General features: G+C 62.0%; 100 protein-coding genes (2 of these 100 running past the window's edge). 51 read left to right on the top strand and 49 right to left on the bottom strand.

What is annotated here, in order from left to right; all coding sequences use genetic code 11:
* The 4 genes from AC07UR_RS15740 to hslV form a co-directional block, all read right to left on the bottom strand.
* Positions 1 to 185, bottom strand: the start of a protein-coding gene (locus AC07UR_RS15740) for a DUF1402 family protein (RefSeq protein ID WP_327795846.1). 760 nt of this gene lie to the left of the window's left edge; only the first 185 of its 945 coding nucleotides appear in the window; its start codon is at positions 183 to 185; its stop codon lies off the left edge, out of view.
* Positions 186 to 380: 195 nt separating this feature from the next.
* Positions 381 to 1,685, bottom strand: coding sequence for an ATP-dependent protease ATPase subunit HslU (hslU, locus tag AC07UR_RS15735; protein WP_173418509.1), 1,305 nt, complete (start codon positions 1,683 to 1,685; stop codon positions 381 to 383).
* Entirely contained in the window at positions 1,682 to 2,203 is a 522-nt protein-coding gene (locus AC07UR_RS15730; protein WP_209790312.1) for a GNAT family N-acetyltransferase, read from the bottom strand. Before AC07UR_RS15730 ends, hslU begins: the two co-directional genes overlap by 4 nt.
* On the bottom strand, positions 2,193 to 2,750 hold the full coding sequence (hslV, locus tag AC07UR_RS15725) for an ATP-dependent protease subunit HslV (RefSeq protein WP_077505445.1): 558 nt from the start codon (positions 2,748 to 2,750) through the stop codon (positions 2,193 to 2,195). Before hslV ends, AC07UR_RS15730 begins: the two co-directional genes overlap by 11 nt.
* Before the next feature lie 223 nt (positions 2,751 to 2,973).
* On the opposite strand from hslV, the gene hisB reads away from it, so the two are divergent.
* From hisB to coaA, 7 genes are read left to right on the top strand one after another with little or no spacing between them, the layout of a single operon-like run.
* A complete protein-coding gene (gene hisB / locus AC07UR_RS15720) occupies positions 2,974 to 3,582 on the top strand; it encodes an imidazoleglycerol-phosphate dehydratase HisB (protein WP_077505443.1) in 609 nt (202 codons plus the stop codon).
* Between the two features lie 23 nt (positions 3,583 to 3,605).
* Positions 3,606 to 4,076 carry a DUF2628 domain-containing protein gene (locus AC07UR_RS15715; RefSeq protein ID WP_209790313.1) on the top strand — a complete coding sequence of 157 codons (471 nt, stop codon included), beginning with the start codon at positions 3,606 to 3,608 and terminating at the stop codon, positions 4,074 to 4,076.
* Positions 4,076 to 4,726: an imidazole glycerol phosphate synthase subunit HisH gene (hisH, locus tag AC07UR_RS15710; RefSeq protein WP_209790314.1), complete on the top strand. Its 651-nt coding sequence runs from the start codon at positions 4,076 to 4,078 to the stop codon at positions 4,724 to 4,726. The genes AC07UR_RS15715 and hisH overlap by 1 nt, the downstream gene beginning before the upstream one ends.
* Positions 4,727 to 4,758: 32 nt before the next feature.
* Positions 4,759 to 5,496: a 1-(5-phosphoribosyl)-5-[(5-phosphoribosylamino)methylideneamino]imidazole-4-carboxamide isomerase gene (gene hisA / locus AC07UR_RS15705; RefSeq protein ID WP_209790315.1), complete on the top strand. Its 738-nt coding sequence runs from the start codon at positions 4,759 to 4,761 to the stop codon at positions 5,494 to 5,496.
* Between the two features lie 4 nt (positions 5,497 to 5,500).
* Positions 5,501 to 6,277, top strand: coding sequence for an imidazole glycerol phosphate synthase subunit HisF (hisF, locus tag AC07UR_RS15700; RefSeq protein WP_173418503.1), 777 nt, complete (start codon positions 5,501 to 5,503; stop codon positions 6,275 to 6,277).
* A 17-nt stretch (positions 6,278 to 6,294) separates the two neighbouring features.
* The gene (locus AC07UR_RS15695; protein ID WP_173418502.1) at positions 6,295 to 6,618 is read left to right on the top strand and encodes a phosphoribosyl-ATP diphosphatase; all 324 of its coding nucleotides are present in this window, start codon (positions 6,295 to 6,297) and stop codon (positions 6,616 to 6,618) included.
* On the top strand, positions 6,615 to 7,607 hold the full coding sequence (gene coaA, locus AC07UR_RS15690; protein ID WP_173418501.1) for a type I pantothenate kinase: 993 nt from the start codon (positions 6,615 to 6,617) through the stop codon (positions 7,605 to 7,607). The genes AC07UR_RS15695 and coaA overlap by 4 nt, the downstream gene beginning before the upstream one ends.
* Positions 7,608 to 7,688: 81 nt before the next feature.
* Here coaA and AC07UR_RS15685 read toward each other — a convergent pair whose 3' ends face one another.
* The 5 genes from AC07UR_RS15685 to AC07UR_RS15665 form a co-directional block, all read right to left on the bottom strand.
* Positions 7,689 to 8,300, bottom strand: coding sequence for an alpha-ketoglutarate-dependent dioxygenase AlkB (locus AC07UR_RS15685; RefSeq protein WP_209790316.1), 612 nt, complete (start codon positions 8,298 to 8,300; stop codon positions 7,689 to 7,691).
* A gap of 10 nt (positions 8,301 to 8,310) precedes the next feature.
* Positions 8,311 to 8,757 (bottom strand): hypothetical protein, encoded by a 447-nt coding sequence (locus AC07UR_RS15680; protein ID WP_327795847.1) that lies wholly within the window; start codon positions 8,755 to 8,757, stop codon positions 8,311 to 8,313.
* Positions 8,754 to 9,227 carry a peptidoglycan-binding protein LysM gene (gene lysM / locus AC07UR_RS15675; protein ID WP_209790317.1) on the bottom strand — a complete coding sequence of 158 codons (474 nt, stop codon included), beginning with the start codon at positions 9,225 to 9,227 and terminating at the stop codon, positions 8,754 to 8,756. Before lysM ends, AC07UR_RS15680 begins: the two co-directional genes overlap by 4 nt.
* Before the next feature lie 92 nt (positions 9,228 to 9,319).
* Complete coding sequence (gene arfB / locus AC07UR_RS15670) at positions 9,320 to 9,754, bottom strand: alternative ribosome rescue aminoacyl-tRNA hydrolase ArfB (protein ID WP_173418499.1); 435 nt, start codon at positions 9,752 to 9,754, stop codon at positions 9,320 to 9,322.
* Between the two features lie 115 nt (positions 9,755 to 9,869).
* On the bottom strand, positions 9,870 to 11,480 hold the full coding sequence (locus AC07UR_RS15665; protein ID WP_173418498.1) for a phosphoenolpyruvate carboxykinase: 1,611 nt from the start codon (positions 11,478 to 11,480) through the stop codon (positions 9,870 to 9,872).
* 329 nt (positions 11,481 to 11,809) lie between these two features.
* Between AC07UR_RS15665 and chvI the strand changes: the two genes are divergently transcribed.
* From chvI to trxA, 12 genes are all read left to right on the top strand, one after another.
* Positions 11,810 to 12,538: a two-component system response regulator ChvI gene (gene chvI / locus AC07UR_RS15660; protein WP_115421109.1), complete on the top strand. Its 729-nt coding sequence runs from the start codon at positions 11,810 to 11,812 to the stop codon at positions 12,536 to 12,538.
* 234 nt (positions 12,539 to 12,772) lie between these two features.
* On the top strand, positions 12,773 to 14,554 hold the full coding sequence (locus AC07UR_RS15655; RefSeq protein ID WP_327795848.1) for a sensor histidine kinase: 1,782 nt from the start codon (positions 12,773 to 12,775) through the stop codon (positions 14,552 to 14,554).
* On the top strand, positions 14,551 to 15,009 hold the full coding sequence (locus AC07UR_RS15650) for an HPr kinase/phosphorylase (protein ID WP_209790318.1): 459 nt from the start codon (positions 14,551 to 14,553) through the stop codon (positions 15,007 to 15,009). The genes AC07UR_RS15655 and AC07UR_RS15650 overlap by 4 nt, the downstream gene beginning before the upstream one ends.
* 156 nt (positions 15,010 to 15,165) lie before the next feature.
* Positions 15,166 to 15,567 (top strand): PTS sugar transporter subunit IIA, encoded by a 402-nt coding sequence (locus tag AC07UR_RS15645; protein ID WP_077505418.1) that lies wholly within the window; start codon positions 15,166 to 15,168, stop codon positions 15,565 to 15,567.
* Complete coding sequence (locus tag AC07UR_RS15640) at positions 15,564 to 15,857, top strand: HPr family phosphocarrier protein (RefSeq protein ID WP_077505416.1); 294 nt, start codon at positions 15,564 to 15,566, stop codon at positions 15,855 to 15,857. Before AC07UR_RS15645 ends, AC07UR_RS15640 begins: the two co-directional genes overlap by 4 nt.
* Positions 15,858 to 16,025: 168 nt before the next feature.
* Positions 16,026 to 17,426 carry an adenosylhomocysteinase gene (gene ahcY, locus AC07UR_RS15635; protein ID WP_173418495.1) on the top strand — a complete coding sequence of 467 codons (1,401 nt, stop codon included), beginning with the start codon at positions 16,026 to 16,028 and terminating at the stop codon, positions 17,424 to 17,426.
* Between the two features lie 303 nt (positions 17,427 to 17,729).
* Entirely contained in the window at positions 17,730 to 20,210 is a 2,481-nt protein-coding gene (locus tag AC07UR_RS15630) for a sensor histidine kinase (protein WP_209790319.1), read from the top strand.
* Complete coding sequence (tsaE, locus tag AC07UR_RS15625; RefSeq protein WP_209790320.1) at positions 20,210 to 21,721, top strand: tRNA (adenosine(37)-N6)-threonylcarbamoyltransferase complex ATPase subunit type 1 TsaE; 1,512 nt, start codon at positions 20,210 to 20,212, stop codon at positions 21,719 to 21,721. The genes AC07UR_RS15630 and tsaE overlap by 1 nt, the downstream gene beginning before the upstream one ends.
* 10 nt (positions 21,722 to 21,731) lie before the next feature.
* Complete coding sequence (locus tag AC07UR_RS15620) at positions 21,732 to 22,463, top strand: nucleotidyltransferase family protein (protein WP_209790321.1); 732 nt, start codon at positions 21,732 to 21,734, stop codon at positions 22,461 to 22,463.
* Positions 22,460 to 25,645: a double-strand break repair protein AddB gene (gene addB, locus AC07UR_RS15615; RefSeq protein ID WP_209790322.1), complete on the top strand. Its 3,186-nt coding sequence runs from the start codon at positions 22,460 to 22,462 to the stop codon at positions 25,643 to 25,645. Before AC07UR_RS15620 ends, addB begins: the two co-directional genes overlap by 4 nt.
* Positions 25,635 to 29,204 carry a double-strand break repair helicase AddA gene (addA, locus tag AC07UR_RS15610; protein WP_209790323.1) on the top strand — a complete coding sequence of 1,190 codons (3,570 nt, stop codon included), beginning with the start codon at positions 25,635 to 25,637 and terminating at the stop codon, positions 29,202 to 29,204. Before addB ends, addA begins: the two co-directional genes overlap by 11 nt.
* Positions 29,205 to 29,290: 86 nt before the next feature.
* The gene (gene trxA / locus AC07UR_RS15605) at positions 29,291 to 29,614 is read left to right on the top strand and encodes a thioredoxin (protein ID WP_025425335.1); all 324 of its coding nucleotides are present in this window, start codon (positions 29,291 to 29,293) and stop codon (positions 29,612 to 29,614) included.
* Positions 29,615 to 29,728: 114 nt separating this feature from the next.
* Here trxA and AC07UR_RS15600 read toward each other — a convergent pair whose 3' ends face one another.
* From AC07UR_RS15600 to AC07UR_RS15580, 5 genes are read right to left on the bottom strand one after another with little or no spacing between them, the layout of a single operon-like run.
* Positions 29,729 to 31,072 (bottom strand): bifunctional folylpolyglutamate synthase/dihydrofolate synthase, encoded by a 1,344-nt coding sequence (locus AC07UR_RS15600; protein ID WP_173418489.1) that lies wholly within the window; start codon positions 31,070 to 31,072, stop codon positions 29,729 to 29,731.
* Positions 31,073 to 31,099: 27 nt separating this feature from the next.
* On the bottom strand, positions 31,100 to 32,017 hold the full coding sequence (gene accD / locus AC07UR_RS15595) for an acetyl-CoA carboxylase, carboxyltransferase subunit beta (protein WP_209790324.1): 918 nt from the start codon (positions 32,015 to 32,017) through the stop codon (positions 31,100 to 31,102).
* Positions 32,018 to 32,068: 51 nt separating this feature from the next.
* The gene (gene trpA / locus AC07UR_RS15590; protein ID WP_209790325.1) at positions 32,069 to 32,908 is read right to left on the bottom strand and encodes a tryptophan synthase subunit alpha; all 840 of its coding nucleotides are present in this window, start codon (positions 32,906 to 32,908) and stop codon (positions 32,069 to 32,071) included.
* A 5-nt stretch (positions 32,909 to 32,913) separates the two neighbouring features.
* Positions 32,914 to 34,134 (bottom strand): tryptophan synthase subunit beta, encoded by a 1,221-nt coding sequence (gene trpB, locus AC07UR_RS15585; protein ID WP_112810491.1) that lies wholly within the window; start codon positions 34,132 to 34,134, stop codon positions 32,914 to 32,916.
* Positions 34,131 to 34,805: a phosphoribosylanthranilate isomerase gene (locus AC07UR_RS15580; protein WP_173418485.1), complete on the bottom strand. Its 675-nt coding sequence runs from the start codon at positions 34,803 to 34,805 to the stop codon at positions 34,131 to 34,133. The genes trpB and AC07UR_RS15580 overlap by 4 nt, the downstream gene beginning before the upstream one ends.
* A 131-nt stretch (positions 34,806 to 34,936) precedes the next feature.
* Here AC07UR_RS15580 and AC07UR_RS15575 point away from each other — a divergent pair, with 131 nt between their 5' ends.
* Complete coding sequence (locus AC07UR_RS15575; RefSeq protein WP_173418484.1) at positions 34,937 to 35,137, top strand: YqaE/Pmp3 family membrane protein; 201 nt, start codon at positions 34,937 to 34,939, stop codon at positions 35,135 to 35,137.
* A 13-nt stretch (positions 35,138 to 35,150) separates the two neighbouring features.
* Here the strand turns inward: AC07UR_RS15575 and AC07UR_RS15570 are convergent, their stop codons facing one another.
* From AC07UR_RS15570 to AC07UR_RS15530, 9 genes are all read right to left on the bottom strand, one after another.
* Entirely contained in the window at positions 35,151 to 35,906 is a 756-nt protein-coding gene (locus tag AC07UR_RS15570; RefSeq protein WP_173418483.1) for a M48 family metallopeptidase, read from the bottom strand.
* Between the two features lie 195 nt (positions 35,907 to 36,101).
* Complete coding sequence (locus AC07UR_RS15565) at positions 36,102 to 36,530, bottom strand: DUF2852 domain-containing protein (protein WP_173418482.1); 429 nt, start codon at positions 36,528 to 36,530, stop codon at positions 36,102 to 36,104.
* A 147-nt stretch (positions 36,531 to 36,677) separates the two neighbouring features.
* Positions 36,678 to 37,952: a polyhydroxyalkanoate depolymerase gene (gene phaZ, locus AC07UR_RS15560; RefSeq protein WP_173418481.1), complete on the bottom strand. Its 1,275-nt coding sequence runs from the start codon at positions 37,950 to 37,952 to the stop codon at positions 36,678 to 36,680.
* A 333-nt stretch (positions 37,953 to 38,285) separates the two neighbouring features.
* Positions 38,286 to 39,308 carry a zinc-binding alcohol dehydrogenase family protein gene (locus AC07UR_RS15555; protein ID WP_209790326.1) on the bottom strand — a complete coding sequence of 341 codons (1,023 nt, stop codon included), beginning with the start codon at positions 39,306 to 39,308 and terminating at the stop codon, positions 38,286 to 38,288.
* Between the two features lie 33 nt (positions 39,309 to 39,341).
* Positions 39,342 to 40,319: an ABC transporter permease gene (locus AC07UR_RS15550; protein WP_173418479.1), complete on the bottom strand. Its 978-nt coding sequence runs from the start codon at positions 40,317 to 40,319 to the stop codon at positions 39,342 to 39,344.
* A gap of 40 nt (positions 40,320 to 40,359) precedes the next feature.
* On the bottom strand, positions 40,360 to 41,913 hold the full coding sequence (locus AC07UR_RS15545) for a sugar ABC transporter ATP-binding protein (protein ID WP_209790327.1): 1,554 nt from the start codon (positions 41,911 to 41,913) through the stop codon (positions 40,360 to 40,362).
* 112 nt (positions 41,914 to 42,025) lie between these two features.
* The gene (locus tag AC07UR_RS15540; RefSeq protein ID WP_173418477.1) at positions 42,026 to 43,015 is read right to left on the bottom strand and encodes an ABC transporter substrate-binding protein; all 990 of its coding nucleotides are present in this window, start codon (positions 43,013 to 43,015) and stop codon (positions 42,026 to 42,028) included.
* Positions 43,016 to 43,243: 228 nt separating this feature from the next.
* Positions 43,244 to 44,263, bottom strand: a complete 1,020-nt coding sequence (locus AC07UR_RS15535) for an aldo/keto reductase (RefSeq protein ID WP_209790328.1) — start codon at positions 44,261 to 44,263, stop codon at positions 43,244 to 43,246.
* A gap of 40 nt (positions 44,264 to 44,303) precedes the next feature.
* Entirely contained in the window at positions 44,304 to 45,809 is a 1,506-nt protein-coding gene (locus AC07UR_RS15530) for a UxaA family hydrolase (RefSeq protein WP_209790329.1), read from the bottom strand.
* 277 nt (positions 45,810 to 46,086) lie between these two features.
* Here AC07UR_RS15530 and AC07UR_RS15525 point away from each other — a divergent pair, with 277 nt between their 5' ends.
* Positions 46,087 to 46,965 carry a GntR family transcriptional regulator gene (locus tag AC07UR_RS15525; RefSeq protein ID WP_173418474.1) on the top strand — a complete coding sequence of 293 codons (879 nt, stop codon included), beginning with the start codon at positions 46,087 to 46,089 and terminating at the stop codon, positions 46,963 to 46,965.
* A gap of 20 nt (positions 46,966 to 46,985) precedes the next feature.
* Positions 46,986 to 48,074 carry a mannitol dehydrogenase family protein gene (locus AC07UR_RS15520; RefSeq protein ID WP_209790330.1) on the top strand — a complete coding sequence of 363 codons (1,089 nt, stop codon included), beginning with the start codon at positions 46,986 to 46,988 and terminating at the stop codon, positions 48,072 to 48,074.
* Here AC07UR_RS15520 and hpaI read toward each other — a convergent pair.
* Both hpaI and gabD read right to left on the bottom strand, forming a co-directional pair.
* Complete coding sequence (gene hpaI / locus AC07UR_RS15515) at positions 48,068 to 48,874, bottom strand: 4-hydroxy-2-oxoheptanedioate aldolase (RefSeq protein ID WP_209790331.1); 807 nt, start codon at positions 48,872 to 48,874, stop codon at positions 48,068 to 48,070. The genes AC07UR_RS15520 and hpaI overlap by 7 nt on opposite strands.
* 109 nt (positions 48,875 to 48,983) lie before the next feature.
* Positions 48,984 to 50,438 carry an NADP-dependent succinate-semialdehyde dehydrogenase gene (gene gabD, locus AC07UR_RS15510; protein WP_209790332.1) on the bottom strand — a complete coding sequence of 485 codons (1,455 nt, stop codon included), beginning with the start codon at positions 50,436 to 50,438 and terminating at the stop codon, positions 48,984 to 48,986.
* A gap of 273 nt (positions 50,439 to 50,711) precedes the next feature.
* Here gabD and AC07UR_RS15505 point away from each other — a divergent pair, with 273 nt between their 5' ends.
* On the top strand, positions 50,712 to 51,308 hold the full coding sequence (locus tag AC07UR_RS15505; protein ID WP_209790333.1) for a nitroreductase family protein: 597 nt from the start codon (positions 50,712 to 50,714) through the stop codon (positions 51,306 to 51,308).
* A 63-nt stretch (positions 51,309 to 51,371) separates the two neighbouring features.
* On the opposite strand, the gene gyrB is transcribed toward AC07UR_RS15505, so the two are convergent.
* The 5 genes from gyrB to AC07UR_RS15480 form a co-directional block, all read right to left on the bottom strand.
* A complete protein-coding gene (gene gyrB, locus AC07UR_RS15500) occupies positions 51,372 to 53,807 on the bottom strand; it encodes a DNA topoisomerase (ATP-hydrolyzing) subunit B (RefSeq protein WP_173418470.1) in 2,436 nt (811 codons plus the stop codon).
* A 135-nt stretch (positions 53,808 to 53,942) separates the two neighbouring features.
* A complete protein-coding gene (locus tag AC07UR_RS15495) occupies positions 53,943 to 54,320 on the bottom strand; it encodes a helix-turn-helix domain-containing protein (RefSeq protein WP_173418469.1) in 378 nt (125 codons plus the stop codon).
* Complete coding sequence (locus AC07UR_RS15490; RefSeq protein WP_209790334.1) at positions 54,317 to 54,883, bottom strand: Smr/MutS family protein; 567 nt, start codon at positions 54,881 to 54,883, stop codon at positions 54,317 to 54,319. Before AC07UR_RS15490 ends, AC07UR_RS15495 begins: the two co-directional genes overlap by 4 nt.
* Positions 54,876 to 55,982, bottom strand: a complete 1,107-nt coding sequence (gene mltA / locus AC07UR_RS15485) for a murein transglycosylase A (RefSeq protein WP_209790335.1) — start codon at positions 55,980 to 55,982, stop codon at positions 54,876 to 54,878. Before mltA ends, AC07UR_RS15490 begins: the two co-directional genes overlap by 8 nt.
* 16 nt (positions 55,983 to 55,998) lie before the next feature.
* Positions 55,999 to 56,703 (bottom strand): Tim44/TimA family putative adaptor protein, encoded by a 705-nt coding sequence (locus tag AC07UR_RS15480; RefSeq protein WP_173418466.1) that lies wholly within the window; start codon positions 56,701 to 56,703, stop codon positions 55,999 to 56,001.
* Between the two features lie 130 nt (positions 56,704 to 56,833).
* Here AC07UR_RS15480 and AC07UR_RS15475 point away from each other — a divergent pair, with 130 nt between their 5' ends.
* Positions 56,834 to 57,340, top strand: coding sequence for an FxsA family protein (locus tag AC07UR_RS15475; protein ID WP_173418465.1), 507 nt, complete (start codon positions 56,834 to 56,836; stop codon positions 57,338 to 57,340).
* An 81-nt stretch (positions 57,341 to 57,421) separates the two neighbouring features.
* A complete protein-coding gene (gene secB, locus AC07UR_RS15470; RefSeq protein ID WP_173418464.1) occupies positions 57,422 to 57,925 on the top strand; it encodes a protein-export chaperone SecB in 504 nt (167 codons plus the stop codon).
* A gap of 53 nt (positions 57,926 to 57,978) precedes the next feature.
* Here the strand turns inward: secB and dnaQ are convergent, their stop codons facing one another.
* Genes dnaQ through AC07UR_RS15445 form a run of 5 tightly spaced genes read right to left on the bottom strand, consistent with a single transcriptional unit; the run spans position 57,979 to position 61,580 of the window.
* Positions 57,979 to 58,686, bottom strand: a complete 708-nt coding sequence (dnaQ, locus tag AC07UR_RS15465) for a DNA polymerase III subunit epsilon (protein ID WP_209790336.1) — start codon at positions 58,684 to 58,686, stop codon at positions 57,979 to 57,981.
* The gene (gene coaE / locus AC07UR_RS15460) at positions 58,679 to 59,278 is read right to left on the bottom strand and encodes a dephospho-CoA kinase (RefSeq protein ID WP_173418462.1); all 600 of its coding nucleotides are present in this window, start codon (positions 59,276 to 59,278) and stop codon (positions 58,679 to 58,681) included. The genes dnaQ and coaE overlap by 8 nt, the downstream gene beginning before the upstream one ends.
* Positions 59,275 to 60,135 (bottom strand): shikimate dehydrogenase, encoded by an 861-nt coding sequence (locus AC07UR_RS15455; protein ID WP_209790337.1) that lies wholly within the window; start codon positions 60,133 to 60,135, stop codon positions 59,275 to 59,277. Before AC07UR_RS15455 ends, coaE begins: the two co-directional genes overlap by 4 nt.
* Positions 60,128 to 60,727 (bottom strand): Maf-like protein, encoded by a 600-nt coding sequence (locus tag AC07UR_RS15450; protein WP_209790338.1) that lies wholly within the window; start codon positions 60,725 to 60,727, stop codon positions 60,128 to 60,130. Before AC07UR_RS15450 ends, AC07UR_RS15455 begins: the two co-directional genes overlap by 8 nt.
* 31 nt (positions 60,728 to 60,758) lie before the next feature.
* A complete protein-coding gene (locus AC07UR_RS15445) occupies positions 60,759 to 61,580 on the bottom strand; it encodes a pyruvate, water dikinase regulatory protein (protein ID WP_077504721.1) in 822 nt (273 codons plus the stop codon).
* A gap of 406 nt (positions 61,581 to 61,986) precedes the next feature.
* Between AC07UR_RS15445 and hemE the strand changes: the two genes are divergently transcribed.
* The 8 genes from hemE (at position 61,987) to AC07UR_RS15405 (ending at position 71,094) form a co-directional block, all read left to right on the top strand.
* A complete protein-coding gene (gene hemE, locus AC07UR_RS15440; RefSeq protein ID WP_209790339.1) occupies positions 61,987 to 63,018 on the top strand; it encodes a uroporphyrinogen decarboxylase in 1,032 nt (343 codons plus the stop codon).
* Entirely contained in the window at positions 63,015 to 63,557 is a 543-nt protein-coding gene (gene hemJ, locus AC07UR_RS15435) for a protoporphyrinogen oxidase HemJ (RefSeq protein WP_209790340.1), read from the top strand. Before hemE ends, hemJ begins: the two co-directional genes overlap by 4 nt.
* A gap of 190 nt (positions 63,558 to 63,747) precedes the next feature.
* Positions 63,748 to 65,013, top strand: coding sequence for a transcription termination factor Rho (gene rho / locus AC07UR_RS15430; RefSeq protein ID WP_115418875.1), 1,266 nt, complete (start codon positions 63,748 to 63,750; stop codon positions 65,011 to 65,013).
* A gap of 405 nt (positions 65,014 to 65,418) precedes the next feature.
* Positions 65,419 to 66,744, top strand: a complete 1,326-nt coding sequence (mnmE, locus tag AC07UR_RS15425) for a tRNA uridine-5-carboxymethylaminomethyl(34) synthesis GTPase MnmE (RefSeq protein ID WP_209790341.1) — start codon at positions 65,419 to 65,421, stop codon at positions 66,742 to 66,744.
* A gap of 95 nt (positions 66,745 to 66,839) precedes the next feature.
* Positions 66,840 to 68,723 carry a tRNA uridine-5-carboxymethylaminomethyl(34) synthesis enzyme MnmG gene (gene mnmG / locus AC07UR_RS15420; RefSeq protein WP_209790342.1) on the top strand — a complete coding sequence of 628 codons (1,884 nt, stop codon included), beginning with the start codon at positions 66,840 to 66,842 and terminating at the stop codon, positions 68,721 to 68,723.
* On the top strand, positions 68,720 to 69,361 hold the full coding sequence (gene rsmG / locus AC07UR_RS15415; protein WP_209790343.1) for a 16S rRNA (guanine(527)-N(7))-methyltransferase RsmG: 642 nt from the start codon (positions 68,720 to 68,722) through the stop codon (positions 69,359 to 69,361). Before mnmG ends, rsmG begins: the two co-directional genes overlap by 4 nt.
* A 15-nt stretch (positions 69,362 to 69,376) precedes the next feature.
* Positions 69,377 to 70,171: a ParA family protein gene (locus AC07UR_RS15410; RefSeq protein ID WP_173418454.1), complete on the top strand. Its 795-nt coding sequence runs from the start codon at positions 69,377 to 69,379 to the stop codon at positions 70,169 to 70,171.
* Between the two features lie 35 nt (positions 70,172 to 70,206).
* The gene (locus tag AC07UR_RS15405) at positions 70,207 to 71,094 is read left to right on the top strand and encodes a ParB/RepB/Spo0J family partition protein (protein ID WP_077504727.1); all 888 of its coding nucleotides are present in this window, start codon (positions 70,207 to 70,209) and stop codon (positions 71,092 to 71,094) included.
* 555 nt (positions 71,095 to 71,649) lie between these two features.
* On the opposite strand, the gene holA is transcribed toward AC07UR_RS15405, so the two are convergent.
* Genes holA through leuS form a run of 3 tightly spaced genes read right to left on the bottom strand, consistent with a single transcriptional unit; the run spans position 71,650 to position 75,838 of the window.
* On the bottom strand, positions 71,650 to 72,684 hold the full coding sequence (gene holA / locus AC07UR_RS15400) for a DNA polymerase III subunit delta (protein WP_209790344.1): 1,035 nt from the start codon (positions 72,682 to 72,684) through the stop codon (positions 71,650 to 71,652).
* Positions 72,685 to 72,696: 12 nt separating this feature from the next.
* Positions 72,697 to 73,221 (bottom strand): LPS assembly lipoprotein LptE, encoded by a 525-nt coding sequence (gene lptE, locus AC07UR_RS15395; protein WP_173418451.1) that lies wholly within the window; start codon positions 73,219 to 73,221, stop codon positions 72,697 to 72,699.
* Entirely contained in the window at positions 73,208 to 75,838 is a 2,631-nt protein-coding gene (gene leuS, locus AC07UR_RS15390; RefSeq protein WP_209790345.1) for a leucine--tRNA ligase, read from the bottom strand. Before leuS ends, lptE begins: the two co-directional genes overlap by 14 nt.
* A 225-nt stretch (positions 75,839 to 76,063) precedes the next feature.
* Between leuS and AC07UR_RS15385 the strand changes: the two genes are divergently transcribed.
* The gene (locus AC07UR_RS15385) at positions 76,064 to 76,723 is read left to right on the top strand and encodes a YggS family pyridoxal phosphate-dependent enzyme (protein WP_209790346.1); all 660 of its coding nucleotides are present in this window, start codon (positions 76,064 to 76,066) and stop codon (positions 76,721 to 76,723) included.
* A gap of 112 nt (positions 76,724 to 76,835) precedes the next feature.
* Positions 76,836 to 78,743 (top strand): AMP-binding protein, encoded by a 1,908-nt coding sequence (locus tag AC07UR_RS15380; RefSeq protein ID WP_209790347.1) that lies wholly within the window; start codon positions 76,836 to 76,838, stop codon positions 78,741 to 78,743.
* Between the two features lie 15 nt (positions 78,744 to 78,758).
* Here the strand turns inward: AC07UR_RS15380 and AC07UR_RS15375 are convergent, their stop codons facing one another.
* Positions 78,759 to 79,652 (bottom strand): LysR substrate-binding domain-containing protein, encoded by an 894-nt coding sequence (locus AC07UR_RS15375; RefSeq protein WP_209790348.1) that lies wholly within the window; start codon positions 79,650 to 79,652, stop codon positions 78,759 to 78,761.
* 137 nt (positions 79,653 to 79,789) lie between these two features.
* On the opposite strand from AC07UR_RS15375, the gene AC07UR_RS15370 reads away from it, so the two are divergent.
* A complete protein-coding gene (locus AC07UR_RS15370; RefSeq protein WP_209790349.1) occupies positions 79,790 to 80,176 on the top strand; it encodes an ectoine synthase in 387 nt (128 codons plus the stop codon).
* Positions 80,177 to 80,236: 60 nt separating this feature from the next.
* Here the strand turns inward: AC07UR_RS15370 and AC07UR_RS15365 are convergent, their stop codons facing one another.
* Entirely contained in the window at positions 80,237 to 80,938 is a 702-nt protein-coding gene (locus AC07UR_RS15365) for a DUF1013 domain-containing protein (RefSeq protein ID WP_112810452.1), read from the bottom strand.
* A gap of 226 nt (positions 80,939 to 81,164) precedes the next feature.
* Here AC07UR_RS15365 and acs point away from each other — a divergent pair, with 226 nt between their 5' ends.
* Positions 81,165 to 83,114, top strand: a complete 1,950-nt coding sequence (acs, locus tag AC07UR_RS15360; RefSeq protein WP_173418445.1) for an acetate--CoA ligase — start codon at positions 81,165 to 81,167, stop codon at positions 83,112 to 83,114.
* A gap of 224 nt (positions 83,115 to 83,338) precedes the next feature.
* On the opposite strand, the gene AC07UR_RS15355 is transcribed toward acs, so the two are convergent.
* Positions 83,339 to 83,539, bottom strand: coding sequence for a DUF1674 domain-containing protein (locus AC07UR_RS15355; protein ID WP_209790350.1), 201 nt, complete (start codon positions 83,537 to 83,539; stop codon positions 83,339 to 83,341).
* Between the two features lie 124 nt (positions 83,540 to 83,663).
* On the opposite strand from AC07UR_RS15355, the gene htpX reads away from it, so the two are divergent.
* Positions 83,664 to 84,626, top strand: coding sequence for a zinc metalloprotease HtpX (htpX, locus tag AC07UR_RS15350; RefSeq protein ID WP_209790351.1), 963 nt, complete (start codon positions 83,664 to 83,666; stop codon positions 84,624 to 84,626).
* A gap of 23 nt (positions 84,627 to 84,649) precedes the next feature.
* On the opposite strand, the gene AC07UR_RS15345 is transcribed toward htpX, so the two are convergent.
* Complete coding sequence (locus AC07UR_RS15345) at positions 84,650 to 84,823, bottom strand: hypothetical protein (protein WP_234941855.1); 174 nt, start codon at positions 84,821 to 84,823, stop codon at positions 84,650 to 84,652.
* On the opposite strand from AC07UR_RS15345, the gene AC07UR_RS15340 reads away from it, so the two are divergent.
* The 3 genes from AC07UR_RS15340 to purH all read left to right on the top strand — a co-directional run bounded on the left by AC07UR_RS15340 (position 84,737) and on the right by purH (position 89,791).
* Entirely contained in the window at positions 84,737 to 86,038 is a 1,302-nt protein-coding gene (locus AC07UR_RS15340; protein WP_234941837.1) for an RsmB/NOP family class I SAM-dependent RNA methyltransferase, read from the top strand. The two genes, AC07UR_RS15345 and AC07UR_RS15340, sit on opposite strands and share 87 nt — an antisense overlap.
* Positions 86,039 to 86,373: 335 nt before the next feature.
* Complete coding sequence (locus tag AC07UR_RS15335) at positions 86,374 to 88,059, top strand: heparinase II/III family protein (protein WP_209790588.1); 1,686 nt, start codon at positions 86,374 to 86,376, stop codon at positions 88,057 to 88,059.
* Positions 88,060 to 88,180: 121 nt separating this feature from the next.
* Positions 88,181 to 89,791, top strand: coding sequence for a bifunctional phosphoribosylaminoimidazolecarboxamide formyltransferase/IMP cyclohydrolase (purH, locus tag AC07UR_RS15330; protein WP_209790353.1), 1,611 nt, complete (start codon positions 88,181 to 88,183; stop codon positions 89,789 to 89,791).
* Positions 89,792 to 89,850: 59 nt separating this feature from the next.
* On the opposite strand, the gene AC07UR_RS15325 is transcribed toward purH, so the two are convergent.
* Together AC07UR_RS15325 and AC07UR_RS15320 are read right to left on the bottom strand one after the other, a co-directional pair.
* Positions 89,851 to 91,278 carry an MFS transporter gene (locus AC07UR_RS15325; protein WP_173418440.1) on the bottom strand — a complete coding sequence of 476 codons (1,428 nt, stop codon included), beginning with the start codon at positions 91,276 to 91,278 and terminating at the stop codon, positions 89,851 to 89,853.
* Positions 91,279 to 91,434: 156 nt separating this feature from the next.
* Positions 91,435 to 96,228: an NAD-glutamate dehydrogenase gene (locus AC07UR_RS15320; protein WP_209790354.1), complete on the bottom strand. Its 4,794-nt coding sequence runs from the start codon at positions 96,226 to 96,228 to the stop codon at positions 91,435 to 91,437.
* Positions 96,229 to 96,510: 282 nt separating this feature from the next.
* Between AC07UR_RS15320 and pdxY the strand changes: the two genes are divergently transcribed.
* A complete protein-coding gene (pdxY, locus tag AC07UR_RS15315; protein WP_209790355.1) occupies positions 96,511 to 97,392 on the top strand; it encodes a pyridoxal kinase PdxY in 882 nt (293 codons plus the stop codon).
* Between the two features lie 69 nt (positions 97,393 to 97,461).
* Entirely contained in the window at positions 97,462 to 98,109 is a 648-nt protein-coding gene (locus AC07UR_RS15310) for a carbonic anhydrase (RefSeq protein WP_173418437.1), read from the top strand.
* 71 nt (positions 98,110 to 98,180) lie between these two features.
* On the opposite strand, the gene AC07UR_RS15305 is transcribed toward AC07UR_RS15310, so the two are convergent.
* Together AC07UR_RS15305 and AC07UR_RS15300 are read right to left on the bottom strand one after the other, a co-directional pair.
* On the bottom strand, positions 98,181 to 99,002 hold the full coding sequence (locus AC07UR_RS15305) for a lytic murein transglycosylase (RefSeq protein WP_209790356.1): 822 nt from the start codon (positions 99,000 to 99,002) through the stop codon (positions 98,181 to 98,183).
* 207 nt (positions 99,003 to 99,209) lie between these two features.
* Positions 99,210 to 100,244 carry an aspartate-semialdehyde dehydrogenase gene (locus AC07UR_RS15300; RefSeq protein ID WP_209790357.1) on the bottom strand — a complete coding sequence of 345 codons (1,035 nt, stop codon included), beginning with the start codon at positions 100,242 to 100,244 and terminating at the stop codon, positions 99,210 to 99,212.
* Positions 100,245 to 100,633: 389 nt separating this feature from the next.
* On the opposite strand from AC07UR_RS15300, the gene AC07UR_RS15295 reads away from it, so the two are divergent.
* The 5 genes from AC07UR_RS15295 (at position 100,634) to AC07UR_RS15275 (ending at position 106,970) form a co-directional block, all read left to right on the top strand.
* Entirely contained in the window at positions 100,634 to 102,385 is a 1,752-nt protein-coding gene (locus AC07UR_RS15295) for an alkaline phosphatase (RefSeq protein WP_209790358.1), read from the top strand.
* Positions 102,386 to 102,494: 109 nt separating this feature from the next.
* A complete protein-coding gene (locus AC07UR_RS15290; protein WP_209790359.1) occupies positions 102,495 to 102,959 on the top strand; it encodes a hypothetical protein in 465 nt (154 codons plus the stop codon).
* A gap of 4 nt (positions 102,960 to 102,963) precedes the next feature.
* Positions 102,964 to 103,653, top strand: a complete 690-nt coding sequence (locus tag AC07UR_RS15285; RefSeq protein WP_209790360.1) for an ABC transporter ATP-binding protein — start codon at positions 102,964 to 102,966, stop codon at positions 103,651 to 103,653.
* The gene (locus tag AC07UR_RS15280; RefSeq protein WP_209790361.1) at positions 103,650 to 104,909 is read left to right on the top strand and encodes an ABC transporter permease; all 1,260 of its coding nucleotides are present in this window, start codon (positions 103,650 to 103,652) and stop codon (positions 104,907 to 104,909) included. The genes AC07UR_RS15285 and AC07UR_RS15280 overlap by 4 nt, the downstream gene beginning before the upstream one ends.
* 171 nt (positions 104,910 to 105,080) lie before the next feature.
* The gene (locus AC07UR_RS15275; RefSeq protein ID WP_209790362.1) at positions 105,081 to 106,970 is read left to right on the top strand and encodes an MFS transporter; all 1,890 of its coding nucleotides are present in this window, start codon (positions 105,081 to 105,083) and stop codon (positions 106,968 to 106,970) included.
* Positions 106,971 to 107,136: 166 nt separating this feature from the next.
* Here AC07UR_RS15275 and AC07UR_RS15270 read toward each other — a convergent pair whose 3' ends face one another.
* Complete coding sequence (locus AC07UR_RS15270) at positions 107,137 to 107,826, bottom strand: phosphatase PAP2 family protein (RefSeq protein ID WP_173418429.1); 690 nt, start codon at positions 107,824 to 107,826, stop codon at positions 107,137 to 107,139.
* A 192-nt stretch (positions 107,827 to 108,018) separates the two neighbouring features.
* Positions 108,019 to 109,131 carry a 3-isopropylmalate dehydrogenase gene (gene leuB, locus AC07UR_RS15265; RefSeq protein WP_173418428.1) on the bottom strand — a complete coding sequence of 371 codons (1,113 nt, stop codon included), beginning with the start codon at positions 109,129 to 109,131 and terminating at the stop codon, positions 108,019 to 108,021.
* A 432-nt stretch (positions 109,132 to 109,563) separates the two neighbouring features.
* Between leuB and AC07UR_RS15260 the strand changes: the two genes are divergently transcribed.
* A complete protein-coding gene (locus AC07UR_RS15260; protein ID WP_209790363.1) occupies positions 109,564 to 110,205 on the top strand; it encodes a LysE family translocator in 642 nt (213 codons plus the stop codon).
* A 139-nt stretch (positions 110,206 to 110,344) separates the two neighbouring features.
* Positions 110,345 to 112,408 carry a M3 family metallopeptidase gene (locus AC07UR_RS15255; protein WP_173418426.1) on the top strand — a complete coding sequence of 688 codons (2,064 nt, stop codon included), beginning with the start codon at positions 110,345 to 110,347 and terminating at the stop codon, positions 112,406 to 112,408.
* A gap of 15 nt (positions 112,409 to 112,423) precedes the next feature.
* Here AC07UR_RS15255 and AC07UR_RS15250 read toward each other — a convergent pair whose 3' ends face one another.
* Complete coding sequence (locus tag AC07UR_RS15250) at positions 112,424 to 113,833, bottom strand: glycosyl transferase family protein (protein ID WP_234941817.1); 1,410 nt, start codon at positions 113,831 to 113,833, stop codon at positions 112,424 to 112,426.
* A gap of 353 nt (positions 113,834 to 114,186) precedes the next feature.
* Between AC07UR_RS15250 and AC07UR_RS15245 the strand changes: the two genes are divergently transcribed.
* On the top strand, positions 114,187 to 114,568 hold the 5' end (the start) of the coding sequence (locus AC07UR_RS15245; RefSeq protein WP_234941838.1) for a TonB-dependent receptor domain-containing protein. Its footprint extends 1,643 nt past the window's final position; the window shows 382 of its 2,025 coding nt (coding positions 1-382); its start codon is at positions 114,187 to 114,189; its stop codon lies off the right edge, out of view.

Genomic DNA, 114,568 nt, shown 5'->3' with positions numbered 1-114,568 from the left:
TCCCGCACCTTCTCGAATTTGGCGTCGAACGAGGTGCGGCCCGCCTTGGTGCGGCGAACGGATGCGCCCGGGATGCCGGGTTGTTCGACATTCCGGTTGCCCGGCGGAACAACGTTGGCCGCCATCGTCTGGCCTGCAGTCAGGCAAAACGTGGCGATAGCGAGCATGCAGGCGGTAAAACGCACGATCTCTTCTTCCTATCAACGGTGGAGACGCCTATCCGGCGGCGCGGCTCCTACGACAAGATCATGTCGGAATGATGCCTCCGGCCATAATCGCTTGCCCGACCGTGTTAGAAAAAATGAAGGCGCCTGTCGAGGGACAGGCGCCTTTCTTCTTCAGCGTTGCTTGACGGCGAACATTTGCCGCCATGCCTGGTGCTACAGAATATAGCGCGACAGATCCGTATTGGCAGCGAGATCGCCGACATGCTTGCGGACATATTCGGCATCGATGGTGACCGCCTGACCGGCACTGTCGGGAGCATTGAACGAGATTTCGTCCAGCACGCGCTCCATCACCGTCTGCAGCCGCCGGGCGCCGATGTTCTCCACGCTCGAATTGAGCTGCACAGCTACATCGGCAAGCGCGTCGATGGCATCGTCGGTGAAGTCGAGCTTCACTTCTTCCGTCTCGAGAAGCGCCTTGTACTGGCGGATGAGGCTTGCCTCGGTCTCTGTCAGGATGCGGCGGAAGTCTTCCTTGGTCAGGGCCCGCAGCTCGACGCGGATCGGCAGGCGGCCCTGCAGTTCGGGCAGCAGATCAGATGGTTTCGACACGTGGAACGCGCCCGAGGCGATGAAGAGGATGTGATCGGTCTTCACCGGTCCGTACTTCGTCGCAACCGTGGTGCCTTCGACCAGCGGCAACAGGTCCCGCTGCACGCCTTCGCGCGATACGCCGGCGCCCATGCCGCCTTCGCGCGACGCGATCTTGTCGATCTCGTCGAGGAAGACGATGCCGTCGTCCTCGACCGCCCTCACCGCCTCGCGCTGGATCTGCTCGTTATCGAGCAGCTTGTCGGACTCGTCGTTGACCAGCACCTCATAGGAGGCCTTGACCGTGGTCTTGACCTTCTTGGTGCGCGCGCCCATGGCCTTGCCGAACATTTCCGACAGGTTGAGCACGCCGATATTGGCGCCCGGCATGCCGGGGATCTCGAAGCCGCCGGGCGCGCCGGTCTCGGCGATATCGACCTCGATTTCCTTGTCGTCCAGCTCGTTGGCGCGCAGCTTCTTGCGGAAGCTGTCGCGCGTGGCCGGCGAGGCGGTAGCGCCGACCAGAGCGTCGAGAACGCGCTCCTCGGCATTCTGATGCGCCTTTGCCTTGACTTCGGCCCGGCGTTTTTCACGCACGAGGCCGATGCCGACCTCGACCAGGTCACGGATGATCTGTTCGACGTCGCGGCCGACATAACCGACTTCGGTGAACTTGGTCGCCTCGACCTTGACGAACGGCGCACCGGCGAGCTTGGCCAGGCGGCGGGAGATCTCCGTCTTGCCGACACCGGTCGGCCCGATCATCAGGATGTTTTTCGGCATGACTTCGTCGCGCAGATCGTCGCCGAGCTGCTGGCGGCGCCAGCGATTGCGCAGCGCGATCGCGACCGCGCGCTTGGCGTCGTTTTGGCCGATGATGAAACGGTCGAGTTCCGACACGATTTCCCTGGGTGAAAAAATACTCATGTAGTCCTCTCAAACTCGGTCCGCGTCAGCTCCATCAGGAGCGTGCGGCCGGACGCATCTATCCATTCGCCAAAGGGCACGAAGCCCGCTTTCGCATAGGCCCTGACGGCCCGTCTGTTGCCGGCATCGGGGTCGATCACGATCCGTGGCGCGCCGGCGGCAAAAAGCGTGTGCGCAAAGGCGCGTAGCGCTAGCGTCGCCACGCCCTTGCCGGTCATTTCCGGCGGGCCGATGAAGATATCGACGCCGGGAACATCGCCGGGCAGATCCTTCGCCCACGGCTCCTCGTCATACTCGGATGGTGTCCACGACTGGATGTAGCCCGCCGGCTCGCCGGAGAGATGGAAGATGAAGCCATCCACCTCGCCCGTGGCGCAACCGTCGCGGATCAACGCGACTTCCTTGTCCGGATCACCCCACCATTGCCGCACATGCGGCTCGCTCAACCAGGCATGCAGCATCGGCAGGTGGCCATCGGCCACCCTTTCGAAGCTGACATGGACCTGGTCATTGGGCATCCAGCGTCTCCACCACGATATTGTGGTTGGTATAGACGCAGATGTCGCCGGCGATTTCGAGTGCCCGGCGGGCGACTTCCTCGGCCGACTTGTCGCTGTCCATCAGCGCGCGGGCAGCGGCAAAGGCGTAGTTGCCACCCGAGCCGATGGCGATCGTTCCATGTTCCGGTTCCAGCACGTCGCCGTTGCCGGTGATCGCCAGCGTGATCGACTTGTCGGCGACCAGCATCATCGCTTCGAGATTGCGCAGATACTTGTTGGTGCGCCAGTCCTTGGCGAGTTCGACCGCCGCCCGCATCAGCTGGTCGGGATACTGCTCGAGCTTGGCCTCGAGCCGCTCCAGCAGCGTAAAGGCGTCGGCGGTCGCGCCGGCAAAGCCGGCGATCACGTCGCCCTTGGCGAGCCGCCTCACCTTGCGGGCATTGCTCTTCATCACCGTCTGGCCAAGGCTGACCTGGCCGTCGCCGGCCATCACCACCTTGCCGTCCTTGCGCACCGTGATGATGGTGGTCGCGTGCATCGTTCCGTAGGGATTATGTTCACTCATTGAAGATACCTGTCGGCCCCAGAACCAGGGGCGTTGGGGGCTCGAACGAGCCTGGTTGCTTGAAGCCTATGTAAGTGCCTCTTTCGCGATTGCAAATGCCGGTCGGCCATGGAGTTGACCGTAAATCGGGAGGCCCACCGAATCGATCTATTCTCGGCGGCGGTTCTGGATATTTTCCCTCTCCCCTGATAAGGAGCGGCTCCAGCGCATACAGGAGAGCCTGATGGCAGAAGCCACGTCCAGCCGCACCGGCCAAGTTTCGCGAAAGACGAATGAAACGGCCGTGTCCGTATCCGTCAATATCGATGGAACCGGAACCTCGAAGATTGCGACCGGCGTCGGCTTCTTCGACCATATGCTGGACCAACTTTCCCGACATTCGCTGATCGACATGGAGATCAAGACCGACGGCGACCTGCACGTCGACGATCACCACACGGTCGAAGACACCGGCATTGCCATCGGCCAGGCGATCGCCAAGGCGCTTGGTGACCGGCGCGGCATTACCCGCTACGCCTCGCTCGACCTTGCGATGGACGAGACGATGACCCGCGCTGCGGTCGACGTGTCCGGCCGGCCGTTCCTCGTCTGGAACGTTGCCTTCACCTCGCCGAAGATCGGCACCTTCGACACCGAACTGGTGCGCGAATTCTTCCAGGCGCTCGCCCAGAATGCCGGCATCACGCTGCATATCCAGAACATCTACGGCGCCAACAACCATCATATCGCCGAGACCTGCTTCAAGTCCGTCGCCCGCGTGCTTCGCACGGCAACCGAAATCGATCCGCGCCAGGCCGGTCGCGTGCCCTCGACCAAGGGTACACTTGCCTGAGCGGTCATATTTGGCTGATCACCATGGCCTCTTACATGATCCTGACCCCGCCGGGCGGCCGCGCCGACGACGACCGGGCACGCTTTGTCGTCGACCGCTTCTCCTGGAGCGCGTTTCTGTTCCCTGCGCTGTGGCTTTTCGCCAAGCGCCAGTGGCTGTTCGGAATCGCAGTTGCTGTTTTGCAAATCTTGTTAATCTCCCTGGCGACGATTACCGGCGGCCTACTGGCAGCGCTTCTTTTGCATCTGGCGCTCGCCCTGCTGGTCGCGCTCGAAGGCCCCATGCTTATTGTTCGCCGGCTCATTACCTGTGGCTGGACGCTGCGCGCCATCGTGCCGGCGCGCGATCTGGAAACGGCGGAAGAAATCTACTTCGCAAACGTGCCCTCCTCCCACCATCGGGCGACGGAGCAGCCGGCGATCGACTGGTCAAGGCAGGCACCGGCAAAGGCCGGTGCGGGTCTTGGGCTTTTTGAATCCTACGGAGAACGCTGATGCGCGTCGCCATTATCGACTATGGATCGGGCAATCTGCGCTCGGCAACGAAAGCGTTTGAACGGGCTGCGCGGGAAGCCGGCATCGACGCCGAGATCGACCTGACGGACAGACCCGAACGGGTGGCGACAGCCGATCGCATCGTGCTGCCGGGCGTCGGCGCCTATGCCGATTGCCGGCGCGGCCTTGCGGCTGTCGATGGCATGGAACAGGCACTGACCGAGGTCGTCGAAGGGGCCGGCCGGCCGTTTCTCGGCATCTGTGTCGGCATGCAGCTGATGTCGTCGCGCGGTCTCGAAAAGACCACGACCCATGGTTTCGGCTGGATCCCCGGCGACGTCGTCGAAATGAAGCCGACGGATTCGTCGCTCAAAATCCCGCAGATCGGCTGGAACACGCTCAGACTGGCGCGCGCGCATCCGTTGTTTGACGGCATCCGCACCGGTGACGACGGCCTGCACGCCTATTTCGTGCATTCCTACCATCTGGCCGCGGAAAATGCCGGCGATGTCGTCGCCGAAGCCGACTACGGCGGCACCGTCACCGCCTTCGTCGCCAATGGCAACAAGGCCGGCTCGCAGTTCCATCCGGAAAAGAGCCAGGCGCTCGGCCTTACCCTCATCTCGAACTTCCTGCGCTGGAAGCCGTAACGGCTTTGAGCGACCTCTGATCGGATAGACACATGATCCTTTTCCCCGCTATCGACCTGAAAGACGGGCAATGCGTGCGCCTGAAGCTCGGCGACATGGAGCAGGCGACCGTTTACAACCCGGATCCCGGTGCCCAAGCGCGCGCCTTCGAGGAGCAGGGCTTCGAGTGGCTGCATGTGGTCGACCTCAACGGTGCCTTTGCCGGCGAGACCGTCAACGGGGACGCCGTCGACGCCATCCTCAAGTCGACCAGCAACCCGGTGCAGCTCGGCGGCGGTATACGCACGCTTGAGCATATCGAGAATTGGCTGTCGCGCGGGCTGGCCCGCGTCATCCTCGGCACGGTCGCGGTGCGCGACCCGGCGCTCGTCATCGAAGCCTGCCGCAAATTTCCGGGCAAGGTCGCCGTCGGCATCGACGCCAAGGGCGGCAAGGTCGCGGTCGAAGGCTGGGCGGAAGCGTCGGAACTCGGCGTTATCGAGCTTGCGAAGAAGTTCGAGGGCGCCGGCGTCTCGGCGATCATCTACACCGACATCGATCGCGACGGCATTCTTACCGGGATCAATTGGGATTCGACCCTGGAGCTTGCCGACGCCGTTTCGATCCCGGTGATCGCGTCGGGCGGCCTTGCCTCGATGGACGATATCCGGCGAATGATCGCGCCGGATGCGGAGAAGCTCGAAGGTGCCATCTCCGGCCGCGCGCTCTATGACGGCCGCATCGATCCGCAGGAAGCCCTGGCGCTGATCCGCGCCACGAGAAAGGCATGAGCCTATGACCCTCAAAGCCCGCGTAATCCCCTGCCTCGACGTCAAGGACGGTCGTGTCGTCAAGGGCGTCAACTTCGTCGACCTGATCGATGCCGGCGACCCGGTGGAAGCGGCTCGCGCCTATGATGCGGCAGGCGCCGACGAACTCTGCTTCCTCGACATCACCGCGTCTTCGGACAACCGCGAAACCATATTCGACGTCATCGCCCGCACGGCCGAACAATGTTTCATGCCGCTCACCGTCGGCGGTGGCGTGCGCCAGGTGGCCGATATCCGCAAGCTGCTGCTCGCAGGCGCCGACAAGGTTTCGATCAACACGGCCGCCGTGAAAAACCCGGACTTCGTCGCCGAAGCCGCCGACAAGTTTGGCAACCAGTGCATCGTGGTGGCGATCGATGCCAAGAAGGTCTCGAAGGACGGCGAAGAGAACCGCTGGGAAATCTTCACCCATGGCGGCCGCCAGACGACCGGCATCGACGCCGTCGAGTTTGCCCGGCGCGTCGTCGATCTCGGCGCCGGTGAAATTCTCCTAACCTCGATGGACCGCGACGGAACCAAGAGCGGCTACGACATCGCGCTGACACGCGCGGTCGCCGATGCGGTGCGCGCGCCGGTTATCGCGTCCGGCGGCGTAGGTACGCTTGATCATATGGTTGCCGGCATCCGCGACGGCCATGCGACGGCGGTTCTGGCCGCGTCGATCTTCCACTTCGGCACCTATAGCATTGGCGAAACCAAGCGCTATATGGCCGAACATGGCATCGCCATGCGTCTCGATTGAGTTTTCAGGGTTTCGTTATGAGTGATTTTTCCCTTTCCGACCTCGAGACCATCGTCGCCGAACGCGCCAAGGCGTCACCGGACGAATCCTGGACGGCGAAACTGGTCGCACACGGTCAGCAGAAGGCGGCCAAGAAACTGGGCGAGGAAGCAGTCGAAACCGTGATCGCGGCGATCGGGAACGACCGGCAGAATCTCGTCGATGAGAGCGCCGATCTCCTCTATCATCTGATGGTCGTATTGAAAATTGCAGACATTCCGTTGCAGGATGTGCTCGACGAACTTGCACGGCGGACAAGCCAATCCGGTCTGCAGGAAAAGGCTAATCGGCGGGATCCATGACCCTAGCTGCGCAAGATATCGAAATGGCCGATCTCCCGGACAATCTTCAGAGACGGGACTATTCGCCCTATCATTTCTTCTCCGCCGAGGAATGGTCGCGTTTTCGTGCCGACACGCCCATGACGCTGACCGCCGACGAAGTGCAGCGGCTGCGCTCGTTGAACGACCCGGTGGATCTCGGCGAGGTCCGACAAATCTATCTGTCGCTGTCGCGGCTGCTTTCCACCCATGTGGAATCGTCGCAGATGCTGTTCGAGCAGCGCAAGCGCTTCCTCAGCATGTCCGAAACGAAGACGCCTTTCGTCATCGGCATTGCCGGATCGGTGGCGGTCGGCAAGTCGACGACAGCGCGTATACTCGCGCAGCTTCTGTCGCGCTGGCCCTCGAGCCCGAAGGTCGATCTGGTGACGACGGACGGCTTCCTCTATCCGAACGCCGTGCTTCAGCGCGAAAACATGATGGACCGCAAGGGCTTCCCTGAAAGCTACGACGTCGGCGCGCTCCTGCGCTTCCTGTCGGCGATCAAGGCCGGGCAGCCGAATGTCAGGGCGCCAAGCTATTCGCACATGACCTATGACGTGCTGCCGGATCAGTACACGGTCATCGACAGGCCCGATATTCTGATCTTCGAGGGTATCAATGTCCTGCAGTCGCGCAACCTGCCGGCCGACGGCAAGATCGTGCCGATGGTCTCGGACTTCTTCGACTTCTCGATCTATATCGACGCAGAGGAAAGTCTGATCCACAGCTGGTACGTCAACCGCTTCATGCGTCTCAGGGAAACGGCGTTCAAGAACCCGGAATCCTACTTCCATCGCTATGCGACCATCAGCGAGGATGCGGCACGGGCGATCGCCGAAGGGCTCTGGCACAACATCAACCTGAAGAACCTGCACCAGAACATTCTGCCGACGCGGCCGCGCGCCGACCTCATCCTGCAGAAAGGCCCCGACCACCTCACCGAGACGGTGGCCTTGCGCAAGCTCTGAACGTTCGCCGCAGCTGGCGCACGCAATCAGTCTAACGCAGCCAGGTCGGGCACGATCCGGCACGCGTGTTTCCGTCGATTGTCAGGGGTTGACCCTGCGCAGCGTCAGATTGAGGCGGCCGCCGTTCTTGAGCAACGTTGACGTATCAGGATAGATCCGGTCAACGCCGTGGAAGGCTAGGCGCCCCTCGCCACCGAGCACGACGATATCGCCGCTTTCGAGCCTGAAGGACACCGTCTGGCCGCCGCGCTCCTTACCGCCGACGCGAAACAGACAGCTATCGCCAAGCGAAATCGAAACGACGGCAGTCTCCAGGTCGCGCTCATCGCGATCCTGATGCATGCCCATGCGGGCCTCTTCGGAATAGAAGTTCACCAGGCAGGCTTCCGGCTGCTTGTCGCTCGCCGAAACCGCGTTCCAGACATCAAGGAGAATCTCCGGCATCGGCGGCCACGGCCTGCCGGTGCCAGGGTGCTGCGGTTGGTAGCGATAGCCTTTCTCGCGATCGGTCACCCAGCCGAGCGGTCCGCAATTGGTCATGCGCACCGACATCGGCTTGCCGGTCTTTGGCATCTCCGGCACGAACAGCGGCGCTTCGGCGACCACGCCGCGGATCGCCTCGACGATCTCTTCCTGGCGGCCCCGGTCGAGAAAGCCGGGGATGTGTTTTATGCCCTTGGGGAGAACCAGCATGAGGTTGCCCTCACTCCAGTCCGAGCAGCCTTGCCGGGACGCCGTAGCGCTCGGACCAGCCGGCATAGGCGACATCCGTCGGGCCGACGACGTGATCGACGAGATTCCATCGACCGCCCTGGAAGCTGACCAGCGCGAACACCGTCGAACCATCCATCATGTCGGCATCATCACGAAATCCGGTCTTTGAGAGATCGATGGCGCCACCTCCCGGCCGCTGTGGCTCGACCTGCACGAAGGCCCAGTTCGGCGTCGCCCGCATGGTGGTGACGACGAATTCGACCGAACCGCGCATCTCCGCCTCGACGGCAGGCCGCAAGGCGTCGAGGATTGCTGCGCGCTCCGAACTGCCCTTGGCCGGCTCGCGCAGCGTTTGCGCGAAACCGGTCGTGGCAAGCCCAAGACTTGCCACCGTCAGAACGACGCAGAAAAATGATCGCGTCGACAAGGCTGTCACGCGGCGTCCAGATCCGGAATGCGCAGAACTTGGCCGGGATAGATCTTGTCGGGATGGCTCAGCATCGGCTTGTTGGCCTCGAAGATCACCGTGTGCTTGGCGCCCTTGCCCTTGCCATACTGCGCTTCGGCGATTTTCCAGAGGTTGTCGCCCTTCTTGACGGTATAGAAGACAGGCGCCTTGGCGGGTGCCGGCGCTGCACCCGCATCGGCAACCTTGAGCTCGGAGGCCTCGACCGCGGAAACGCCAAGCGTGTTGCCGACGGCGACCACAGCCTTTTCGAACGCCGTCTGGTCCTTGACGACACCCTTCAGCACCACCTTGTCATTGACGACTTCGACCTGGACGTCCTTGGTGCCGAGATCGTGCGAAGCGAGTTCCTTCTGGACGCTTTCGGTATCCGGCGCGTCGTCGTCACCGCCGATGCCCAACTTCTTGCCAGCGTTCTTGATAAAACTGAAAAGGCCCATGGATCCCTCCTTCTGCAAAAGTCGCTTGGGATAAGAGAGGGCGCATGGCGGCAAAAGACAAGAGACGGTTGAAAAGATTTCGCAACCGCAGGTCAGTCGCCGGTCGGGCGTCCACGCAGCTTCTTGGTCTCGCCGCGCCCAGTTTTTTCCTTCAGCCGGCGCTCGATCGAACCGCGGGTCGGTTTGGTCTTCCTGCGCGGCGGCGGCGGTGGTTCGGCGGCCTTCAGGATCATCTCCTTCAGCCTTTCGCGCGCGTCTTCGCGATTGCGCTCCTGGCTGCGGAAGCGGCTGGCCTCGATCATCAGCACGCCATCCTTCGAGGCGCGACGACCGGCGAGCTTCAAGGTATTGGCCTTGATGCGATCGGTGAGCGCCGGTGACGCCTGGACGTTGAAGAACAGCTGGACGGCCGTCGAGACCTTATTGACGTTCTGCCCCCCGGGCCCGCCGGCCAGCACGAATTGCTCCGTCAGCTCCCAGCCGGCAATGACGATATTGTCGTTTATGTAAAGCGGGTCGCTAGCCATGATTCACCTCGCCCCGATCTATGGCACAGCGGGAACCTCTTGAAAACATTCGCCATGAAAACGAAAAACCCGGCCATGGAAGACCGGGTTTCACGTGAATCATAGCCGGCAATGTTTACTCGGCGGCAATCTTCGTGCCGGGAGCTGCATCGCGGACGCTACCATCGACATGATCTTCGAACTTGGCGAAGTTGGCGATGAACATGTCGACCAGGCGGCGGGCCTGGGCGTCATAGGCGTTGCCATCAGCCCAGGTCGATCGCGGATCGAGAATACCGTCGTCGACGCCCGGTACCGAGACCGGCACGGCAAAGCCGAAGTTGGCGTCGGTGCGCAGCTCGGCGGCGTTCAGCGAACCGTCAAGGGCTGCCGCGAGCAGAGCGCGGGTCACCTTGATCGGCATGCGGCTGCCGGTACCATAGGCACCGCCGGTCCAGCCGGTGCTGACCAGCCAGCAGGTAACGCCGTTCTTGGCGATCAGGTCCTTCAAGAGGTTGCCGTATTCCGACGGGTGGCGCGGCATGAACGGTGCGCCGAAGCAGGTCGAGAAGGTTGCTTCCGGCTCGGTAACGCCCTTTTCGGTGCCGGCAACCTTGGCGGTGTAACCGGACAGGAAGTGGTACATCGCCTGTTCCGGCGTCAGCTTGGCGATCGGCGGCATCACGCCGAAGGCGTCGGCCGTCAGCATGATGATCGTGCGCGGCTGCGGCGCGGTGCCGGTTTCGCTGGCGTTCGGGATGAAATCCAGCGGATAGGCGCAGCGGGTGTTTTCCGTCAGCGAGCCGTCATTGAAATCGGGAACGCGGCGTTCGTCGAGAACAACGTTTTCCATGACAGTGCCGAAGCGGCGGGTCGTCGCGAAGATTTCCGGTTCGGCGGCTTCCGAAAGACGGATGGCCTTGGCGTAGCATCCGCCCTCGAAGTTGAAGACGCCCTCGTCGCTCCAGCCGTGCTCGTCGTCGCCGATCAGTGTGCGGGTCGGATCGGCCGAAAGCGTGGTCTTGCCGGTGCCCGACAGGCCGAAGAAGATGGCGGTATCGCCTTCAGGTCCGACATTGGCCGAGCAGTGCATCGGCATGACGCCCTTCTTCGGCAAGAGGTAGTTGAGGACCGTGAACACCGACTTCTTCATCTCGCCGGCATAGGACGTGCCGCCGATGAGGATGAGGCCGTTGGTCAGATCGCAGGCAATGACAGTTTCGGTGCGGCAACCGTGGCGCTCCGGGTCAGCCTTGAAGCTCGGAAGGTCGATGATCGTCAGCTTCGGCAGGAAGGAAGCAAGGTCTGCGCGGTCCGGACGGATCAGGAGGTTGCGAATGAACAGCGAATGCCAGGCATATTCGGTAACGACACGCGTCGGCAGCGCATGGTTCTTGTCGGCACCGCCGACGAGATCCTGGACATAAAGCGACATGCCCTTGGCATGGTCGAGCATGTCCTTCCGCAGGACGGCGAAATGCTCCGGGGACAGCGGCTTGTTGTTGTCCCACCAGATCTGATCGTCGGTGGAGGCGTCGCGGACGACGAACTTGTCCTTCGGCGAGCGGCCGGTGTGCTGGCCGGTGCGCGCAACGATCGCGCCATGTGCGGTCAACTGAGCTTCGCCGCGGCGAAGGGCTTCTTCATAAAGGTCTGCGGCTTCGAGGTTGTAGCGGACCACGTCGAGATCCGTAAAGCCGAGTTTTTCCAAGCCGTTCGCTGCGTTGCGAGTGCCGAGTTGCTCCATGGTCAAGCTTCCTTCGTGTTTGGCCATTGGCGTTGAATTTGGCCGGAACATACTTGCATGCTCGCTCAAAAACAAGGTGACGTCAAAAAAAGAATAATGATTTCAGTATATTAATCGATTTAAAGAAAATTATCGTTTTTTTAATCGGTTGAATCCGAGTTCCCTGCGCCATATCTGCCTCTCAGCGACGGAGTGTACGCTTGAGGGCATTTTGGGCTTCGCCACAATTTGTTCCACCTTTATACTCAAGTAACGCACCCGTGACTCGCGGTTGCCGTGGATTCGAAGACGAAACCGGCGATCGGCCTCAAATGACGGAGTTGAACACGATGCAGACCATCGCGCTTGTCGATGATGACCGGAATATCCTGACGTCCGTATCCATCGCGCTTGAAGCTGAAGGCTACAAGGTCGAGACCTATACCGACGGTGCCTCCGCGCTCGAAGGCCTGTTGGCCCGGCCGCCGCAGCTTGCGATCTTCGACATCAAGATGCCGCGCATGGACGGCATGGAGCTGTTGCGGCGCCTGCGCCAGAAGTCGGATTTGCCAGTGATCTTCCTGACATCGAAGGACGAGGAAATCGACGAGCTCTTTGGCCTCAAGATGGGCGCCGACGATTTCATCACCAAGCCGTTCTCCCAGCGCCTGCTGGTCGAGCGCGTCAAGGCGATCCTGCGTCGGGCCGCCAACCGCGAAGCCGCTGCAGCCGGCGGCACCACTGGCGCCCCGAAGACCTCCGACACGCCGACGCGCTCGCTCGAGCGCGGTCAACTGGCCATGGACCAGGAGCGCCACACCTGCACCTGGAAGAACGAGCCGGTCACCCTGACGGTCACCGAGTTCCTCATTCTTCACTCGCTTGCGCAGCGACCGGGCGTGGTCAAGAGCCGCGATGCCCTGATGGATGCTGCCTATGACGAGCAGGTCTATGTCGACGACCGCACCATCGACAGCCACATCAAGCGGCTGCGCAAGAAGTTCAAGATGGTCGACAACGACTTCGACATGATCGAGACGCTCTATGGCGTCGGCTACCGCTTCCGGGAAATGGCCTGAGGCGACACGCGGTCTCAGCCCTTGCCATCGCGTCGTTTGTGGAGCATTCAGAACCGATGCGATGGCGGGCAGGCTTCGGCCCGCCACTTGGCTTGGCCGGTGGCATTGAATCCACGAGACCGAAGACCAGAAAAAAGAACATCGGCGGACCTGCGAAACCCGGCTTACGGGTAATGGGTGTCCGGAATCGGAAGATACGGCGGGGATGATCCGCTGCGGGAGCGGAAAGACTTGGTGGAAGTCTTGCAGGGCGATATCGACGAACTTGACGGAAGGTCATCGGCCCACAACGGCCGGCGCTGGGCCTATTCCTTCACGCTGATTCGCCGCCTGTTCGGCAACGCGGTCTTTTCGAGCCTGACGCGCCGGATCGTCTTCTTCAACCTCGTCGCGCTCGTGGTTCTGGTCGGCGGGATCATGTATCTCAACCAGTTCCGCGAAGGCCTGATCGACGCGCGCGTCGAAAGCCTGCTGACCCAGGGCGAAATCATCGCCGGCGCCATTTCGGCGTCCGCCTCCGTCGACACCAATTCGATCACCATCGACCCCGAAAAACTGCTGGAGCTGCAGGCCGGCCAGAGCATCACGCCGCTGCCGAGCGACGAAGACCTGGATTTTCCGATCATTCAAGAGCGGGTTGCTCCCGTCCTCAGACGCTTGATCTCGCCGACCCGCACCCGCGCGCGGCTCTTCGACGCCGATGCGGACCTGCTGCTCGATTCGCGCCACCTCTATAGCGGCGGCCAGGTGCTGCGCTTCGACCTACCACCCGTCGACCCGGAAGCGACCGGCATCGAGGAAAAGTTCGGAAGCTGGATCAACCGCCTGCTGCAGTCGGGCGACCTGCCGCTCTACAAGGAACCACCTGGCGGCAACGGCTCGATCTATCCCGAAGTGATGAACGCGCTGACCGGCGTGCGCGGTGCGGTGCGCCGCGTCACCGAAAAGGGTGAACTCATCGTATCGGTCGCCGTGCCGGTGCAGCGGTCACGCGCCGTGCTCGGCGTGCTGCTGCTGTCCACCCAGGCGGGCGACATCGACAAGATCGTGCATGCCGAGCGCCTCGCCATCATTCGCGTGTTCGGCGTCGCCGCCCTCGTCAACGTCATTCTGTCGCTGCTGTTGTCGTCGACGATCGCCAATCCGCTGCGGCGCCTATCGGCCGCCGCCATCCGGGTCCGCCGCGGTGGCGCCAAGGAGCGGGAAGAAATCCCCGATTTCTCCTCGCGCCAGGACGAAATCGGCAACCTGTCGGTGGCGCTGCGCGAGATGACGACTGCACTCTACGACCGGATCGCGGCGATCGAGAATTTTGCGGCCGACGTCAGCCATGAACTGAAGAACCCGCTGACCTCGCTGCGCAGCGCCGTGGAAACCCTGCCGCTTGCCCGCACCGACGAATCGAAGAAGCGGCTGATGGACGTCATCCAGCACGACGTGCGCCGCCTCGACCGCCTGATCAGCGATATCTCCGACGCCTCGCGGCTCGACGCGGAACTTGCCCGCAGCGACGCCAAGGTCGTCGACCTCGAAAGGCTGCTTGGCGACCTCGTCGAGATCTCCCGCCAGATCCGCAGCAAAAAGAAGCCGGTGCTGCTCGATTTCGTCGTCGACCGCAAGGACAGCCCCAAGGCGCGCTTCGCCATCAATGGTTACGAATTGCGCATCGGCCAGATCATCACCAACCTGATCGAAAACGCCCGCTCCTTCGTACCTGAGCAGGGCGGCCGCATCGTCGTGCGCCTCACCCGTTCCCGGTCGCGCTGCCTCGTCTATGTCGAGGACAATGGCCCCGGCATCCAAGCGGAAGACATCGATCGGATCTTCGAGCGCTTCTATACCGACAGACCGGAGGGCGAAGATTTCGGCCAGAACTCCGGCCTCGGCCTGTCGATTTCCCGGCAGATCGCCGAAGCGCATGGCGGCACGCTGAAGGCCGAGAACGTCATGGGTCCGGATGGGAAGATCGTCGGTGCCCGCTTCGTGCTTTCCCTGCCTGCCGAGCCGCACGCGTGACGCCGGCGCGGCACAATGTTCACGGCACGGCGATCGTCCTCGGTACGACCGGTTTCCTGGTCACCGGCCCTTCCGGCATCGGTAAATCGAGACTGGCGCTCGCCTGCATTTCGGCAGCCCGCCAGATGGGGCACTTTGCAGCATTGGTCGCCGACGACCGTGTCGATCTGTCGATCGAACAGGACCAGATCATCGCCCGGTGCCCAGCGTCGATTGAGGGTCTGATCGAGATCCGCGGCGCCGGCATCGCCAGGCTCGAAACGGTGCCTGCCGCGGTGATGGATTGGGCGATCCTGCCGGTGAGCGCGCCATTCGATCCGCGCATGCCGCCCGAAAACGAGGAACTTCCCCTCCCCTTCGGTCGCAGCCTGCCGATTGTTCGCGTTCCCATTGAAAATGGTGTGCACATGCTTGCTGCTCTGCGTGCGCTGCTACCCGAAAAATTAGGATTTTAGCTATAGTTGCAGGCAACGGGGCTGGTTTTTCGGCATTTTTGGCTTGCACTTCGCCTTTTCCTTGCCAAGATGGCCGCCCCAACAGGTGGACGAAATTGCTGCATTGCGATATCTGACCATCAGTGAATTGCGCGTGCAGTCGGAGAAAAGATACCCATGATCGGACTTGTGCTTGTCACCCATGGCAAGCTGGCTGAGGAATTCCGACATGCACTCGAGCATGTTGTCGGTCCGCAAAAAGCTATCGAGACCGTTTGCATCGGCCCCGAGGACGACATGGATCAGCGTCGGCAGGATATCCTCGACGCCGTGACCAACGTCGACGAGGGCCACGGCGTGATCATTCTCACCGACATGTTCGGTGGCACGCCGTCCAATCTCGCCATCTCGGTGATGCGCAGCGGCACCGTCGAGGTCATCGCCGGCGTCAACCTGCCGATGCTGATCAAGCTCGCCGGCGTGCGTGGCGAAAGCGACATGGACAAGGCGCTCGCGGAAGCTTCCGAAGCGGGACGCAAATACATCAACGTCGCCAGCCGTGTCCTGAGCGGAAAATGATGGATCACCGCCCCGACATGTCGCTGACGCGCGAACTTCTCATCGTCAACAAGCGCGGACTGCATGCGCGCGCCTCGGCCAAGTTCGTGCAGACCGTCGAGGCCTATGATGCCGAAATCACGGTGTCGAAGGACGGAAGCACGGTCGGGGGCACCTCGATCATGGGCCTGATGATGCTGGCCGCCAGCACCGGCTCCAGCGTCTGCGTCACGGCCAGCGGCGCACAGGCCGAAGAGGCCCTCAATGCGCTCGACGCATTGGTGCGCGACAAGTTCGGCGAAGAAATGTAACCGACAATATAAAGATATAAAGACTTCTTTATATCGAGGTTGCTCTGCCCCAGAATTCCTGATAGATCGGACGCACTCTCACCGCGATGGTATGCGCGGGAGGCATAGTCGTGCCGCCGGATCGCCAGAGGGCCAGAGCGGCTTGAAGAGATCAGCCTGGAGAATTTCATGACCACCACTCAGGATTACATCGTCGCCGACATCGGTCTTGCCGATTTCGGACGCAAGGAAATTACGATCGCCGAAACGGAAATGCCGGGCCTGATGGCCTGCCGCGAAGAGTTTGGCGCATCCAAGCCGCTGAAGGGCGCCCGGATCACCGGTTCGCTGCACATGACCATCCAGACCGCCGTGCTGATCGAGACGCTCGCCGCTCTCGGCGCCGACATCCGTTGGGCTTCGTGCAACATCTTCTCGACCCAGGACCACGCAGCTGCAGCGATCGCTGCCAGCGGTATCCCGGTGTTCGCCGTCAAGGGCGAAACGCTTGAGGAATACTGGACCTACACCGACAAGATCTTCCAGTGGGCCGACGGCGGCGTCTCCAACATGATCCTGGACGACGGTGGCGACGCCACCATGTACATCCTGCTCGGCGCCCGCGCCGAAGCCGGCGAAGACGTTCTCTCCAACCCGGGTTCGGAAGAAGAAGAGATCCTGGTCGCGCAGATCAAGAAGCGCCTTGCCGCTTCGCCGGGCTGGTTCACCAAGCAGCGCGACGCCATCAAGGGCGTGACCGAGGAAACGACGACCGGCGTCAACCGCCTGTACCAGCTCCAGGCCAAGGGCCTGCTGCCGTTCCCGGCGATCAACGTCAACGACAGCGTCACCAAGTCGAAGTTTGACAACAAGTACGGCTGCAAGGAATCGCTGGTTGACGGCATCCGCCGCGGCACCGACGTGATGATGGCCGGCAAGGTTGCCGTCGTCTGCGGTTACGGCGACGTCGGCAAGGGCTCGGCAGCCTCGCTCTCGGGCGCCGGCGCTCGCGTCAAGGTGACCGAAGTCGACCCGATCTGCGCGCTTCAGGCCGCCATGGACGGTTTCGAAGTCGTCCAGCTCGAAGACGTAGTTTCGTCTGCCGACATCTTCATCACCACGACCGGCAACAAGGACGTCATCCGCATGGACCACATGCGCGAGATGAAGGACATGGCGATCGTCGGCAATATCGGCCACTTCGACAACGAAATTCAGGTCTCTGCGCTGCGGAACCTGAAGTGGACGAACATCAAGCCGCAGGTCGACATGATCGAGTTCCCGAAGGGCAACCGCATGATCCTGCTGTCGGAAGGTCGCCTGCTCAACCTCGGCAACGCCACCGGTCACCCGTCCTTCGTGATGTCCGCCTCGTTCACCAACCAGACGCTGGCCCAGATCGAGCTCTTCACAAAGGGCGAGAACTACAAGAACGAAGTCTACGTTCTGCCGAAGGCGCTCGACGAGAAGGTCGCTCGCCTGCACCTGAACAAGCTCGGCGCGAAGCTCTCCGAACTGTCGAAGGAACAGGCCGACTATATCGGCGTCGGCCAGCAGGGTCCGTTCAAGGCTGAACACTACCGGTACTAATCGTTACCCGGGCAATCCACAACATGTTGTGGCCGCGTTCTTGACAAGAGAGCGCGGCCTCTTTTTTGGGCGGCTCCCTTCCCGGCGATTCGTCAACGAAGTATGCTCTAACCCATTGATTCGTGATGCCGGTGCGGACCTTCGGGCATTGCGAGTGGGATGTCTTGTCGGCAAGCGGCAAACAGACGGAGACAGACCGGGGATGCAACCAGAACTGACGCGAACCCTTCAGGGTATCGCCGGAACTGCGCATGGCACGACAGAGCCGGCAGCACCCTTCGGACAGACGGGGACGGCAGCGCCATGACAACAACACACGAAACCTCATCGGGCGGTCGCCGCAAAGGCCCGGTGCTCCTTCGCCGCCTGATGGCCTGCACGGCACTGTTCGCCGCAACGGATGCGGTCGCCCAGGTCTCGGCGCAGAAGGCGAACATCTTCGGCTCGTCGGAAGTCATCACCTTTTCAGTCCTGATCGGCGTCATCTCCGCGGCAATGATCTCCGCGATCTGGTTGATCCGACAGCGCGGCAACATCGAGGCCGAGAACCGCGAGCTCAGGTCCGACCTTTCGGACGCCAACCAGCGCCTTTCGCGCTTTCAGGCACTCATTGCCGACAAGAATCGCCGAATCGTCATCTGGGACGGGCTTGCGGAGCGGGCGGAAATGCTCGGCCAGCTGCCGGCGGAGACCGGGGCGCCGTCAGACGATCGCGAATTCCTGGCATTCGGCCGCTGGATCAAGGGAAATTCCGCCAGCGAACTCGAAAAGGCGATCGATGCCCTGCGCACCCAGGCGCGCAGCTTCGATCTGGTGCTCGAAACGCAGCGCAACGAGGTGCTGGAGGCACAGGGCCGCGTTTCTGGCGGACGCGCTTTCGTGCGCTTCATCGCACTCAACAACATGCGGGCGGAACTCGCCGAGCTGAAGCTCGAGCGCGACCGCCTCAACAACTCGCTGATGTCCTTCCGCACGCTGCTTGACGCGATCGACCTGCCGGTCTGGCAGCGCGGCACAGATGGAGCGTTGAGCTGGGTCAACGAGGCCTATGCCGATGCGGTGGAGGCACCAAACGTCGCTGCAGCGATTGCCGAGGGTCGTGAACTGCTGGCGACGATAGCCCGCGAGAAAATCCGCGCCGTCTCGACCTTCGATGCGCCCTTCCGCGACAAGCTTTCCACCGTCGTCAGGGGCAATCGTACATTTTTCGATGTCGTCGATGCCCGCAGCCCGGCCGGAACCACAGGAATTGCCATCGACGTCTCCGGCGTCGAGGCCGTTCGCGAAGAACTCGACCGTACGCTCAAGAGCCATGCCGAGACGCTCGACCATCTCGCGACGCCGGTCGCCATCTTCGACGGCAATCAACGGCTGCAATTCTACAATCAGGCTTTCCAGCGCCTCTGGAACCTGGATATGGGCTTCCTTGAGCGCAAGCCGGACAATGGTGAAGTGCTTGATCGCTTGCGCTCCGGCGGCCAGCTGCCCGAACAGCTCAACTGGAAACAGTGGAAGGCGAACGCGCTCTCCGTCTACCAGGCGCTCGATACGCAATCCGACCTCTGGCACCTGCCGAACGGCCAGACCTTGCGGGTCTTCGCAACGGCACGGCCGCAGGGCGGCGTCACCTGGGTGTTCGAGAACCTGACCGAAAAGGTCGATCTGGAAACCCGCTACAACACGCTGGTCCAGGTCCAGGGCGAAACCATCGACCATCTGGCCGAAGGCGTGGCCGTGTTCGGTCCCGATGGCCGCATCCGGCTTTCCAACCCCGCCTTCCGCGCGATCTGGGGCATCAACGAGACCGAGGCGAAGCCGGGCACACATATCCGTGCGATCGAGCAGGCCTGCCTGATGTCCTACGACCAGCCGGATGGCTGGAAGCGGTTCTCCCACATCATCACCAGCTTCGACGACGAGCGGCCGTCGAGCCGCGGCATTCTGGAACTGCGGACGGGGTTGATCCTCGATTTCGCCGTCATTCCGCTGCCGAACGCACAGACGATGCTGACCTTCGTCAACATCACCGACAGTGTCCGCGTCGAGCGCGCCCTGACCGAAAAGAACGATGCCCTGCGCAAGGCGGATGCGCTGAAGAACGACTTCGTCCACCACGTGTCCTATGAACTGCGCTCGCCGCTGACCAACATCATCGGCTTTGCCGATCTGCTGAAAACACCAGCCTTCGGCGACCTCAACGACCGCCAGGCGGAGTATGTCGACCATATCGCCACGTCCTCGTCGCTGCTTCTGACCATCGTCAACGACATTCTCGATCTGGCGACCGTCGATGCCGGCATTGTCGAACTCGACATGTCGGAGATCAATCTTACGGATTTCCTCGACGACATCGCCCACCAGATGGCTGACCGGCTGGTCGAGGGCGGCGTCACACTGCGCGTCGCGGCACCCGACAACCTCGGCCGCATGGTCGCCGACCAGCAGCGGCTGAAGCAGATTTTCATCAAGCTTTTGACCAATGCCGCCAATTTTGCGCCTGACGGCAGCGTCATCGAGCTTGCCTGCCGGCGGGAAGGCGGAGACTTCGTCTTCTCGGTTTCCGACAGCGGTCCCGGCATTCCACAGGACGTGCTCGACACAGTGTTCAACCGCTTCGAAAGCCACGGCCAGCGCGGTGGCGCCGGCCTTGGCCTCTCGATCGTCGAGAGCTTCGTCAGCCTTCATCACGGCACCGTATCGATCCGCAGTCGCGAGGGCGAAGGCACTGAGGTCAGCTGCCGCATTCCTTCGGCAGAGATCCCGAAGATCGTCGCGGCGGAATAATGCAGCCGATCACGCGCTTCCTGACGGACGAGGCAGCCACGATCCAGCTCGGCGAAGACCTGGCTCTGGCGCTGAAGGTCGGCGACTGCCTGGCCCTTTCAGGCGATCTTGGCGCCGGAAAGTCGACACTGGCGCGCGCCTTTCTGCGTGCCGTTGCCGATGACGACGGCCTCGAAGTCCCAAGTCCGACCTTTACGCTGGTGCAGAGCTACGACCTGCGCATTCCCGTGGCGCATTTCGACCTCTATCGCCTCGCCGACGCCAGCGAACTCGACGAACTCGGTTTCGACGAGGCCCTGTCTTTGGGTATCTGCCTTGTCGAATGGCCCGAGCGAGCCGACGGAGCGCTGCCAGCTGGCAGGATCGTCCTGTCGATCACCCATGAAGCGGCCGGGCGGAGCGTCAGCATCTCCGGACCAGAGAGCGCCCTCCAGCGGATTGCCCGCACGCTCGCAATCCGCGACTTCCTCGCGCAGAACGGCTTTGCAGACGCACGACGGCGCCATCTGAGCGGCGATGCCTCAGTCAGGGCGTACGAACGCGTCGACGGCCGGGATGGCCTTCCGGCAAAAATCCTGATGGATGCCGCGCGACACAAGCCCGGCCCGATCCTTCAGGACGGAAAATACTACCAGCAGCTCGCGCATATCGCCGAGGACGTGACGCCATTCGTTGCCATCGACGAACTGCTCCGAGAACGCGGCTTCGCAGCGCCGACGATCTACGCGCGCGATCTGGACCGGGGAATTCTGCTGATCGAGGACCTCGGTTCCGACGGCGTTCTCGACGACGACGGTAAGCCGATCGAGGCACGCTATGTCGAAAGCGTGCGCTTGCTTGCCCAGCTCCACACGGCACCGACCAAGCGCGACATCGCGCTTGCCGGCGGTATCGCGCACCATATCCCGGATTTCGACCGCACCGCGATGAAGATCGAGACGCGGCTGCTCATCGACTGGTACCTGCCCTGGAAGCGTGGCGCGCCGGCAACGGAACAGGAAAAGCAGGAATACGCCGCGATCTGGGACGATTTGATCGACCTCATCGAGACCGCCGAGACGAACCTGCTGCTGCGCGACTTTCATTCGCCGAACATCATCTGGCGCGCCGGTCACGAAGGACTTCAACGTGTCGGCGTGATCGATTTCCAGGATGCGATGATCGGACCGACGGCCTATGACGTGGCATCGCTGGTTCAGGACGCGCGGGTGACGATCGAACCGGCGCTGGCGAACCGAATGATGGACGCCTATCTCGCGGATCGCCGCGCCGCCGGCCCGTTCGACGAGCCCCTGTTCCTGCGCGACTGGCATCTGATGTCGGCGCAGCGCAACTGCAAGCTCGTCGGCATCTGGGTTCGGCTGATGCAGCGGGACGGCAAGCCCGGCTACATGAAACACATGCCGCGCACTTTCGCCTATCTTGAAGTCGCCCTCCAGCACGAAGCGCTGAAACCCTTGCGCGACTGGTGTATGAAGACGGGATTAATCGGTCCCGAATCAGCGAACTGACAGAGAAGCAATGGCGATCAGCAATGCGATGGTGCTCGCGGCGGGCCTCGGTACCCGCCTACGCCCGATCACCAATACCATCCCCAAGCCACTGGTGAAAATCGCCGGCAAGCCGATGATCGACTACGTTCTCGATCTGCTGATGAACGCCGGCGTCACCCGGGCAGCCGTCAACGTCCACCACTTCGCCGACCAGATGGAAGCGCACCTGGCGCAGCGTGCGGCGCCCGAGATCGTGATCTCCGACGAGCGTAACGCGCTGATGAATTCGGGCGGCGGGCTGGTCAAGGGCCTGAAGCTGCTGGCGGACGGCCCTGTCCTGGTGATGAACGCCGATCTATTCTGGATCGGCGAAGACACTGACGCTCCCAGCAATCTCGAACGGCTCGCCGACTTTTTCGATCCCGAGCGCATGGACATGGCGCTGCTTTGCGTGCGCGACGAAGATACGACCGGCCATAACGGCAAGCGGGATTTTTCGCTAGGCGCCGATGGGAGCCTGGTGCGCTATGCCGAGGGCATGGACAACCCCGTCGTCTATGCCGGTGCGATCGCGCTCGATTCCAAACTGTTTGCCGATGCGCCTGATGATGCGTTCAATCTGAATATCTATTTCGATCGGGCGATTGCGTCAGGACGACTGTACGGCATTGTGCTCGACGGCCACTGGATGACGGTCGGCACGCCGGAGGCGATCGAAGAGGCTGAAGCCGCCATCCGCCGCTACCAGCCGGGGGGATGAGCGTGTCCTATCGCGAGCCAAACGTCTTCACGATCCCGCCGGGCCTGCCCTTCCTGAAGACACTCGCGCGCAAGCTCTGCGATGGCACGCTGACACCGGATTTTAGCTACGACCCCGCCGACCCGTTGCCGCTTGCCGGCGTGACGATCTTCGTTCCGACCCGCCGCTCTGCCCGCGTGCTGCGCTCGGAATTCGTCGATCTGCTCGGTGGCCGTTCGGCGATCCTGCCGACAATCCGCGCCCTCGGCGAAACCGACGACGACAGCGGCTTTTTCGATGCGGAAGTGCCGGCCATCCTCGACCTGGCGCCGCCCCTTCCCGGCACCGCGCGGCTGATCGAGCTTGGGCGGCTGATCTTGGCCTGGCGTAACCGCCTGCCGAAGGTGGTGCTCGACATTCACGCGGAAAGCCCGCTGATCGCGCCGGCAAGCCCGGCGGATGCCATCTGGCTGGCGCGCAATCTGGCCGAACTCGTCGATGCGATGGAGACGGAAGAACTCGACTGGGAAGCGCTCGACGGTCTCGATGCCGGCGAGCATGCACTCTGGTGGCAGCTGACGCTCGAATTCCTGAAGATCGCCCGGGTCTACTGGCCGGAGCGGCTGGAGGAACTCAAGCAATCCTCGCCGGCCCGACATCGCAACGCCATCCTGCAGGCGGAGACCCAGCGCATCGCCGCAGGCGCGCTTCAGGGGCCGATCATCATCGCCGGTTCAACCGGCTCGATCCCGGCGACGGCCGCGCTGATTGCGGCGGTCCAGAAGCTGTCCAACGGCATCATCGTTTTGCCGGGGCTCGACCAGACGATGACTGATGCGGAATGGGGCATGATCATTGGCGATACCGTCGCCGCCGGCCGGCCCGACCCGGCAAGCCGCAGCCACCCGCAATACGGCTTCCACCGTCTGCTACAACGCATGCAGGTCGAGCGCTGCGATGTACCAACCCTTGACCAGGCCGACGCGGGGCTGATCGATCGCAGCGAGATCCTGTCGCATGCGCTGTTGCCGGCCAAGGCGACCAACGGCTGGACCGAGACCCGCAACGGGCTCGAGCCGGAAACGCTGCAGCGGGCCTTTGGCGACGTTGCGCTGATCGAGACCGCCAACGAGCGCGAGGAGGCGACAGCGATAGCCATTGCGCTCCGGCTGGCGCTTGAGGGCAGCGACGATAGCCAGGCGGCGCTGATTACCCCCGACCGCAATCTGGCGCGCCGCGTCGGTGCGGAACTGGCGCGTTTCGATATCGAAGCCGACGATTCGGCCGGCACACCGCTCGCCTCGACATCAGCCGGTACGCTGATGCGGCTTCTCCTGGAGGCAAGCCTTCGGCCCGGCGATCCGGTGCCACTGGTGGCGCTGTTCAAACATCCGCTGGCGCGCTTCGGTCTCTCGAAGGCGGAGCTGCGCCGCAGCGCCGACGTGCTGGAGCGAATGGCGCTGCGCAGCGGCACTGAGATCGCCGATATCTCGCTGCTGGAACCGCTGCTCGACCAGGCAGTCGCCGATCACAACGTCGACCGCCACCCTCCGGAATGGCGGATCGGCATCACCGAAGACGACATTCTTGCGGCCAAGGATCTTGCCGCGCGGGTAAAGGCGGCAACAGACCCGCTTGCCGGTGCGCTGGGCCGGCGCAGCGACGGGCGTCGCCCGTTCTCGGAAACATTCACCTTTGCCGAATGGGCAACACGGACTGGCCAGGCGCTGGAGGCCGTCTGCGGCGATGAACGTGCCGACCTCAGCGGTCTCTGGTCCGGCGAGGCAGGCGAAGCCTTGGCGACGCTCTTGCGCGGCATCATCGAGACCGAAGGGCAGATGGATGCCGACGGACCGCAATGGTGCGACATCATGGAGGCGCTCGCCGCCAGCGAGGCCGTCAAGCCACGCTCGATGCGCCACCCCCGCGTCTTCATCTTCGGCGCGCTGGAATCGCGTCTGCAGAGCATGGATCTTGTGGTGCTCGGCGGCATGAACGAAGGCAACTGGCCGGGGCAGACCGCCAATGATCCCTTCCTCTCCCGCACCATGAAAACCGGGATCGGCCTCGAGCCGCCCGAACGTCGCGTCGGCCAGCTTGCGCACGACTTCCAGATGGCGTGCGGCACGCGCAAGCTGATCTTTTCCCGCTCGATGCGGCAGGGATCTGCGCCCACCGTCGCATCACGGTGGCTGCAGCGGCTCCTGGCGCTAGGCGGCAAACGGCTGGCGGAGAACCTGCGATCCAACGGCAGCGACTATCTGCTGTGGGCGCGCATGCTCGACAAGGGCGGCCGCCAGACACTGGCTGAACGCCCGGCACCCAAGCCGCCGGTCGAGCTGCAGCCGCGCAAATATTCATTCAGCGAAGTCTCCCGGCTCCGTCGCGACCCCTATTCGATCTATGCACGCCGGATCCTGCGGCTGCATCCGCTCGACCCGTTCAACCGCGATCCGGGTGCTTCCGAGCGCGGCACGCTTTACCACCGCATCGTCGACCGTTTCGTGCGTGGCGGTTTCGACATCCAGTCGCCGGCAGCCGACGAGGCGATGGTCCGCCTGCTCAACGAAGCCTTCGACGAAGAGCGCCTGCCCGCCCATATCGACACCATCTGGCGGCCGCGCTTTGCCGCCGTCGGCAAAGCCTTCCTCGCCTGGGAGCGCGAGCGTGCACGCTTTATCCGCAAGCCCTTGACCGAGGTCGCCGCATCGATGGAGGTCGGCGTGGCCGACATCCGGCTGACCGGCATTGCCGACCGGCTGGATGCGCTGACGGACGGCACCTTTGAGATCATCGACTACAAGACCGGCTCCAGCCCTTCGATCAAGGAAGCGCGGGTCTTGCTCGATCCGCAGCTGGCGCTCGAAGCAGCGGCGCTGAAAGCCGGTGCGTTCAAGGGAATGGGTCCCGGCCACCCGCAATCACTGCTCTATGTCAGGCTGAAACCAGGCTCCCGCTTCAAGGTGGAAGCGGTCAACAACGAGAACAGCCGGGCGAAGGAAACGAAAACGGCTGACCAGCTGGCTGACGAAGCCCTGGTCGAGCTCAGGAAGCTGCTGACCGCCCTGATGTCGGGGAGACACGGCTTTGCCTCCCGCCTCATCGTCCAGAAGGAGCGCGACTACGGCGGCGAATACGACCATCTGGCGCGTGTTGCCGAATGGTCGACCGCCGACAGCGAGGATGACAGTGATGAGGGATGAAAGCGCCGGCCCCGACGAAAGGACGCCCGAAGCCTGGCTCGACTGGACCTCGCGCCGACAGTCGCTCGCCTCCGATCCCGCCCGCTCCGCCTGGGTTTCCGCCAACGCCGGGTCGGGCAAGACCCATGTGCTCACACAGCGCGTCATCCGCCTGCTGCTCGCCGGCTGCAGGCCGTCTGCCATTCTCTGCCTGACCTACACCAAGGCTGCCGCCTCCGAAATGTCCAACCGCGTCTTCGAACGCCTTGCCGAATGGGTCACGCTCGACGACGAGGCACTGGAAAGGCGGATCGAGGCCATCGAAGGCGAACTACCTTCGCGATTGAAGCTCCAGGAAGCGCGGCGGCTGTTTGCGCGCGCGCTCGAAACCCCGGGCGGCCTGAAAATCCAGACCATCCACGCCTTCTGCGAAGCGCTGCTGCACCAGTTTCCGCTGGAAGCCAACGTTGCCGGACACTTCTCGGTGCTCGACGACCGCGCGGCGGCGGTGCTGCTCGCGGATGCACGCCGTGCCTTGCTGACCGCGACCGCCGCCGAGGACGATGCGGCACTCGCCGAGGCCTTTGCCACCGTGCTCGAACTTGCCGACGATACCGGGCTTGAAAAGCTGCTGGGCGCGATCGTTTCCAACCGCACGGCGATACAGGCTTTTCTCGACCATGCCGATGCCCATGGCGGCATCGCGGTGCAACTGCGCGCGGCCCTCAAGCTTGAGCCCGAGGATAGCGTCGAGCGCGTCCTTCAAGGCGTCTGGCCGCTTGCAGGCCTCAACGGTTCGGCGCTGGAGCGCTATCTCTCGCTTGCCGCCAGTTCCGGCGGCGCCAAGGTGCTCGATTTCGCCGAGGGGCTGCGGGCGACGGCCAAGCTTGTCGATCCGATGGCGCGTTACGAAGGGCTGCAGGAGCTGTTCTTCACCGGTACCGGCAAGCCGCGCGCCGATTCCGCCTTCGTGAACAAGGCGATGCTTGGGGCCGCTCCCGATCTGCTGCAGCTGGTCGAAGCGGCCCGCGATCATGTAGTTGCCTGCGCCGACCGCCTGAGCATCGTCCAGATGTACGAAGCGACGCTGTCGGCGCTGACCCTCGCCGATCGGCTCAGCAACGATTATGAAGCGCTCAAGCGTACTCGCAGCCAGCTCGATTTCGAGGACCTGATCAACCGCACCGCCAGCCTGTTTGCGCGCGGCGACGTCAGCGCCTGGGTTCACTACAAGCTCGACCAGGGCATCGATCACATTCTCGTCGACGAGGCCCAGGATACCAGCCCGACGCAATGGACGATCATCCAGGCGCTGGCGGCGGATTTCTTCTCCGGCGAAAGCGCCCGCGGAACCGACCGCACCATGTTTGCCGTCGGCGACGAGAAACAGTCGATCTACTCCTTCCAGGGCGCGCGGCCCGAGCGCTTCTCCCGTGAAAGCATCGAGACCGAGCGGCGCGTGCGCGACGGCGGCAAGGCCTTCAGCCCGATCCGGCTGCAGCTCTCCTTCCGCTCTACCGTCGACGTGCTTTCCGCCGTCGACACCGTCTTTGCCAACCCGGTGCATGCGCGTGGGCTCAGTGCTCAAAACGAGGCGGTGGTGCATGCCTCCAATCGCATCGGCCATCCCGGTGCCGTCGATATCTGGGACGTAATCGCCGCCGAACCGACAGAAACCGACGACGAATGGACGGCCCCCTTCGACGCCACCCCGGAAACGGCACCGGTCAACATTCTCGCCCGACGCATCGCCGCGGTGCTCGACAACTGGATCGGCCGCGAGACGATCATCGAGAAGGGCGTGCGCCGCTTCATGCGCCCGGGCGATGTCATCGTGCTGGTGCGCAAGCGCGACGCCTTCGTCAATGCGCTGACGCGCGCCCTGAAGCGCCGCAGCGACATTCCCGTCGCCGGCGCCGACCGGCTGGTTCTGACCAGCCATATCGCCATCCAGGACCTGCTGGCGCTCGGGCGCTTCATGCTGCTGCCGGAAGACGACCTGTCACTGGCGGCGCTTTTGAAGAGCCCGCTCTTCAACCTCGACGAAGATACGCTGTTCGAACTCGCGGCCCGACGCGACGAAGGCGTGAGCCTCTGGCAGAGGTTGCAGGAATTCGGCGGCGGAGAAGGCTCGCCGTACGAAGCAACCGTCAAGGCACTTCTTCGCTATGCCGTCCTCTCCCAGCAGCTCGCTCCGCATGACTTTTTTGCGCGCGTGCTCGGCGTCCATGGCGGGCGCGCGGCGTTTCTCGCCCGGCTTGGCAGCGAGGTGAGCGACATTCTCGACGAGTTCCTGACCTTTGCGCTCGAACACGAAAGAAGCGGCCTGCCTGGACTGCAAGCCTTCATCTCGACGCTCGAGATCGAGGCGCCGACCGTCAAGCGCGAGCAGGACAAGGAGCGTGACGAGGTCCGCATCATGACCGTGCACGCCGCCAAAGGGCTGGAAGCGCCGGTGGTGTTTCTGGTCGACGGCGGCGGCAAGCCGTTCAACTCGCAGCACGTGCCCGATCTTCGTTTCCTGGAGATGTCGCTTTCGGATGGCTCGAGCTATCCCCTGCCCGTCTGGCGTGCTCCGGGCTCCGCATCGAATTCGCTTGTCGCCGCCGACAGCGACAGGCTGAAGACGCTGGCCGAAGAAGAGTACCGCCGTCTGCTTTACGTGGGCATGACCCGGGCTGCCGACCGACTGGTCGTGTGTGGCTATCGTGGGCAACGGGCCAGCACCGACACCTGGCACGCCATGGTGCAGGCGAGCCTGTCTGTGGACGACAACGGTCGCAGCACCCCCGTCCTGTTCAAGGCGGGTGACGAGGAATGGGCGGGGCACTCTTGGCGCGAAGCGCATGTACCGCGCGAAGTTGCGACGGGCGACGAAGCCTCCGATCTCGCAACACCCCCGAAAACCGGGTTGCCGATCGCTCTTTCCACGCCGCTGCCGCCGCCACGCAGATTGCCGCGGCCGCTCAGCCCATCGGGCGTCGGTATTGCGGTGGACGAAGACGAAGGTGACATGATCGTCGGCTCGGCGCTGTTTTCGCAGAAGGCGCCAGCCGATATCTCGATGCTGCGCGGCGCCATCCTGCATCGGCTGCTGCAGGTCCTGCCGTCGATCGCCGCTTCCGAGCGCCCGACGGCGGCTGATCGCTATCTCGCCCGTTCGGTGCCGCGCTGGCCCGAAGCCCAGCGCGCACGCCTGCGTGATGCCGTGCTGCAGGTGCTCGATCATGCCGAGCTGCAATCGCTCTTTTCCGATGCCAGCCGGGCGGAAGTCTCGGTCATGGGCACATTGAAGCTCCGAAATCAGGAATTTGCCGTCTCCGGCCGGATCGACCGGCTGTCGGTGGCGGATGGCATCGTCACGATCGCCGACTTCAAGACCAATCGCAGCGTGCCGGCGACACCCAAGGACGTCCCCTTTGCCTACATTACCCAGCTGGCGATCTATCGCGAGTTGCTCAGGCCGCTTTATCCGGCGCACCGCTTCCAATGTGCTCTGATTTTCACGGAGGGACCGATCATCCACGTGCTTGAGGATGCACGACTGGACAGGAGCCTTGAAGACCTCGCGACAAAGTGAGATACCCGATATTGAAAATCCAGAGGGACAGTCTCACATGAGACACAACATCTGGACACCGACATTTCGAACGCAAGGAGCAGCCGATGGCTACTGTAAAAGTCGATACATCCAATTTTCAGCAGGAAGTGCTGAACGCCGCCGAGCCGGTGGTTGTCGATTTCTGGGCTGAATGGTGCGGCCCGTGCAAGATGATCGCGCCGAGCCTTGAGGAAATCTCCAACGAGCTCGCCGGCAAGGTCAAGGTCGTGAAGCTGAACATCGACGAGAACCCGGAACTGGCCGCGCAGTACGGCGTGCGCTCGATCCCGACGCTTGCCATGTTCAAGGCTGGTGAAGTTGCCGACATCAAGGTTGGTGCTGCGCCGAAGACGGCCCTGACGTCCTGGATTTCGACTGCGGCCGCTTAAGGCCACCTTCTCGAACCGACTTCAAAGCCCGGCTTGCCGGGCTTTTTTCTTGCCATTAATGTTGCGCGTGGATGGTCCTGCAAAGATCGCTGCGATCCTTGTCGCAGCAGCCTATCACTTCGGTGGCGTGCCGTTGTCGGCAAGCACGTCGCCGACGAGATAGAGCGAACCGCCGATCAGGATGCGTGGCGGCACAGGGTCTTCGTCGACAAGATTGGCAATGATCGTCAGCGCCTCGGCCACCGATGAAACGGCGGACGCCTCGAAGCCGACAGAGGCGGCATCCTGCGCCAGCGCCACCGGGTCGAGCCCGGCATCGGAAGCCCGGATCGGCACGGTAAAGACCTGCTCGGCAAGATCGACGAAGGCTCGGAAATAGCCGAGCGGATCCTTGGTGTTGATCATACCGATGATCAGGAACAGTGGCCGGGATTCGCGCTCCTCGAAATTCGCCATCGCTTCGGCGATCACCTGCCCGGCACCGGGATTGTGGCCGCCATCGACCCAAATCTCCGCATCCTGCGGGCCGTAATGGCCAAGCTTACCGCCGCCCAGGCGCTGAAGGCGCCCCGGCCACTCGACCCCGGCAACGCCCCGCTCGATCGCCGCATCCGGCACATCGAAACCGGCCGCTCGCACGGCACGAATGGCTGCAGCCGCATTGGCATATTGATGCCGACCCGGCAGCTTCGGCAGCGGCAGGTCGGACAGACCACGCTCGTCCTGATAGACAAGGCGGCCGAATTCCTCATGCGCCAGGAAATCCTGACCGTAAACGGACATCGGGCAGCCGAGACGTTCGGCGGTCGAGGTCAGGACGTCGCGAACGCCTTCTTCTTCCTGCTGGCCGATGACGACAGGGCAGCCACGCTTCATGATGCCGGCTTTTTCCGCCGCGATCAGCTCGACCCGATCGCCGAGATAGGCCTGGTGATCGAGCGAGATCGGCATGATCACCGAGACGGCCGGATTGGTTATGACATTGGTCGCGTCGAAGCGGCCGCCGAGACCGACCTCGATGATCGCGACGTCGGCGGGATGCTCGGCAAAAAGCACGAAGGTGACGGCAGTCAGGATTTCAAAGACGGTGATCTTCTCGCCGCCATTGGCTTCCGCCACGCGACGAACCGCGTCAGCCAGTACCGGATCGCTGACGAGCTTGCCCTTGCCGCCCTTGACGCCGAGCCGGTAGCGCTCGTGCCAGTTGACCAGATGCGGAGAGGTATGGACGTGGACGCTCAAGCCCGCGGCCTCGAGCAGCGCCCGCGAAAACGCGGTGACGGAGCCCTTGCCGTTGGTGCCCGCCACGTGAATGATCGGCGGCAGGCGGTCCTGCGGATTGCCGAGCGCGGCCAGAAGCCGGGTTATCCTGTCCAACGACAGGTCGAAGCCTTTCGGATGCAAGGCAAGGAGTTTTTCGATCTCGTAGCCTGCTTCGCTGGCTTCCACCGCTGTCATCTCGCCCTGCCCCGATAGAATCGTATGCTATGCGCTTGCCGCTACTGGCAAGGCCACTGGGTCTGCACCGCCGCCGTTGAGCTTTACCGCATCGGCCGGCTTCTTCATCAGGATCTTCAGCACGCGTGCCAGCGTCGACGGGATGTCGTGGCGCTTGACGACCATGTCGATCATGCCGTGTTCCAACAGGTATTCCGCCGTCTGGAAGCCTTCCGGCAGCTTTTCGCGCAGCGTCTGCTCGATCACGCGCTTGCCGGCAAAGCCGATTTCGGCGCCGGGTTCGGCGATCTGAATATCCCCGAGCATGGCGTAGGAGGCAGTAACACCGCCGGTGGTCGGGTTGGTCAACACGACGATATAGGGAAGACCGGCTTCCTTGAGCATGTTGACAGCCACAGTCGTGCGCGGCAGCTGCATCAGCGACAGGATGCCTTCCTGCATGCGGGCGCCACCGGAGGCCGGGAAGATGACCAGCGGGCACTTCTCCGCGATCGCCTTTTCGAAGGCCTTCACGATCGCTTCGCCTGCGGCCATGCCGAGCGAACCGCCGATGAAGTTGAACTCATGTACGACGCCGACGAGCTTGACGCCCTGGACGCGGCCGAGACCGGCAACGATCGTATCTTCCAGCTCGGTCTTGGTACGGCTGTCGCGAAGACGGTCGGAATATTTCTTGGAATCGCGGAACTTCAGCGGGTCCTGCGCCACCTTGGGCTGCGGCAGGGCCTCGTAGATGCCACCGTCGAACAGATCCTTAAGCCGCGCCTTGGCCGGCATCTTCATATGGAAGCCGGATTGCGGGATGACCCATTTGTTTTCCTCGAGATCGCGGTGATACACCATCTCGCCGGTTTCCGGGCACTTGATCCAGAGATTCTCCGCCACTTCCCTGCGGCCCAGCATCGAATTGATTTTCGGCCGAACGTAGTTTGTGATCCAGTTCACTTAATAGTCTCCTGAAGATTTTCTTCGGGTTGTGCGCGCTAATATAGGCAATTATTCGGCTGCTGCGAGCCGTGCGGATCGCACGCCTGCCGACAGGCCCCTTACAAGCGCTTCGACACCCGGTACCGTCGCGTCCGTTGCCTTGCCCTCTTCGGTCAGGCTCGACGCGATCTGATTGACGATCGCCGTACCGACGACGACGCCATCGGCAGATGCACCGATGGCTCTTGCATGTTCCGCCGTCTTGACGCCGAAACCGACGCAAACAGGCAGTTTCGTATGGGTTTTGATACGCTCGACGGCGCCGGCGATCAATGACGGGTCGGGCAATGCCGAACCAGTGATGCCGTTCATCGAGACGTAGTACACGAAGCCCGAGGTATTTTCGAGCACCTTCGGCAGACGGCGGTCATCCGTCGTCGGCGTCGCCAGGCGAATGAAGTTGATGCCCTTCTCAAGCGCCGGGATGCAGAGCTCGTCATCCATTTCCGGTGGGAGATCGACGACGATCAACCCATCGATACCGGCCTCGAGCGCGTCCGTGAGGAAGCGATCGACACCGTAGATGTAGATCGGATTGTAGTAGCCCATCAGCACGATCGGCGTGCGCTGGTCTTCCTCGCGGAAACGGCGGGCGATCTCGATCGTCTTTGCCAGCGTCTGGCCGGCCTTCAGCGAACGCTGGCCGGCCAGCTGGATCGCTGGTCCGTCGGCCATCGGGTCCGAGAACGGCATGCCGAGTTCGATGACATCGGCACCGGCCTTCGGCAGCGCCTTCATGATGGAGACGGAGGTTTCGAAATCGGGGTCGCCGCCCATGAAATAGGTGACGAGGACCGGACGTCCTTCCGACGCCACATCGGCGAACTTTCTGTCCATGCGTGCGGTCATGATCGTTACAGCCCCATACCCAGAATCTTGCCGACGGTGAAAATGTCCTTGTCGCCGCGACCGGAGAGATTCATCAGGATGATCTCGTCCTTGCCCATCGTCGGCGCGCGCTTGATGACCTCGGCGAGCGCGTGCGACGGCTCCAGTGCCGGGATGATGCCTTCAAGACGGGTCAGCATCTGGAAGGCTTCCAATGCCTCGTGGTCCATGATCGGCACATATTCGACGCGACCGACATCGTTGAGCCAGGAGTGTTCCGGACCGATGCCGGGATAGTCGAGGCCTGCCGAAATCGAATGGCCTTCCTTGATCTGGCCGTCGCCGTCCTGCAGCAGGTAGGTACGGTTGCCGTGCAGTACGCCCGGCGAGCCGGCGGTGATCGACGCGCAATGCTCGTCGCCATCGAGCCCCTTGCCCCCAGCCTCGACGCCGACGATCTTCACGCCTTCATCGTCGAGAAACGAATGGAAGATACCGATCGCGTTGGAACCGCCGCCGACGGCAGCAACGACGAGATCAGGAAGCCGGCCTTCGGCTTCAAGCATCTGCGCCTTCGCCTCCTGGCCGATGACGGCTTGAAAGTCGCGGACCATCTCCGGATAGGGATGCGGACCGGCAGCCGTGCCGATCAGATAATAGGTGTTGTCGACATTGGTGACCCAGTCACGCAGCGCTTCGTTCATGGCGTCCTTGAGCGTACCGTTGCCAGCTGTGACCGGCTTCACCTCGGCGCCGAGAAGCTTCATGCGGAAGACGTTCGGCGCCTGGCGCTCGACGTCGGTCGCGCCCATGTAGACGACGCAAGGCAGGCCGAAGCGGGCGGCGACGGTCGCAGACGCCACGCCGTGCTGACCGGCACCGGTTTCGGCGATGATGCGTGTCTTGCCCATGCGCTTGGCCAGCAGGATCTGGCCGATGCAATTGTTGATCTTGTGCGAACCGGTATGGTTCAGCTCCTCGCGCTTGAAGTAGATCTTGGCGCCGCCAAGTTCTTCCGTCAGCCGCTCGGCGAAGTAAAGCGGGCTCGGACGACCGATGTAGTGGGCGCCGAGATTGTCGAGTTCGGCCTTGAAGGCCGGATCGTTCTTGGCCTTGTCCCACTCGGCCTGCAGGTCGAGGATCAGGGGCATCAGGGTTTCGGCAACGAAGCGGCCACCGAAAATGCCGAAACGGCCGTCTTCGTCAGGTCCCGCCCGGAAGGAATTCAGTTTTGGCGCCTCGTTCACGTCTTGCTCCCTGACCGTGCCGTAATCGCCTCCGCGTGGCGAACGGCATCGAAAAACGATTCCATGAGCTTCAGATCCTTGACGCCCGGCGCGCTCTCGACGCCGGAGGACGTATCGATGGCACGGGCGCGCGTCTGCGCTAGGGCTTCACCGATGTTGTTCACGTTCAAACCACCGGAAAGCATGTAATCGACGCTGCCGTCAAGCGCATCGAGCAGCGTCCAGTCGAAGGAAACACCGTTGCCGCCGGGCAATTCCGATCCTGCCGGAGGCTTTGCATCAAAGAGAAACCGATCGGCGATGCCGATATAGGGCTCGACCTTTTTCAGATCGTCGGCGTCGCGGATCGACAAGGCCTTCATCACCGGCAGGCCATAGACCGCCTTGACGGTGAGCACCCGGTCGGGCGTTTCGCTGCCATGAAGTTGCAAAATGTCGGGATTGAGCGCTGCGACGATCTCGTCGAGATCGTCATTGTCGGCATCGACGGTGACAGCGACGATCTTGGCCTTGCCGCGGATCCTGTCAGCCAGACGGCCGGCGTCATCGGGTTCGAGGTTGCGCGGGCTCTTGGCAAAAAAGATGAAGCCCGTGTGCGATGCGCCGAGCGCAACCGCGCGATCCACCGCTTCCGCGGTCTTCAGGCCGCATATCTTCACTTCGGTTTTCATGAGAAGCGACCTTGCATGAAATGTCGCTGGAGTCGAGCCAAAAACCACCCCGCGCACCGTCGTCCAGAGGGTGCGGCATTGCGGTCTCGGCCTGCGCTCACCATATGCATTCTATCACAACGGAGAGACGAATGCGTCTGCTGCTTGCCCTCATTCTGCCCTGGCTTCAGTTCTTCACCATCGGCCGTCCCTTTGCCGGCATCATCTGCCTTGTCCTGCAGTTGACCCTGATCGGCTGGGTACCGGCAGCGATCTGGTCCGTCTACGCGCTTAGCCAATACAAGACGGACGAGAAGATCCAAGCAGCGCTTGCCGGCCGCAGTCGCGGTTAAACCCGACAATTGCCTAATCGAAATCGATGGCGTGCAGCATCGTGCCGTTGCGCCTCAGCCAGCGCTTGGCATCGTTTGTGTCGGGGCAAAGCTTCTCGCAAAGCGCCCAGAAATCGGGCCCGTGGTTCATTTCCTGAAGATGCGCCACTTCGTGCGCGGCGAGATAGGCGATGACCTTCGGCGGCGCCATGACGATCCGCCACGAGAAGCTCAAGGCCCCATCGGCCGAACAGGATCCCCAGCGGCTGCGCGTATCCTTCAGGCTCAGCGATTTGGGCCGCCGGCCGATCCGCCCGGCATAGACCGCGACCAGGCGGTCAAGATCGTGCCGCGCTTCCTTCTTCAGAAAATCGACGATGCGGCGGCGCAGATGTTCCTCGCCGCCGCTGACGTGCAGTATCGCCTCGTCACCGTCGATCACTGCTTCAGTCAACCCTCTGATTTTTCCTGTTCTTTCGATCCGATGGGCGATGCCGCGGATCAGGATCGAACCACCCTCTTCCAGCTGGCTTTCGCCGGAGAACCGCGCCAGCTTGGTCATCAGCCAGCCCTGATGGCGAGTGAGGAAGGCGTTCACTTCCCGATCGGCAAGCCCCTGTGGGATCGTCAGCTTCAGCGCGCGGCCACCGGGCTCGATGCGCAGCGTCATGCGGGTGGCGCGTGAATTCTGCCTTATGGTCAGCGGAAGCATCTTGCCCGCGACTTCGATTTCTCGGGTCGTGTCGACAGGAGCTGGAGGGGTGCGCCGCCGCGTAAAAGAAGGGAACATGACGGCTTTCTATCCGATTCGCGGCCTTTCCGGCTAATGCATAATTCCCTAAAGCGCGCCGCGATCCAGGGAATTGTCGGTGTTTGTGATCGACATGAGACGGCACCATTTGCGCGTTTGAAGCGACAGGTGGCGCCTTATGCCGATCGCGACATCCGGCGTTTCATGTGAAACACCGGATGTCTTTTTCATCACTCAGTTTGCCTCAAACGGGGCAACAGGACCGGAGCCACCGTTGCGGCGGTCGCGCATGAAGCGGTCGAACTCGTCCTGGTCCTTGGCGCGGCGAAGCTCGCGCACGTAGGAATCGAATTCTTCGCGCATTTCATCGAGCTTACGGCGTTCTTCGTCGAGGCGGGCAAGTTCGGCTTCACGCCAGTCATCAAAGGCAACGTTGCCGGTGCGATGCGGCTGTGACCAGTTGGCGCGATTGCCACGCTTGAAGGCGGAGCACATGCCGTCGACCGTACTGTTGGCGTCTTTCTTGAACGTTTTCAGTTTCTCGCCGAAGAGGATGTAGGCGAGCATGGCCAAGCCGAGCGGCCAGAAAACCACGAAACCGAGCACCATCAATGCAATGGTCGCAGGCGTCCAATCCGGACGGATCAATGCAGATTGGTTCATCTTCAGGATTCCTCGCAATCAACCGGACCACCCATTGCGGCCCGGTGAAAACGATGTGGGAAGGCGCGCTATCGACTACAAGACGCCCTTCCCCGGAATCGGACAAACCCTTGACACTACGCGGTCAAAAGCCCAGATTTTCAGAAATCAGGCGGTTTTTCCGCCCTTGATCACCTGCTTTACCGGGTTGGTATGCCGGGCATGCTCGCGCTGGAAGGCGACGATGCGCGGTGCGATCTCACGACGGAAACGCGAGCCGTTGAACACACCGTAGTGCCCGACATCAGGCTGCATATAGTGCATGCGCATATGCTCGGGGATGTTGGTGCAGATCGTCTGCGCCGCCTTGGTCTGGCCGAGACCCGAAATATCGTCGTTCTCGCCTTCGACCGTCAAGAGCGCGACCTTCTTGATCGCCGTGGTATCGACGCGCCGGCCCCGATGCATCATCTCGCCCTTCGGCAGCGCATGCTGCATGAAGACGACCTGAACGGTCTGCAGGTAGAACTCAGCCGTCAGATCCATCACGGCAAGATATTCGTCGTAGAAATCGCGGTGTTTCTCGGCGGCATCGCCATCGTTCTTCACCAGATGGGCGAAGAACTCCTTGTGGGCGATCAGGTGACGGTCGAGGTTCATCGACATGAAACCCGAGAGCTGCAGGAAGCCGGGATAGACCATACGCATGAAGCCCGGCTGCGGCCACGGCACCGGCATGACGACATTGTCGCGGAACCACTCGATCGGCCGCTCTTCGGCCAGCTTGTTGACGGCCGTCGGGTTGATGCGCGTATCGATCGGCCCGCCCATCAGCGTCATCGAGGCCGGTGACAGCGGATCGCCAGCCGCCTCCATCACTGCGACCGCTGCGAGCACCGGCACGGCCGGCTGACAGACCCCGATCACGTGCGTGTCAGGCCCAAGGAAGTGCAGCATCTGGATGACGTAGTCGATGTAATCATCGAGATCGAAATTGCCCTCGCTCAAGGGCACCATGCGCGCGTCTATCCAGTCGGTGATGTAGATATCGGAATGCGGCAGCAGGGCTTCGACGGTTCCGCGCAGCAGTGTCGCATAGTGGCCCGACATCGGCGCAACGATCAACACTTTCGGATCGGCAGCCCTGCCCTTGGGCAGCGCCCGTTCGAAATGGATCAGGTTGCAGAACGGCTCGCGCCAGACGATGCGCTCGTGAACGCCGACGGGCTGTCCGTCGATCAGCGTTTCGGGAAGGCCGAATTCCGGCTTGCCGTAGCGGCGCGTCGTTCGTTCGAAGACCTCGAGGCCAGCGGCTGTCGCACGGCCGAAATAGGTGTGCGAGATCGGGTTCATCGGATTGCTGAAAGCAAGCCGCATGGCATCCGCCGCCGTCCGCCACGGCGCCATCATGGCATGGTTCAATTCGTAGAGCTGGTAGAACATAGGAAGCGTACCCCTTGGTTCAATCAACGACAACGCCGCTCCCAGTCGGACGCAAGCTTGCGATTGTTTGTCTTGGTGTCCGCAATCCTTGCAAGACTACCATGTTTCTTGTGCACTGCAACAAGTATACCCGTTTCACCTCGATACAAGCGACTTCTGCGAGAATGCGCCCGGATTGCTGATATTTAACAAACGGACTTGCCCGGAGCTGGCCGAAACCGTCCGTTTTCTTCAGAAATTCGCGTTTTTGGGCACGGGCAGACGCTTTTTCTGAAGCGCCCCACGGCCGCCAGGCCTCAATCCGATCTTCCGCATTGCAGCAGGGCCGGGGCGTCACGCCGCCGCGATCCGGACAATCGCCTTGACCAGGCCGGATTTCTCGTTTGCCCAACGCGGCAAATCCTCAACCACCGCGTCCATCGTCGTTCGATGGGTAATCAGCGCCTCCACCGGCACCAGCCCTTGCCTGATCGCATTGACCACATGGTCGAAATCCTCACGCGTGGCGTTGCGGCTGCCGATCAGCGTCATCTCCCGCTTGTGAAATTCCGGATCGGAGAAGCGGATCTCGTCCTTGACGACGCTGACGAACACCAGCGTTCCCCCATGCGCCACATGGCCGAAGGCAGCTTCCATCGAGCCGGCGTGGCCGGTGGCATCGAAGACGACGTCGTATCCGTCGCCATCCGTGGCTTCGGCGATGCGGCGGCCGGCTGCTTCGTCAGCGACGAGCCCGCCGCCGAAACCGAGCCGGTCGGTCGCGAAAGCCAACCTTTCCGTGCTGGTATCCATCAGCGTGACGACGTGGCCGGCGATGCGCGAGAAAATGGCCGTTCCAAGCCCGATCGGCCCAGCGCCGATGACCAGGGCGCGCACCCCGGCCGGTGCGGCAGCCCGGCGCACGGCGTGGGCGCCGATGGCGAGAAACTCCACCGTCGCCGCCGCTTCCGGCGTGAGGTCGATGGCCGGATATAGATTGCCTTCTGGCACGAGGATTTCCTCGCAGAAGGCGCCGTCCGTGTGGACACCGAGCACCTTGATCGCCGTGCAGCAGTTCGGCTTTCCACGGCGGCAGGCGACACACAGGCCGCAGGAGAGATAGGGATTGACCACGACAGGCGTGCCTGGCGCGATCACCGTTCCCGGTCCGTTAGCAAGCACGGTGGCGGAGATCTCGTGGCCCATGACGCGCGGATATTCCAGGAACGGGTGCTTGCCGGCGAAGATGTGATAGTCGGTGCCGCAGATGCCGACATGGCTGACGGCGACGCTGACCCAACCCGCGGGTGGGGCCGGCACCGGCGCACGGTCAACGATCTCCAGGCGACCGGGTTGCGGGCAGAGGACGGCTTTCATGGCATTTTCCGTATGTTGTTGGGAGCCGGGTGCCTAACGGGCGCCGCGCCGCCTGAGCTGGTCAAAATAGACGATCACGATGATCAGCACGCCGGTGATGATGCGCTGCCAGAACGAATTGACGTTGAGCAGGTTGGCACCGTTGTTGATCGTGGCGAGGATGAAGGCGCCGAGCAGCGGGCCATGCACCGAGCCGACCGCGCCAAAGAGGCTGGTGCCGCCGATGACCGAGGAGGCAATCGCCTGCAGTTCCCAGCCTTCGGCCTGGGTGGCGTTGCCGATGCCGATGCGAGAGGCGAGCAGCAGGCCGACGAAGGCGGCGCAGGTCGAAGACAGAATATAGGCGAGATAGATGGTACGATGCACGTTTACGCCGGAAAGCCGCGCCGCCTCGCTGTTGGAGCCGACGGCAAAGAGGTAGCGGCCGAAGCGGCTCAGGTGCAGGAAGACATAGGCCGGGATCGCCACCACGATCACCATCCAGAACAGGCTTGGCACGCCGAGAAAATCGGCGCGGGAAAAATTGGTGAAGGCCTCGTTGGTAATCGAGATCGTCGAGCCGTTCGTGATCAAGAGCCCGATGCCGCGCAGCGACGTCAGCGTTGCGAGCGTGATGATGAACGGCGGCAGCCCCATGCGAACGATGCCGAAGGCATGGAAAGCGCCTATCAAGACGCCGAAGGCGAGCGTCAGGATGATGGCGATCCAGAGTGGCACGCCGGCGGCAAGCAGCCAGGCGACAATGACGCTGGTGAAGCCGACAACGGCACCGACCGACAGATCGATGCCGGCAGTGATGATAACGAAGGTCTGGCCGACGGCGAGGATCGCCGTCATCGCACCCTGGCGCAAGAGGTTGCTGATGTTGTTCGGCGTCCAAAAACTGTTGGTGGCAAGCCCAAGCAGCAGCCAAAGGAAAAGCAGGAGCCCGAGAAGCGTCAGGCCGAACAGGATGCTCACGCCTTTCCGCGGCGCCGGACCCGTTCCGCTTTCGACCGTTTCAGCACTCATCGTCGTCCTCCCTACTTGCCCTTGATTTTCATTGTCGCGATCAGACGCCGATCGCCTGCGTCAGCACTTCCTCATGGCTTGCGGCACGGTAATCGTGGCTGGCGACCAGCCGCCCACGCCGAAACACGTGCAGGCGATCGGAGAGTTCGTAGACCTCCGGCAGATAGGAGGAGATCAGGATGATCCCTGCGCCGTTCTCCAGAAGTCGGGCGAACAGCCGGTAGATTTCCGCCTTGGTGCCGACATCGACGCCGACCGTCGGTTCGTCGAAGATGAACAGCTTGGCGCCGTGGCTCAGCCACTTGCCGATGACGATCTTCTGCTGATTGCCGCCGGACATCGCGGACGCCAGCACGCGACGCGACGGCGTCTTGATCTTCAGATCCTTGATCTGTCGGTCGGCATTCTCGATTTCCTTCTGACGGTTGATGGTCAGACCGCGGGTCAATCGACTGAAGATCGGCAGATTGATATTGAGGCCGATCGGCAGGTTGAGGCAAAGGCCCTGATCGCGCCGGCTTTCGGGCGCCAGCGCGATGCCGAGGTCCATCGCCTTGCGTTCATTGGCGATATTGACCTTGCGTCCCTGCCAGTAGACCTCGCCTGCAGTCGCCGCATGGCGGCCGTAGAGGCCAAGGGCAAACTCGCTTCGTCCGGCACCGATCAAGCCGTAGAGGCCGACGATCTCGCCGGCACGAACAGTGAGCGACACATCCTCGAAGCCGGGGCCGCTCAAGCCCCGGGTTTCGAGGATCGTTTCGCCGGCTTGAAAATGTTCCTTGTGATAGATCTGCTCGATCGTGCGGTTGATCATCAGGGTGATCAATTCGGCGTCGTTGGTCTCGCCGATCTTTCGCGTGCCGACATGGGTGCCGTCGCGCAGCACCGAGACCCGATCGGCCAGCTCGAAGACTTCCTCCATGCGATGGCTGATATAGACGATCGTCACCCCCTCGCCCTGCAGCCGGCGAATGAGCCGGAAGAGCTGGGCGGATTCCTGGCGGGTCAGATAGGCGGTCGGCTCGTCGAAGATCAAAAACTGGGTGCCGCGCATGGCGGCGCGGGCGGTCGCGACGAGCTGTTGCTGGCCGATCGTCAGGCTGCCGAGCGTTGCGGCGGCCGGCAGGTTGAAGCCGAGATCATCAAGCACGCTCTGGGCCGCCTCGGTCATGGCACGCTTGCGCATCAGGCCAGCGTTGTTGATCTCGTCGCCGAGGAACATGTTGGCAGCCACGCTCAAGTGCGGGCAAAGCACGACCTCCTGATGCACGGCGTTGATGCCGCGCGCGATCGCCTCCTGCGGGTTGTCGAGCTGAACCGGCTTGCCACACCAGTAGATTTCGCCCGAGGTGCGGCGAATCACGCCGGTCAAAAGCTTGATCAGCGTCGATTTGCCGGCGCCGTTTTCGCCGACGATGGCATGAACTTCTCCGGACAGGAATGTGATTGAGGCGGGTTTCAATGCTTCGACAGCGCCGTACTTCTTCTGCAGCGCGCGCATTTCCAGGATCGGTTCGCCCTTCGGCACTGGGTGGCGGGAAGCCGTCCTCAAACCGTCGCTCTTGATATCGCTGACCTCGTCGAGACCTGGCATCTCAGCACTCCTCCCCATCGTGCGGACTGCCAGCGGCCGGTCCTCGTATCCGACCGCTGGCACCCGTATTCTCGGCGGCAGGCGACGCTCGCGCGCTTACCGCCGATTGCCGTCAATTGACCTTCGGGTTCAAGAGAGCGTCGATCTTCGGCTCTGCCATGTTCGCCTTGGTCACCAGGTTGGCGCCGGTATCGACATTGGCCTCGACCTTTTCCTTCTTCGAGACCGCAAGCGCCGTCTTCACGCCATCATAACCCATGCGATAGGGGTCCTGGACGACGAGGCCAGCCAAAACGCCTTCCTTCAGGAAGCCGACGGTCTTCTCGTCGCTGTCGAAGCCGATCACCTTGATCTTGTCGCCGAGCTTGTTTTCGGCGATCGCCTGACCAACGCCCTGCGCCATGATCAGGTTGGAGGCAAAGACGCCGACAAGGTTCGGGTTGGCGGTGATCAGGTCGGTCATCATGTTGAGGCCGGTGGTTGCCTGACCATCGGCATATTTGTCGGCGACGACCTTGAAGCCCGGATATTTCGTCTTGATCTGGTCGAGGAAGCCTTCGCGGCGCTGATCGAGCGAACCCACGCCTGGCAGGCTGGTGATGATGGCGATATCGCCCTCTTCCTTGCCCGACATTTCCTTGATCGCTGCAGCCAGACCATCAGCTGCGATCCTGCCACCCTGAACGTTGTCGGTCGTCAGGAACGAGGAGAAGGCCTTGGAATCGGCGCCGGAGTCGATGCCGATGATCGGAACCGCTTTGGCGGCCTCGTCGATCGGTTTGCCCAGAGCCTTGAATTCCGTCGGCGAGATCACGACGGCAGCCGGGGAACCGGCAACGGCGTTTTCGAGAATGCTGATCTGACCGTTGATATCGGATTCGGACTGTGCGCCGAGTTCGGGAACGTTGACGCCGAGATCCTTGCCGGCTGCACGCGCACCAGCCAGCACGATCTGCCAGTAGAACGACGTGGTGTCCTTGACGATGATCGGAATGGTGACATCCTGCGCGAAGGACGCGGCCGGCGCCATGGTGGCGATCATCGCGGCTCCGGCGAGAGCGGTGAAGGCACGACGGGAAAGAATGTGCTTGGTTATGCTCATTGGGTTTCTCCTCTCAGTGCACCTCGTTCCATCTTATGGAGATCGATCTGCCAGGTGCTTGCAGTTCGATCTTTTATCGATAAAAAACATATCGAAACGCTAATACAACACTGTCCGCTTTGCAAGCAGTCGTTGCTGCGATTTGCGTGACTGTACTGCCTCCTCCGGCGTTGCGTTTCGATATGCGGCGTCTGGGAACCCTACCCGCGAAAATCGGTTCCCGAAGCGTCAGGCCCGGACAGCCTCCAGTCCAAGCTCCGGCGCCACAAGCGTGTAGGGCTCAAAGGCCGAGAAATCGTCCGTAGACAGTCTGTGCCTCAGCGCATCCATGTTGCGCCGCAAGCTCTCCGGTTTCGCTGTCCCGAGCAGGACCGAGGCAACCACCGGATTGTCGAGCGGGAACTGCATTGCGGCAGCGGCAAGCGGTACACCCCGCTCCCGGGCGATCCGCTCCATTGCGCCGACCTTCTCAAGGACCTCGCTGCTGGCCGGCATATAGTCGAAATGCGCGCCATCGACGGGGCCGGTCGCAAGGATGCCCGAATTGAACACGCCGCCGACGATAAGCGACGTCTTCTTCTTTTCGCAGAGCGGCAGAAGCTCGGCGACGGCGGACCGGTCGAGCAGCGTATAGCGGCCAGCAAGCAGGATGCAGTCGATATCGGTATGCCGCATCACCTCGAGGCAAACCGGGACCTCGTTGACCCCCAGACCGTAGGCGGCGATGACGCCAGAAGCCTTCAGTTCTTCCAACGCCTTCAGGCCCGAATCCAGCAATTGCTTCAGGTAGACGGCGTTGCGGGCGGCGCCATGGGTGTAGACGCCGATATCGTGCACATAGAGGATATCGATGCGATTGAGACCGAGGCGCGCATAGCTGAATTCGGCCGAACGCATGATGGCATCGTAGCTGTAGTCGTACGCTACGTCGAAGTTCAGCGGCTTGACGTAGGAATAATCGGGCACATCGCCTTCCGGCACCGGATGCAACAGCCGGCCAACTTTGGTGGATAGCACAAACTCGTCACGCGGCTTATCGCGCAGGAAATCGCCGACCCGCCGTTCGGCAAGACCGAGCCCGTAGTACGGCGCAACGTCGAAGTAGCGCAAGCCGGCGGACCAGGCGGCATCCAGCGTTGCCATTGCCGCGTCTCGCGTGCACTCCCGGTAGAGCCCGCCAAGGCCCGCGGCGCCAAAACTGTATTCGGTCACCGACAGGTCGGTGCGACCGATCTTTCTCGTCTGCATTCCCTTGTCTCCTCCCCCAAGGATGCGCGAAATCACATCGTCAGAGTGTCGCCCCGAGATGCCAGGGCACGAATTCGTTGTCGCCGTAACCGAAGAGTTCGCTCTTGGTCTTCTTTCCTGAAGCGGTATCGATGATCAGATCGAAGATCTCGCGGCCGAGACCGGCGATCGTCGCCTCCCCGGAGGCGATCACGCCACAATCGATGTCCATGTCTTCTTCCATCGCCCGGAACAGCGCGGTGTTGCTGGTCAGCTTGATCGACGGTGCCGGCCTGCAGCCGAAACAGCTGCCGCGGCCAGTGGTAAAGGCAATCACATTGGCGCCGCCGGCAACCTGGCCGGTCGCCGATACCGGGTCGTAGCCGGGTGTATCCATGAAGACGAGGCCGTGTTCGGTGACGCGCTCGGCATAGCCGTAGACCGCATTGAGCGGCGAACGGCCGCCCTTGGCCACAGCCCCCAGCGACTTCTCCAGAATGGTCGTTAGACCACCGCGCTTGTTGCCCGGCGAAGGATTGTTGTCGAGCGAGGCGCCGTGCAGCGCCACATAGTTTTCCCACCAGGCGATCAGACAATCGAGCTTGGCGGCAACCGCGTCGTTGGCGGCCCGGCTGCGCAGCAGATGTTCGGCACCGTAGATTTCCGAGGTCTCGGACAGGATCGCGGTGCCGCCGGCGGCCGCCAGGATATCCACCGCCGCCCCCAGAGCCGGGTTGGCGGTGATGCCGGACAGGCCGTCAGAGCCGCCGCATTGCAGACCGACGATGATCTCGCTCACCGGAATGGCAACACGACGCTGCCGGCCGACTTCCTCGGCAATTTCGTCGAGCATGCCGAGCGCCCGCTCGACCGAACGCCGCGAGCCGCCAGCCTCCTGGATATTGAAATGGCGCTTTTCATGCCCTGCCCCGCTTTGCCCGTAGAGCGTCAACTGATTGACCTCGCAGCCAAGCCCGACCATCAGCACGCCACCGAAATTCACATGCCTTGCGTAGCCCGCCAACGTCCTGTGCAGGTTCATCATGCCGTCGCCGGTCGAAGACATGCCGCAGCCCTGGTCATGGACGATGGGGACGAAGCCGTCGATGCCTTCGTATTTCGGCAAGATGCGCCTGTTGGCCTCCTCGGCGATCGCCCGACAGACCGTGGTGGAACAGTTCACGCTGGCAATGATGCCGATATAGTTGCGCGTCGCCGCCCGTCCGTCGCCGCGTCGATAGCCCATGAAAGTGCGCGCCCTGTCGGCAGCGCTCGCCTCTTCCGGCGCGCCTTGCGGGCTGATCGCCAGCCGATCCTGATCGAAGGAGAGGTTGTGGGAATGCACATGCTCGCCGGCTTTTATGTCGCTGGTCGCGCGCCCGATCGCCTGGGCATATTTGACCACGGGATCGCCCGCATGGATTGGCCGGATCGCAACCTTGTGGCCCGGATCGATCTTCGTCGCCGTGCGGACGCCGCCCGGCAGAGCTTCGCCGGGCGCGATCGTAAGCGTTGCCACGACCACATTGTCCTCGGGCGCCAGAAGGATTGAAGACGGCACTGACACCCTGATGTTCTCCGTGAAAATTGCTGCGATTTCGAGAAAGGCCTATTTGTCTTTTATCCACAATAGACAGATTGCCGTCAATGGGTATTATGCGGCGAGACAAGTGCAGCGGTACGACGTGCGCCCGCGAGCACAGCGACCACAGGGGAGAAACGTCATGATTTTCGTGCGAGAGACGAAGACAAGTGCGCTGCGGCAGGCTAGATCGGCGGCCGACGAAGGCTGATCGCATCAGCGCTCCGTCGCCCGCGAAACCTCAACCGCCCGGACCCTGGCAATGGCAAAGCAGAACACCGTCTTCAAGGATGCCTATAACCGCTGCCTGAAAGTGCTGGCGGAAACATCCTCCCTGCCTTCCGAACCGGAGCTGGGACAGGTGCTCGGCGTCAGCCGGACGACGGTGCGGGCCATTCTCGGCCGCTTCGAGGAGGCGAAGCTGATCACCTGGGACAAGCGCAAGAAGATCGTGCTGCGCCAACCGCGGCCGGACGATTACTTCCCGACGGAAGAAACGGATTCACTCGCGGAAATCATCGAGCGCAGCTTCATGCGCCGGATTCTGGCCGGTGGCGCCGAGCCGGGCATGCAGATCAACGAGCTGGAACTGGCGCGCGAGATCGGCACCGGCACCACCAGCGTGCGGGAATTCCTGATCCGCTTCAGCCGGTTCGGGCTGATCGAGAAGCGGCCGAACAGCCACTGGATCCTCAAGGGCTTTACCCGCGAATTTGCGCTGGAACTGACCGAGGTCCGCGAGATGTTCGAGCTTCGCTCGGCTGCAAGCTTCGTGGCGCTGCCGGACAGCCATTCGGCCTGGCAGGAGTTGAGCAGGATCGAAGCGCTGCACCACGAGATCCTCGCGGACATCGACAACCGCTACAAGGAATTCTCCGAGCTCGACGAGCGCTTCCATCTGCTCGTGCACAAATCGTCGAGCAATCGTTTCATCGTCGATTTCTACGACATCATTTCGATCGTGTTCCACTACCACTACCAATGGAACAAGACCAACGCGCGGCAGCGAAACGCGCGGGCGCTGGAAGAACATCTTGCCTATATCGAAGCGCTGCGGTCGCACGATGCCAAACGCGCCGAGGAAGCCTGCAGGCGTCATCTTCGCTCGGCGCGCGAGACGCTGCTGCAATCCATTCCATAGCCAGCTACCGGAACGCCATGATGAAGACACCGTTTGTGCAGTTTGGGACGAGCCGTTTTCTCCAGGCCCATGCCGATCTCTTCATCAGCGAAGCGCTCCATCGACAGGCGGCACCCGGACACATCACAGTCGTCCAGACCACAGGTTCAGCCGAGCGAGCAGGACGTCTTGCGGCATTGACGCAGCCTGGCGGATATCCGGTGGTGATCCGAGGGCTTGTCGACGGCGAACCGGTCGACAAGGTCGAGCGGGTCACGAGCGTCACCCGCGCGCTGTCGACCGACGGCAACTGGGATGCAGTTCGTGATGTCGTGGCGGCCGAGGCCGAGTTTCTGATCTCGAACACCGGCGATACTGGATATGACACATCAGACGACGACCTTTCGGCGCCCGTGCCGAGGTCTTTTCCCGGTAAACTGCTGCTGCTTCTGAAAGCGCGTTTCGACGCCGGCGGCCAGCCGCTCACTGTCCTTCCCTGCGAACTGGTGTCGCGCAACGGCGATGTGCTGAAAGCGATCGTGCTGGAGCTCGCGCTTGAGCGGCTTGACGACACTCGTCTCTCGGACTGGCTGGCGAACGAGGTCATCTGGGCCAATACGCTGGTCGACCGCATCGTCTCCGAACCGATCGAGCCGGCCGGCGCCGTGGCCGAGCCTTACGCCCTATGGGCGATCGAGAAACTGCCCGGGCTGAAGGCGCCTTGCGCACACGCATGCGTGCTGCTGGTCGACGACCTGACACCCTATGAAAAGCTCAAGCTGCATATCCTCAACCTCGGCCATACGGTGCTTGCGGATATATGGATCAGGGGGCGGCGCGATCCCGGCGAAACGGTCCGGCAGATCCTTGGCCATGCCGATATCGCCAGGCGGCTCGACGATATCTACGACCGGGAAGTGGTTCCTGCCTTCGCCGCCAAGGGCCTTGGGCAACAGGCCAGCGCCTATGTCGAAACCACGCTCGACCGCTTCCGAAATCCGTTCCTCGATCATCGGCTCGCCGATATCGCCAACCATCACTCTGAAAAGATCGTGAGGAGGATTGCCGGACTCCGCCACTGGAGCCCGGGCGTTTCGATGCCGATGCTAACCACGATCTGCGATCAGTAACCGGATTCCATCTTGTTGGCCTTCGGGCTTTCTTCGCCGGTAAACTCCTGTCGCAGCGCCTGGGTCGCCCGAACCAGCGACGTGACATCGGTCCCGATCGCCATGAAATCGGCGCCGAGATCGCGGTAGTCGCGGGCCTGTGCGAGATCGAGCGTCATGATACCCCTTGCCTTTCCGGCCTTTTCGATGCGCGCGAAGGCGTCGATGATCGCCGCGCTCACTTCCGGGTGCCCCGGGCTACCGAGATAGCCCATGTCGGCGGCCAGATCCGATGGGCCGATGAACAGGCCATCGACGCCTTCAAGGGCGGCAATCTCGTCGATCGCCGCAAGACCCGCGCGGCTCTCGATCTGCAGCAGAAGGCAGATCTGCTCGTTTGCGGTGTGGAGATAGTCGGTAATCCGGCCGAACTCGGACGCACGCGCCAGTGCCGCACCGACGCCGCGAATGCCATGCGGCGGATAACGCGTCGCGCGAACCAGCTCTTTCGCCTGCTCGACGCTTTCGACCATCGGAATGAGCAGCGTCTGCACACCGACATCGAGGATCTGCTTGATCATCGCGGTATCGCCAACCGGAAGACGGACGATCGGGTGGCTGGCGGATGCGACAACGGCCCGGAACTGCGCCGAGAGCAGCGGCAGATCGTTGGGCGCGTGCTCGCCGTCGATCAACAGCCAGTCGTAGCCGCTGCCGGAGACGACCTCAGCCGCATAGGGGCTTGCCAGCGCGACCCAGAGCCCGAGCTGAAAGCGCTGTTCGCGAAGGGCTGCCTTGAAGGGGTTGCCTGGTGCCGGCATCGCGTCATCTCCTCTTTTCACGACTGCAACTTCTCTAGCGGCAAACAAAAAAACCGGCCAGAACTTTCCAGCCGGTTTCGCGATCTGATTGTTTCACGCTGCAAATGCGTCAGGCGATACCGCCGAGGCAGACATATTTGATCTCGGTGAATTCCTCGATGCCGTATCTGGAGCCTTCGCGGCCGAGGCCGGAGAGCTTGACGCCGCCGAACGGTGCTTCCGCGGTCGAAATCAACCCGGTGTTGACCCCGACCATGCCGTATTCCAGCGCCTCGGCCACGCGGAACACCCGCGCCAGATCCTTCGCATAGAAATAGGAGGCCAGGCCGAATTCCGTGTCGTTGGCCTTTTCAATTACGTCGGCCTCGTCGGTGAAGCGGAACAGCGGCGCCACGGGGCCGAAAGTCTCTTCGCGAGCGACTGCCATCGCCTGGGTAACGTCGGCCAGCACCGTCGCCTCATAGAAGGTACCACCGAGGGCATGGCGTTTGCCGCCCTGGATCACCCGCGCGCCCTTGGCGGTGGCATCGGCAACGTGTTCCTCGACCTTCTCCAGTGCCGCCTGGTCGATCAGCGGGCCGAGGATCACGCCCTGGTCGAGACCATTGCCGATCGTCAGCTTTGCAACGGCCGCCGCCAGCTTGTCGGAGAAGGCGTCATAGACCTTGTCCTGCACATAGATGCGGTTGGCGCAGACGCAGGTCTGGCCGTTGTTGCGGAACTTGGCGATCAGGGCGCCTTCCACGGCCGCATCGAGATCGGCATCGTCGAAGACGATGAATGGCGCGTTGCCGCCGAGCTCCAGACCGAGCTTCTTGATCGTGCCGGCGCTCTGGCGATAGAGCTCGGCGCCGACTTCCGTCGAGCCGGTAAAGGTCAGCTTGCGCACCACCGGGTTGGCGGTCATCTCCGCGCCGATCTCGCGAGCCGAGCCGGTGACGACGCTGAAGAGACCCTTCGGCAGGCCGGCACGTTCGGCGAGAATGGCGATCGCGATGGCCGAGAACGGCGTCTGTGCCGCTGGCTTCAGCACCATGGCGCAGCCGGCTGCAAAGGCAGGACCCGCCTTGCGGGTGATCATCGCATTGGGGAAGTTCCAGGGCGTGATCGCGGCGACGACGCCGATCGGCTGCTTCATCACCATGATGCGCTTGTCCGGCTGGTGGCCGGGGATCAGGTCGCCATAGATGCGGCGCCCTTCTTCGGCGAACCACTCGACGAAGCTTGCGCCATAGACGATTTCGCCGGTCGCCTCGGCGAGCGGCTTGCCCTGTTCGAGCGTGAGGATGCGGCCGAGATCGTCCTTGTTCTCGATCATCAGCTCAAACCAGCGGCGAAGCACGCCGGCGCGGTCCTTGGCAGTGCGAGCAGCCCAGCCCTTCTGCGCCAGACGCGCCGCTTCGATCGCCGCCTTCGTCTCCTTGCCGCCAAGCTTCGGCACGCGTCCGATGAGTTCGCCCGTCGCCGGGTTGGTCACTTCGATCGCATTGGCGGCATCCGCTTCAATCCATTCGCCACCAATCAGGGCAGCCTGGCGAAACAGTGACGGGTCCTTAAAAGTCATCGCACGTCCTCTCTCCGAAAAATCTACAGAACTTATACAACTTTTTTATCAAACTCGACAATCACCCGAAACACCGTTTCTGCAGATTCCGTTATCGAGCGGATCGCGCCGGAAAAAACGATCAACGGTGCGGGCGCAAAGCCGGTTTCATCGGCGCCTGATCCCATGTAGCGTCGGCCGCGAATCTCGCCAACCGCCTCGCCCTACGCAGCGGGCGTCGTCGATGGCAGCGCTCCTCCAACGGGATTCCGACACGATAAAAGAGGTATGTTCATGACGGAAAGCAACCACAGAACCGCCGACCACCCGATCGACACGATGTTCCTGAAGCGCTGGTCGCCGCGTGCATTCACCCAGGAGGAAATCAGCGAGGACGACTTGCTCTTACTGCTCGAAGCCGCCCGGTGGGCACCGTCTGCGAGCAACAACCAGCCCTGGCGGTTCGTCTATGCCCGCCGCGGCACAGAGCATTTCGCGCGTCTGCTGGATATCTTGAACGAGAGCAACCAGCGCTGGGCCAAGCATGCCGCAGCGCTGGTGATCGTCATCTCCAAGACCCATACGCAGGCGGCCTCCGGCGAAATGCGGGCCGCCTACACCCATGCCTTCGACACCGGTGCCGCATGGTTCAGCCTTGCGCTGCAGACAACGGTTTCCGGCTGGCACGCGCACGCGATGGCCGGCATCGATCGCGACAAGGCAATGATCACCCTCGGCGTCCCCGAGCACCATCGGGTCGAGGCCGCGGTAGCAATCGGCCGGCTGGCCGACCCCTCGACGCTGCCGGACGATCTGCGCGAACGGGAAAAGCCTAGCCAGCGCAAGCCGCTTGCAGAACTCGCCTTCGAAGGCCGCTTCAAGGCGGAATAGACAAAAAAGATCCCGGTGCCTTGCGGCACCGGGATCTGCGAAGCGATTGCGACAGTCTTTCGATCAGATATCGAGGTTGGCAACGTTCAGTGCGTTTTCCTGGATGAAGTCGCGGCGCGGCTCAACCTCGTCGCCCATCAGGCGCGAGAACAGTCCATCGGCGTCGGTCGCATCGTTCACCCGCACCTGCAATAGCGAGCGCACGTTCGGATCGAGCGTCGTTTCCCAAAGCTGCTCGGCATTCATTTCGCCCAGTCCCTTGTAGCGCTGCATCGAAAGACCCTTGCGGCCTGCCGCGAAGATCGCATCCAGAAGCGCGCGCGGACCGCTGATGTCCTGTGCGCCATCGCGACGGCGAAGCACTGGCGGCGCGGAGTAGATTTCCTTGAGCTTCGACGTCAGCTGGTCGATATGACGGGCGTCGGACGAGCCGATCAGCGCCATGTCGAGGACGGCGACTTCCTTGACGCCACGCACCATGCGCTCGAGCTTGAGGCCACCTTCGGCGGTCACTGCTCCGCTCCAGCCGCGTTCGGTCTCTTCGGCGATGACGTCGAGCCGGCGGGCCACTTCGATCGCGACCTGCGCGTATTGTTCGCGCTGGCCGTTCAGTTCGACATTCAAGGCGCCGGCAATTGCCGCCTGTTCGACAATCGAGCGATTGTAGCGCGAGTGAAGGCCATCCATAAGATTGCGCACGCGAAGCGCATCGTTGATCACTTCGCGCAGGTCCTGACCGGCGCGAACCTCGCCCGATGCCAGTTGCAGCGTCGCTTCCTCGAGACCCATGGAGATCAGGTAATCTTCCAGCGCCTGCTCGTTCTTCAGATACTGGGCGGACTTGCCACGCGTCACCTTATAGAGCGGCGGCTGGGCGATATAGAGATGACCGCGTTCGATCAGCTCCGGCATCTGCCGGAAGAAGAAGGTGAGCAGCAGGGTGCGGATGTGGGCGCCATCGACGTCAGCGTCCGTCATGATGATGATCTTGTGATAGCGCAGCTTGTCGGCGTTGAACTCGTCCTTGCCGATCGACGTGCCGAGCGCGGTGATCAGCGTGCCGATTTCCTGGCTCGAGAGCATCTTGTCGAAGCGCGCGCGTTCGACGTTGAGGATCTTGCCGCGCAGCGGCAGGATCGCCTGGTTTTCGCGCGAGCGTCCCTGCTTGGCCGAACCACCCGCCGAATCGCCCTCCACCAGGAAGACTTCGGACTTTGCCGGATCGCGTTCGGAGCAGTCGGCCAGCTTGCCCGGCAGCGAGGAAATGTCGAGCGCGCCCTTGCGGCGCGTCAGTTCGCGTGCCTTGCGGGCCGCCTCGCGCGCAGCCGCCGCTTCGACGACCTTGCCGACAAGGATCTTGGCGTCGGAAGGATGTTCCTCCAGCCAGGTGCTCAAGGCTTCGTTGACGAGGCTTTCGACAACCGGGCGGACTTCCGAGGAAACCAGCTTGTCCTTGGTCTGCGACGAGAACTTCGGATCCGGCACCTTGACCGAGAGAACGGCGGTCAGGCCTTCGCGGCAGTCGTCGCCGGTCAGCGTCACCTTTTCCTTCTTGGTGATGCCGGATGTTTCGCCATAGGACGTGATCTGCCGGGTCAGCGCGCCACGGAAGCCAGCCATATGCGTGCCGCCGTCGCGCTGCGGAATGTTGTTGGTGAAGCAGAGCACGTTCTCGTGGTAGCTGTCGTTCCACCACATCGCGACTTCGACGGTGATCCCGTCCTTTTCGCCGCGGATCGAAACCGGCTTCTGCACCAGCGGCTTCTTGGCGCGGTCGAGATAGGCGACGAAGGCTTCGAGGCCGCCGTCATACATCATCTCGTCCTGACGCACGTCCGAATGGCGCTTGTCGGTCAAGACGATGCGCACGCCGGAATTGAGGAAGGCGAGTTCGCGCAGGCGGTGTTCGAGCGTGCCGTAGTCGAAGTCCGTCTTGGTAAAGGTTTCCGTGCTCGGCAGGAACGTCACCTCGGTGCCGGTATCGCTGCCGGCGTCGCCGATCACCTTCAACGGAGCATCAGCCACGCCGTGGGTGAAGCTCATCTCGTGGATCTTGCCCGCCCGACGGATCTTCAGCCGCAGCATCACCGACAGCGCGTTGACCACCGAAACACCGACGCCGTGCAGACCGCCGGAAACCTTGTAGGAGTTCTGGTCGAACTTACCGCCGGCGTGGAGCTGCGTCATGATGACCTCAGCCGCCGAGACGCCCTCTTCCTTGTGAATGTCGGTCGGGATGCCGCGGCCGTTGTCGGTGACCGTCACTGAGCCGTCGGCATTGAGCGTCACCGTGACGATATCGGCGTGGCCCGCCAGCGCCTCGTCGATCGCGTTGTCGACCACCTCATAGACCATGTGATGCAGACCGGAGCCGTCGTCGGTGTCGCCGATATACATGCCCGGCCGCTTGCGTACGGCATCCAGGCCCTTCAACACCTTGATGGAGTCGGCACCATATTCGGCGGCGGCGCCGGTATCGGTTTCAGGAATATCGGTCATTCGGCTTCGGGTCTTTCCAGGTTCTTCGGACGTGGTGATTCGTTGCGAATCACGTCTCGGACGCCTCGCGGACTATAGAAAATTTGTCCACGGTTCCAAATCCCGGACCGCGCGGAGCGGCCGGAAAACAGCTGTTCATCCCCTGTCATTAGCAGGAAATGTGGCTTTTTCCAAAACATCTTCCAGGGCGCGTATCGTGTCGACGGACAAATCGCGGATTTGCCCGCTCAACCGGTTGGCAAAGGCGGTATGTTCCGGTGCCAGCCCCGAGGTATCCAGCACCACTTTCGGTGCGGAGACATGGGCGATCTGGAACAATTCCTCGGCCTCGTCCCAGATGACGTTGAAGTAACCGGCCACGCGCTGCAGGAAATCGAAGCTCGGAGCGCCGCGTTTTCCATGCTCGAGCGCCGAGAGATAGGCGGCTGACACGCCGATCGCCGCGGCCATCTGCTTCTGCGATACGCCCTTCTTGCGCCGCAGATCGCGCACCGCCGCGCCGAAGGGGGTCACGTCGGGCTCCCCTTGCGTGCCAGGCGGACATAAAGCGCGCCATCGCCGCCGTGATTGCGCGCAGCCGGCTCGTAACTCGAGATCAATGGCCGGAACTCCGGCAGCGAGAACCAGAGCGGAACGGCACGTTTCAAGGCGCCATCGCTGCCGATCGACGTTCCCTTGCCAGTGATAACGAGAACATGGCGCAGCCCGCGCTCATGGGCTCTCAGAAGAAAATGCAGGAGGAAGCCATGGGCTTGGCTCTGGATCATGCCGTGCAGATCGATCCGCGCTTCGAGAGCCAGATGCCCCTTCGACAGCTTGCGCTTGACGGGTTTTTCAAGCGGATAGTGATGCCGGCCGTTCGAGGTGTTGGCGAGCGCGATTCCCTGCTGTTCACCGGCCCCACCGGCCGGCGACGCCGCTTGCGTCTTTTGCGGATCATCCTTGGGCGCGGCTGGAACGTCCTCGCCGAGAAACTCCCGGAGATCGTCGAGGCGGCCGGGCATGGGCCTGGTCGTGCGCGCGACCTTTCCCCACAGAATCCGCTCTTCGGCTGAAAGCTTCTTGCCCCTAGCCATTGCCGTATCTTGCCGCAGCCGCACGGGGGATGAAGATGTAAAAGTCCGCGTCATTGCGAACGGCACCCGCAAGCTCGCCTGCCACGTCGCCCGATCCGGTGAAGATGTCGCCGCGAGCCGGACCGACGATCGCCGATCCTGTGTCGAGCGCCAGCATCAGATGTCTAAACGGCTGTCCGGCATCAAGACGCGTCAGGCTGTCACTGGAGATGAAGAACGGTACACCGAAGGTATGGATCAGCCGATCGACGGCAAGCGACCGCCCCGGTTCCAGCGACACCTTGGCGGCGGCGACCGGCCCCAGCCGCTCGTCATGCACATCAGCCTCGCGGAAGAAGATGAAGGAGCGATTGTGCCAAAGCACCTCGTCGACCTGATCCGGATTGGCGGCCAGCCAACCCCGGATGCTCATCATTGAAACGGTAGCGGCATCGATTTCGCCGCGATCGATCAGCAGCTTGCCGATCGGAGAAAAATAGTGGCCGGTCTTGGCGGCATAGGTGATGCGCCGGCGCGAACCGTCGGGATAGACGAGCCGCGCGGCACCCTGGACGTGGACGAAGAACACATCGACCTTGGATCTGGCATAGGCGATCTCCAGGCCGCGCCCCGCCAGAAAGCCCTGCTCGATCGCAGGGCGATCGGGATACTCGCCGACCACGCCGTCATGCAGGCGGCCGAAGGCGAAATAGGGATCCATGTCCACGGGCCGGTTGGTATCATCGATATCGACGAGATCAATTGGACGGCGGTAGATCGGATATCGAAATGTGTCGTCCGCTGTCGCCTGCACCTCGATCTCGGGCTCGTAGAACGCGGTCACGAAACCGGTCTTGCCCGTTTCCGGCCGGATACTGAAGGCGACGAACTGCTGCTCGAAAAATGCGCGCGCCGCAGCCGCATCGGCGACGTTCATGCTTGCAGCCGAAAATGCCGGCATCAGGTCATCGACGGAGATGCCAAGCGAACCCGTGCGATAGGGCTTTGCCGTCGAGACATGGTGATGACAGCGGCGCAGCGCTTCAATCACCGCGGTCGGATCGTCGTCCTGCCACCCCGGTAGATCGGAGAAGGTGACAGGCTCAAGTCGAAGCGTCATGGTCGCACCTTGCCGATCAGTTTTCGGATTCGGTCGCGATCAGCTTCCAGTTCGGATCACGCGAGCGAATGTCGCGCGAGAAGGTCCAGAGATCGTTGACTTCGGCCACCGACTCCGCGTCTCCATCGATGATGGCGCCTTGCTTGTCGTAGGTCGCCGAGATCAGCTGGCTGACGATCCGGATCGTGATGTTTTCTTCGCTGTCCTTGACTTCGGCGTGGACGATGTCGGCCTTCTCGATGCCGACGAAGGTGGACTTCACCACTTCGCCCTTGCGCTCGCGCTCGGCAATCGCAGCGTCGAAGCCTTCATAGACCTCGCGCGACAGAAGGTTCTTGAGCGTCTTGCGGTCGCCGTCGGCAAAAGCCATGACGATCATCTCATAGGCCATCTTCGCGCCGTTGACGAACTCCTTCGGATCGAAGCCATTGTCGGCGTCGGTCAGCGAACGGAGCTGATCGTTGAGCGGCGTTCCCGCTTTGGCGAAGGCGTCGATTGCAGCGTAGCGCGCCGAATCATCCTCGACATTGTCGCGGCGCGGCAGTTGGACGACTTTGCCATTGTCGGCCTTTTCAGGCCCCTGGCTCATATCCCGCGGCGAATAGGGATCAAACGGTGGTCGTTCGTTGCCGGTCCGCCGACCGAGCACGCTGCGCAACTGCAGGAAAATGACCACTGCGGCGATCAAGAAAAAAAACGTGATGAAGTCGAAAGAGCCCATTTCCACCTGAAACCGCTGTTAGAATTTCTCGTAGCTATTCCATATAGTCCGCAAGGATAGATCATTCAAACCGCGTTGTCGCACCCTTAGATCGGAGGTGACGATGCGAAGACCCTTTCAGGCACCGATAATGCGCTCAATGTTAATTCCCCTGGTCATTCTTGGACTGCCGCTTGCCGAGATTGCCGGCTTCGTCATCGTCGGCCGCGAGATCGGCCTCGCCATGACCCTTTTGCTCGTCCTCTTGAGCGCGATCGCCGGGGTCGTTCTGCTTCGCGTTCAGGGTTTTGCCGTGATCAGGCGCGTTCAGGAAGCGACGCGCACCGGCAGCGATCCCGGACGCGAGGTCCTCGGCGGCGCCTTGATGTTCGTCGCAGCACTTTTGCTCATGGTGCCCGGCTTCATCAGCGATATCTTCGGGCTGCTTCTGTTCGTGCCACCTGTCCGGCAGGCGATCGCCAGCTATCTCCGGTCAAGAATGACTGTCGTGACCGCCGCTTCGAGCCAGTCCTGGCACGGGCCGAGCCATGCGCCGCAGGAGCGCAACCAACCACGCGTCATCGACCTTGGCGAAGGCGAGTTCTCGCGAACGGAAGATGACGACGTAAACCCGCCCGAAGAGCGTCGGCGGCAATAGCAAAGGCCTGTGGCGCAGGGTTGTAAGCCCTATGGCGAAATGCTAGATGGCCTCACCGAATTTGAAGTCGAGGAAACCCTTATGACGACTGATACCGCATCCAACGGCAACGGCAGCGCGCAGCAGAGCCCGTCGCTCAACATCCTCGCCCAGTATGTCAAGGATCTCTCTTTCGAGAACCCGGGCGCACCGCGTTCGCTGCAGGCCCGCGACAATGCACCGTCGATCAACATCAACGTCAACGTCAACGCCAACCCGCTTGCCGAGAACGATTTCGACGTCGTGCTCTCGCTGAACGCGGAAGCCAAGGATGGCGAGCGCGTTCTGTTCAACGTCGAGCTCTCCTACGGCGGCGTTTTCCGTGTTGCCGGCTTCCCGCAGGAACACATGCTGCCGCTGCTCTTCATCGAGTGCCCGCGTCTGCTGTTCCCGTTCGCGCGCCAGATCGTTTCCGACGCGACCCGCAACGGCGGCTTCCCGCCGCTGATGATCGATCCGATCGATTTCGCTCAGATGTTCGCACAGCGCATGGCCGAAGAAAAGGTCCGCTCGCAGGTGGCAAACGCCAACGAGACCGCCAACTGATTTCGCTCAGTCTGGATCGTAGTTAGGAAAAAGCCCGGTTTGACCGGGCTTTTTCATTTCAGCGGATCGTATTTGGCCCAGATCGCCTTCGCTCCCATCTTGGCGACCAGCGCGGCATGCGCCGCCTCATCCGCCTCAGACAAACGGTTTGGCAATGGCCGTGGTCGCTGCGCGACCGCAATCGGTCCATCATCGTGTTCGACGGTTTGCCCCGCACCCTTGTTGCTCGACACCAATCCAAGCGCCGCCTGACGACCGCCGAGCATCTCGATATAGACTTCGGCAAGAAGCTCGGAGTCGAGAAGCGCGCCGTGCTTGGCGCGATGGGAATTGTCGATGCCGTAACGCCGGCAGAGCGCATCGAGCGAGTTCGGACCCATCGGATGCTTGCGGCGGGCAAGAGCGAGCGTATCCGTCACCCGTTCCCCGGCAATGGCGGGAAGCCCGATGCGGCCGAACTCGGCATTGATGAAGCCCATGTCGAAGGTCGCATTGTGCGCCACCCACCGGGCATCGCCGAAGAAGTCGATGATCTCTTGGGCGACATCGGCAAAAGGCGGCTTGTCCTTCAGGAACTCGTCGGTGATGCCGTGAATGGCAAGCGCATCCGGATGAACCTTGCGATTGCCGGGATTGATGAAGATGTGCAGCGTGCGGCCGGTCGGAAACTGGTTTTCCAGCTCGACGCCGCCGATTTCGATCACCCTGTCCTCGCGGTTGTCGAGGCCGGTCGTTTCCGTATCGAAGATGATCTCACGCATCGAGCGCTCCATTTTTGGTGAGATCGTCGACGACTGCCCTCACCTGTTGGCGTGTATTGTCGAAGCTGTGGCTGGTATCGACGATGTAATCGGCGCGTTCGCGCTTCTGGCTGTCCGGCACCTGACGCGCCAGGATCATGGCAAATTTCTCTTCGGTCATCCCTGGACGTTTCATCGCCCGCTCTCTTTGAAGGTCGGGTGCGCAGCTGACCACGACCACCCGATCGACACGCGCCTCGGCCCCCGTCTCAAACAACAGGGGAATATCGAGCACGACAAAGGGGACGTTATCGGCGGCATTCCTGTCAAGGAACTCGCGTTCCTTCTGACGAACAAGTGGGTGCACGATGCTTTCGAGCTCGCGCAGCCTTTCCGGTGTTGCCAGGAGCTGACGCGACAGCTCGGCCCTATCGATCGCCCCATCCTTCACTGTTCCCGGAAAAGCTGCCTCGACAGGAGCGACGGCCTCATCGCGATAAAGCGCATGCACCACTTCATCGGCGTCGTTGACCGGCACCCCGAACTCGCGAAACATCTGCGCCGTCGTCGACTTGCCCATGGCGATCGATCCGGTCAGGCCAACGATCATCATGCGTGCGACCCCATGTCATCGATGACGAGTTGCCGAAGGTTGGCATCGACGACAGGCCGGCGGCCGAACCAGCGTTCGAAGCCGGGCACTGCCTGGTGCAGCAACATGCCAAGCCCATCGACGATGGCAAAGCCCTGTTGCTCGGCCTGACGAAGCAAAGGCGTCTTCAACGGCACATAGACGATATCGGTGACCACCGCGCCGCTCGCCAGGACGGTGAAATCGATCTGCGGCGCTTCCTGTCCGTCCATGCCGAGCGATGTCGTGTTGATGAAGAGGCCGGCACCCCTCATCACTTCGCCCAATGCCTCCATCGGATGGGCGTGCACGGTCGATCCAAAACGGTCGGACAGCTCTTTCGCCCTTGCCACGGTACGGTTGACGACATGGATCGTCTTGACGCCCCGGTCGCGCACGGCCTGGATGACGGCGCGGCTGGCGCCGCCGGCGCCGAGCACCACCGCGGTCGAACACTGGTCCCAACCATCAGCGCGCTCATCGAGATTGGCGACGAACCCGCGGCCATCGGTATTGGTCGCGTGAACTTCTCCGGCTTCGATCCACAGCGTGTTGGCAGCGCCGAGTTCCAGACAGAGATCATCGGGGCGGTCTGCCAGACGATGGGCAACCTCCTTGTGCGGAATGGTGACGTTGCCACCGCAAAAGCCCGACGTGCCTTGTTTCAACTCCACGATGAAGGTGGAAAAATCTTCCGGCTTCACTTCATGTGCGCGATAGCTGCCCTCTATCCCGAGCTGTTTCAGCCAATAACCATGGATCAGCGGCGACCTCGAATGCTTGATCGGGTAGCCGGTGACGAAGGCGTGGTTAACAAATGTTTCACGTGAATCACGCATCGATCGTTCCCAATTCCCTGAGTTTTGCGAGCAGCGGCAGCATCGGAAGACCGAGGATGGTGAAGTAGTCGCCGTCGATCCTGTCGAACAACTGGATGCCCTCGCCCTCCAATTGATAGGCGCCGACGCTGGACAAGGCCTTGCTGCCGACACGCTGCAGATGGCGATCGACGAATTCCGGCGTCAGCGCGCGCACGGACATCTGTGCTGACGAGACGTGGCGCCAGAGAACCGCGTCGTCGCGGATGAGGACGACCGCACTGTTCAGGCGATGGGTCTTGCCCGAAAGCGACAGGAGATGTTGTCCGGCTTCCGCCATGTCCTTCGGCTTGTGGTAGACCCTTTGGCCCAGAGACATGGTCTGGTCGGAGCCGATCACCAATGCTCCGGGGAAATGCCCGGCGACATCTCTCGCCTTGGCTTCGGCGAGCGTCATCGCCACCTCTTCAGGCGCAGCGCCTTCTTCCTCGAGCGGCTTTTCAAGCGCGCGCTCGTCAATCTCGGCAGCGCGTGCGGCAAACACCAGCCCGGCATTTTCCAGAAGCGCGCGACGGAACGGGCTTGCTGAAGCCAGGACGAGTGAAGGTGTCATCATCGAAGTTCCCGAATTGTTCGGATTCGCTCTATCGCAGCCGCGGACGCAGGGCAACAATTGCCGCGGCGGTTTCCTCGATCGAGCGTCGGGTCACGTCGATGAGCGGCCAATTGTTGCGCGCGCAAAGCGCGCGGGCATATTTCAACTCCTCGGCGATCGCCGCCCGATCCGTATACTGATCGCCGTGGAAGCCCTGCGTGGTGCCCAGCACCCTGTGTTGGCGAACCTGCGAAATGCGATCGGCGGTCGCGATCAGGCCGACGACCAGCGGCTTGGTGGCCGCCATCAGTCGATCGGGAAGCGGCACGCCTGGGACGATCGGAATGTTGGCCGTCTTGATGCCGCGGTTGGCCAGATAGATCGATGTCGGCGTCTTCGATGTTCGGCTGATGCCGATCAAGACCACATCGGCGTCATCAAAGTCGGCCGGCAGCTGACCGTCGTCATGGTCCATGGTGAAGTTCAACGCGTCGATCCGCGCGAAGTAATCGGCGTCCATCACGTGCTGCGCGCCGGAACGGCGTCGCGACGGCGAGCCGAGATAGGACTGGAACAGTTCGATGATCGGATCGAGCACGGAGACGCACGGCACACCCATCTCACGGCAGCGTTGGTCGATGATGCCGGCCAGCTCGCGATCGACGATTGTATAGAGCACGATGCCGGGCGCGCCATCGATGGCGTCGAGAACCTGCAGCAGCTGCCGGCGATTTCTGATGAGCGGATAGACGTGTTCAAGCGCATGCGACGCCTGGAATTGTGCGGCTGCCGCGCGCCCTGCGGCGATCAGCGTCTCCCCTGTCGAATCGGAGATCAGATGCAGGTGGAAGTAGTTTTTCTTGTTCTCCACGTTATTCTCCGGGTGCTGTTGATAAACCGGGATAAAAACCGCCGATGACGCGCCGTCGGCTCGGGCGACGGGAAAACCTCTGACTTATTCACAATTGGTCCAGCGCGGAAGAAAGCTTCGCGGAGCTTGTGGACAAGACTCATGGCAATGACAAAGTGTCACGTGTTTCCATTCGTTGTCCACAGCTATGCGCGCTTTTTCGAACGCGGCAATCGCCTGATTCCCATCGGCTTTTTGCACTTATCCACGAAATGCGGCCGCAGCTGCGATGCTGGCTCCCGCCCGCCTTGATCCGATCGGGCCGTCGTGGATGACGTGTGGTCATCTTTTAATCCTTGATACCCACCGACTCTAAGAAATAGAAAGAGTCTAAATACCTTTGTTTATATATTGGGAGAGACCATCCGTGGCCGAGACACGAAGGAAAGTTCTGGAGGTTTTGGACGGGAAGACAATCAGTCCCCCTCCCATCTGGCTCATGCGCCAGGCCGGTCGCTACCTTCCGGAATATCGGGCAACGCGGGCCGTTGCCGGAAGCTTCCTCGATCTCTGTTACACGCCGGATCTGGCCGTCGAAGTGACGCTGCAGCCGATCCGACGTTATGCTTTTGATGCAGCCATTCTCTTTTCCGATATTCTCGTGATCCCAGATGCCCTGAAGCGCAACGTTCGCTTCGAGGAAGGCCATGGACCAAGAATGGATCCGATTGATGTCGACGGCATCAAGGCTCTGAAGGCTGACGGTATCTCCAATCACCTGAAACCGGTGTTTGAAACGGTGTCGCGGTTGCGTGCCGAACTCCCCGGGGAAACAACGCTGCTCGGTTTTTGTGGTGCCCCCTGGACGGTCGCGACATACATGATCGCTGGCCATGGAACACCGGACCAGGCCCCCGCCCGGCTATTCGCCTATCGGAACCCGGAAGCGTTCGAATGGCTTTTGACGTTCCTCGCCGACGTGTCCGCCGATTATCTGGTCGAGCAGATTGATGCGGGCGCCGACGCGGTGCAGATTTTCGATTCCTGGGCCGGCGTTCTCGGTGAGGCGGAATTCGAGCGTTTTGCAGTCAAGCCCGTTGCCCGAATGATTGCGTCGGTCAGAGCGCGACGCCCGCAGGCGAAGATAATCGCTTTTGCCAAGGGCGCAGGGCTCCTCCTGAAGCAGTATCGCCAGAAAACGGGTGCCGATGCCATCGGGCTCGATTGGACCGTTCCCTTGTCCTTCGCTGTCGATTTGCAGAAGGACGGACCGGTGCAGGGCAATCTCGATCCGATGCGGGTCGTTTCCGGTGGCGTTGCGCTCGATCAGGGTATCGATCGTATTCTCGATGCGCTCGGAAATGGGCCGCTGATTTTCAACCTTGGACACGGGATTACGCCGCAGGCTGATCCGGAAAACGTCTCGGCGCTGGTGTCGCGGGTTCGCGGGAAACGTTGATGAGCGAACGCCAGACGGATAGTGCTCCCGGAAACAGGGCGCGGCTGAGGGCGATGATTGCGCTTGGTGGATTTGCCGCGCTGCTCGTCGGGCTTTTCGTCTGGCAGCCGGAGAGCCTCTACCTCTGGATCAAGGCGCTGCACGTGATTGCCGTGATGTCGTGGATGGCAGCGCTGCTCTACATGCCCAGGCTGTTCATCTACCACACCGATGCAGCGCCAGGCTCCGAACAGTCCGAGACGTTCAAGATGATGGAGCAGCGTCTGCTGAAGGTCATCATGAACCCGGCGATGATGATCTCCTGGGTGCTTGGACTTTACCTCGCCTGGAGCGTCTTTGGTTTTCAGGGCGGCTGGCTTCACGCCAAACTCCTGTTCGTGGTGATGCTGACTGTGGTGCATGTGCGCTTCAGTCGGGCGGTACGGGCCTTCCAGCGGGATGAGAACCGCCGCACTGCACGCTACTGGCGCTTGATGAATGAGGCCCCGACGCTGCTGATGATTCTGATCGTCATCATGGTCGTGGTGAAGCCGTTTTGAATTTTATCGATTGCTAATTGTAAGAGTTCTCGCTAATTTTCGACAACCCCTTGCGGCGTTTCACGTGAATCGCTATTTTCTGCCATCTCCTCTTCATGGCTTGTGACAAAGACCAGAGCCTGCCCCCCTGCCGCAGCTCCCTTCAGAAAACACGCCGTCTTCCCATTCCCGTACGAAACATGGATCCTTCATGGCTGAAATGAAGCTACAAGAACTTAAGAACAAGACGCCGACCGATCTTCTGGCCTTTGCCGAAGAGCTCGAGGTGGAAAACGCCAGCACCATGCGCAAGCAGGAGCTGATGTTCGCCATCCTCAAGATGCTCGCGGCCCAGGATATCGAAATCATCGGTGAAGGCGTCGTCGAGGTTCTGCAGGACGGTTTCGGCTTTCTGCGTTCTGCCAATGCCAACTACCTTCCCGGCCCTGATGATATCTACATCTCGCCCTCCCAGATCCGCCGCTTCTCGCTGAAGACCGGCGACACGGTTGAGGGACCGATCCGCGGACCGAAGGAAGGCGAACGCTACTTCGCGCTGCTCAAGGTCAACACCATCAATTTCGACGATCCGGAAAAGATCCGTCACAAGGTTCACTTCGACAACCTGACGCCGCTCTATCCGAACGAGCGTTTCAAGATGGAACTCGAGATCCCGACCTCGAAGGATCTGTCTGCCCGGGTGATCGACCTGGTCGCCCCGCTCGGCAAGGGCCAGCGCGGTCTGATCGTCGCTCCGCCGCGCACCGGTAAGACGGTTCTCCTGCAGAACATCGCTCACTCGATCACCGCCAACCATCCGGAATGTTATCTGATCGTTCTCTTGATCGATGAGCGTCCGGAAGAAGTGACCGACATGCAGCGCTCGGTTAAGGGCGAAGTTGTCTCCTCCACCTTCGACGAGCCGGCGACGCGCCACGTTCAGGTTGCCGAAATGGTGATCGAAAAGGCGAAGCGGCTGGTCGAACATGGCCGTGACGTCGTCATCCTGCTCGACAGCATCACCCGCCTCGGTCGCGCCTACAACACCGTTGTTCCGTCATCGGGCAAGGTTCTGACCGGTGGTGTCGATGCCAACGCCCTGCAGCGCCCGAAGCGTTTCTTCGGTGCTGCGCGTAACATCGAAGAAGGTGGATCGCTCACGATTATCGCGACCGCGCTGATCGACACAGGCAGCCGCATGGACGAAGTCATCTTCGAAGAGTTCAAGGGTACCGGCAACTCGGAAATCGTGCTCGACCGCAAGGTTGCCGACAAGCGCATCTTCCCGGCGATGGACATCCTCAAGTCAGGAACGCGTAAGGAAGACCTGCTGGTTCCGCGCCAGGATCTGCAGAAGATCTTTGTTCTTCGCCGGATTCTGGCTCCGATGGGCACGACAGACGCCATCGAGTTCCTTATCGACAAGCTGAAGCAGACGAAGAACAACGGCGACTTCTTCGACTCGATGAACACCTGATACGGTCAGGCCACCTTACCAAGATTGAGACCGGGCAAGATGAATGCCCGGTCTTTTCATTTCTATCCGTTATTTCATTAGCCGGATTCTCTGACTGAAGTTATTGACGACTGCTTTTCGATTCGTGGTCGCAACGAATTTCGAGCTGCTCTCCCTGAGATGAGCATTCGTCGTGTTTGGTGATTCACGTGAAACACAATCGCCGAGCAGCCTGAGACTTGATCTTTCCCTGACTATTCGGCATAAGCTCCCAACCGCTCTTAACCTCTGCGCTTGCCGGGAAACGCCGATTGTCGCGTCTCATCCCGCAACCGACAAAGAGGGGTCAGAAAAACGCGCCTGAACTCAATTCCAGAGCCGGGCGTGCGCAGAGCGATCAGTCTCATTCGGGCCCAGGTGATAACAATGCCATCCGTGGATACGATTTACGCGCTTTCCAGCGGGGCGTTGCCGGCAGGCGTGGCGGTCATCCGCATCAGTGGACCGAGGACGATCGACGTCATCAGGTCGCTGTGCGGCGCCGCGCCGGAACCGCGCGTTGCTTCGTTGAAACCGATTCGTTCCCGCAACGGTTTCACGATCGACAGCGGCCTGGTCATCTATTTCAGAGGCCCCGCCTCCTTTACCGGCGAGGACTGCTCTGAACTGCAGGTCCATGGCAGCCGTGCCGTCGTTCAAATGCTGTTGCACGAACTTTCCGGTTTCGATGGCTTGCGTCACGCGGAGGCTGGAGAGTTTTCACGGCGTGCTTTCCAGAACGGCAAGATGGATCTTGTCGAGATCGAGGGTCTGTCGGACCTCATTGTTGCCGAGACGGAGATGCAGCGCCGTCTGGCGCTGGAGCATTCCGAAGGGGGGCAGTCGAAGGTCTATGATAGCTGGGCGAAGCGCCTGATCCATGCGCGGGCGATGATCGAAGCGGAGCTCGATTTTGCTGACGAGGAAGATGTCCCAGGCTCGGTCAGTGAGCGGATCTGGAGCGACATGGAACGGCTGCGCGATGAAATCGACGCTCATATCGCCCAGGCTCCAATTGGAGAGATCATTCGCGACGGCCTGAAGATCGTCATTGCCGGTGAACCCAATGCCGGCAAATCCAGTTTGCTTAATGCACTGGCAAAACGTGATATCGCGATCGTCACCGAAATTGCCGGCACCACGCGTGACGTGCTTTCGGTCGATCTTTCCTTAGCCGGATTCTCCGTCAAGTTGTTCGACACGGCCGGCCTGCGCGAGACTGACGAGACGGTCGAGCGCGAGGGCATTCGTCGTGCCCGTGACGTGATCTCGCGCGCTGATCTGGTTCTTCTCCTGTCGGAAGCGAAGACGGGCTTTGATACCCTGCAGGAACTCGATCTCGCCAAGATTCCGGTATTGAAGGTTGCAACGAAGTCCGACAGAGAAGACGGCGATGGTTTTGTTGGTGCCGATGTCGCGATTTCGACCAGGACCGGGGCGGGGATGGACCAGCTCTTGCGTGTGATTGCTAGCTATCTCCCTGATTTATCTGGTGTTACGGCGCTTTCCATCCCCTCGCGGCGCAGGCACGTGGATGCCCTGCGCCAGGCCAGTATTGCGCTATCGGACAGCCTGACACTCGACCAGCACGGACTGGATATACGAGCGGAGCTGCTTCGCGTCGCTGGTGATGCTATCGGCCGCATTACCGGGCGGGTGGATGTCGAAAACCTGTTGGATGTGATATTTTCCGAATTCTGTATCGGTAAATGACGCTTGACTAAAACAATGCAACGCTAGCGAGTCATGAGACGTGTTTCACGTGAAACGATTCGAACCCGGAATGCGTTTGATCGGAGATAGCAACAATGGTCCATTTTGACGTCATCGTCATAGGTGGTGGTCACGCAGGCTGCGAGGCTGCAGCCGCTTCCGCGCGTCTTGGAGCACGCACCGCTCTGATCACACACAAGGCGTCAACGATCGGCGTGATGTCCTGCAACCCCGCGATCGGCGGACTCGGCAAGGGGCATCTCGTGCGCGAGATCGATGCCCTTGACGGTCTCATGGGACGGATCGCCGATGCTTCCGGCATCCAGTTCCGCCTGCTCAATCGTCGCAAGGGACCGGCTGTTCGTGGCCCACGCACCCAGGCCGACCGCAAGCTCTATCGCGAAGCGATGCAGCGCGAGATTGCCGCCACTGAGAACCTCAGCGTGATCGAAGGCGACGCCTTCGATCTCATAGAGCAGGACGGAAAGATAACCGGGGTTGTCATGAAGGATGGTCGTTCCTTCGGGGCCACTGGTGTGGTGCTGACGACAGGTACCTTTCTGAAAGGGCTGATCCATATTGGCGATCAAAAGATACCGGCTGGCCGTGTCGGTGAAGAGCCATCACTTGGTCTCTCCGCCACCCTGGCGCGTTATGGTCTTCGCCTGGGACGATTGAAGACCGGGACCCCAGCACGCTTGGACGGCAAGACGATTGATTGGGACCGCGTCGGCCGTCAGGGGCCAGACGAGGATCCTGTGCCCTTCTCGTTCATGACCGATCGGATCACCAATCGGCAGATCGATTGTGGCGTAACGCGCACGACTGACGCGACGCACAAGATCATCGCCGACAATATCGGCAAGTCGGCGATGTACTCCGGGCAGATCGAGGGGGTTGGTCCGCGCTATTGTCCTTCGATCGAAGACAAGATCGTTCGCTTCGGCGAGCGGGACGGCCATCAGATCTTCCTCGAGCCGGAAGGCTTGGATGACGACACGGTCTACCCAAACGGCATATCAACCTCCCTGCCGGTAGATGTCCAGGACGCGTTCATCCGAACAATCCCTGGTCTTGAAGTAGTGTCGATCCTGCAACCGGGTTATGCAATCGAGTATGATCATGTTGATCCGCGCGAACTGGATGCGACGCTGGCTGTGCGCAAGATGCCGGGTCTTTTCCTCGCTGGCCAGATCAATGGCACTACCGGTTATGAGGAGGCTGGCGCTCAAGGCCTGGTCGCAGGCTTGAATGCAGCGAAAGCGGCGATGGGACGCGAGGCCGTCATTTTCAGCCGCACCGATTCCTACATTGGCGTAATGGTTGACGACCTGACCTCTCGGGGTATCACCGAGCCCTATCGCATGTTCACGTCGCGAGCCGAGTACCGTCTGTCTCTGCGGGCCGACAATGCCGACATGCGTCTGACGCCGAAGGCAATCGAGATTGGTTGTGTCTCTGATGCACGGAAGGAGCGCTTTGCCGAATGGAAAGCGCAGTTCGACAGCGGACGGGCGTTGCTCAAGCAATTGTCCATCACGCCCGCCGAAGGGAACCGCCATGGCCTCAAGCTGAATCAGGACGGCCAGCGGCGAACCGCATTTGAGATTCTCTCCTACCCTGACCAGACAATCGATGCCTTGCTGTCTCTGTGGCCCGAATTGAAGGATATTCCGCGTGCGGTGGTAGAGCCACTCGAGATCGATGCCGCCTACGCCGTTTACATGGATCGCCAGGCATCGGACATAGCCGGTATCCGCCGCGAGGAGACGATGGTCATTCCTGCTGATTTTGACTTTGCGGCCCTCGCTGGTCTATCGAATGAACTGAAGCAGAAGTTGACGACGCAGGCGCCGCGAAATCTGGCGCAAGCGCTCAAAGTCGACGGGATGACCCCGGCCGCGGCGTCGTTGATCCTGGCTTGGTTGAAACGGGTAAACCGCTCTGCGGTGCGAGACGAGAAGGTAAGTGCGCAATGAAAACGAGTCCTTTCGCTGGCTTGAACGGACTGCGTGTTTCACGTGAAACGAATGAACGACTAGCGCACTTCGCTGCGCTGTTCCAGAAATGGGCGAAGTCCATCAATCTCATTGCGCCCTCCACTCTCGAGGACCTTTGGCGCCGCCATATCGTCGATAGCCTTCAGTTGGTGCAACTGTCGCCCGGTCCGAAGACCTGGGTCGATCTGGGCAGTGGCGGCGGATTTCCCGGTGTCATTACGGCCATCTATCTTTCCGAATTCTCCGACGGCTGGGTGCATCTGATCGAGAGCAACAACAAGAAAGCTGCGTTCTTGCGCGTCGCGCTGATGGAAACGGGTGCACGGGGTTCCGTTCATCCGATTCGAATCGAAGACGCGAGCTCCGTTGCGCCGAAATGTGACGCGATTTCGGCACGTGCGCTGGCCGACCTCAGCCTGTTGCTTGACTATTCGTCACCCTGGATGATGGCCGAGGGCGGCAAAACAGTCGCTTACTTCCATAAAGGACGGGATTACCAGCGGGAGATCGACAAAGCCGTTGGCCGCTACGACTTTGATCTGGTAAAACATCCAAGCATTGTCGAGCCAGATTCTGTCGTGCTCGAGATCGCAAATCTTTCGCGAAGAACTCAGTGATTGGCGAGCGGAAACATGTTTGGCGCAAAAAACCGGATCATCACGATAGCAAACCAGAAGGGTGGCGTCGGCAAGACGACGACTGCGATCAATCTGGCAACCGCACTGGCGGCCATTGGCGAGAAGGTTCTGATCGTTGACTTGGACCCGCAGGGCAATGCGAGCACGGGTCTCGGCATTCAGCGCCGTGACCGCCATCTGTCGTCCTACGAACTGATGGTCGGATCGCATTCGATCGCCGAGATCGTTCAGCAGACCGCTGTGCCGAACCTGGCCATCGTCCCCTCGACGATGGATCTTCTCGGCGTCGAGATGGAAATCTCAAAGGAAGCCGACCGCGCCTTTCGTTTGCGCAAGGCCCTGGCCAGCCCGGAGGCGCTGGAGTACTCCTACGTTCTTGTTGACTGCCCCCCGTCTTTCAACCTTTTGACGATGAACGCCATGGCGGCCGCGCATTCGGTGCTGGTGCCATTGCAGTGTGAGTTCTTCGCATTGGAAGGCCTGAGCCAGCTGCTGGAGACGGTCGACCAGGTGCGCAGAACCGTTAATCCCAGCCTCGATATCCAGGGTATCGTGCTGACGATGTTCGACTCGCGCAACAATTTGGCTCAGCAGGTGGTGAGTGATGTTCGTACGCACCTGGGAGACAAGGTCTACCATACGCTCATTCCACGGAATGTTCGTGTCTCCGAGGCGCCGTCCTATGGCAAGCCGGCCATCCTTTACGATCTGAAATGCGCAGGCAGCCAAGCTTATCTTCAGTTGGCATCGGAAGTGATCCAGCGCGAGCGGCAGCGCAAGGCCGCATAATTATTTCGGTACCGGAAATAAAATCGGGTGATACTATGAACGACGATAGCTCGAAGAGAAGGCTTGGTCGCGGACTGGCCGCATTGATCGGCGAGATGGATCAACCGATCCAGGCGGGCGCTGCCCCTGCCCCGGTCAATCCCGATCGACGGGTGCCGATCGAGTTCGTGTCGCGAAATCCGAGAAACCCTCGCCGGCAGTTCGATGAGGGTGAGTTGCAGGACCTCGCCAGCTCTATCCGACAGCACGGCATCGTTCAGCCGGTTGTTGCCCGCACGATTGGCACGGACCGCTACGAGATCATTGCCGGCGAACGCCGTTGGCGCGCAGCGCAGCTGGCTGGTTTTACCGAAATTCCGGTTATCATCCGGGATGTTGACGACAGGACGGCGCTCGAGATTGCCATCGTCGAGAACGTGCAGCGCTCAGACCTCAACCCACTCGACGAGGCTCTGGGCTACGAGCAGCTGATCGCTGAGCACGGCTACACGCAGAACGACCTTGGCGAGATCATCGGCAAGAGCCGTAGTCATGTCGCCAACAGCCTGCGGCTTCTCAAGCTGCCTGAGCCCGTGCGGGACATGTTGTCCGAAGGAAGTCTTTCGGCCGGGCATGCGCGCGCTCTCATCCCGACGTCGGATCCGGCGACGCTTGCCCGAAACATCGTTGCAAAGGGTCTTTCGGTTCGCGACGCCGAACGCTTAGCGCAGAACGATATTCGCGCCCAGAACGACCCCAATTACGCCAAGGCCGCGCGACGGGACGAGAAGGACGCCGATACGCTGGCGCTGGAGCGGACATTGTCCGATAGCTTGGGGCTTGACGTAACCGTCAGCCACAAGGCTTCCGGCGGCCACCTCCGGATTTCCTACAAGACACTGGATCAACTGGAAGAGATCTGCCGTCTGCTCGAGCGTCGCTGAACGCACGGCGTCGGCTTTCCCCATGTTCGGCATAGCCTGATTTAGGCTCGTGAATGCGAGCCGAGTGCCCGGAGGCTCGTTCAGGTCTCCCTCATTTCGGCCTCGTGCCGGACACCAGGGACCTGACGTCGGCTGCATCAAAGGACCTTACAGCGCAAGGGATTGGGCTTGCTATTCCTGTGGCGGACACAGCAATTGTCTGCTGTTTTCGTGCCCTGTTGCACCTGAAGGCGGCGATGCGGTCCCGAAGTGAATACCCCCCGATATCCCCGGGCAGGCGGTCTTTCCGGCAATAGCAATTGCGCCGGCCTTCATCCGGATCCTGCTGCGCCAGCCTCGCATCGCTTGCTGGCTTGAAGGGACGACTGCGATGGTCGGCCTGCAGACGCTGCGATGCATCGAGGTCCTGAAGGGATCAACACCATCGTGCATGCTATATACGCGATGCTGATACGCTGACAAACAACTGAGTTGGTAAGGGGAACCTGGAGAACGCCTAGCCTTCTCATGCATGGTGCTGACCTTGTCAGCCACCCGAGCCGCGACAGCGATTGTTCAGCGTCTGGCTGACTGCACGGCGATCGCCATCAGGTTCTGCAGCACCATGCTCTCCTCGAGGCTCTGGCGGGTGCGGCTCTGAAAAATCGTATTCTGCAGCCGTGTCAGCTCACGGCGGATCGCGGGCGCCGACCAATGCCGAAGCGCTGCCTCGATGATGGGTTTGCGGCGAAAGTGCAGATGGCGACCCATGGTGGCGATCACCTGACCAGGCTGCTGGCGCGATGAATCCATCTCGGCGCGCATCAGATCGAGCTGCTGAAATTGCCGCAAGCACCCTTGCAAAACAAGGAAAGCCGGTGTTTTCGACATGGTTATCTTCTGCATTGCGCGCAGAAGACCGTCAAGATCACCTTTCAACACGGCATCGACCGCATCATCAACGGAGATAGCGCTGGCATCGCCGACGATGTCGGTGACATCCGATTCATCGACGGTCGCCTTGCCGCGGCAATAGAGCGCCAGCTTGCGCACTTCGTTGCGCGAGGCCAGTCGGTCGCCGCCCAGCGCCTCCATCAGTCTTTCCCGTGCAGCCGGTGTTATGCCGAGCTTTTCCTCGCCGAGTTCCTTGTCGATCAGTGCCTGCAGACTGCGGGCATCGTCGCTATAGCAGGCAATGGTCGCGATCGAACGAGCGGTCTCCGCAACCTTGCGCAGCGCCGATCCCTTCTTGAGATCACCCGCTTCGACAAGGACGTAGCTACCGGTCGGAGGTTCGCCGGCGAGGATCTGTAACGCATCGACGAGCGCCTTCTCGTTGGCGGCTCCGCGCACCCACACCAGCTTTTCACCGCCGAAAAGGCCGATCGAGTTGACCTCGTCGAGAAGCCGGCCGGGGCTCTGCTGCAGATCGCTGGCGTCGAGCTTGGTGATGGAAAAAGGGTCGTCGAGCGGCACGCCACTGAGCGACGCGATCGCCCCTGCCCGCTCCGAGACCAGACCACGGTCTGGCCCGTAGAGGACAAAGAGGCGATAGAGGCCCGCTGACTTCTGAAGGAAAGAGTCGAACTCGTGCGATTTGACTTCGCTCATTCCGCCACCGGCCTAGCGGCTGAGGGCCGCGGCGATGTCAGCCCGGATCAGCTCTGCCAGTTCCTTTGCAGCGCGGTTTTCGCCGTCGCGCACGGCGCGAACCTTGGCGAACTCCTGCACCGGGAAGTCGACAAGTGCGACAGCGGTGCGATTGCCCGACTTGATAGTCTCGCCGGTTCCGATCTTGGAGAGGTTGTAGTCGGCCTTGACGACGATACGGCCAGCCCCTGCCCGATCCCGCGCCTGATCGTAGAGTACGCCCATGGTGCGGCTCGCAACCGTCAACGCCAGATGATACTGCGGATTGACCGGTTCTCCCTGGCCGCCGGCGACGAGGAAGATCAGGGCGTTGCGCACTTCCTGCTCGACGCGTTCGTCGGCGTCGGAGATTTCGATCGACGCAAGCGCGGCGGGCGTGCCGACTGCATCGGAATAAAGCGGCCTGACCTGGCAGCCGGCGAGCGCGGTCAACATAAGAACACCAGCCAGCATCGGGATCGACCGCATGCGGGAGCCAGCTCTATCAGACAACGACATTGACGATCCTCTGAGGCACGACGATGATTTTCTTGGGGCTGCTGCCGTTGAGTATGGTCTTGACGGCATCGAGAGCGAGAACTGCATTTTCGATTGCAGTCTGATCTGCATCGCGCGCGATTGTCAAATCCGCGCGCTTCTTGCCGTTGACCTGAACCGGAAGCGTGACTTCATTCTCGACGACGAGCGCGGCATCGAACTTCGGCCAGCCGCTTTCAGCGATCAGGCCCTTGCCGCCGATCGCCTGCCAGCATTCCTCGGCCAGGTGCGGCATCATCGGTGCGATCAGGCTGATCAGAATCGATGTTGCATCCTTGGCGGCCGCCGTCAGCGCCGCATCGGCCTTGCCGGTGGCAACCTGCGTCAGCGGGGCTGCAAGCACGTTGACGAGCTCATAGATACGCGCCACGGCCTTGTTGAAGGCCAGCTTGTCGTAGTCGGCTTCGACTGCGCGCAGCGTCCTGTGGGCCGCTTGCGAGACCGCCAGGCCGGCGCCGTCGTGTGCGGGGGCTGCCTCGACTGTGCGAAGCGTCTCTGCCGCCTCGCCGATCAGGCGCCAGACACGCTGAACGAAGCGGTGGGCGCCTTCGACCCCGGCTTCGGACCAGATGACGTCACGGTCGGGAGGCGAATCGGACAGGACGAAGAAGCGTGCCGTGTCGGCGCCGTAGGAGGCAATGATATCGTCTGGATCGACGACGTTCTTCTTCGACTTCGACATCTTTTCGATCGAGCCGATGGTGATGTCCTCGCCGGTCTCAAGCAGCACGGCGCGGCGTTGTCCATCGACCTCGTCGATGCGGATTTCCGCCGGCGTGATCCATTCGCGCTGGGCGCCTTCGCCGCGGCTGTAGGTCTCGTGCACCACCATGCCTTGGGTGAACAGGCCCTTGAACGGCTCGTCGAGCGCAACGTGACCGGTCGCCTTCATCGCGCGGGTAAAGAAGCGCGAATAGAGCAGATGCAGGATCGCGTGCTCGATGCCGCCGATATACTGGTCGACGGGCAGCCAGTGGTTGGCCGCCTTCGGATCGGTCGGGTTGTCCTCCCAGGGCGCTGTGAAGCGTGTGAAATACCAGGACGAATCCACGAAGGTGTCCATCGTGTCGGTTTCGCGGCGGGCCTCTTTGCCGCAATGCGGGCAGGCCACGTGCCGCCAGGTCGGATGGCGATCAAGCGGGTTGCCCGGCTTGTCGAAGGTAACATCCGGCGGCAGGACGACGGGCAGGTCGGCCTTGGGGACGGGAACGACGCCGCAGTCATCGCAATGGATGACCGGGATCGGGCAGCCCCAATAGCGCTGACGGGAAATGCCCCAGTCGCGCAGGCGGAAATTGACCTTGCGTTCGGCACGCGGCGCACCGGCCAGCTGTTCCCTCTCCAGCTTCGACGCCACTTTTTCGAAGGCGTCTTCCGTCGACAGGCCATCGAGGTCGCGCGAATTAATCATGACGCCGTCGCCGATATAGGCCTCGTCGCCGATCGCAAAGCTCGCAGCGTCGCCGTCGCGCGGCATGACCACCGGAACGACCGGAAGGCCATACTTGCGGGCAAAATCGAGGTCGCGCTGGTCGCCCGATGGGCAACCGAAGATCGCGCCCGTGCCATAGTCCATCAGCACGAAATTGGCGACGTAAACCGGCAGCTCCCAGCTTTCGTCGAGCGGGTGCCTGGCGCGGATGCCGGTGTCCATGCCCTTCTTTTCAGCGGTCTCGAGCGCTGCCAGCGACGTGCCGGCGCGGCGGCACTCCTCGCAGAAGGCCTCGATTGCCGGATCCTTTGCCGCAGCTTGCCTGGCGAGCGGGTGATCGGCGGAGATCGCCAGGAAAGACGCACCGAACAGCGTGTCCGGACGGGTGGTGTAAACGGTCAGCTCGGTCGTATCGGTGTCGGCGGTGCCTTCGACGATCTGCCAGCGAATGGACAGGCCTTCGGAGCGGCCGATCCAGTTCTTCTGCATCAGCCGCACTTTTTCCGGCCACTGATCGAGCGTATCCAGCGCGTCCAGCAGCTCCTGGCTGAAGTCGGTGATGCGGAAGAACCATTGCGTCAGTTCGCGCTGTTCGACGAGCGCGCCCGAACGCCAGCCGCGGCCATCGATGACCTGCTCGTTGGCCAGAACAGTGTTGTCGACCGGGTCCCAGTTGACCTTGGACTGCTTGCGGTAGACCAGGCCCTTCTCGAGGAAATCGACGAACAGGTGCTGCTGACGCTGGTAGTATTCAGGGTCGCAGGTCGCAAATTCGCGGTTCCAGTCGAGCGACAGCCCCATGACCTTCAGCTGCGCCTTCATCGAGGCGATGTTCTGATAGGTCCAGGTCGCCGGATGCACGCCGCGCTCCATGGCGGCGTTTTCCGCCGGCATGCCGAAGGCATCCCAGCCCATGGGGTGAAGCACGTTGAAACCGCGGGCGCGCTTGTAGCGAGCGACGACGTCGCCCATCGTGTAGTTGCGCACATGACCCATGTGGATGCGCCCGGACGGATAGGGGAACATCTCGAGCACGTAATATTTTTCGCGCGGGTCGTCGTTCTCAGTCTGGAAGACCTGGCCGTTTTCCCATTCCTGCTGCCAACGCGGCTCGGCATCACGCGGATTATATCGTTCGGTAGACATGTCTTTTAGGTGTTCCGGAAGTTCTGCGGGGCAAGGAAGCGCCCTCATGATAGTTGGGGTGACCTTCATCATGAAACCGCTTGATGGTCAAGTTTTCGAAGGGTTTGGCGCGACACTTTGGCGGATTTGAGCCGGCGCGCGCGGCGATGGCCTTGGCAAGGCGCGCAAGTTTGCCTAATCCGCTAAGTCATCGTCCGAAAGGTCGTCATGTCGGAGAACAGGTCCATGGAAGTTCAAGAGCGGTTGCAGGATGTCGTGAGCCGGATTCACGCGGCGGAGAAGGCGGCAAAGCGCCCGAAGCATGCCGTCAGCCTCGTTGCCGTCTCCAAGACATTCGACGCGGATGCGATCCGTCCGGTGATCGAGGCCGGCCAGCGCGTGTTCGGTGAGAACCGCGTGCAGGAAGCGCAGGGCAAGTGGCCGTTGCTGAAGGGCGAGACGCCGGATCTGGTGCTGCATCTGATCGGGCCGTTGCAGTCAAACAAGGCGGCCGAAGCCGTTGCCCTTTTTGACGTCATTGAGACTGTCGACCGCGAGAAGATCGCCCGGGCGATATCGGCGGAAATGAAGCGTCAGGAAAGGACACTTCGTCTCTACATCCAGGTCAACACCGGGCTGGAACCGCAGAAGGCGGGTATTGCGCCGAAGGACACCGTTGCGTTCGTGACCTTCTGCCGCGAGGAACTCGATATGGCGATCGAAGGGCTGATGTGCATTCCGCCGGTCGAGGAGAATCCCGGCCCGCATTTTGCGCTGCTGGCGAAGCTTGGCCGCGAGTGCAAACTCGACCGGCTTTCGATGGGCATGTCCGGCGATTTCGAGACGGCGGTGCAGTTCGGCGCCACCAGCGTGCGCGTCGGCTCGGCGATCTTCGGCTCGCGCTGATACCAAAACGCCGCATTACGCTTTCGTCGGGGTTCACCTTCGTTCTCATTAGCCTATCCTTGTGCATGAGGAGGCCGGGCATTGCCTGGCATGCATTGGGAGGAGAACGGATATGGCGAGCCGCTATTCCGAAGTGTACGGCGCGTGGAAGACGGATCCGGAGGGATTCTGGTCAGAGGCGGCTGAGGCGATCGACTGGTTCGAGAAGCCGGAGCGGGTCTTCGACACCGAACGGGGCATCTATGGCCACTGGTTTCCCGGTGGGTTGACCAACAGCTGCTACAACTGTCTCGACCGACATGTCGAATCGGGCCGTGGCGAGCAGATCGCCTTTATCTACGACAGCCCGGTTACGTCCAGCATCGAGCGCATCTCCTATGGAGCGCTGCTTGACGACGTCAAGGCGCTGGCCGCCGTCTACCGCAAGCTCGGCGTCGACAAGGGCGACCGCATCATCATCTACATGCCGATGATCCCGCAGGCAGCGGTGGCGATGCTTGCTGCCGCGCGCATCGGCGCCGTGCACTCGGTGGTGTTTGGCGGCTTTGCCGCCAATGAACTTACCGTGCGCATCGATGACTGCCGGGCCAAGCTCGTCGTTTCCGCGAGCTGCGGCATCGAGCCTGGCCGGACGGTTGCCTATAAACCGCTGCTGGATGCGGCGGTGACAATCGCTGAGCACAAGCCGGCGCATTGCCTGATCTACCAGCGTGACATGCTCAAGGCGGAGATGACGCCGGTGCGCGATGTCGACTATGCCGCGGCCCTGTCAGCGGCAAAGGACGCTGGCGATGAAGTTGGCTGCACGCCGGTTGCGTCCAACGACCCGCTTTATGTGCTCTATACGTCCGGCACCACCGGCCAGCCGAAGGGTGTGGTGCGCGACAATGGCGGCCACATGGTCGCACTCAAGTGGTCGATGCCGAATTTCTTCGGCGTTCAGCCCGGCGAGGTCTTCTGGGCCGCGTCCGACATCGGCTGGGTCGTCGGGCATTCGTTTATCGTCTACGGCCCTCTTCTCAACGGCAACACCTCGGTCCTGTTCGAGGGCAAACCCGTCGGCACGCCGGATCCGGGCACCTACTGGCGAATCATAGCGGAGCATGGCGTGGCCGTGATGTTCACGGCGCCGACGGCGTTGCGCGCCATTCGCAAGGAAGATCCCGACGCCGCGTTGGTGTCGAAATATGATATCTCGGGCTTTCGTGCGTTGTTCCTTGCTGGCGAGCGCGCCGATCCCGATACGATCCGCTGGGCCGAGAGGGCTCTGGGTGTTCCTGTCATCGACCATTGGTGGCAGACGGAAACGGGATGGCCGGTCGCGGGCAATCCGCTCGGGCTCGGGCTTCTACCGGTAAAGTATGGCTCTCCTGCCGTTCCATTACCCGGCTACGATGTCCAGATTCTCGACGATGCCGGTCACCCGGTCGAAGCGGGAACACTGGGCAATGTTGTGGTCAAGCTGCCCCTGCCCCCAGGGTGCCTGCCGACCCTGTGGAACGCCGACCATCGCTTTCGCGCCGCCTATCTCGACGAATTTCCCGGCTACTACAAGACGGCCGATGCCGGCTATCTCGACGATGACGGCTATGTGTTTATCATGGCGCGTACCGACGACATCATCAATGTCGCCGGCCACAGGCTGTCGACGGGCGCCATGGAGGAAGTGTGCGCCAGCCACCCGGATGTGGCGGAGTGCGCAGTCATCGGCATCGCCGACGAACTGAAGGGGCAGATCCCGGCCGGATTTCTCGTCATCAACTCGAATGTTTCACGGGAAACGTCCGAGATCGAGCGGGAGGTCATCAGCCTCGTGCGTGATCGCATCGGCCCGGTCGCTGCGTTCCGCACGGCGATGTGTGTCAAACGGCTACCGAAGACCCGATCCGGAAAGATCCTGCGGGCGACGATCCAGAAGATAGCCGATCGCCAGCCATGGAAGATGCCGGCGACGATCGACGACCCGGCGATTCTCGACGAGATCGCCGCCGTGCTCCATGCCAAGGGCATCGGTATCTGATTGCGTGTCGCAACATCAGCGCATGTCGCTGTCGGGTGCGGTCGATCGCGCAACGACGGAACTGAACCACGCGCTGAACGCGGCGACCGCTTTTCCGCGCGCGTTTCTGGTGATGAGAAAATAGCTTTCGTCTTCAAGCGTCGCGACCGTCGAGAGGACGATGAGATCACCCCCGTCGATCTCGCGGCGGAAGACCTCGACCGGGCAAAGCGCAACGCCGTGGCCGGCAATCACGGCTGTTGCCAGCAGGTTGAAGTCTTGAAAGACGGGGCCGCGGGGCGGGCCGGTCATGGGCTGGCCGGTCTTGGCAAACCAGTCACGCCAACGGGTCGCCGTTTCATCGTGGAGCAGGTCGGCAGCTGCAATCGCGTCTGCGGTGTCGAGCGCGCCCTTGCGCTCTATGTAGCGCGGACTGGCAACCGGACGGTTCGCCCGTGAAAACAGGCGGTCGTTCTGCACGCCGTCCGACCCGTCGGCGCCAAGGGTTATCAAGACATCGCAGCCCGTTTCCCGAAGTCGTTGCTCGGCCATCGCATAGATCACCTTCACGTCGATATCAGCGTGCTGTTCGAGAAATTCGTTGAGCGCCGGTATAAGCCACCGCGTGGCGATCGACGGGATGCAGGCGACGGTGATCGCCGACTTGGCGTTTGCCCGCAGCATGTCCGTTTCTGTTGCGATCCGGGCAAAGCACGACGTCAAGGCATCCGCCAGCCGCTCGGCGTCAGGAAGGAGACGGACGCCGCGTTTCTCCCGCCGAAACAGCGGCCTGCCGAACCATTCCTCAAGCAACCGGATCTGGTGGCTGACCGCGGCGTGCGTGACGTGAAGCTCGTCGGCGGCGCGCGAGAAGCTGGCGAGACGGGCGGCGGCTTCGAATGCGCGAAGCATGCCAAGCGGCGGGAGCATCTGTAATTTCTCCTCAACTATCGCCCGAGAAATCGTCGTTTGTCGACGAGGACACCAAGCGAGATAAGGGGTCAAGCATAGCGAATGCGCATTTCGACGCCCGCAATGCAAAAATTTCTCATAGGAGGGCATAGCATATGTTCGTACGCAGTCTGCAGGATATCGAGGCCACCGATCATTTCGTCGAATGGGGAAGCGGTACCAGCCATCGGTTGCTGACCGAAAGGGATGGAATGGGCTTTACGGTCTGCCATACCGTCGTTCGTGCCAACACCGTCTCGTTGCTGGAGTATCGCAACCATCTGGAAGCCTGTTATTGCATCGCCGGGAACGGCGAGGTGGAGGACATGCAGGGCAATGTCTTTCCGATCCGACAGGGCGACATCTACGTGCTCGACCAGCACGACAAGCATTTTCTGCGGGGCGGAAAGGACGAGGATCTGATCCTGATCAGCATCTTCAACCCGCCGCTACAGGGCACCGAGCGCCATAATCTCAGGGATCAGTCCGGTTCGGCCTACTGAAAACAAAAAAAGCCCGGATCGAGCGATCCGGGCTTTTCGTCAGGTCATGACAGGAGGCGATCAGTACTGATCGTCTTCGTCCTCGTCCTTGCGATCCGACTTCAGCGACTTGAGCTTGGCGAAGACGGCATCGGCATCGATTTCCTTCTCTTCTTCGCGCTCGTAGCTGAAGTTGAGCTTTTCGGTTTCCTGGGCGGCTTCCAGCGTCGCGCCGAGTTCGGCGGCTGTCGGCAGCGGGCGGCCCTTGGCGGCGCGTTCGACCTCGAGGTCGAGATCGATCTGCGAGCACAGGCCCAGCGTGACCGGATCCATCGGCGTCAGGTTCGTCGAGTTCCAGTGGGTGCGTTCGCGGATCTGCTCGATCGTCGACTTGGTGGTGCCGACGAGGCGGGAAATCTGCGCGTCCTTCAGCTCGGGATGGTTGCGAACCAGCCAGAGAATGGCGTTCGGGCGATCCTGGCGCTTGGAGACCGGCGTGTAGCGCGGGCCCTTGCGCTTGCTATCGGGAACGCGAACTTTCGGCTCGGACAGCTTCAGCTTGTGGTTCGGATTTCCCTCGGCGCGGGCGATCTCGTCGCGCGAAAGCTGGCCGGTTGCGATTGGATCTAGACCCTTGATGCCCTGCGCCGATTCACCGTCGGCAATCGCCTTCACTTCGAGCGGATGCAGCTTGCAAAACGTGGCAATCTGTTCGAACGACAGTGCGGTATTGTCAACGAGCCAGACGGCTGTTGCCTTGGGCATAAGCAGTTGCTGAGCCATGGATATAGTCCTTTTGTCCGCCGCGCCGGTGTCGCGGGCCGTGGAGTCTACCACTGATTTCCGGGAATTGAGCGCCTCTATAGCGTCGTTGTCTCAAAATTGCAATTCTCCAGTTCCAAATGTCCTTTTGTCTAATTGCGGCTTGGCTTTGACCTGCTATGTATCGTCGCCGAGGCGGGGTCTCCGGGAGTGAGAACCCCAGACAGGAATGCGCAGGGAGGAAAGAATGTCCGCCAAGATCTATCCGGTGTTGAAGTCTGCCAAGAGCCGGACGCTGCTCGACAACACGACCTATCTGAAGTGGTATGAGGAGAGCATCTCCGACCCGGCCAAGTTCTGGGGCAAACACGGCAAACGGATCGATTGGTTCAAGCCCTATACCAAGGTCAAGAACACCTCTTTCAAGGGCAAGGTCTCGATCAAGTGGTACGAGGACGGGCTGACCAACGTCTCCTACAACTGCATCGACCGCCACCTGAAGACACACGGTGAAAAGACGGCGATCATCTGGGAAGGCGACAACCCCTATATCGACAAGAAGATCACCTACAACCAGCTCTACGAGCAGGTTTGTCGTCTGGCCAACGTGCTGAAGAAGCATGGCGTCAAGAAGGGCGATCGCGTCACCATCTACATGCCGATGATCCCTGAAGCATCCTATGCGATGCTTGCCTGCGCCCGCATCGGCGCCATTCATTCGGTCGTCTTCGGCGGCTTCTCGCCTGACGCGCTCGCCGGTCGCATCGTCGATTGTGAATCCACGTTCGTCATCACCTGTGACGAGGGCGTGCGCGGCGGCAAACCGGTGCCGCTGAAGGAAAACACCGACACCGCCATCGATATCGCTGCCAAGCAGCACGTGATCGTCAACAAGGTGCTGGTCGTGCGCCGCACCGGCGGCAAGATCGGCTGGGCGCCGGGCCGCGACCTCTGGTACCACCAGGAAACGGCGACCGTGAAGCCGCATTGCGAGCCGGCGAAGATGAAGGCGGAAGACCCGCTGTTCATCCTCTACACCTCTGGTTCCACCGGCAAGCCGAAGGGCGTGCTGCACACCACCGGCGGTTACCTCGTCTATGCCTCGATGACCCACGAATATGTCTTCGACTATCGCGACGGCGATATCTACTGGTGCACGGCGGATGTGGGTTGGGTGACCGGCCATTCCTACATCGTCTACGGACCGCTCGCCAATGCCGCGACCACAGTGATGTTCGAGGGCGTTCCGAATTTCCCCGACGCTGGCCGCTTCTGGGAAGTGATCGACAAGCACAAGGTCAACGTCTTCTACACCGCGCCGACGGCGATCCGCTCGCTGATGGGCGCCGGCGACGATTTCGTCAAGCGCGCCTCGCGCTCGTCGCTTCGCCTGCTCGGCTCGGTTGGCGAGCCGATCAATCCCGAAGCCTGGGAATGGTACTACAACGTCGTCGGCGATCAGAAATCACCGATCGTCGACACCTGGTGGCAGACGGAGACTGGCGGCATCCTGATTACGCCGCTGCCAGGCGCGACCGATCTCAAGCCCGGCTCGGCAACGCGGCCCTTCTTCGGCGTCCAGCCGCAGCTGGTCGACAACGAAGGCAACGTGCTGGAAGGAGCCGCCGACGGCAATCTCTGCATCACCGACAGCTGGCCGGGTCAGATGCGCACGATCTATGGCGATCATGCGCGTTTCGGCCAGACCTACTTCGCTACCTACAAGGGCAAGTACTTTACCGGTGACGGCTGCCGCCGCGATGAGGATGGTTACTACTGGATCACCGGCCGCGTCGACGACGTGCTCAACGTCTCCGGCCATCGCCTCGGCACAGCCGAAGTCGAATCGGCGCTCGTATCGCACCATCTGGTGTCGGAAGCCGCCGTCGTCGGCTATCCGCATCCGATCAAGGGACAAGGCATCTATTGCTACGTCTCGCTGATGGCCGGCGAAATCGGCAATGACGAGCTGCGCCAGGCCTTGGTCAAGCACGTCCGCTCGGAAATCGGACCGATCGCCACACCGGACAAAATCCAGTTCGCCCCAGGCCTGCCGAAGACCCGCTCGGGCAAGATCATGCGCCGCATCCTGCGCAAGATCGCCGAGGACGATTTCGGCGCGCTCGGTGACACCTCGACACTCGCCGATCCGGCGGTTGTGGACGACCTGATCGCCAACCGGCAGAACAAAGCTTAATAAGCGACAGATAGTGAAAAGGGCGGCATCGGCCGCCCTTTTTGATTCATGCTCTATTCCGACCGCGGCCTTGAACGCGGACGGAGATCAAATCACCGTCTCGACTTTATGAGCCGGATTCCAATTAAAAGTGTCGAACGAAATCAGGCGTCGCTTGCGGCAGGCCTTGGCTGCTTGCAAGCGGAAGAAGGAAACTGTTCCACAAGCTCAAACGGTGAGATCTCTCAGAAATCGATCGCCCGGCCCTTGATTTCCCAGTCGCCGAAGCGTGCCGGGTCGGCGCCGCCGCGGCCGCCGATCTCCTTTGGCAGCACCTTCTCCGCTTCTGCCTGCCGCCGTTCCTCGGCTTCTTTCAGCGCGCGCAGGGCAGCGGCCGGTAGCGGTTTTTTCGGGTGGTCGGGGGCATTGTCGTTGTCGTTCTGCATCTCGCCAGTATCCGGATTCGTGCATCTGTATTGAAGAACGGGGCATTTGCACCCATCATATAAGGCGCCGTTGCCGCAACGGAAACCCTGATTCACGTGAAACGTAGACGACCCGGAGCCCATCATGAACCTCGTTCGCACCGCCATGCTGCTCGCAGTGATGACCGCCCTGTTCATGGCGGTCGGCTTTGCCATCGGTGGACGTGGCGGCATGATGATTGCCTTCGTCATGGCGGCGGGCATGAATTTTTTCTCCTACTGGAATTCCGACCGCATGGTTCTGCGCATGTATCGTGCGCAGGAAGTCGATGAACGCAGCGCGCCGGAATATTACGGCATCGTGCGCGATCTTGCCGCCAATGCCGGCCTGCCGATGCCGCGGGTCTATGTGATCGACAGCCCGCAGCCGAACGCCTTTGCGACCGGACGCAACCCCGAGAATGCCGCTGTCGCCGCCTCCACCGGCCTGCTTCAGGGCCTTAACTATGACGAGGTTGCAGGTGTCATGGCGCATGAACTGGCGCACGTCCAGAACCGCGACACCCTGACGATGACGTTGACGGCGACACTTGCCGGCGCGATCTCGATGCTCGGCAATTTCGCCTTCCTGTTCAGCGGCAATCGCGAAAACAACAACAATCCGCTGGGCTTTGTCGGTGTCCTGATCGCGATGATCGTCGCGCCGATTGCGGCGATGCTGGTGCAGATGGCGATCAGCCGCACGCGCGAATATTCCGCCGATCGCCGTGGTGCCGAAATCTGCGGCAAGCCATTGGCTCTGGCTTCGGCTTTGCAGAAAATCGCCGGTGCTGCACACCGGATTCACAATGACGATGCCGAACGCAATCCGGCGACCGCGCATATGTTCATCATCAATCCGCTCTCCGGCGAGCGCATGGACAACCTGTTTTCCACCCATCCGAACACTGAAAACCGGATCGCCGCCCTGCAACAGATGGCGCAGGAGATGTCGATGGGGTCGACGCCGACGGTTCGGGCTGATAATCCGGTGCGCAAATCGCGCTCTGTTCCCTCTACCGGTTGGGGTCGCGGTGGTTCCGAACCGCCGAAAGGTCCCTGGTCCTGATGTCTGCCGAAAACAACAACGATTCACGTCCGAAACAAAACCGCTCGCACAAGCAGCCGGTCAGGTCGAAAAGGCCTGCACAACAGGAACGCGGCCCAGAAAAGCCCGGTCTGCGCACGCGTCAGGCGGCGGCCAAGATTCTCGGCGCGGTTGTTGATCGCAAGACGTCGCTCGATGGCATGCTCGATCATGAACATGGCAATCCCGCCTATCGCGAGTTGAACGAAGCCGATCGGGCGCTGGTGCGCGCCATTCTCAATTCGGCCCTGCGCCACCTGCCGCGCATCCAGGCGGCGATCGGTTCGATGCTGCAGACCCCACTTCCCGAGGGCGCGCGCGCCCTCGACCATGTTCTGGCCGTGGCCGCCGCGCAGATCCTCTACCTCGACGTTCCCGACCATTCCGCCGTCGACCTTGCCGTCGAGCAGGCACAGGCCGATCCGCGTAACCGCCGGTTTGCCAATCTGGTGAATGCCGTCCTTCGCCGCTTGTCGCGCGAAAAAGACGCGATCCTCGAAAGCCTGCGCACCCTTCCGGCAATGCCGGATTGGTTCTTCGACAGGCTAGTCCAGCGTTATGGGCGCGAGCAGGCCGACCTCATCGCCGAAGCGCAGCTGACGCCGGCGGCGATCGACCTGACGGTCAAGTCGGACGCCAATGGTTGGGCTGAACGGCTCGGCGGCACGGTCTTGCCGACAGGGTCTGTCCGCCTTGCCGAATTCTCCGGCTCCATCCCTTCCTTAGCCGGATTCTCTGATGGCGAATGGTGGGTTCAGGATGCGGCCGCATCGATCCCGGCCCGTCTGTTCGGACCGCTTGCCGGAAAGACCGTTGTCGATCTCTGCGCTGCCCCCGGTGGCAAGACGGCGCAGCTCATCCTCGCCGGCGCAGACGTCACGGCGCTTGATCAGTCCGCAAGCCGCTTGCGCCGTTTGAAGGGTAATCTTGAGCGTCTGGGCCTTCAGGCAGAGATGAAGGAAACCAACATGGCCGATTTTCGGCCTGAGGACCTCTTCGATGCCGCCTTGCTCGATGCGCCCTGTTCTTCGACCGGGACGACCCGCCGCCACCCGGACGTGCTTTGGACCAAGGGGCCGGAGGACATCGAGAAGCTCGCGCTACTGCAGGAGCGTTTGCTGCGCCACGCGCTGACGGTGGTCAAACCTGGTGGTATCGTCGTCTTCTCCAATTGTTCGCTTGACCCGCGTGAAGGCGAGGAAGTGGTTGCCCGGGTGGTAGAGGCCGGCGCTGACTATGAACGCGTTCCGGTTCTGGCCAAGGATTGGCCGGGGCTGGAAGATGCGATCACCCCGCTGGGTGAAGTGCGCACGACCCCGTCGATGTTCCCGCTCGATCCGCCTTTCGCCGGTGGACTCGACGGGTTCTACGCCGCAGTGATTCGCCGCAAATAAGTCTAGAAAAGTCGAATTGCCGTCCGGACAGCCTCGGATGCGGGCTGTTTTGTTGTGTCAATTGACGCTTTAAGGCTGCGAGCCTATCAAAGACGAAATAATTATTAAAAGTTTAATGATCTTTCCGGCACCATACGGAGTTGACGTTGAGCGCCGCCTGACCGTTCGGACAGACAAGGACGCTCTGACATTTTGAAACGGCGCATGGTGCGTCTCGAAGATTGAATACGGATCTTCGGGGGGCGCATGCGTTATCGATACTGGCGCGAAGCCGACGCATCCGTTCGACGAACTCGCGCGGCTTGCTTCAGGAATGAGGAAACCGGCGGGCGTTGATGGTGTTTTCCGGCAGGCGAAGGCTTTCCTATCTGTATGCGCGTGAAGGTTGGCGCCGCGTGTCGCGCCGGCTTTCGGTCGGCCGCGTCTCGTCGCTGCGCTTTACCGGTTCGACGCCCAGCCGCCTGATTGTCGCGCCAACGGACCTCAGGGCTGTCGATCCCTTCGTGGCCGAGGAAATTCTTGAAGGTCGCTACCCGTTGGCCGGTCGCGTGCTCGACACCGAAGGCGAATCGCCGTTTGAAATCGACCTGCCATCGCTTGAATTCGCCGTCCGGCTGCATTCGTTCGGCTGGCTCAGGCATTTGCGGGCCATCCGCGAGGATGCCGGCTTCGTGCGCCTGCGGCAGATCGTCGACGACTGGATCGCCACTCACGGCCGTAATTTGGGTGGCATTGCCTGGGATGCCGACGTCATTGCCCAACGCATCATCGCGTGGCTCTCGCACTCGCCGGTGGTGCTGCGCAATGCGGAGCATGGCTTTTATCGCCGTTTCCTGAAAAGCCTGGCCTTCCAGGTCCGTTATCTCCGACACATCGCCGAAACGGTCAGAGATGGCGAAGCGCGCCTGCGTGTCCGGATGGCGCTTGCCATGGCATCGGTCTCGATGCCGTCGACGCCCTCGGCCATTCGCAAGGCGTCGCGTCACCTCGATTTTGAACTCGACCGGCAGATCCTTGCCGATGGCAGTCATTTTTCGCGCAGTCCGCGCGCCGGGCTGGAGCTGCTGCTCGACCTGCTGCCGCTGCGCCAGACCTATGTCAATCTCGGGCATGACGTGCCGTCACGCCTCATTCCCTGCATCGACCGGATGTATCCGGCCTTGCGCTTCTTCCGCCACCAGGGCGGCGAATTGGCGCTCTTCAACGGTGCCACCTCGGTGCTGGCGCATGAACTGGCCTCGGTGCTGCGCTACGACGAAACAGCCGGTGAGCCGTTCCGCTCGCTGCCGCTTGCCCATTACGAGCGCCTGTCGATCGAAAACACCGTCGTCATCGTCGATACCGGTCGGCCGCTTTCGGTCGATCTGTCGCGCAGCGCCCATGCGGGCTGCCTGTCGTTCGAAATGTCCTCCGGCAAGACGCGGTTCGTGATCAATTCGGGCGCGCCGAAGTTTGCCGGCGAACGGTTCCGCCAGATGGCGCGGATGACCGCGGCGCACTCCACCGTCACCGTCAACGACACGTCGTCCTCTCGCTTTTCGCAGTCACGGTTTCTGGGACCGATCATGACCAGCGGCGTCTCGCGGGTCGTCGTGGAGCGCAAGGACGAACCGGGCCGACTCGAATCCGTCGCGGCCAATCATGACGGCTATCTCTCATCGTTCGGGCTGTTACACGAGCGCGACATCGGCGTGCTCAACGGTGGCCGGATAATCCGCGGGCGCGACCGGCTTTCGCGTGCCGACCGCAGCGATCCCGAGGAAACCAACACCGCCGTGGCGGTCGCCCGCTTCCACATTCACCCGGCCGTCACCATTCGCCAGAACAACGGCCGCGAGATCTACCTCACCGCACCCGACGGCGAAGTCTGGCTGTTTGCCTGCCAAGACGGCGAACTGGCGGTCGAGGAAGACATTTTCTTTGCCGATCCCTCGGGCATCCGCGCCTCGTCACAGCTGACGGTCACCTTTGCGGTTGCCAGGCAGCCGGAGATCCAGTGGACCTTCTCGCGCACAAACTGAGCTTATTTTAGGATGTGGGCTTGCCGAGGTTCCTTCGGCCGGAAAGCTATGCTAACGGGCAGCCATCCCAATGCCGGAGCATCCTCCCCGCGCGTCCGGCGCCGCCAAAGGAGCATGGTTGATGGCTGTCGCCTCCAAGAAAATTCCCGCCCCGAACGAGGTTCCTGTCCGGACCGCTCTCCTCTCCGTGTCCGACAAGACCGGCGTCGTCGAGCTTGCCCGGGCGTTGCACGAAAAAGGCGTGCGCCTGGTTTCGACCGGCGGCACGCACAAGGCGCTGGCACAGGCAGGTCTTCCGGTCAGCGACGTTTCGGACCTCACGGGCTTCCCTGAGGTCATGGACGGCCGGGTCAAGACCCTTCACCCCGGTGTCCACGGCGGCCTGCTGGCGATCCGCGACGATGCCGAGCACCAGGCGGCGATGTCGGCCCACGGCATTACCGCGATCGATCTGGCGGTGATCAACCTCTATCCCTTCGAGGAAGTCCGTGCGCAGGGCGGCGACTATCCGACGACGGTCGAAAACATCGATATCGGCGGCCCGGCCATGATCCGCGCATCGGCCAAGAACCACGCCTACGTCACCATCGTCACCGATCCGGCTGATTATCCGGTCCTCATCGAAGAGTTGGCGTCGGGTGCAACGACCTATGCCTTCCGCCAGAAGATGGCTGCCAAGGCCTATGCCCGCACGGCCGCCTATGACGCGGCCATCTCCAACTGGTTTGCCGAGGCGCTCGACACGCCGATGCCCCGTCACCGCGTTCTCGGCGGCGTCTTGAAGGAAGAGATGCGCTACGGCGAAAATCCGCACCAGAAGGCGGGCTTCTACGTCACCGGCGAGAACCGTCCGGGCGTGGCGACCGCCACGCTGCTGCAGGGCAAGCAACTCTCCTATAACAACATCAACGACACCGATGCCGCCTTCGAACTGGTGGCCGAGTTCCTGCCGGAGAAGGCGCCGGCCGTTGCGATCATCAAGCATGCCAACCCTTGCGGCGTGGCCACGGCCCCGACGCTGGTCGAAGCCTATCGGCGGGCGCTCGCCTGCGATTCCACCTCGGCTTTCGGCGGCATCATCGCGCTCAACCAGCTGCTTGATGCGGAAACGGCCGAAGAGATCGTCAAGCTCTTCACCGAGGTCATCATCGCGCCTGAGGTCAGCGATGAGGCCAAGACGATCATCGCCCGCAAGCCGAACCTGCGGCTGCTGACCACCGGCGCCCTGCCCGATCCGCGCATTCCGGGCCTTTCGGCCAAGACGGTCTCCGGTGGTCTTTTGGTCCAGACGCGCGACAACGGCATGGTCGAGGACCTGGAGCTGAAGGTGGTGACCAAGCGCGCACCGACGGCGCAGGAACTGGAAGACATGAAGTTTGCCTTCAAGGTGGCAAAACACGTCAAGTCCAACGCTGTCGTCTATGCCAAGGATGGCCAGACGGCCGGCATCGGCGCCGGGCAGATGAGCCGCGTCGATTCTGCCCGTATCGCTGCGATCAAGGCGGAAGAGGCGGCCAAGGCGCTCGATCTGGCAACGCCATTGACGCGCGGCTCGGCCGTCGCCTCCGAAGCCTTCCTGCCGTTCGCCGATGGATTGCTCTCGGCGATCGCGGCCGGCGCTACCGCCGTCATCCAGCCGGGTGGCTCGATGCGCGACGAGGAAGTCATTGCCGCGGCCGATGAACATGGCGTCGCCATGGTCTTCACCGGCATGCGCCACTTCCGCCACTGACAGGGCCCGGGGACGACGCTTCACGCCGGCCCCGGATTTTCGCACCTAGCTTGAGACCATCAGAAGCCGTCGCGCCCAAAGGACGCGGCGGCTTTTTTGCGCCCGTCATCCGCCGGATAGGGCGTGCGCAGCAGGATCATGAGGCCGGCGACCAGGAAGGCGATGAGGGCCATCATGCCGATGCGGGCCGAGTCGGTGGCAAGCGTGATCGTGGCGACCGATGCCGGGGCCAGGAACGATGTCGCCCGACCGGAGAGGGCGTAGAGGCCGAAATAACGGCCGGCTTCGTCGATGCTGACACTGCGGGCGAGATAGGAACGCGACGAGGCCTGCACCGGGCCGAAGGCGATGCCGACCAGCAGGCCGTAGAGGATGTAAGCCTTCTCGGCCGCTGTGCCGAACAGGCCGCCGGAATCGTCAGTCGACAGCGGCATGAGGCCGAACAGAGTGAATCCCGGACCGGTCGAGACAATGCCAAGCGTCGCGATGATGAGACATACGAGGCTCGCGGTAACGATGACCTTGGAGCCGAGCCTTGCATCGAGCCTGCTCGCATAAAGACACCCGCCGATCGCGACGATGTTCAAGATGATGCCGTAGATTCCGAGTTCGAGGGTCTGCCAGCCGAACATGGCGGCGGCGAAGGTACCGCCGAGCGCCAGCAGCCCGTTGACACCATCCTGGAAGATCATGCGCGCGATCAGGAAACGCATGATGCCCGATCGTTGCCGGAGTTCGCCGAGCGTACCCTTCAGTTCCCGCAGGCCCGTGGCGGTCGCCTTGCGCAGCGACATCGTCGCCTTTGTGGCGTCGGGGGTGAAGAGGAACATTGGAATGATGAAGACGAGGTACCAGAGCGCCGATATTGGACCGGTGATGCGCGCGTCCTCGCCCTTGGCCGGATCGAGGCCGAACAGCGGGTCTATACCAGCAGCAGTCTTGCCGGTTTCCGGATTTGCCGCAAGAAGCGCCACAACGGCGATCAGGACGATCATGCCGCCGAGATAACCGAGCCCCCAGGCGATGTTGGAAATGCGGCCGACATCCTTCTCGTCCACCAGCCGCGTCATCATCGAATCGTTGAAGACGATTGAAAATTCGGCGGCGACGGTCGCCAGCACGATGAAGAACGCGGCGTAAATGATCGGCGAACCGGGGGCAGCAAACCAGAGCATCGCCAGGGATGCGATCTTGATGACGGCGAAAAAGCCGATCCAGGGCTTGCGCGGTCCCGTCGCGTCGGCGATCGAGCCGAGCACGGGGGAAAGAATGGCGATGATGATGCCGGAAACGGTGAGCGTATAGCCCCACATCGCCTGACCGACAGCGTGATCCTCTGTCAGCCGCGAGACGAAGTAGGGGCCGAAGATGAAGGTGGTGATGACCGTGAAGAAGGGTTGCGCTGCCCAGTCGAAGAGCATCCAGCCGGCTATGCCCGCGCGTGACGCGCGCGGTCGTTCGTCTGTCCTGTCGGCCGAAATCTGCAAGTGCCCCTCCCGAAAAAGACTGCGCCGCGCATCCCCTCGAACGCGCGGCGCAGACTATCTTCAATCTGATCGTTTCCAAATGGTCCAGAGCGTAATGCAGGCGAAAAAACTGCCCACATTTCTGCTCCCCGGATGATCAGTCCCTAAGAGGCAGGATTACCTCGCCCTTCCGCGTGCCAGGTCATTCAGAAGGCCCGCAGCGACGGTGATCTTGGCAAGCGTGGTTTCACCCTTCTCGGTCAACAGACGCAGCTGGCCCGTTGCTTGGGCGACGCGCTCGCGCTCGTTCTCCTCCCAGGCGGCGACCGGGCTGCGTTCCTTTTTCTGCTCGCGCAGTGCCGCTGCAGTGATATCGCGCCGCGCGGCGGCGATATCGGATACCGCCCGTGAAAGCGCCATCGCCTCGAACTGCTCGGTTGCCGGCACACGATCGGAGGCGGCCAGCAGCCGGTTGATCCGAAGCGTGTCGGTGACGGCGAAGTATCCTTGCGCGGTACGGCTCAGCGTCTCGCCGGTTTCGGCAGAAATCTGCATGATTTCCGGCACCAGCGTCATCAGGGCCAGTTCCGAGATCTCCTCGGCAAGCTTGGCGGGTACGCCACCCTCGACGAAGGCCGCTGTCTTCACTTGTGCTTCTTCGGCGCTCTCGCCGGAGACCGCGGTCCGCATCGTGCCGCGCAGCTTCTGAAGGCCGTCTCGCAGACGCGACACCGCTTCGGAAACCGAGCCGGTTGCCGCATGGGTGCGCAGCGCCCGCTCGGTCACGAGCGTGAAGATGCGGCCGACTTCCTGGTAGAGGACGTTCTGCAGCCCGCCGCCGATCTTGGTGTCGAGGGCGTCGATCTCGTCATAGATCCGCGGCAGGTCGAAGCCATCGAGCGCCAGAACGGCCGCCTTGACGACATCCGCCGAGAGGAAACCCGTCGCATCCGTCAAGGTCGATACGAAGGCAGGGCCGCCACGGTTGATGACCTCGTTGGCGAGCACGGTCGCGATGATCTCGCGGCGCAGGCGGTGGCCATGGATGTCGCCGGCATAGGTCTTGCGCATCTTGCCGGGGAAGTAGCGTTCCAGTGTCGCCGTGAAATACGGGTCGTCCGGAAGGTCGCTGGCGATCAGCTCGTCGAACAGAACCAGCTTGGAGTAGGAGAGCAGCACGCCGATTTCCGCACGGGTCAAGGGCTTGCCCGCCTGGTAGCGCTCAGTCATCGCCTGGTCGGTCGGCAGCGTCTCGACCTTGCGGTTGAGATGACCGTCGGCCTCCAGCCGCGTCATCAGTCGGCCGAGCGTCGTGCGGTTGCCGGCACCCTGCATGGCGGTCAAAGAGATCGCCAGCGACTGCTCGTAGTTGTTGCGCAGCACCAGATGGCCGACTTCCTCGGTCATCGACGCCAGCAGCGTGTTGCGCTTCGGCCGGGTCAGGCGACCGTCTCGCATGGCGGATGCCAGCGCGATCTTGATGTTGACCTCGACGTCGGACGAGTTGACGCCCGCCGAGTTGTCGATGGCGTCGGAGTTGCAGCGACCGCCATTGAGGCCGAAGCCGATGCGCCCCTTCTGGGTGACGCCGAGGTTGGCGCCCTCGCCGATCACGCGGGCACGGACCTCTTCGGCTGCCACGCGGATCGCGTCATTGGCGCGGTCGCCGACTTCGGCATCCGTCTCGTTGCTGCCACGCACATAGGTGCCGATGCCGCCGAACCAGAGGAGATCCACCTGGCTCTTCAGGATCGCGTTCATGATCTCGAACGGCGTCGCCTTCTGCTTGTCGATGCCGATCGCCGCCATCGCTTCCGGTGTCAGCGTCACCGATTTTTCGGCACGCGAAATGATCATGCCGCCTTCCGACAGCGTCTTGCGGTCATAATCCTGCCAGCTCGAACGCGGCAGGGCGAACATGCGCTTGCGCTCGGAGAAGGACACGTCCGTATCCGGGTTGGGATCAATGAAGATGTCGCGGTGGTCGAAGGCTGCAAGCAGTCGGATCTTTTCCGACAGCAGCATGCCGTTGCCGAAGACGTCGCCCGACATGTCGCCGACGCCGGCAACCGTGAAGGGGGTCGTCTGGATGTCGATGTCCATCTCGCGGAAGTGGCGCTTGACGGTTTCCCAGGCGCCGCGGGCGGTGATGCCCATCTTCTTGTGGTCGTAACCGGCCGATCCGCCCGAAGCAAACGCGTCGTCCAGCCAGAAGCCGGCTTCCTGCGCCAGACCGTTGGCCGTGTCGGAGAAGGTCGCCGTGCCTTTGTCGGCGGCGACGACGAAATAGGGATCGTCACCGTCGCGGCGCAGCGTGTCCACTGGCGGCACGACATCCTGGCCGACGATGTTGTCGGTGACCGACAGCATGGTCCGGATAAAGGTCTTGTAGGCTTCGGTACCGGCCTTGAACACTTCGTCGCGGTTGCCGCCGACCGGCAGCTGCTTCGGATAGAAGCCACCCTTGGCGCCGACGGGCACAATGACGGCGTTCTTGACCTGCTGTGCCTTCACCAGGCCCAGCACTTCGGTGCGGTAGTCCTGTGCCCGGTCGGACCAGCGAAGACCGCCGCGGGCGACCTTGCCGAAGCGCAGGTGCACGCCTTCGACCTCGGTGCCGTAGACGAAGATTTCGCGGAATGGCCGCGGCTCGGGCAGGCCCTCGAGCTGCTTGGGGTCGAGCTTGAGGGCAAGCACCGCACGCGGCTTCCCATCGGCGTTCTTCTGGAAGTAGTTGGTCCTGAGCGTCGCCTCGATGGCGTTGACATAACGGCGCAGGATCCGGTCCTCGTCGAGGCTCGGGACCGACGACAGTGCGGTTTCGATCGAGGCGATCAGCGTGTTGCACTTCTTGGCCCGTGGCTTTTCCTCGAGCGCCGGGTCCATGCGGGTGACGAACAGCTTGAAGATATCGGCGGCAATACCGGGATACTTGTTCAGCGTGTCGGCGATATACCCTTGAGAATAGGTGATACCGGCCTGGCGAAGGTAGCGGGCATAGGCGCGCAGTACCGTCACTTCACGGGCGTTGAGACCCGAAAGCAGGATCAGCCGGTTGAAGTTGTCGTCCTCGATCGTGCCGTTCCAGGCGGCGAGGAAGGCTTCCTCGAGTGCTGCACCCGACTTGTCGAGATTGAGCGCAAGCCCGTCGCGATGGACGAGTTCCATGTCGTGCAGCACGACGCGGTGCTTGTCCTCGCCATGCTTGCCGACGTTGAGGTCGTAGGTCTGTTCGCTGATGACACGGAAGCCGAGGTTTTCCAGCAGTGGCACGCGGCGCGACAGCGATACGGGCTCGCCGGCATGGAAGATCTTCAGCTCAGCCGTATCCGGTCGGTTGACCGGGCGGTTGTAGTTGTAAAACGAGATCCGGATCGGATCCTCTGCCTTGCAGGCAGCGATGTCAGCGAGGTCCGCATAGGCTTCGGCCGGCGTGAAGAACGACTGGTAGGCGCCGTCGACATCGAGTTCGATGCCGTCCTTGCGGGCAAGCAGGTCGAATCGATCGATCCAGCGCGTGACGATGCCGCGCACGGCCTCTTCGAGCTTGGCCTGCGGGATGCGCGGGGTCTTGCCGCTGGTGCGGCCGATGATGAAATGGACGCGCGCCAGGCCACCTTCCGGGAAGGCCGGATAGTAGGCCGAAACGCGACCGTCATAGGCTGTCTTCAGATAGTCGCCGATCTTCTCGCGCACGTCGGAATCATATTGTTCGCGCGGCACGAAGACGATGACCGAAACGAAACGGTCGAAATGGTCGATGCGTGGCAGAACGCGGATGCGCGGACGGTCGCCGAGCTCGTTGATCTGTTCGCAGAAGGCGGCGAGCAGCCCGACGTCGATCTGGAAGAGATCGTCACGCGGGTAGGATTCGAGCGTGTTGTCCAGCATCTTGCCGGAGTGGCTCTGCGGATCGTAGCCGAAATGGTCGACGATCTTCTCGATCTTGTGGCGCAGCAGCGGAATTTCGGCCGCCTGGCGGGTATAGGCCGATGAGGTGAACAGGCCGACGATGCGCAGTTCGCCGGCGACATTGCCGTCGGCATCGAAACGCTTGACGCCAATGTAGTCCATATAGGCGCGGCGGTGCACCACCGATTTCACGTTGGCTTTGGTGACGATCAGGAAATCCGGGCTTTCGAGGAAGGCCAGAATTTCCGGCGTCGTCAGAACCGCGTCCTTGCCCTGGCGCAGCACGCGCACATCGGGGTTGGAAAGGATGCCGAGACCCCTGCCCGTGCCACGCTCGACCGAGGCCTTCCCGCCCTTGCCCGAATAGGTGTACTCGCGCATGCCGAGGAAGGTGAAGTTATTGTCCCGGAGCCAGCGGAGGAAGGCGAGCGCTTCGTCGCGGTCGCTCTTCTTGCGCGAGGCATTGTAGTCCTCAAGTTCCTGCATCGCCTGATCGAGCAGCGTCGTCATCGCCGGCCAGTCGTGCACGGCCTGATGAACCTGTTCGAGCACGTCGCGGATACGGTTGCTCAGCGACTGCGCCTCGACCGGCGTCAACTTGTCCAGATGGATCTGGATATGGCTGACGCGGTGCGCCGGGTCGCTCGGTTCGTCCGGATCGAACAACTTGACGGGCTTGCCCGGCTCCTGGACCAGAATGGGATGGATCGCGAGATGGATGTCGCGGTGCGTGCTCGTCACCTCGCCCATGACCGAATCGTAGAGGAACGGCATGTTGTGTTCGGTGACGGCAATGATCGAAACCTCGGTGCCGCCAGGCGCGACGCCGGGCACCGTTTCAACAGAAACCTGAGGTTTTCCGCCGTCCCAGCGTGCGAGTTCACTTCTCGCATGGGCCGCCGTCAGTGCCAGCATGTCCGCCGAATAGAGATCGAGGTCGTCGTTGCTGGCCCCGCCGAAGAGGATCTCCGGCGCCAGCGCGTCGGTGCCCAGTTTGATGGCGGCCGCCTTCGCTGCGTCGATGTGTCTGTCCCGCTTCGGATTGTATTTCACGCCCATGAAGTTTCTCCCATTCATGATAGGCTAGACCCTATCAGAACCATGGCTAATGGCGACCGCTTTTTATGACGATTTCGGCAAAAACGAGCCAAAAATCGGAGAATCTCACGTGAAAACAGCTTAAATCCATTTAAATCGAAGGCAAATTGGCGAAAATTGCTCGAATTTCGATGAAAAAGCACGAAAACGCCAGCGGCTTGTGCGGAACCTGTCTGCCATAGCCTGTTGACATGGCCGTGACAGTCGGTGATCAGAGGTCAAATCGAAGGATTGGACTGGCCGATGCCCGAAATGCCCTCCTTGCCTGGTGCCGTGATCGTCATTTCCAGTCACGTGGTGCGTGGTACCGTCGGCAATCGGGCGGTGGTCTTCGCGCTTGAGACGCTTGGTCATCCCGTATGGGCCCTGCCGACCGTCATTCTGCCCTGGCATCCCGGCCATGGCCGCTCGACCCGTATCACCATCCCCGATGCCGAATTCCACTCGGTGATCGACGATCTGGCGCAGGCGCCTTGGGCCGGCGAGGTTCGGGCGGTGCTCTCAGGCTATCTCGGTTCGGCGGGACAGGCTGATGGCGTTGCCCGGCTGGTGACTGCGCTTCGCGCCCGCAACCCAGATCTCGTCTATGCCTGCGACCCCGTTATCGGCGACGCCGAAGGCCTCTACGTGCCAGAAGCGACGGCGACGGCCATCCGTGACCGGCTGCTGCCGCTTGCAAGCCTTGCCACACCCAACCGCTTCGAACTGGCCTGGCTTGCCGGCGCGGCGCTCGAAACCAACGCAGCCATCCTCGACGCAGCGCTCGGGCTCGGCCCATCGCGCATGCTGGTCTCGTCGGCGATCCCGATGATGAATGGCGGCACGGGAAACCTCTATCTCTCCGGCAACCATGCGCTTCTTGCAGAACATCGGCTGATCGAGAACCCGCCGAACGGGACGGGCGACTTGTTGACGGCGGTGTTCCTGGCGCGATTGCTGGAGGGGCTTTCGGAGGAGCGGGCGCTGCAGATGGCGACAGCCAGCGTGTTTGAAATCATCGCGCGCACGGTCAAGCGCGGTGCCGATGAACTGACGCTTGAACAGGACGCGTCCAGTCTCTCGACGCCGATGGCCATGGTGCAGATGCGGCGCCTGCTGCATCCGAGCCAGATGCGCCGGAAATAGAAGAAGCTGTTCACGGTTTGCCGTCGAATGGCTTGGTGGATTGAACTCTCGACTACAGCGGGGTAACCGATGGATATGCAGCGTTTTCCGGACCACCTTCTGAACGGCTATCATAATTTCATGAATGGCCGCTTCAGCGAACAGCAGCAGCGTTACAAGACATTGGCCGACAGCGGGCAGAAGCCCAAGACCATGGTCATTGCCTGTTGTGACTCCCGGGCAGCCCCCGAGACGATCTTCGACAGCGGCCCGGGCGAACTCTTCGTCGTGCGTAACGTCGCCAATCTGATGCCACCCTACGAGCCCGACGGCCATTATCACTCGACCTCGGCGGCGCTTGAGTTTGCCGTGCAGTCGCTGCGCGTCACCGACATCGTCGTCATGGGCCATGGACGCTGTGGCGGCATCAAGGCGGCGCTCGATCTCGACGCCGAGCCTTTGTCGCCGGGCGATTTCATTGGCCGCTGGATGCACCTCTTGAAGCCCTCGGCCGAGCAGATCCAGAGCAACGAAGTGATGACCCAGGCCGAGCGGCAGCGGGCGCTGGAGCGCGTCTCCATCCGCAACTCGATCGCCAATCTGCGCACCTTTCCCTGCGTCCAGATCCTCGAAGCCAAGGGCAAGCTCAACCTGCACGGCGCCTGGTTCGACATTTCGACCGGCGAGCTCTGGGTGATGGACCCGAAGACCGGCGATTTTGCCCGCCCGGGCATGTGATCAAAGTGAAAAAAGAAGCCCGGTCCTTTCGAACCGGGCTCCCCAATCTGCAAATCTCGTAATGCTCGCGGTCAGTCGCCGTCGATTTCGGCGCCGATGATGGCGATGGCCTGCTGGTAGACGCTGGCCGCATTCCAGCCCTGGATCGCGGCGAAATTCGCCTGTCCCTGCTGGTATCCGGCGCCCGGCTGCCAGCCGTGACCACGCAGGAAGTTTGCGGTCGACGCCAGCGCGTCGGCCTTCGAGCGAACCATGTCCACATGACCGTTGCCGTCGCCATCGACGCCGTACTTCAAGACGTTTGCCGGAAGGAACTGGGTCTGTCCGATTTCGCCATGGGCCGCACCCCGGGCATCGGGGCTGAGGTCCCCGCGCTGGACGAGCTGGAGCGCCGCGTAGAGCTGGTTGGTAAAGTAGTCGGAACGGCGGCAGTCATAGGCGAGCGTCGAAACGGCAGAGAGCGTGTGCTCCTTGCCCATGAAGCCGCCGAAGCCGGTTTCCATGCCCCAGATGGCAATCAGCGGGCCCGCCGGCACGCCATAGCGCTGCTCGATGCTGTTGAAGAGCGCCCCATTCTGGGCCTTCATCTTCTTGCCGCGCGAAATGATCGTCTGGCCGCCACGCTTCTGCATGAACTGGCTGAGCGAAAGCTTGAAGCTCTTCTGGCCACGGTCGGCGCGGATCGTCGCCTTGTTGTAGGAGACGTTCGAGAGTGCCTTGTTCAGAACCGCAGGGCTGATGCCGTTGCCGGCGGCTTCCTGCTTGAACTGCGTCATCCAGGCGGCAAAGCCGCTGCCGTCGTTGCCGCACTGTGCCGCGGAAGCGGTCGCTGGAAGCACCGCCGTTGAAATCAGGGCCGCAAGCCCAATCGCTACGCACTTTGCCGTGTGCATGAAAAACCCCGTGATTGCCCGAATCTGGTTGCCGTTACAAAGATGCCAGCCTTCGCCGGCTCTGTCACCCGCCCCTCAATGGCGGAAAATACCTAACGGTTTCACGTGAATCCGATCAAATCTTCACACGGATACGTGAAACAGCAAACCCCGCAGGCCGATAACGGGCCAGGCGGGGTTCTTATTTGTGTCTTACCGTCTGTTTGTTCAGGCGGCCTGCTTCTTGGCGCGGATCAGGCCGCGGTTGATGAGCAGCTCGGCGATTTGGATCGCGTTAAGTGCTGCACCCTTGCGCAGGTTGTCGGAAACGACCCAGATGTTGAGGCCGTTCTCGACGGTTGCGTCTTCGCGGATGCGCGAGATGTAGGTCGCGTCTTCGCCGGCGCACTCGTAAGGCGTGACGTAGCCGCCGTTTTCGTGCTTGTCGACAACAAGGCAACCCGGCGCTTCGCGCAGGATATCGCGCGCTTCGTCAGCAGTGATCTCGTTTTCGAACTCGATGTTGACCGATTCCGAATGGCCGATGAAGACAGGAACGCGCACGGCCGTGCAGGTGACCTTGATCTTCGGATCGAGCATCTTCTTGGTCTCGGCCAGAACCTTCCACTCTTCCTTGGTGTAGCCGTCTTCCATGAAGACGTCGATGTGCGGAATGACGTTGAAGGCGATGCGCTTGGTGAACTTCTTCGATTCGATCGGGTCGGCAACGAAGACCGCCCGGGTCTGGTTGAAGAGTTCGTCCATGCCGTCCTTGCCGGCGCCGGAAACCGACTGGTAGGTCGAGACGACGACGCGCTTGATCTTGGCATGGTCGTGCAGCGGCTTCAGCGCGACGACGAGCTGGGCGGTCGAGCAATTCGGGTTGGCAATGATGTTCTTCTTGGTGAAGAGCGAGATCGCGTCCGGGTTCACTTCCGGCACGATCAGCGGCACTTCAGAATCGTAGCGCCAGGCCGAGGAGTTGTCGATGACGACGCAACCCTGCTGGCCGATCTTCGGCGAATACTTCAGCGAAACCGCGCCGCCGGCCGACATCAGGCAGATATCGGTGTCGGAGAAGTCGTAGTTTTCGAGGTTCTTGACCTTGAGCGTCTTGTCGCCGAAGGAAACTTCCGTGCCCTGGGAACGGGCGGAAGCAAGGGCGACCACCTCATCGGCGGGAAAGCCGCGCTCCGAAAGGATGTTCAGCATCTCCCGGCCGACATTGCCGGTAGCGCCTGCGACTGCAATCTTGAAACCCATGATCTAAGCTCTCTTTTCTGTCTCTCCTCGTCGGGTGGAGGGGGAAACCGCGCGATCCGCCGCGAGGGTTCCTGTCCCCGGCCAAACCGGGGAGAGAGCGGAGGGCCAGAGACGTCAGACGGTTTTCGTCGTCGTTTTGGCCGTTGTTTTGAAGGAAGCTGGGAAACGCATATCCAGCCCGGCGATTTCTGCCAGGATGCTGCTGTCAGCGAAGTTATGTTCGCGGCGAAGCATGGAATGCCTTCCTTTCCGAGGCTCCTAATAATTGTTTCTATCGGCGAGTCAAGCGTACGATGCTTGGGCGCCCGCAAACGTGATCGTTATGTCACGTCGCTGTCATGGCCGGGCGTTAGGACCGCGGCATCCGACACCTCAAAGGGACGATCGCCATGCGCACGCTTCTTGTCACCCTCTTCGCCACAACGGTTCTGGCCCATGCGGCCCAGGCCGCAGACGTCTATCCGATTGATCGTGCGACGATTCTCGCCGGCTCGCCGTTCGATTTCAAGGTCGAGCTCAAGGGTGCCGTCAAGGCGGAAGACATCAAGGTGACCGTCAACGGCCAGGATTACAAGGCAGCGCTCGGCGCTGAGGCCGCCTATGTCGCGATGGAAAAGGGCAAGGAAGACAAGGAACTCGGTTCGGCTCTGCTCTTGCGCAATGCCGTCATCGGCGCGCCGGGCAGCTACAAGGTCGAGGTAACGGCCGGCGAACAGACGAAGACCGTGACCTGGGACGTCTTTGCCACCGCTGAACAGCCGAAGGCCAAGAACATCATCTTCCTGCTTGGCGACGGCCTTTCGGTCGCCCATCGCACCGCCGCCCGCATCATGTCGAAGGGCATGACCGAGGGGAAGGCCAATGGCCGCCTCAACATGGACGATCTTGAGCGCATGGCGTTCATCGGCACGTCGGCTACCAACTCGATCGACACCGATAGCGCCAACACCATGTCGGCCTACATGACCGGCCACAAGACCGTGATCAACGCCGTCGGCGTCTACGGCGACCGCACGCCCGACAGCCTGGACGATCCGCGGGTCGAAACGATCGCCGAGGCGCTGCGTCGCCAGACGCAAAAGTCGATCGGCCTCGTCACCACCTCGGAAATCGAGGATGCGACGCCTGCCGCCGTCGTCTCCCACACCCGCAATCGCAATGACAAGGCCGAAATCGTCGGCATGATCTACGACGTCAAGCCGGAGGTGATCCTCGGCGGTGGCTCGGCCTATTTCCTTGGTAAGGAAACGCCAGGTTCCAAGCGCAAGGACAACCAGGACTACATCAAGCTGTTCCAGGACGCTGGTTACGCGCTTGCCACCGACAAGACCGAACTTGCCAATGCGCCCGCTGACGGCAAGCTTCTCGGCCTGTTCCACACCGGCAACATGGACGTGACGCTCGACCGCGAGTTCCTGAAAAAGGGCACGGCCGAAAAATTCCCGGGCCAACCGGGCCTCGTCGAGATGACGAAGACGGCGCTCGACCGGCTGTCGAAGAACGAAAACGGCTTCTTCTTGATGGTCGAGGGCGCCTCGATCGACAAGATGAGCCATCCGCTCGACATGGAGCGCGCCGTCGTCGAGACCATCGAGTTCGACCAGGCGATCGGCGTTGCTCGCGAATTTGCCAAGAACAACCCGGATACGCTCATCGTCGTGACCGGCGACCATACCCACGGCGTCTCGCTGCTCGGCATTATCGACGACACCGTCGAGGGCAAGGAAGGTCGCGACAAGGTCAAGACGGGTTCCTCGGCCGGCTTCCCGAACTACACCGACGAAAACAAGGACGGCTTCCCCGACAAGATCGATGCCAGCCGGCGCCTGGCCGTGTTCGTCTCCAACTTCCCCGACTACTACGAAACCTTCAGCCCCAAGCTGGATGGCCCGTTCGAGCCAGCGGTGAAGAACGACAAGGACGAGTATGTCGCCAACGAAGCCTACAAGGACATGCCCGGCGCCGTCTTGCGTGTCGGCATCCTGCCGAAGGACGAAAGCACCGGCCAGCACACGGTCGATGACGTGGTTCTGCAGTCGGAAGGCCCTGGTAGCGAGGGCTTCAGGGGTTACATGGAGCAGAGCGACGTCTATCGCGTTCTCGTCGACGCACTTGCGCTTGGCGTGAAGCAGACCAACTGATCGGTCAACGACCTACCTTCCCCCCGGCAACGGGGAGAAGGTTTTGTGCTGACGCTTTGTTCCGGCCCCATGTTCATGCGTTGCCGCGACATCAAATGGCGATAAGACGATGCCCCTCGCGAACCCCATTTCCTTGAGTCGTCGCACTATGCTTGGCCTGATCGCCGGCGCGGCCGTTGCGAGCGACGGGCGCGTTGCCCGGGCGGCCGCCAGCCTCACCTTCGACGAGCTCTATGGCAAGGTCAGCGTGCTTGGTCTCGAATTCTCGCAGAAGGTCAAAAGCCTTGCCGGCCAGGAGGTGCGCATGCGCGGCTTCATGGCGCCGCCGCTCAAAGCCGAGGCGGCGTTCTTCGTGCTGACGGAAATTCCGATGGCGCTTTGCCCGTTTTGTTCGTCGGATTCCGACTGGCCCGACAACATCGTCGTCGTCTACCTCGGCGAGAAGCAGACGTTCGTGCCGCCCGGCCAGACGATCGAGGTGCGCGGGACACTGGAGGTCGGCTCCTGGACCGACCCGGAGACCGGCTTCGTCAGCCTGCTGCGCCTGCGCTCCTCCGAATTCTATACGGTCTAGCCGTATGCTTGGTCTTCAGCTTCAAGGGATCGATATGCGCTTTCCCGGGCTGGCCGCGCCGGCCCTTGCGATCGATAGCTTGAGCATTCCAGCCGGCAGCCGCGTGGCGCTCACCGGTGCGTCCGGATCCGGCAAGAGTACGCTGATCAGCATCCTGACCGGCCTGGAGCGGGTCGGACAGGGTCGCATCCTCTGGGGCGACGTCGATATCTGCACGCTTTCCGAAGGCGGCCGTGATCGCTGGCGCGGTGCCAATATCGGCCTCGTCCTGCAGAATTTTCATCTTTTTCCGGGTTTGAGCGCGTTCGAGAACGTTCTGCTGCCTGCACGGCTTTCCGGCGCGATGGCCCGTGATATCCGTGCCCGTGCGCAGGATCTGCTGCTGCGCGTCGGGCTCGCCCGGCCGACACAGATGATCGAGACCATGTCGCGCGGCGAGATGCAGCGGGTGGCGATTGCCCGGGCTCTTCTGCGCCGGCCCGGTGTGGTCATAGCCGACGAGCCGACTGCCAGTCTCGACAGCGATGCCGGCGATGCCGTTGGCGACCTGCTGATCGAGCTTTCCCGTGCAAGCGGCTGCACGCTTGTTGTCGCGACGCACGACCCGGCCCTTACCCGACGTCTGGACCGCCGCATCCGGCTTGTCGCCGGGCGCATCGTCGAAGACGGCGTGATCGGGGAGCGTGCGGCATGATCGGCTTTATCCTTGCGGATCTGCGGCGTCTGTGGGCAGGTTCGCTCGTCGTCGTCCTGTTGGTGGCGCTGGCAACGGCGCTCGGTGTTGCCGTCACCTTGCAGGAGCGGGCGCTTCGGCTCGGCAGCGCCCGTGCTGCCGACAAGTTTGACCTTGTGATTGGTGCCCCCGGCAGCGAGACGCAGCTCGTGCTGTCGTCGATCTTCCTGCAGCCCTCGCCACTGCCTCTGATGGATGGCACGGTCCTGCCGCGCCTTCTCGCCGACCCGCGCGTTGCCTCCGCAGCGCCGGTCGGGTTCGGCGACAGTTTTGGCGGCTATGCGGTGGTCGGCACTTCCTCCGGGCTGGTGCGCGACCTCGAAGCGCTTGCCGAAGGACGTGTCTTCGCCGTCGCCGGCGAGGCTGTTGTCGGCGCTGCCGTCGATCTGCCGATCGACTATGCGGTCAAGCCGACCCATGGGCTTGCCGAGCTTGGCGGCCACGCCCACACCGAGCTTTCCTACCGCATCGTCGGGCGCCTCAAGCCCACGGGAACCGCCTGGGACCGCGCCATTCTCGTGCCGATGCAGGCCGTCTGGGCGCTTCATGGAATGGAAGCCGAACACGACGAGGCTGACGCACATCACGACCACGCCCATGACGAACACGCGTCCGGTGGCGAAGCGGCTCATCAGCCTATAGAGGCGGACGCGGCGCTCGATGAGGACTGGAGCAAGGTCACGCCCGGCCTGCCGGCGATCCTCGTCAAACCCAAATCGATCGCCGACGCCTACAAGCTTCGCCAGGATTATCGCGACAACGCGACGCTGGCGGTCTTTCCGGGCGAAGTGCTGACCAATCTCTATGCCACGCTCGGCGACGCTAAGAAGGTGCTCGTCGGGGTGACGACGGGCGCCCAGGTTCTGGTTGCCGCCGCGATCCTGCTCGTGACAGTCCTGCATGTCGGCCAGCGCCGGCGGCAGATCGGGGCGCTGCGCGCTTTCGGCGCGCCGCGCCGGGCGGTGTTCGTCATCGTCTGGAGCGAGTTGTTTGCGCTGACAGCATCCGGCGTGCTTCTCGGTTTTTCGCTCGGCTTCGGTGCCGCGAAATTCATAGCCGGATATCTTTCTGCCGAAAGCGGCGTTGCCATGCCCGTCATGTTCGCGGCCGGCGATGGATTTCTTGTCTCGGTCATTCTCGCTTTCGCAGCCGTCCTCGCGGTGCTGCCGGCGATGCTCGCCTACCGGCAACCGCCCGCGGCAGCGCTGCGCTCCTGAAAACCCGGGATTTCTTAGACGAAAGTCATAAGCCCAAAGCATCCCTGCCTGCGGCCCTTCTTTTCTGACATCCTGTGATCAGGCGCACCACGTTCGGACGTTCTTGGGAGGAATGTTCGAGCCAGCCAATGGGCGCTCCAATGGGCTGTTTTGGAGTGGAGGATAAACAAAATGGCAAATGTCGCGACTGCGGACGACGCAAAGACGCGTCCGATGACCGGCGAGGAGAAGAAGGTCATCTTCGCCTCGTCGCTTGGTACCGTGTTCGAATGGTACGATTTCTATCTCTACGGTTCGCTTGCCGTTTACATCGGCGCGACCTTCTTCAGTTCCTATCCGGAAACGACGCGAAACATCTTCGCGCTTCTGGCGTTTGCCGCGGGCTTCCTGGTTCGCCCGTTCGGCGCTCTGGTCTTCGGTCGCCTCGGTGACCTCGTCGGCCGCAAATACACCTTTCTCGTGACGATCCTGATCATGGGTCTGTCGACCTTCCTGGTCGGCATCCTGCCCGGCGCTGCCCAGATCGGCATCGCTGCACCGATCCTGCTCATCGTCCTGCGCATGCTGCAGGGCCTGGCGCTCGGCGGTGAGTATGGCGGTGCTGCCACCTACGTGGCCGAGCACGCGCCGCACGGGCGTCGCGGCTACTTCACCTCCTGGATCCAGACCACGGCGACGCTCGGTCTGTTCCTGTCGCTGGTGGTGATCCTGCTCGTGCAGTTCGCTCTCGGCAAGGAAGCCTTTGCCGCCTGGGGCTGGCGCATTCCGTTCCTGCTGTCGTGCGTGCTTCTCGGCATTTCCGTCTGGATCCGCCTGAAGATGAACGAATCCCCGGCCTTCAAGAAGATGAAGGAAGAGGGCAAGGGTTCAAAGGCTCCGCTGAAGGAAGCCTTCGGCCAGTGGAAGAACGCCAAGATCGCGCTTCTGGCTCTGTTCGGCGCCGTGGTCGGCCAGGCGGTTGTCTGGTACTCCGGCCAGTTCTACGCCCTGTTCTTCCTGACGGGCGTGCTCAAGGTGGACGGTCAATCGGCCAACATCATGGTCGCTATTTCGCTGCTGCTCGGTACCGGCTTCTTCGTGTTCTTCGGCTGGCTCTCCGACAAGATCGGCCGCAAGCCGATCATCATGGCCGGCCTGCTGCTTGCCATGCTGACTTACTTCCCGCTGTTCAAGGCGCTGACCTGGGCCGGCAACCCGGCACTCGCAGAGGCCCAGGCAACGGTACGGGCGACCGTGACCGCCGCGCCTGGCGACTGCAAGTTCCAGTTCAACCCGACCGGCACGGCGAAGTTCACGACCTCGTGCGACATCGCAACCGCGTTCCTCACCAAGAACTCCGTGCCCTATGACGTGGTCACGACGGCAGCTGCCGGTACGCCGGCAACGGTCAAGATAGGCGAAACGACGATCAACAGCTACGACGCCGTTGCCGCAGGCGATGGTGCCAAGGCTGCCAACGGCGCCTTCGAAAAGCAGACCAACATGGCGCTTCACGATGCCGGCTACCCGCTGGTTCGTGGTGCGGCAAAGGTTCCGGAATCCAAGCTGGACGGCTTCGTTGCCGCCAACCCGGAACTGGCTCTCGATGCTGCTGCCGTTCGCGGTGGCGAAAAGACCGTGGTTCCGGCCGACAAGCTCGTCACCGACAAGCTGTTGACGAAGGACGAAGTCGGCACCGCTACCGAGATGGCCGTCTACACGATTGCCGGCGGCGGTACCTTTGCGATGGTGGCAGATCCCGCCAACGTCAACTGGACGAAGATCGTCGCGGTCCTGACCGTTCTCGTCATCTACGTGACGATGGTCTATGGCCCGATCGCCGCCCTGCTCGTCGAGATGTTCCCGACCCGCATCCGCTACACCGGCATGTCCCTGCCCTACCATATCGGCAACGGCTGGTTCGGCGGTCTGCTGCCGGCGACGGCCTTCGCAATGAGCGCGGCCCAGGGCGATATCTACTACGGTCTCTGGTACCCGATCATCTTTGCGGGCATCACCTTTGTTATCGGCATGCTGTTCCTGCCGGAAACCAAGGATCGCGACATTCACGCGATGGACTGAAGCATTTCCAGAAAAAGGGCGAAGCGGTCCTTCGCCAGGAAATGCGTGACAAGCAAGAGACGGAGCGTTTCTGAGACTCAGGTCTGAGCCGGAACCGCTCCGAAGACTTCCCCGAGAGGCATCACGGCTCTCCTGACTCCGGCGCGGTCTTCCGCGCCGGCTTTTTTTATGAGCGGGAGCCCGAGCGTTTGGGGATGGGCCAGCCGCCTTCGTCGGCGTGGAAAAGCCAGCCGCGTTTGGCAAAGAGAAACGCCACCATCAGCGACGTCCAGAGGCCGAGCAACAGCCCGGCGGCAACGTCGCTCGGATAGTGCGCGCCGACGACGACGCGTGAAACGCCAATCACCAGCGCTAGAGCGAAAAAGAACGGCCGAAGTCTCGGCAGCAGCATGGCAAAGACGCCAAAAAAGGCGCCGGCTGCCGTCGAATGGCCCGATGGAAAGCTCTCGAACAGATTGTCGCCGGTAAAAGGCGTCAGGCTATAGGCGCCGAGATCGACCAGAAGCTCCGGCCTTGCCCGCCCGATCAGGAACTTCAGCGCATGCACCAGCACGCTGGCGGTGCCGATCGTCAGGAAGAAATAGGCGGCAAGGTTGCGCACGGTGCGGGCCCTGCGTTGAAGCGGTGCCTTGCGAACCGCACGCCGCAGAATGAAGGCGACTGCAAGCACCAGGCCGGAGAGGTAGATCATCCAGCCGAACGTGCCGAAGTCGGTGATCAGGCGGTTGAAGGCGACGACGCTCTCAGGCAGGGCCTGCGCCCGCGTCGAGAGAAACGGATCGAGCGGGATGAAAGCAAGCACGAGGATCAGCGTCGTCACGAGGATCCATCCGGTTGATGCGAGCGGTCGATTCATCATTGCCTTCCCAAACGGTCTGCATGCGCAAATGTGGCGCGGTCCTTCTTCCCACCCATGGCTCGCGGCGGATTTGCCTGCATGTGTCGGTTCGGCCGCCAAATTCAAGACCGCCGAACGCAAAACACCTCCGGATCGCTCCGGAGGTGCCTTAAAAAATGCGCCGCCCGCCGGGCGCGCGCTCTTCGCAGGTCAGGCCGACAGTGCCTTGAACTCCGTAAGGATGGCTTCGCCCATCTCGACCGTTCCGACCTGGCGTGCGCCTTCGGCCATGATGTCGCCGGTGCGGATGCCCTTGTCGAGCACGGTGGCGATCGCCTTTTCCAGGTTGTCGGCTTCCTTCGTAAGGTTGAAGGAATAGCGCAGGCACATGGCAAAGGACGCGATCATGGCGATCGGGTTGGCGATGCCCTTGCCGGCAATGTCGGGCGCCGAGCCGTGTACCGGCTCATAAAGCGCCTTGCGCTTGCCGGTCACCGCATCCGGTGCACCGAGCGAGGCCGAAGGCAGCATGCCGAGCGAACCGGTCAGCATCGCCGCCACGTCCGAGAGCATGTCGCCGAAGAGATTGTCGGTGACGATGACGTCGAACTGCTTGGGCTGGCGCACCAGCTGCATGCCGCCGGCATCCGCCAGCATGTGCTCGAGCTGAACGTCGGAATACTTCGCCTTATGCGTCTCGGTCACCACCTGGTTCCACAACACGCCCGACTTCATGACGTTGCGCTTTTCCATCGAGCAGACGCGGTTGTTGCGGGTGCGCGCCAGTTCGAAGGCAACACCGGCGATGCGCTCGATCTCGTAGGTATCGTAGACCTGGGTGTCGATGCCACGCTTCTGGCCGTTGCCGAGATCGATGATTTCTTTCGGCTCGCCGAAATAGACGCCGCCGGTTAGCTCGCGCACGATCAGGATGTCGAGGCCCTCGACCAGTTCCGGCTTCAGCGACGATGCGGCGGAAAGAGCGGGGTAGCAGATGGCCGGACGCAGGTTTGCGAAGAGCTGCAGGTCCTTGCGCAGGCGCAGAAGGCCGGCTTCCGGACGGACTTCGTAGGGGACGGCATCCCACTTCGGACCGCCGACGGCGCCGAACAGCACGGCGTCGGCGGCAAGCGCCTTTGCCATGTCCCCTTCCGAAATCGCCTGGCCATGGGCATCATAGGCCGAGCCGCCCACAAGGCCTTCGTCCGTGACGAAGCCGGCGCCGAGCTCGGCGTTCATGTAGGCAATGATTTTGCGGACTTCCGCCATGGCTTCCGGGCCGATGCCGTCGCCGGGCAGAAGGAAGAGATTGCGCACTGTCATGGAAAGTCCTTCTCGCGGGGAAAACTCGCGCGCGTCTTAGCGCAACTTCGTATCGAGGGAAATGATCGTAACGAAAGAATTGTGCGTCACCGTCCCGATCCGACGCCCGTTCCCGGAGAAACAGCGCGCAACCCGAAAGGATGGAATTCTCACATCCGCGGCCTGAAGCCGCCAACGCCCGAACACCCGGAAGGACCCGGACCATGCGCACTTTCACTCGTGAGATCACCGCGCTTCTCGGCGCCAGCATCAATGCCCTCATCTTCGGCAATCGCCGGAACGATGCGCTCCATCGCTAACATTGTTTCTTCGCGCGACCACTCTGCGGTCGAAGCGCATTTTCGTTTCGACATTCGCCAACGCCTTGCCTTTCCGCTTGACGGAATCGCTGGCGGGGGATCGAATGGCCGGTGAAACAACCGGGGACTTGCCATGTCCGAGACGCTGCTGATCGGTGCCTTTCTCGCCGCCCTTTCCTATACGCTCATTCCCGGGCCAGCCTTTCTCGCCTTGCTCGGCATCGGCGCCGGCCAGGGCCGCAAGGCAGGCGCGCTGTTCATGGGGGGCCATCTCGCCGGCGATATCCTCTGGTCGGCGCTGGCGCTGGTTGCGATCATCGGCGCCCGTTCCGTCGGCACGACGGTCTTCGATATTCTCGGTCTCTTCTGCGGCCTTTATCTCGGCTGGATCGGCTGGACCGCCCTGCGTGCCCGGCCGAAAGGCGACAACAGGGCGCTGATCACGGTGGAGAAGCCGCTGCGGCGCGGGCTGATCTTCGGCCTGACCAATCCCAAGGGCTATCCGGTGGCGCTCGCCACCTTCACTGCCTTGCTCGCCGGCTCCGCCAACGCACTGGAGTTCGACGCGCTGCCGATGCTGCTCGGCGTCTCGCTCATCGGCTTTCTTGTCGCCGACCTGATCCTGATCGTCATCATCGGCGCTTCGGTGGTGCGGCGCTTCTATCGGCGCCATGAGCTGGCGATCGTCCGGCTATCGGGCCTGCTGTTCATCGGTTTTGCCGTCCAGGCCGTGTGGCATGCCGCCCCCGGTCTTCTCGGTTTGCGCAAGCCTTGACGTCAATGCCTTGACGCCCAAGCCTTGACGACAGGGACGTCCGCGACCACCTCAAGCTCTTCCGCCCGAGATGCCCTGCGGCTTCCGGGCGCTTCCCTCCCCGGCCTTGGGCCGGCATCCGCATGCGAAAGGATCCTTCATGACCGCCAGCACCCCGCTCAATCCTGCCCTGACGACCTGGACCGGGCATGAGGGCCTGCCTCGCTTCGATCTGGTGAAGGACACGGATTTTGCGCCGGCCTTCGAGGCGGCCTTCAAGGCGCATGAGGTTGAGATCGACGAAATTGCGGGAAATCCTGAGGCGCCGACCTTCGACAACACCGTGATCGCGCTCGAGATTGCCGGGGACGAGCTGTCGCGCATCTCCTCGATCTTCTGGAACAAGGCCGGTGCCGACACGAACGAAACCATCCAGGCGTTGGAGCGTGACATCGCGCCGAAAATGTCGCGGCATTACTCCAAGATCGGCATGAATGCCGCGCTGTTCAAGCGGATCGACACGCTCTGGGAAAACCGCGAAGGCCTCGGTCTCGATCTGGAGGCGACGCGAGTGCTGGAGCGGCACTGGAAGGGTTTCGTCAAATCCGGCGCGAAGCTCGGCAAGGACGAGCAGGAGCGGTTGGCTGCGATCAACGAGACGCTCGCTGGCCTCGGTGCCAAGTTCGGCCAAAACGTGCTCGCCGATGAGAAGAGCTGGGCGCTCTTGCTTCAGAGCGACGAGGACCTAGCCGGCGTTCCCGATTTCCTGCGCGACGCGATGGCCGCCGCCGCCGCTGACCGTGGCGAAAAGGGCAAATATGCGGTGACGCTGTCGCGCTCGATCATCGAACCGTTCCTGACCTTTTCCGACAATCGCGAGCTTCGCGAACAGGCGTTCCGCGCCTGGATCGCCCGCGGCGAAAATGGCGGCGAGACCGACAATCGTGGCCTCATCGGGGAAACCCTGGCGCTCAGGGCCGAGAAGGCCAAGCTGCTCGGTTACGACAACTACGCGGCGCTGAAGCTCGACAACACCATGGCCAAGACACCTTCAGCCGTGAACGGCCTGTTGATGCAGGTCTGGGAAAAGGCGGTTGCCCGCGCCCGCGAGGAAGAGGCCGATCTTGCCAAGCTGGTTGCCGCCGAAGGGCGCAATCATGACGTCATGCCGTGGGACTGGCGCCACTATGCCGAAAAGCTGCGCGCCGAAAAATTCAACTTCTCGGAAGGCGAACTGAAGCCCTATCTGCAGCTCGAAAAGATCATCGACGCCTGCTTCGATGTAGCCCAACGGCTGTTCGGTATCACTGCGACCGAGAAGAAGGGCATTGCCGGCTATCATCCTGACGTGCGCGTTTTCGAGATCCGCGATGCCGGCGGAAAGCTGGTGGCGCTGTTCCTCGGTGACTATTTCGCACGGTCGTCGAAGCGGTCCGGCGCCTGGATGAGCTCGTTCCAGTCGCAGCACAAGTTGACCCTCAAGAACGGTGCCGTCGGCGAGCTGCCAATCATCTACAACGTCTGCAACTTCGCCAAGCCCGCCGAGGGCAAGCCCGCACTGCTGTCGCTCGACGACGCGCGCACCCTCTTCCACGAATTCGGGCATGCTTTGCATGGCATGCTATCCAACGTCACCTACCCCTCGGTGTCCGGCACGGGCGTCTCGCGCGATTTCGTCGAACTGCCGTCGCAGCTCTACGAACATTGGCTGACGGTGCCCGATATCCTCAAGCGCTATGCGGTGCATTACCAGACGGGCGAGCCGATGCCGGAGGCGCTGCTCGACAAGGTGCTTGCCGCACGTACGTTCAACTCCGGTTTCGCGACGGTCGAGTTCACCTCGTCCGCCCTGGTCGACATGGCCTATCACACGGCGGAAACGCAGAGCGAGCCGATGGCGCTCGAGGCGGCGACGCTCGACAAGATCGGCATGCCCCGGTCGATCGTCATGCGCCACCGCAGCCCGCATTTTCTGCATGTGTTCTCCGGTGACGGCTATTCTGCCGGCTATTACTCCTACATGTGGTCAGAAGTCCTGGATGCGGATGCGTTTGCCGCCTTCGAAGAAACTGGCAATCCCTTCGACCCCGGCATGGCCAAAAAACTCAAGGACTACGTCTATTCGGTCGGCGGCTCGATCGATCCGGAAGACGCCTACAAGCGGTTCCGCGGCAAGCTGCCGAGCCCGGATGCGATGCTCGCCAAGAAGGGCCTGGCGGCCTGAGGCGCGGCGGCGGGTTTATCGCGCCATTTGGCGCGATCGGCCCGCCCAAAGCGCCCGCGCTGTCTCGCAGGCTGCTTCGAAGTCCGCGGCATTGCCGAGGCTGAGAAGGGCTGCCGCTGCCGTGGTGACGATCGTCGTCTCGGCGCGTTCGTCGCGGGCCGCTCCCGTCCAGACCGCTTCCCAGTATTCGCGGGTGCTGAGGCCAGTGCGCGCTTCCGCCGGTGGCGTCGGCAGGGCCGGAATGAAGAGATCGGCGGCCTCGCCCCCGACCAGGCGAAACAATGGTGTCTGGCGATAGGGCGTAAACTCCGCATGGTCACGCGTATTGCCGAGGATCGTCAGCTCCTTCACGTCGAGCAAAAGCGCAATGTCGCGGCTCAGGGTTCGGGCTGCGGAATTGGCAACCCCAAGCAGGCTCGTGCGCGCGCCTGTGGGGTTGGTGAGGTGCACGGCGGAACCAAGCGGGATGCGCATTTCCATCAGCCCATAGAGGCCGAGCAGGCGGTAGATCTGCGGTGAAAGCGCCGGTAGCGGAAGATAGGCGATCCCGGTTTCTTCCAGCGCCATGTTGGCCTCATCGAGCGAGGAGCAAACGGCTATGCCGGCGCGGGTGGCGGCGATTTCGAGTTTGCCGCGCTCTGCGCCCTCCTGACCATAATGGCCGTGCAGCATGACGCGGTAGCCGGCTCTTGCCACCAGCCTTGCTGCGTGCAGGAACCACGGTGCGGTCTTCAGCTTCGGCGAGAGGTAACACGGCCAGTCGAGGTCAGCCGTGCCTTTGCCGGCCGAAACCGCGCCGACATGGCGGCGGATCGCCCTGACGAAGCCGGCGATCTCGACGGCGGTCGCGCCGCGATATTGCAGCGCCGCCATCAGGGCGCCGACCTGAACAGGATCCGCCTCTCCGGCAAGGATGATTGCCAAGGCATCTTCCGCTTCCGCTTCGCTCAGCGGACGGCTGCGGCCGGCACCGGTGCCGATGATCGCGATGCTGCGGGCGAGGCGGCGTTGCGGGGCAGCATCGTCGCCGATCCGCGCCAGCTTGGCGGCAAAGGCTTCGGGTGTCGGCTCGCCGTCCAGCATTAGGCTTGGTCGAACTGAGAGCGGCGGCGCTGCGATCAGCCCTGCCCCCTCCCAGCCGCTATGCACCTCAGGGCTGGCCGCTGTGGCCGGGCCTGCTCGTTCGAAAAGCGCCTCCGTCTCTGCGGCAAGGGCGCGCACCCGCAGTCTCAGCGTTTCAGCAAAAGGCGTTGGTCGCAGCCCGTGTCCTGTGCGCAGGAAAAGCGGATCGCCATACTCTTCGCGCAACTGGGACAGCAGCCGGCTCATTGCGGAGGGCTGCAATCCGACGCCAGCGGCGGCACGGCTGACGCTGTTTTCCCGCAACAGCGCATCGAGCGCCAGTAGCAGGCGTAGCCTGCTCATATCGGTCTGCCGTTCGTGCGAGGCTAAAGACGCCTGCGCTTGAGCCTTCATCGCTGTCGTTCCCTCAAACATGAGTCGGGCATATTCGAAGCCGGTGTTTTGCTCCCGTTCAAATTTAGAAGCGTTCTAAAACAGCGTCGTTGTCACCCGTGTCGCCAATAACTAAGTGGACCATAATACTCAAGTTATTTGTGGGGACAAAGATGAGCATTGAGGCACGCGGCCTGGTCGAAAAAGGCATCGAGCTACACACATTCGCGTTACCGGTTTGGAGCAAGTCCGCTCAACGGTCGTCGGGTCGTCGTCGGCGCTTTGTCTACGCCTGCCTTGCCGGCACGGCGCTGACGGTGCCGATGGAAGCGCAGGCGCAGAAAGCCAAGGACAAGGGGAAAGACACGGAGCTCGAACAGATCGTCGTCACCGCGACGGGCTTCGAGCAGAACGTCAAGGATGCCCCGGCGAGCATCACCGTGGTCACCGGCGAGGAGCTGGAAAAAGGCTCGTTCCGCGACCTGACCGATGCGCTGCGCGATGCTCAGGGCGTTGCGGTGACCGGCGTTGCCAATGAGCGCGATATCTTCATTCGCGGCCTGCCGGGGTCCTACACGCTGATCCTCGTCGACGGTAAGCGTCAGAGCACGCGCGACGCCCGCACCAACGGCAACTCCGGCTTCGAACAAAGCTTCGTGCCGCCGGCGGCCGCGATCGAGCGCATCGAAATCGTGCGCGGGCCCA

The sequence above is a fragment of the Ensifer sp. GW821-FHT05G01 genome (assembly GCF_059419585.1).
The sequence above is the reverse complement of the archived record's forward strand: the minus strand, read 5'-3'. Positions and strand labels throughout refer to the sequence as shown.

What these genes read in the sequence shown, in the direction of transcription:
- AC07UR_RS15695 (WP_173418502.1), top strand. Translation starts at nt 6,295, where the DNA reads ATGAGTGATTTTTCCCTTTCCGACCTCGAGACCATCGTCGCCGAACGC.
- AC07UR_RS15305 (WP_209790356.1), bottom strand. Translation starts at nt 99,002, where the DNA reads ATGCACACGGCAAAGTGCGTAGCGATTGGGCTTGCGGCCCTGATTTCA.
- AC07UR_RS15570 (WP_173418483.1), bottom strand. Translation starts at nt 35,906, where the DNA reads ATGTTCCCTTCTTTTACGCGGCGGCGCACCCCTCCAGCTCCTGTCGAC.
- AC07UR_RS15645 (WP_077505418.1), top strand. Translation starts at nt 15,166, where the DNA reads ATGATCGGACTTGTGCTTGTCACCCATGGCAAGCTGGCTGAGGAATTC.
- AC07UR_RS15295 (WP_209790358.1), top strand. Translation starts at nt 100,634, where the DNA reads ATGCGCACGCTTCTTGTCACCCTCTTCGCCACAACGGTTCTGGCCCAT.
- AC07UR_RS15450 (WP_209790338.1), bottom strand. Translation starts at nt 60,727, where the DNA reads ATGACACCTTCACTCGTCCTGGCTTCAGCAAGCCCGTTCCGTCGCGCG.
- coaE (WP_173418462.1), bottom strand. Translation starts at nt 59,278, where the DNA reads ATGATGATCGTTGGCCTGACCGGATCGATCGCCATGGGCAAGTCGACG.
- AC07UR_RS15580 (WP_173418485.1), bottom strand. Translation starts at nt 34,805, where the DNA reads ATGAAAACCGAAGTGAAGATATGCGGCCTGAAGACCGCGGAAGCGGTG.
- AC07UR_RS15575 (WP_173418484.1), top strand. Translation starts at nt 34,937, where the DNA reads ATGCGTCTGCTGCTTGCCCTCATTCTGCCCTGGCTTCAGTTCTTCACC.
- gabD (WP_209790332.1), bottom strand. Translation starts at nt 50,438, where the DNA reads ATGACTTTTAAGGACCCGTCACTGTTTCGCCAGGCTGCCCTGATTGGT.
- hisH (WP_209790314.1), top strand. Translation starts at nt 4,076, where the DNA reads ATGCGCGTCGCCATTATCGACTATGGATCGGGCAATCTGCGCTCGGCA.
- mnmE (WP_209790341.1), top strand. Translation starts at nt 65,419, where the DNA reads ATGCCATCCGTGGATACGATTTACGCGCTTTCCAGCGGGGCGTTGCCG.
- AC07UR_RS15545 (WP_209790327.1), bottom strand. Translation starts at nt 41,913, where the DNA reads ATGCCAGGTCTCGACGAGGTCAGCGATATCAAGAGCGACGGTTTGAGG.
- AC07UR_RS15640 (WP_077505416.1), top strand. Translation starts at nt 15,564, where the DNA reads ATGATGGATCACCGCCCCGACATGTCGCTGACGCGCGAACTTCTCATC.
- AC07UR_RS15475 (WP_173418465.1), top strand. Translation starts at nt 56,834, where the DNA reads ATGCGCTCAATGTTAATTCCCCTGGTCATTCTTGGACTGCCGCTTGCC.
- lysM (WP_209790317.1), bottom strand. Translation starts at nt 9,227, where the DNA reads ATGGGCCTTTTCAGTTTTATCAAGAACGCTGGCAAGAAGTTGGGCATC.
- rho (WP_115418875.1), top strand. Translation starts at nt 63,748, where the DNA reads ATGGCTGAAATGAAGCTACAAGAACTTAAGAACAAGACGCCGACCGAT.
- AC07UR_RS15405 (WP_077504727.1), top strand. Translation starts at nt 70,207, where the DNA reads ATGAACGACGATAGCTCGAAGAGAAGGCTTGGTCGCGGACTGGCCGCA.
- htpX (WP_209790351.1), top strand. Translation starts at nt 83,664, where the DNA reads ATGAACCTCGTTCGCACCGCCATGCTGCTCGCAGTGATGACCGCCCTG.
- AC07UR_RS15310 (WP_173418437.1), top strand. Translation starts at nt 97,462, where the DNA reads ATGGATATGCAGCGTTTTCCGGACCACCTTCTGAACGGCTATCATAAT.
- leuB (WP_173418428.1), bottom strand. Translation starts at nt 109,131, where the DNA reads ATGACAGTGCGCAATCTCTTCCTTCTGCCCGGCGACGGCATCGGCCCG.
- rsmG (WP_209790343.1), top strand. Translation starts at nt 68,720, where the DNA reads ATGAAAACGAGTCCTTTCGCTGGCTTGAACGGACTGCGTGTTTCACGT.
- AC07UR_RS15550 (WP_173418479.1), bottom strand. Translation starts at nt 40,319, where the DNA reads ATGAGTGCTGAAACGGTCGAAAGCGGAACGGGTCCGGCGCCGCGGAAA.
- holA (WP_209790344.1), bottom strand. Translation starts at nt 72,684, where the DNA reads ATGAGCGAAGTCAAATCGCACGAGTTCGACTCTTTCCTTCAGAAGTCA.
- ahcY (WP_173418495.1), top strand. Translation starts at nt 16,026, where the DNA reads ATGACCACCACTCAGGATTACATCGTCGCCGACATCGGTCTTGCCGAT.
- AC07UR_RS15300 (WP_209790357.1), bottom strand. Translation starts at nt 100,244, where the DNA reads ATGGGTTTCAAGATTGCAGTCGCAGGCGCTACCGGCAATGTCGGCCGG.
- tsaE (WP_209790320.1), top strand. Translation starts at nt 20,210, where the DNA reads ATGCAGCCGATCACGCGCTTCCTGACGGACGAGGCAGCCACGATCCAG.
- AC07UR_RS15505 (WP_209790333.1), top strand. Translation starts at nt 50,712, where the DNA reads ATGACGGAAAGCAACCACAGAACCGCCGACCACCCGATCGACACGATG.
- hisF (WP_173418503.1), top strand. Translation starts at nt 5,501, where the DNA reads ATGACCCTCAAAGCCCGCGTAATCCCCTGCCTCGACGTCAAGGACGGT.
- AC07UR_RS15280 (WP_209790361.1), top strand. Translation starts at nt 103,650, where the DNA reads ATGATCGGCTTTATCCTTGCGGATCTGCGGCGTCTGTGGGCAGGTTCG.
- purH (WP_209790353.1), top strand. Translation starts at nt 88,181, where the DNA reads ATGGCTGTCGCCTCCAAGAAAATTCCCGCCCCGAACGAGGTTCCTGTC.
- AC07UR_RS15370 (WP_209790349.1), top strand. Translation starts at nt 79,790, where the DNA reads ATGTTCGTACGCAGTCTGCAGGATATCGAGGCCACCGATCATTTCGTC.
- AC07UR_RS15520 (WP_209790330.1), top strand. Translation starts at nt 46,986, where the DNA reads ATGAAGACACCGTTTGTGCAGTTTGGGACGAGCCGTTTTCTCCAGGCC.
- AC07UR_RS15565 (WP_173418482.1), bottom strand. Translation starts at nt 36,530, where the DNA reads ATGAACCAATCTGCATTGATCCGTCCGGATTGGACGCCTGCGACCATT.
- AC07UR_RS15600 (WP_173418489.1), bottom strand. Translation starts at nt 31,072, where the DNA reads ATGACAGCGGTGGAAGCCAGCGAAGCAGGCTACGAGATCGAAAAACTC.
- hslU (WP_173418509.1), bottom strand. Translation starts at nt 1,685, where the DNA reads ATGAGTATTTTTTCACCCAGGGAAATCGTGTCGGAACTCGACCGTTTC.
- coaA (WP_173418501.1), top strand. Translation starts at nt 6,615, where the DNA reads ATGACCCTAGCTGCGCAAGATATCGAAATGGCCGATCTCCCGGACAAT.
- AC07UR_RS15275 (WP_209790362.1), top strand. Translation starts at nt 105,081, where the DNA reads ATGGCAAATGTCGCGACTGCGGACGACGCAAAGACGCGTCCGATGACC.
- addA (WP_209790323.1), top strand. Translation starts at nt 25,635, where the DNA reads ATGAGGGATGAAAGCGCCGGCCCCGACGAAAGGACGCCCGAAGCCTGG.
- AC07UR_RS15455 (WP_209790337.1), bottom strand. Translation starts at nt 60,135, where the DNA reads ATGCGTGATTCACGTGAAACATTTGTTAACCACGCCTTCGTCACCGGC.
- AC07UR_RS15630 (WP_209790319.1), top strand. Translation starts at nt 17,730, where the DNA reads ATGACAACAACACACGAAACCTCATCGGGCGGTCGCCGCAAAGGCCCG.
- lptE (WP_173418451.1), bottom strand. Translation starts at nt 73,221, where the DNA reads ATGTCGTTGTCTGATAGAGCTGGCTCCCGCATGCGGTCGATCCCGATG.
- AC07UR_RS15715 (WP_209790313.1), top strand. Translation starts at nt 3,606, where the DNA reads ATGGCCTCTTACATGATCCTGACCCCGCCGGGCGGCCGCGCCGACGAC.
- AC07UR_RS15665 (WP_173418498.1), bottom strand. Translation starts at nt 11,480, where the DNA reads ATGGAGCAACTCGGCACTCGCAACGCAGCGAACGGCTTGGAAAAACTC.
- AC07UR_RS15345 (WP_234941855.1), bottom strand. Translation starts at nt 84,823, where the DNA reads ATGTTCATGATCGAGCATGCCATCGAGCGACGTCTTGCGATCAACAAC.
- AC07UR_RS15620 (WP_209790321.1), top strand. Translation starts at nt 21,732, where the DNA reads ATGGCGATCAGCAATGCGATGGTGCTCGCGGCGGGCCTCGGTACCCGC.
- AC07UR_RS15290 (WP_209790359.1), top strand. Translation starts at nt 102,495, where the DNA reads ATGCCCCTCGCGAACCCCATTTCCTTGAGTCGTCGCACTATGCTTGGC.
- chvI (WP_115421109.1), top strand. Translation starts at nt 11,810, where the DNA reads ATGCAGACCATCGCGCTTGTCGATGATGACCGGAATATCCTGACGTCC.
- AC07UR_RS15335 (WP_209790588.1), top strand. Translation starts at nt 86,374, where the DNA reads ATGGTGTTTTCCGGCAGGCGAAGGCTTTCCTATCTGTATGCGCGTGAA.
- dnaQ (WP_209790336.1), bottom strand. Translation starts at nt 58,686, where the DNA reads ATGCGTGAGATCATCTTCGATACGGAAACGACCGGCCTCGACAACCGC.
- AC07UR_RS15285 (WP_209790360.1), top strand. Translation starts at nt 102,964, where the DNA reads ATGCTTGGTCTTCAGCTTCAAGGGATCGATATGCGCTTTCCCGGGCTG.
- hpaI (WP_209790331.1), bottom strand. Translation starts at nt 48,874, where the DNA reads ATGCCGGCACCAGGCAACCCCTTCAAGGCAGCCCTTCGCGAACAGCGC.
- AC07UR_RS15250 (WP_234941817.1), bottom strand. Translation starts at nt 113,833, where the DNA reads ATGAGCAGGCTACGCCTGCTACTGGCGCTCGATGCGCTGTTGCGGGAA.
- gyrB (WP_173418470.1), bottom strand. Translation starts at nt 53,807, where the DNA reads ATGACCGATATTCCTGAAACCGATACCGGCGCCGCCGCCGAATATGGT.
- AC07UR_RS15320 (WP_209790354.1), bottom strand. Translation starts at nt 96,228, where the DNA reads ATGGGCGTGAAATACAATCCGAAGCGGGACAGACACATCGACGCAGCG.
- phaZ (WP_173418481.1), bottom strand. Translation starts at nt 37,952, where the DNA reads ATGTTCTACCAGCTCTACGAATTGAACCATGCCATGATGGCGCCGTGG.
- hslV (WP_077505445.1), bottom strand. Translation starts at nt 2,750, where the DNA reads ATGAGTGAACATAATCCCTACGGAACGATGCACGCGACCACCATCATC.
- AC07UR_RS15730 (WP_209790312.1), bottom strand. Translation starts at nt 2,203, where the DNA reads ATGCCCAATGACCAGGTCCATGTCAGCTTCGAAAGGGTGGCCGATGGC.
- AC07UR_RS15260 (WP_209790363.1), top strand. Translation starts at nt 109,564, where the DNA reads ATGTCCGAGACGCTGCTGATCGGTGCCTTTCTCGCCGCCCTTTCCTAT.
- AC07UR_RS15255 (WP_173418426.1), top strand. Translation starts at nt 110,345, where the DNA reads ATGACCGCCAGCACCCCGCTCAATCCTGCCCTGACGACCTGGACCGGG.
- AC07UR_RS15535 (WP_209790328.1), bottom strand. Translation starts at nt 44,263, where the DNA reads ATGCAGACGAGAAAGATCGGTCGCACCGACCTGTCGGTGACCGAATAC.
- trpA (WP_209790325.1), bottom strand. Translation starts at nt 32,908, where the DNA reads ATGACCGCACGCATGGACAGAAAGTTCGCCGATGTGGCGTCGGAAGGA.
- AC07UR_RS15540 (WP_173418477.1), bottom strand. Translation starts at nt 43,015, where the DNA reads ATGAGCATAACCAAGCACATTCTTTCCCGTCGTGCCTTCACCGCTCTC.
- AC07UR_RS15380 (WP_209790347.1), top strand. Translation starts at nt 76,836, where the DNA reads ATGGCGAGCCGCTATTCCGAAGTGTACGGCGCGTGGAAGACGGATCCG.
- AC07UR_RS15685 (WP_209790316.1), bottom strand. Translation starts at nt 8,300, where the DNA reads ATGCTGGTTCTCCCCAAGGGCATAAAACACATCCCCGGCTTTCTCGAC.
- AC07UR_RS15355 (WP_209790350.1), bottom strand. Translation starts at nt 83,539, where the DNA reads ATGCAGAACGACAACGACAATGCCCCCGACCACCCGAAAAAACCGCTA.
- acs (WP_173418445.1), top strand. Translation starts at nt 81,165, where the DNA reads ATGTCCGCCAAGATCTATCCGGTGTTGAAGTCTGCCAAGAGCCGGACG.
- AC07UR_RS15270 (WP_173418429.1), bottom strand. Translation starts at nt 107,826, where the DNA reads ATGAATCGACCGCTCGCATCAACCGGATGGATCCTCGTGACGACGCTG.
- hisA (WP_209790315.1), top strand. Translation starts at nt 4,759, where the DNA reads ATGATCCTTTTCCCCGCTATCGACCTGAAAGACGGGCAATGCGTGCGC.
- arfB (WP_173418499.1), bottom strand. Translation starts at nt 9,754, where the DNA reads ATGGCTAGCGACCCGCTTTACATAAACGACAATATCGTCATTGCCGGC.
- trxA (WP_025425335.1), top strand. Translation starts at nt 29,291, where the DNA reads ATGGCTACTGTAAAAGTCGATACATCCAATTTTCAGCAGGAAGTGCTG.
- pdxY (WP_209790355.1), top strand. Translation starts at nt 96,511, where the DNA reads ATGCCCGAAATGCCCTCCTTGCCTGGTGCCGTGATCGTCATTTCCAGT.
- mltA (WP_209790335.1), bottom strand. Translation starts at nt 55,982, where the DNA reads ATGACGCTTCGACTTGAGCCTGTCACCTTCTCCGATCTACCGGGGTGG.
- AC07UR_RS15490 (WP_209790334.1), bottom strand. Translation starts at nt 54,883, where the DNA reads ATGGCTAGGGGCAAGAAGCTTTCAGCCGAAGAGCGGATTCTGTGGGGA.
- secB (WP_173418464.1), top strand. Translation starts at nt 57,422, where the DNA reads ATGACGACTGATACCGCATCCAACGGCAACGGCAGCGCGCAGCAGAGC.
- AC07UR_RS15375 (WP_209790348.1), bottom strand. Translation starts at nt 79,652, where the DNA reads ATGCTCCCGCCGCTTGGCATGCTTCGCGCATTCGAAGCCGCCGCCCGT.
- AC07UR_RS15410 (WP_173418454.1), top strand. Translation starts at nt 69,377, where the DNA reads ATGTTTGGCGCAAAAAACCGGATCATCACGATAGCAAACCAGAAGGGT.
- AC07UR_RS15525 (WP_173418474.1), top strand. Translation starts at nt 46,087, where the DNA reads ATGGCAAAGCAGAACACCGTCTTCAAGGATGCCTATAACCGCTGCCTG.
- AC07UR_RS15365 (WP_112810452.1), bottom strand. Translation starts at nt 80,938, where the DNA reads ATGGCTCAGCAACTGCTTATGCCCAAGGCAACAGCCGTCTGGCTCGTT.
- mnmG (WP_209790342.1), top strand. Translation starts at nt 66,840, where the DNA reads ATGGTCCATTTTGACGTCATCGTCATAGGTGGTGGTCACGCAGGCTGC.
- AC07UR_RS15555 (WP_209790326.1), bottom strand. Translation starts at nt 39,308, where the DNA reads ATGAAAGCCGTCCTCTGCCCGCAACCCGGTCGCCTGGAGATCGTTGAC.
- AC07UR_RS15385 (WP_209790346.1), top strand. Translation starts at nt 76,064, where the DNA reads ATGGAAGTTCAAGAGCGGTTGCAGGATGTCGTGAGCCGGATTCACGCG.
- leuS (WP_209790345.1), bottom strand. Translation starts at nt 75,838, where the DNA reads ATGTCTACCGAACGATATAATCCGCGTGATGCCGAGCCGCGTTGGCAG.
- hisB (WP_077505443.1), top strand. Translation starts at nt 2,974, where the DNA reads ATGGCAGAAGCCACGTCCAGCCGCACCGGCCAAGTTTCGCGAAAGACG.
- addB (WP_209790322.1), top strand. Translation starts at nt 22,460, where the DNA reads ATGAGCGTGTCCTATCGCGAGCCAAACGTCTTCACGATCCCGCCGGGC.
- AC07UR_RS15480 (WP_173418466.1), bottom strand. Translation starts at nt 56,703, where the DNA reads ATGGGCTCTTTCGACTTCATCACGTTTTTTTTCTTGATCGCCGCAGTG.